The sequence below is a fragment of the Phenylobacterium sp. CCH9-H3 genome, assembly GCF_001557235.1.
Lineage (GTDB): Bacteria > Pseudomonadota > Alphaproteobacteria > Caulobacterales > Caulobacteraceae > Phenylobacterium.
On sequence record NZ_LSJI01000180.1, the window covers coordinates 1 to 112,250 of the forward strand.

Here is a 112,250-nt window from a genome sequence, read left to right on the forward strand (position 1 = left end):
GGCAGAGGCTCCGGGGTCAGGGTGGGGAGAAGGTCGGCCGCCCAGCCCAGGCCCTTGTGGGCGAGCCAGGCGGCGGCGAAGCCGGCGTGGCCGTGCGCGGCCAGGAGGGCGGAGATGCGGCTCTGATCCGCTTTCGACGACGCGGCGGTGAAGGCGAGCGCGACCTCGCCCAGGCCCAGCTCGAACAGCCGGTCGCCGCGCCGCGACTGACAGTAGTAGTCGCGCTTGGGCGTGGCGTGGGCGAGGATCTCGATCTGGCGCGCATTGAGGCCGAAGTGGCGATAGAGGCTGGAGATCTGGGGTTCGAAGGCCCGGTCGTTGGGCAGGAAGATCCGGGTCGGACAGCTCTCGACGATCACCGGCGCGATCGGGCTGGTCTCGATGTCGGCCAGGGACTGGGTGGCGAAGACCACCGAGGCGTTTTTCTTGCGCAGGGTCTTCAGCCACTCGCGCAGCTGGGCCGAGAAGCCGGGATCGTCGAGGGCGAGCCAGCCCTCGTCGACCAGGACCAGGGTGGGGCGGCCGTCCAGCCGCGCCTCGATCCGATGGAAGAGGTAGGCCAGCACCGGGGCGGCCGCGCTGGCGCCGATCAGGCCCTCGGTCTCGAAGGCCTGGACGGCGCCCTCGCCGATATATTCCGCCTCGGCGTCGAGCAACCGTCCGAAGGCGCCGCCCAGGCCGTAGGGGGAGAGCGCCTGCTTCAGGATCTGTGACTGCAGAAGGACGGCGAGCCCGGTCAGGGTGCGTTCGCCCACCGGGGCGGAGGCCAGCGAGCCCAGGGCCGACCATAGGTGCGCCTTGAGGTCGGGCGTGATGGCCACGCCTTCGCGGGCGAGGATCGCCGCCAGCCAGTCGGCCGCCCAGGCGCGTTCGGCCAGGTCGTCGACCCGGCGCAGGGGTTGCAGCGACACGGCGGGGGAGTCGTCTGCGCCCGCTTCGCCGACCGCGCCGCCCAGGTCATGCCAGTCCCCGCCCATGGCGAGCGCGGCGGCGCGAATCGAGCCGCCGAAGTCGAAGGCGAAGACCTGGGCGGCCGCGTAGCGGCGGAACGAGATCGCCATCAGCGCCAGCAGCACCGACTTGCCGGCGCCGGTCGGGCCGACCACCAGGGTGTGGCCGACATCGCCCACATGCAGGCTGAAGCGGAAGGGCGTCGCCCCGTCCGTGCGGGCGAAGAACAGCGGCGGGGCGTCCAGATGTTCGTCCCGGGCCGGACCCGCCCAGACCGCCGAGAGCGGAATCATGTGGGCGAGGTTCAGGGTGGAGACCGGCGGGCGGCGGACATTGGCGTAGACCTGGCCCGGCAGCGAGCCCAGCCAGGCCTCCACGGCGTTCAGGCCCTCGGCGATCACGGTGAAATCCCGCGCCTGGATCACCTTTTCGGCCAGCCGCAGGTTCTCGGCGACCTGGCTGGGGTCGGGGTCCCAGACCACCAGGGTGGCGGTGACAAAGGCCTGGCCCACCTGGTCGGCGCCCAGGTCCTGCAGGGCGGCGTCGGCGTCCGCGGCCTTGTTGGCGGCGTCGGAATCGATCAGCGCCGAGGCTTCGTTGGTCATCACCTCCTTGAGGATGGCGGCCAGCGACTTGCGCTTGGCGAACCACTGGCGGCGGATCTTCCCGAGCAGGCGCGTGGCGTCGAGCTTGTCGAGCATGATGGCGCGGGTGGTCCATCGGTAGGGGAAGGCCAGGCGGTTCAGCTCGTCGAGCAGGCCGGGCGTGGTGGCGCCGGGAAAGCCGATGACGGTGAGGACCCGCAGGTGGTGGTCGCCCAGCCGGGGTTCGAGGCCGCCGGTGAGCGGCTCGTCGGCCAGCAGCGCGTCCAGGTGCATGGGCGTCTCGGGGACCCCCACCGCCTGGCGCTTGGTGGAGACGGTCGCGTGCAGGAAGGTGAGGGTCGCCGCGTCGTCCAGCCATTCGGCTTCCGGAACGAAGCCCTCCACCAGCCGCAGCAGCCGGTCGGTGCGGTCGATGAAGGCCTTGGTCAGCTCCCAGGGATCCACCCCTTGTTCGGCGCGGCCCTCATAGAGCCAGCCTTCGGCCCGGACAGCGTCCTCCTCCGGTGGCAGCCAGACCAGGGTCAGGAAGTAGGCGGACTCATAGTGGGCGCCGGCCTCCTCGAACTGGGCGCGGCGTTCGGCCTCCACCAGGGCGCTGGCCGCGTCGGGCAGCCGATCGTCGGGATAGTCGGTCGCGGGCCGGCGCTGGGCCTCGACGAACACCGCCCAGCCCGAACCCAGGCGGCGAAGCGCATTGTTGAGCCGCCCCGCCACGGCGGCCAGCTCGGCGGGCGTGGCGCTGTCCAGGTCCGGCCCGCGGAACCGGGCGGTCCGCTGCAGGGCGCCGTCCTTGTTGAGGACCACGCCCTCGGCGACCAGGGCGGCCCAGGGCAGAACATCGGAGAGCCGGGCTGTGCGGTCACGATAGGGGGCGAGCGACATCATGGCTGGCCTCAGACGCGCAGGTAGGCGGGGTAGCGCAGGTGGCGGTGGACCACCTCGACGAACCAGGGATCGCGCCGCGCCGCCCAGGCCGCCGCCCCGTGACCGACGGCCCAGATCACCAGGCCGGCCAGCCATAGCCGCAGGCCCAGGCCGATGGCCGCCGCCAGGGTGGCGTTGGCGATGGCCACCGCGCGCGGCGCGCCGCCGAGCAGGATCGGCTCGATCAGCGCCCGATGTACGGGGGCGGCGAAGCCGGGGAGGTCCAGGGGTGAGGGTTCGGCGCGCATCAGACCAGCGCCCCGCCGCCGAAAGAGAAGAAGGACAGGAAGAAGCTGGAGGCGGCGAAGGCGATCGACAGGCCAAAGACGATCTGGATCAGCCGGCGGAAGCCGCCGGAGTTGTCGCCGAACGCCAGGGTGAGGCCGGTGACGATGATGACGATCACCGCGATGATCTTGGCGACCGGGCCCTCGATCGACTGCAGGATCGACTGCAGCGGCGCCTCCCAGGGCATGGAGGAGCCGGCGGCGTGGGCCGGGGCGGCGATCATCAGGCCGGCGGCGAGCGCGGCGGCGGCCAGCCGGTCGATCATCGTGCGGCCGAGGCCGCCCTTGAGAAAGGTCATGAGAGATCTCCAAGAGGGGTGAGGCGGTAGTCGCCGGCGGGGGTGAGGCCCTCGACCCGGACGAGTTCGGTGAGGCGGCGATCGGCGCCGCGGCCGCTCAGGACCGCGATCACGTCGATGGTCTCGGCGATAAGGCCGCGCGGCACGGTGATCACCGCTTCCTGGATCAGCTGCTCGAGGCGGCGCAGCGCGCCGTGGGCGGAGCCGGCGTGCAGGGTGCCGACGCCGCCGGGATGGCCAGTGCCCCAGGCCTTGATGAGGTCCAGGGCCTCAGGTCCGCGCACCTCGCCGATCGGGATGCGGTCGGGCCGCAGGCGCAGCGCCGAACGGACCAGGTCGGTGAGGGAGGCGGCGCCATCCTTGGTGCGCAGCGCCACGAGATTGGGGGCGGCGCACTGCAGCTCCCGGGTGTCCTCGATGAGGACGACGCGGTCGCCTGAGCGGGCGACCTCCGCCAGCAGGGCGTTGACCAGGGTGGTCTTGCCGGTGGAGGTCCCGCCCGCCACCAGGATGTTGTGGCGGGCGGCCACGGCCTCGCGCAGCCGGGCGGCGGCCGCCGCGCTCATGACGCCGGCGGCGGCGTAGTCCTCCAGGCTGAAGATCGCCGCGGCCGGCTTGCGGATGGCGAAGGCCGGGGCGGCGACCACGGGCGGCAGCAGGCCCTCGAAGCGCTCGCCGCTTTCCGGCAGTTCCGCCGAGAGCCTTGGCGCGCCGGCGTGGACCTCGACGCCGACGTGATGGGCCACGAGGCGGATGATCCGCTCGCCGTCCGCCGCGCCGAGTCGCTCACCGGTGTCGGCGAGGCCCTCGGTCAGCCGGTCGATCCAGAGGCGGCCATCGGGGTTGAGCATCACCTCGACCACGGCCGGGTCTTCCAGCCAGCCGGTGATGGCGCCGCCCAGGGCCGAGCGCAGCATGCGGGCGCCGCGTGAGGTGGCCTCGGAGGTCAGCGCGATCGACGCCATGGAAGTCCCCATCGGGTGGGCGTCCGGAGATCGGCGCCGCGATGAGGTCGACTAGAAGAGGCAGGATCGGGCGCTCGGCAACAAGCCTCCGCCCCCCATCGCGCCCTGGCGTAGAAAGACAGGCGCGCGGCGGGCGCACCTCACGGCGCGGCGTCCGGCGTCACGTCGCGGGAGAGCTCTTCGGCCAGGGTCTGGCCGCGCGCCAACCGGCGGCCGAGGGATTCGACGAAGTTCTCGTAGCGCTCGCGCCCCTTGGCCTGGGCGGCGACGCCGGCCGCGTCGGGAAGGGGCGGCGTCGCGGTCAGCCAGAACCGCACAAAGAGCGCCAGGGCCTCGTTGGAGATGGTCACGTGCCGTTCCAGGCGCTCGACCTGGCGGCTCATGCGGTCAAGCCGGCGACCGAGCGCCGCTTCGAGCCGGTCCGATCCGTCAGGGGAGAAGAAGGAGGCCAGCGCCGCCTCGACGATCAGGGCCTGGCTCACCCCGCGGCGGCTGGCATGGTCGGCGAGCTGGCGGGCGAGGCCGGGCGGCAGGCGGAAGGTGTGCTTGGTCCGCATGGCGCTCAAAGCTCCACCCCGTCGTCCGGGTCCAGCGACGCCTGCCGCGCCAGCCCCGACATCCGCCGTTGCAGGGCCTGGGCGCGGACCGTCTCGTCGTCCGGTTCGTCCTCGGCGAAATCGAACTCCGGCGCCGGCCTGGGCGGCGAGACGATCTCCTCATGCTCCGGCAGGTCCGGTTCACGCCGCACGCCGCCATTCGGGTCGTCGGGTGAGGCGCCGCCCTGGCGGCGCGCCGGTCCGACGGGCGGCGCCATGATGGGCGGAAGGCCCGACCAGTCGTCGGCCGCCGGCGGTCGGGCTGGTCCCGGCCCTGGAGGCGCGGCGACACGGCGCGCCAGGCGGCGATCCGCATAGTAGCGCGCCTTGTGGGCGCGGATCGGCGCCAGGCCGGAGACCATGACGATCTCGTCGCCGGGCGGCAGCTGCATAACCTCGCCAGGCGTGAGGAGGGGCCTCGCCGTCTCCTGGCGCGAGACCATCAGGTGGCCGAGCCAAGGCGACAGCCGGTGCCCCGCATAGTTGCGCATGGCGCGTAGCTCGGTGGCGGTGCCGAGCGCGTCGGACACCCGTTTGGCGGTGCGCTCGTCGTTGGTGGCGAAGGCCACGCGCACATGGCAGTTGTCGAGGATGGCGTTGCTGACGCCATAGGCCTTCTCGATCTGGTTCAGCGACTGGGCGATCAGGAAGCTCTTCAGGCCGTAGCCGGCCATGAAGGCCAGTGCGCTCTCGAAGAAGTCGAGCCGGCCCAGGGCGGGGAACTCGTCCAGCATCAGCAGAAGTCGCCTGCGCTGCGACCGGCTCTCGAGGTCTTCGGTCAGGCGCCGGCCGATCTGGTTGAGGATCAGCCGCACCAGGGGCTTGGTGCGGCTGATGTCGGAGGGCGGCACCACCAGGTAGAGCGTGGTCGGCGTCGCGCCCTCCACCAGGTCGCCGATCCGCCAGTCGCATCGGCCGGTGGCCTGGGCCACCACCGGGTCCCGATAAAGTCCCAGGAACGACATGGCGGTGGACAGCACGCCCGAGCGTTCGTTCTCGCTCTTGTTGAGCAGCTCGCGGGCGGCCGAGGCGACCACCGGATGGACGCCAGCCGCGCCGAGGTGCGGCGTGGTCATCATGGCGCGCAGGGTGGTCTCGATGGGCCGGCGGGGATCGGAGAGGAAGGCCGCCACGCCGGCCAGGGTCTTGTCGGCCTCGGCGTAGAGCACGTGCAGGATCGCGCCCACGAGCAGGGCGTGACTGGTCTTCTCCCAGTGATTGCGGCGCTCGAGCGAGCCCTCGGGGTCCACCAGCACGTCGGCGACGTTCTGGACGTCGCGCACTTCGCTGGGGCCGCGCCGCACCTCGAGCAGGGGATTGTAGGCGTCGGACGCAGGATTGGTGGGATCGAACAACAGGACCCGGCCGTGCCGCGCCCGGAAACCCGCGGTCAGACCCCAGTTCTCGCCCTTGATGTCATGGACGACGGCGCTTTCCGGCCAGGTCAGGAGCGTGGGGACGACGAGGCCAACGCCCTTGCCCGACCGGGTGGGGGCGAAGCAGAGCACATGCTCGGGCCCGTCATGGCGCAGATAGGCCGCGCCGAGCTGGCCTAAGACCACGCCGTCCTCGCCGAGCAGGCCCGCGGCCCGGGCTTCGTCGAGGCTCGCCCAGCGGGCCGAGCCGTAGGTGACCACATGCTTGGCTTCGCGGGCGCGCCAGACCGAGAGCGCGATCGCCACCGGGATGGCGGCGAGCCCGCCGGAGGCGGCGATGGCCGCGCCCTGCAGGAAGATGCGCGGCGCATAGGCGTCGTAGACGAACCACCAGCCGAAGAAGGCCGGCGGCGGATAGACGGGTAGTCCGGCCAGGACGGCCCAGGGGCGGCCGAGGCCGGGCTGGAAGCCGAGCCGCCAGGCCGTCCATTCGGTCGCGCCCCAGACGCCGGCCAGGACGATCAGGCCGACGAGGAGGAGTTGGCCCCAGAGGATCTTGGTGGCGGACATGGGAGGGTCTCCGGTCTTGGAGATCCGGAGCTTGGCGCCCCCGCCGCCGCCGCAAGGCCCTGCCGCGGGGGCGGCGCGCGATCGGATAGGTTGGCGCGCGAATACTGACGGCCCGGACGGGGACCCTCGGCCTTCAGCGCGGGATCCGGCGGACGGGCCTGCTAGCCTCGGGCCAGGAGCTGAGGATTCGGGGCTGGCGTGGCGCGACTGCATTTCAATGTCCTGTCCGGGCGCGGCGAGGGATTCCACGAGGTCGTGGCGCCGATACCGAAGGCCGTTCCGGCCGGCTACACCCCGATGATCGCCGCGGTCGAATGGCTCACGCTCAACTGCCGCGGCGACTGGGCCTGCCGCGCGCGAGGCAGGTCCGTCTGCCTGAGGTTCGCGCTGGCGAGCGACCATGCGCGCGCCCTGGCGCACTTCGCCGGCGCCTCCTAGGGGCGGCGGCGAGGTGGAGTTCGGCGACCCGGCGCTACAGTCCGAGCCCCCGCCGCCGGCCGAAGGTCCAATCGACGCCGCCGCCTGGGGACAGGGTTCCGCTGACCTGCTGGCCGAGACGCGCCTCCAGCGCCGGACGCCACGGCACGAGCTGGAAGCCCAGGCCGTCATCGATCATCGCGAAACGGCCGGACGCCAGGACCAACCGCTGGCGGTAGACCCCCGAAACAGTCTCGCCTTCGCCGCCGGGTCGATGCGGGAGTCCCGTTTCGTTGGCCAGCCGCGTCGCGACGGCGGCCAGCTCGCGGCGGCGCAGCGTCGCGATGAGATCCGGCGCGAACCAGGTGCGGCCCTCGCGCCGGTCTGCCAGACCCTCGGCCGCCAGCCCATCGGCGCGGCGCGCCATGGCGTCCCGGACCTCGGCGCCGAAGCCGATGGTCGCCATGGCGAGATTGCGGGAGACCAACTGCCGGTCAAGCCAGGTGGCGCCCTGCGCGCGCACCTGTCCGGAGAGGTCCAGATCCGAGCGTGTCGCGAGCGCCATGCGCCCGCGTCCCTGGTCGTCCGTCCAGGCGCGGACTTCGACGATGGCGCCTGGCCTGGCGTCGCCGGTCAAGTCGAGGTCGGCGAAGCTGAGGTGGTGGACATGGCCGTCGACGCCATCGACGATCGCATAGGCCTGGCCGGTGAGCTCGTCCTGCAGGCCGCGGGCGGCCAGGCGGCCGACCACAGGTGTCTGCGGCGCCTCGGCGTGGATGGCGAAGGCGGCGGCGTCGAGGGCGCGCTCGCCCCCTCCGATCGCACGATGGAGCGTGGCGATGATGTCGCCGCGCCGCGCCATCGCGCGCAGGGTTTCCTCCAGGGCGGGTTTGAGGGTCCAGCACGCCGCCCTCTCGCGATCGGCCAGGCCCAGTCGCTCCAGATGGGCGGCCCGGCCGATCAGCAGGCGCCGCAGGTCCGGGTCCTCGCCGCCCGCGCCGGGCCGCAGGTCCACCAGGCCGCCGCCATCGTCGGCCGCCTGTCGCAGGACCCGGTCCAGGCTGGTCCAGCGGTCCGCCGTGACCTCCCGTTCCAGGGCCGAGCGGATCTCATGCTCGGCGCGGGGACCCAGCTCGAGCGTGACGCGCTCGGCGGCGCGATCGCGCAAGCCGCGGCTGATATAGGCCCGGCTGATCACCAGATCGCGTCCATCATCGGCTTGGCCCCGCACGAGGATGTGGAGGTGGGGATTGTCGGTGTTCCAGTGGTCGACCGCGACCCAGTCGAGCCGGGTGCCGAGATCGCGCTCCGCGTCGGCCATCAGGTCCCGCGTGAACGCCCGCAGGTCCTTGAGCTGGGCGGCGTCCTCCGGCGAGACGATGAAGCGGAAATGGTGCCGGTCGTCGCGGGCCCGGGCGGCGAAGCCCGCCTCGTCGGCGTGGTCGCCCTGGGCGTCGAACAGATCGGCCGGCGCACCGTCCCGCCCGGCGCCGTCCCGCTTCAGGTAGAGGATGTGCTTGGGGAGCGGGGCGGCCCGGAAGCTGGACCCCTGGTGGCGCACGACCCGCGCCTTGGTCACCACGCGCCGGGCGGGGGACTTGAGCGCGAGCGCCAGGGCCGCCCGGCGACCGCGTCCGAAGCGCGAGCCGCCGGCGCCGCGTCCACCGCCGAAGCGGCTCCCGATGTGGCCGGCCGTCTTGGCCGCGCGCATCACCTGGCCGACGAAGCTGCTGGGCACGCGAACCCCGCCGCCGCGGACCCGCCCGGGCCGCAGGCGGAACGGCCTGTCGGCGCCCGCCTTCACCGCGTTCTGGCCCCGGGATGGCGCTCGGGCCCTTGAATTCCTTGGGGGATCGCCAAGTCCGGCTGGCGGCGAAGGCTGCCGCGCACCCGAAAAACCTCAATCCAACCAAACCCTTGCAGCGAACCGCAGGCGCTGCTTTTCCCTTGCCGTCCACCTGCGGGTCTAAACGGGGCCGAGATCACGCCCCCGGGCCCACCCCCGTCCGCGCTCGACCTGATTGCGACGCCGCTCATGGCGAGACGCCGGCGCGCGGGCCGGAGCGGCGCACGAAGAGCCCGCCGGGCGCCGAGGGGTCGGCGCTTGGACGGCGGGTCGGCGGCGGCGCGACGGACACGGCGACGGCGATCGGCGGCGCATCCGTGGCCGGGGACCCGCCCGCCGGAAAGAGCGACGCGCTGCGCCAGGCCAAAGGATCGGGCGGCGCCGATCCATCGCCTGCCGCGCCCAGCCGCGGCCCGAGGGTGGCGAGATAGGCAAAGGTCTCCGCGGGCAGGGCGCGATCGCCGCGCAGGTGCGCCTCGTAGCGTCCGGGCCCGGCGTTGTAGGCGGCCAGGAAGCCGGTCGGACCGTAGCGGTCCAAGAGCTCGCGCAGATAGCCCGCGCCCGCCAGGATATTGTCGCGCGGATCGAACGGGTCGGCTCCCAGGGCGAGGCGTTGGCGCAGGTTCGACCAGGTCTCTGGCATGAGCTGCATGAGGCCCATGGCGCCGGCGGGTGAGACGGCGCGAGCATCGCCGCCGCTTTCGGCGCGCAGCACGGCCGCGATCCAGGCGGCCGGGAGACCATGGCGCGCGGCGGCTTCGGCGATGAACGGCGCAAAGGCTTCGGCGGCTTCGGCGCGCCATGGTGGCCGGGGGTCTGCGAAAGCGACGTCGGCCGTGACCAGGGCGGCGAGCAGCGCCAGCGCGTACCGGGCGCAGGTTCGGCGCGGGGTCACGGCTGCGCGGCGCCGCGGACAGGTCGGCTCCAGACCAGCCGGAAGCGGGTCCCGTCCGCGTCCGCCGGGAAGAGGTTGGCGCGGATGGGGCGCGCCAGCGCCGGGTCGTCGAGCACCAGGCCCAGATAGGCGCCGACCTTTTCGCCGGTGCGCCGCCAGGCCGCGCCCACCTCCGGGCCGTCGGCGCCGGTCCCGAGATGAACGCGGTAGGCCGGCCCGCGGCGCGCGTCGCGGCTTTCGACCGGAACGAGGGTGAGCTCGGCGTCGAGGGTGGGCGTGCGCAGACGCCCGTGGAACCCATCGTCCGTGCGGAGGAAGAAGCCGATCTGGGTCATGGTTTTGGATCTCCGGTTGCGGTTGAAGCGGTGAAGGCGCTGACGGCGTGGCGGCCGAGCCTGGGTGCGTCTGCCGCGGGTCTCAGCCAGATCGGTGCGGCGCGCCCGAGCAGGCTTTGGGCCGGCAGGGCGCCGAAATAGCGTCCATCCAGGCTGTCGGAGATCGCGTGGTTCATGAGGAAGACCTCGCCATGCGCGAGCGTGCGGCAGCCCTGCCAGTCCGGCAGGCGGCGGCCGCGCCGATCGCGGGGCAGGGCCTCTCCCGCCCGGGCGCCGTCGATGCGGACGGTGAGGCCGGCGCGGCAGATGTCCTGGCCGGGGAGCGCGGCCACATGTTTGAGGAGAAGGGCGTCGCGGGGCAGGTATCGACGCGCCGCCAGGAAGCTTGCGAGGGGCTCTGGCGGGGCGGCGGCGACCAGGTCGCCGACCTGCACGGTCGCGGCCGGCTGCAGGCGATAGAGCCCTTCCGGCACGCTGGCGCTCGCGTTCCAGATCCATCGGGGGGTGGGGCGAGCGAAGGACGATGCGCCGAGCGCGGCCAGGGCGCCGAGCGCCGCAAGGATCCAGGCGGGGCGCGTCATGGGCCGGTCCTGCGGCGAAGCAGCCAGGCCCGATGGCGCGCGGCCGTGTAGGGGCGCGGGTCCTGGCCGGCGGCAAGCCGGTTGTGGACATGGCGCCAATGGTCGGGCGCGACCGCGGCGGGCGTCAGTCCCAGCGCTTCGATGGCGTCGATCGCCGCCAGCACCCGCTGGACCTTCGGCCAACCGGTCTGGCGCAGCAGGATGTCGCCGCCGGGGCGCACGTGGGGCAAGGTGGAATAGGCTTCGCCGGGGACGGCCGCGCGGACCACGTCGAGGCGCGAGACCACGGTGCCGAAGTCGTTGGACGCCCATCGCACGAACGCGAAGATCGCGCCCGGCGCGAAGGCGACGATCCGGCGGCGGCGGTCGAGGAGGGTCTCCTGGGCGATGGCGCCGAAACGGATCCAGTGTTCGACGCGGCCTTCAAGCCAGGTCAGGTGGACGCGGGTGAGGTTGTCGCCGAGATCGGGGGCGCAGCCGCTCATCGCCGTGCGCCACTGACGGGCTTCGCGGGCCATACGACGCCGGCCTCGGGATCGGTCGTGGAGAGGCGCGACCCGCGATCCGCCCAGGCTTTCAGGTCCTCGAGCGCATAGACGACGCGACCGCCGAGCTTGCGGTAGGCCGGGCCCGTTCCGTAGGTGCGGTGCTTTTCCAGGGTCCGGTGCGACAGGCTGAGGAAGCGCGCGGCTTCCGGCGTTCTCAAGAAGCGGTCCGGCGCGCCGGGGGGTGGGGCGGGCATCTGCAGCGTCTCCAGGGATGGGCCGCGGCCGGTGAGCGGCCACGGCGGCGATGGGTCACCCTGGCGCGCCATCGCCGAGCGGAGGGAGTGCGAAGGCGCTGAGGCGAGATCGCACCCCTGACGCGGGCGTGGGCCGGGCCGCGCGGCTTAGCGGGAGATGCGGCTGGGCCGCAGCAGGCGCCGATAGCCGCCTGCGACCAGCGCCTCGCCGTCGCGGGCCAGGCGCAAGGTCGTGTCGCGCAGGGCGGAGGACTTCCAGGGCAGGTCGGCGAGGCGGTGCGCGCCAAACAGCGCGGCGGCGATCTCGCGGTGGCTGGCGCCGCTGGCGCGCGCGTCGAGGGCGCGCAGGCTGAGGCTCAGCCGCCGCCGCCGCTGGGCGGTGAGCTGGTCGTCCAGGCGCTCCGGCGCGCCACGTAGAATGCGCCAGGCGCGCGCGGCCATGGCGAGGCGGGCGGGAGCGTCAGTGTCGAACGGCGTGACGGCTGCAAGCGGTTCGTCGGTCCTGGCGCCGCGGAGCAGCAGCAGATGCACGGCAAACCGGCCGGCGCCGCGCACGAGCCAGCGCCCCTCGGGACTGGCGCGGCCAGGCGCGGCGCGGCGGCCAAGGGCGCGTTCGGCGTCTGACGCCCCGGTCCAGAGTGAGGGGGCGAGCACCACCGTCGCGAGATCGGCCTGCGTCGTCCAGAACACGGGCCCCGCGGATGCGGCCTGCGCCGGATCCGTCGGGAAATCGCAACCCCCAACGGGCGCTCAAGGCCGTGGCGGAGGCGTCCTGCGCTGCTGTCGCCTCGAAGTCGGCCTGGTAGTCGGCGTTGCGGCGAAGGCATTCCCAGGCGAGGTCGGAAGCGATGAGATCGTCGAGATAGGCATAGGCCGCGGAGGATCGCCATTGCGACGGATCGAGCCTCATCCCATGCTCCGGATACGCGCGGACCTTGCGTCATGCGGACGATGACTGCGGGATGGGCAGCCGCGGAAGCTCGGGCGGGGGCGGGCGCCGATGCCTAAGGGGCATCACCTCCGGTCCCGCCAGGAGCGCCGCGCAGCAGGTCCAGGTAGCCGTGGGTGGACATCCAGCGGGCCCGCGCGAGGTGGCTTTCGTGCACGCGGCGCGCCTGGCTGGGCGCGTGCGCGACGTCGAGGCCGAGCACGATCGCGGCGGCCTCGCGCCAGTCGGCGCCGTCCGCCGCGGCGTCGAGCAGGCGCAGGTAGGTCTTCATGTGCTGGCGGTCGTAGTCGGTGAGGCTGGCGCTGGCCGGCGGTGTGGCCTGCAGGGGTGGATTGAACATGGCGACCCCGTGGTGACGGCGAGTTGGCCGCCAGGATGGACGCCGGTCGTTGCGGTGGGATGGCGCGAAGACGAGAACGGGGGGTGCGCAAAACGGCATCGCCCTTGGAGCCGTGCGGCCCCGCCCTGAGGCGGGGCCGGCGGCGAACCTCAGTCGGCGCTGGCCTTGCGCGGTCGCGACCAGATCAGGCTATGGCCGTCGCCGTCCTCGTCGGCGAAGAGGTTGGCGAAGATCGGCCCGGTGAAGCTCGGATCGTCCAGCTTGACCGAGAGGTAGTCGCGACCCTCGGCGGAGGTGTTGGCCCAGGCGGCGCCGATTTCGGCGCGGCCGACATAGACCCGGTGGCTGGGGGCGTTGTCGTTGGGGCGGCTGGTCTCGGGGACGATACGGACGCCCTTGGCCTGGCCGCTCAGGGTGACGATCTCGCCCTGGAATTCAGCGCCGGTCTTCTTGAAGCTGCCGATGTTGGCCATTGTCGTGTCTCCTTAGGTCTCTCATTCGAGCCCGCGCCCATCGCGGTCCCGATGGCGATCAAGAGGCCGAAGGCGGTCGCCGCCGCACTTGGCGCAGCCAAGCCAAAGCGTCAGCGGAGGAGGGTGTGCGGCGGCTTTCTTGGTGCGCGAGGAAGGGCGCCGCGGCGCCCGGGGAAGAAAGCCGCCGCGCGCGCTTGCGGCTCAGGCGAGCGAGGCGAACGCCGGCCTTCGGCCAGATCAGGCCATCGCAGGGACCGCGCGGGGTGCGGGGTCGAGACGAAGAGCGTCGGACACGCAAGGGGTCGGCCGGACGCCTCAGGGCCGGCCGGCGATTGCGGGATCGCCGGACCCGACTGCGCCCCCCGGCCACGGACTCACCCTATCTCGGCCTGGGCGAGCCTTCCCATACCGCGCGGCCGTCAGGGCGGGCTGTCGAGGCGTCCGACCGGCGACCGCGGCGCCTCGACCGTTCGAGCGAGTATCGGCGGGTGGGGCGCAGACGCTCGAGCCCGACCACTTGCCGCCGACCCCATCGCCATCGAGGCCGAAGGAGCCTCGGTCAGCTGGTCTGGGATGCGCTGTCGCGGGGGAAGGCCGGCGGGTCCGAGCCGGGACCTGGCTTCGAAGCGGCCATGCGTGTCCAAGCGGCGCCAGCAACCAGGAGCGCCGCCGCGAACGCCACAAGTGGGCGCAACGGTTCCGGCACGGCGGTGAGCGCGCTCAGCCCATGGGCCAGATGGTAGCCTGCGAACGCCGCCGGCGCCGCGAAGAGGGCGACGACGACCGTCCGCATGACGGACGGCCGCAGGACGGTCGTCGCGAAATGACATGCCGCGAGGGCGACAATGCCCGCCAGAGCGGCCAGAAGGGCCGAGGCGACGAGGCCCGTCCCAAGCGCATGGGCGGCGGCGCCGACCACGGCGCCGGTGAACAGCGGAAGGGCGTAGATGGCCAGGAGGAAGGCGAGGCGGCAGAGCAGGAACAGGCCGACGCCGGCCAGAAGGATGGCGAGGACGATCATGGTGGGGGCTCCGGGGCAAGGTGCGATCGCTCGCGCCTCCACCACCACCGCGGCGCGACTTGAGCTTAGCAGAAATGGCGACGGTCGTCGCGTCCAGCGGCGGGGCTCAGGCGCCGCCGAACCGCCAAACCGGGATGCCGAGGATCTTGGCCTTATCGGCCAGGTTGGCGTTGATGCCGCTGCCCGGAAACGCCAGGAGCCCGATCGGCAGGAGCTCGAGGATGTGGTCATTGCGCTTGAAGGGCGCAGCCTTGCCATGGCGGGTCCAGTCGGGCCGGAAGGCGATGTGTGGCGCTCTGCGGGCCTCGGCCCAGCAAGCGGCGATACGCTCGGCGCCCGTGGGCGTACCGCCATGCAGCAGGACCATGTCGGGGTGCTTGGCGTAGACCTTGTCGAGGGCGTCCCAAATCCGGGTGTGGTCGTTGTACGCCGGGCCTCCGGTGAAGGCGATCTTCGGGCCCGATGGCAGCAGCGGCGCGGTTTCCGCCCGCCGCTTGGCGGCCAGGTAGTCGCGACTGTCGATCATGGTGGCGGTCAGGGCGCGGTGGTTGACGCGCGATCCCGCGCGCGGGGTCCACGGCGCGCCAAGGTGGCTCTGGTGGAGGTCGGCGGCTGAGTCGCGGAAGGCTTCGAGGCTGTCGCGGCGGTCGAGGAGATTCCGTCCCTCGGCCAGGAGCCGCTCCAGCGCCACGGAGCGGACCTCCGAGCCGTCCTGTTCCCTTTGGCAACGCTTCTGGGCGTCCTCGTTGGCGTCAAGCCGGCCCTGGATGCGATCGGCGGCGCGATGGAAGATGTCGACGATCGACCAAAGCAGCTGCGGCAGGTCGGGCTCCAGGACGGTCTCGGTCATGGTGGCGACCAGGGCGTCGAAGATGTCAGCCGCGGCGGCGGAGACCGCTCCAGGCTCCGGCGCCGGCCTTGGATCGGGCTCGTCGTCGAGGGGCCGGTAGCCATAGAGCTTCAGGTCCTCGAGAAGCTGCTCCGTCGCGGAGCTCGCATGGTCGGGCTCGAAGTCGTCGTGTAGGTGCGTCGGCATGGTGGTGGGCCTTTTCCAGTTCGGCCGCGTCCGTCGCGGCCTTCGTGGCGATCTCTCCGAGGCGGGCGGGACGGCCCCGCACCCTTGGGCCGCAGCGGAGCGGAGGACGGCCCATGCCGTTGCGGGGCCGGCGCGGCGGCCGACCGATCGCCCTCTAGAAGGCCGCGATGGGCGGGGACGGGCCCGACCCTCGGCCCATGGCGAAGCGGTCAACCGACGAAGGTCCCCGGCGGCGGACGGGTCTAGGCCCTGAGGAAGCGCCTGGCGTCGTCCGGCGCGAACCGTTCGGCCAGGCGGGCTCCAAGCGCCTGGACACCAAGGCGGCGCAGGTCGTCATTGAAGTCGCCGAACATCGGGTCGAGGACGATGACCTCGATGCCGGCGCCTCCGGCGCGTTCCGAGAGCCGCATCACCGCCAGGTCCCCGGCGGGGTCGTTGTCGCGCGCCAAATAGAGCCGTCGCAGGCCGGGCGGAAGTCGAAGGGCGGCCAGATGGGCTGACGACAGGGCGGCGACGAGGGGCAGGCGCGGGGCGGCTTGACGCAGGGACAACAGGGTCTCCACCCCTTCGCCGGCGGCCACGACATCGTCCACGCGACCGAAGCGCACGCCGTGGCCGAGGAGTTCGCCCATCGCCCGGCGTGGGGAAGCGACCTGCGCCTTGTCGACGGTCCGGGGGTCGAGCCAGGTGCGCAGGGCGCCGGTCTGGCGACCGCCGAGGTCGGTCACGGCGCAGATCAGCGCGGGCGCCGCCGAGGGCGCGTCACAGCCGTCCGCGCGGATCGGCCGATAGTAGCAATGCGGGTGGAACCGCAGGGCGGCGCATTGTCCAAGGTCGATCAGGCCTCGACGGCGAAGGTAGGCCTCGGCGAGCGTGCCCGGGAGCGGCCGCGACATGGAGAACAGCCGGCGGGCGGCCAGGATCGATCCAGGCGCCGCGTGCAACGGACCTGCCCCGAGGTTCGCCTTGTCCTCGCGGGGCAGGGCCAGGAACCGGCGGGCCTCGTCGAGGGTGTCGCGTAGGCGTGCGAGGCCCTGGTTCAAGGCGATGAGATCGAGCAGGTCGCCGTGCTCGCCGGTGGCCGCGTCGGTCCATTTGCCAACACCGCCCGCGACGCCGGTCCGCGTGGAGATGCGGACATAGAGGCTGCGTCCTGGCTGGTTTTGGACGTCGCCCACCAGCCAATAGGCGCCTTCGCGGCGGCCGTTCGACAGATAGTGCCGGCAAACCCTCTCGGCCTCGCGCGCCAGGCGGCCGGCCAGTTCGGAGGCGTCTTCGCCCATGCCAAAGGCTCCATGGAAAGAGGGGCCCGCCATCGGCGGGCCCCTCCAGGCCGATCGGGGGGAGGTCGGCCTATTCGGCGGCGTGCGCGTGGGGGGCTGCCGAATGGTCGTCAGCATCAGCCTCGGCGCCGTCAGGGTCGATGGCCGGTTCGTCCGCCACGGCCGCCGTCTCTTCGCTCGTCCGGTCGCCCGGCGTGCGCAGCGGCTCAGGCAGCCAGCCGGACCCGGCGAGCACCTGTTCGGCCTGGGCGGCCATGTCGTCCTTCTTGAGCGGTTCGAGGCGGCCAGCCGCCGCGGCATCCTTGGCCTCGCGCACCGCCAACAGGATCCGGGCCTTGGTCACCCGTGCGAGGTAGTTCTCCGCTGTCGGCGCCCAGCCGGCGGCCACCATGTCGAGGCGAACGGCCTGGGCGAGCTGGTCGGCCTGGGCGATCGCCTTCGGACGGCGGTTGTACGGCTCGATCGTCGCATTGACCGACAGGGCGACACAGTGAGCGAAGAGCGCCTGGCGGCTGTCTTCGTCCCAGGTGCGCAGGGCGTCCCACAGCTCGCCCGGCTCTTTGGGCAGGTGGGCGGCCCAGGCCTGGTGGCGGGCGTCGACGGACCTGGCCGAGGCGGTGTCGGCGAGGCCCGGCGCCTGAGCGTTGAAGGCGGCGCTCTTGACGTCGAGTTCCAGGCAGGTGTCGCCGCAGAAGCGATAGAAGAGCTTCAGCGCGAGCGCGTGCAGCGCCGCCGTGAACGCCACATGCGGATCGGCGCCAAGAGCGTCGCGCAGCGCGAGCGTGCGGTGCGCGGTCAACTCGGCCACCAGCCGATCGGGGATCGGCCGCAGACCTTCGTCGGCGTCCGGCGCTTCGGCGACCGGCTCGGCGCCTGCCGAGGCGTCCGCATCGCGCTCGTCACCGGCGGAGGGCGCGTCCGCATCGGATTCCGGCGTGGCGGGAAGCGGAGCCTCGTCCTCGGGACGGACGAAGCCGCGCTCGACGTGCAATTCGCCGGAGCCATCGATCGTGATGAAGGCGCCGGCGCGGGCGACATCCTCGGGCGCATAAGCGACCGGGCGGTCCTGGAGGGCCTCCAAGGCCGCTTCGATCTCGCCCAGCCGCGCGTCCACCGTCTCGGGTAGGTCCTCCACCTGAGCCCAGGTTTCCTCAAGGCCTTCGTATTCGGCCTTCAGCGCGTCGCGAGCGGCGATGCCCTCGTCGCTGAGCTGCGCCGCCTCGCCGCTCAGGCGCCGCAGGCCGTAGGTGTGGCCGTAGGGGAGGGAGACCGCTGCCTCGACCCACTTCCAACCTTCCGCCTGGATGGCGACGACTTCGCGGTCGAGGCGCTCGGCGACCAGCCGATCCAACAAGACGGGGTCCTGCAGCCAGCCGCCATCGTCGCCCTGGAAGAGGTCGCGCATGACCAGGCCGCCGGCGTCCTCATAGGCTGGGCCGACGAACTGAGCGCGCCGGTCGGAGGCGCGCACCCCGCCTTCGGTCAGCAGTCTGCGGATCTGATGGGGCTCCTTGGAATGGGCGCGGGTGAGGGCCTCGAAGACCTGTTCCTGGCGCTCGTGGTCGGGATTGACGGTGAAGGCCATCAGCTGGTCGAGGGTGAGGCCGTCGTCGGCGTAGACGTCGAGCAGGTGAGGCGAGACCGAGGCTAGGCGCAGACGCTGCCGCACGACCGCGGCCGAGACGAAGAACGCCGCGGCGATCTCCTCCTCGGTCTGGCCCTTCTCGCGCAGGGCCTGGAAGGCGCGAAACTGGTCCAGCGGGTGCAGGGGCGCACGCTGGACGTTCTCGGCCAGGCTGTCTTCCTCCGCGAGGCCATCCTCGCGGACCACGCAGGGGATGGGCGCGGTCTTGGCGAGGCGCTTCTGCTTGACCAGCCGCTCGAGCGCCCGGTAGCGCCGCCCGCCGGCCGGGATCTCGAACATCCCGGTGTCGATGCCATCAGCGTCGCGGACCGCTCGCACGGTCAGGCTCTGCAGCAAGGTGCGCCGGGCGATGTCCTCGGCGAGTTCCTCGACCGAGACGCCGGCCTTGATCCGGCGGACATTGGCCTGGCTCAGCACCAGCTTGTTGAAGGGGATGTCCCGCGAGCTCGAGAGGACGATTTTCTGCACCTGGGTCATGGTGAGTCTCCATGACGGGCCGACCGGGAGCCTCTCTCTCGGCCTCCTACCCGTCACGAATTCCCTCCCCCCTCTCACTTTTGGGGGTCGATGCGGGACCAAAGGCCAGCAGGTAGTCCGCGGCCTTGGAGGCCGCGCTGGCTGCGCGGAAGATGGCGCGGTTGTCGGCGCGCAGCAGCTCGAGCCAGGCGGCGAGGTAGTCGGCATGGCGGACGGTCGGGGTGATGCCCAGCGATGCGCAGGCGAAGGCGCTCGCCATCTCGGCCACCAGCTCTTCCCTGGCGTAGGGCGCCGAGCCGAAGGCGCCGGATTGGTCGCGGGCGAGCCGAGACGCATGGCCCGTCCAGTGTCCGAGCTCGTGCAGGGCGGTGCGATGCCAGTTGACCGGCTCGAAGTAGGCCTCCGGCCGCGGGACCTGCACGTAGTCGTAGGGCGGACTGTAGAACGCCTGGTCGCCGCCGACCCGAAAGTCCGCGCCGGTGGCGGCGATGAGGGCGGCGGCCTGCGGCAGGACCAGCCCCTCAGGGATCGGGGGCGGCGGCGCGGCGACTTGGGCCGGCAGGCCTTCGCACTGGGCGATATTGAAGACCGTGAAGCGCTTCAGGAACAGGACCTGATCCGGGGTCCCGCCGTCCCGCTCAGCCCGGCGGCGTTCGGCGTCGGGGGTGAAGCGGTCGGCAAAGACGATGGTCACGCCGCGCTCGCCGCGACGGACATTGCCGCCCAGCGCCAGCGCCTGGCGGAACGTGAGCCAGGACTGTGCATGGAAGTCCAGGGAGACGACCGCCTCCCAGAGGATGAGGACGTTGATCCCGGAATAGCGACGCCCGGTCGCGGCGTTGGCCGGCATGGCCAGCGCCGCCTTGGTCGCGCCGCAGCCCCAGGGCTGGACCCAGGGAACCCGGCCGGCCTCCAGTTCGGCGACGATCTTTTCGGTGATCTCCTGATGGAGGCTAGCCCGGCCTTGGCCGGCGCGGGCGGGGGTGGAGGAAGACATCGCGGCGCTCCGCGACGGGCGCCGCGAGCCTCTCTCGCAGCGACGAACCCGTCACGACGACGGGCTGCTTTCTCTTCCTCTCACCCGGGGGCCGATCTGCGCCGCTGGCGGAGGTCCCGCCGTCAGCCCGGGTCGGTGGCGATGAGGGGCGGATGGAGAGCCGCGACGAGGTCGTCGTGCTCGATCGCCCTGGCCCTGCTCGCGACGTTGAGCCTGACATAGAGGTGGACACCGCCCTCCTGCTTCGCCGCATCCGCCCAGGCCTTGGCGGACGTCGCGAGATTTGTGGTTGTCCCACAGCAGACGATGCGCCCCGCTTGCGCCCTGGCGGCGACGTAGACGAAATTGCCCGCCGCGGCTGGCAAGGGCCCGAGCGGCGCCTGGCGGAAGCGATAGACGGCGCCGGATGCGCCGTGGAGGTCGATGAAGGCGGTCACCGGAGTTCGATAGCGGACCGCCGGAGCAAGCGCCATGGCGCGCGATGGGACGCGCCTAGCGACGCTTGGGCCGCCCCGGGGGCTTTGCCGTTACGACCTTCAGCCATTTCCACCCCGCATACTTGTCGCCCACTTGCCGCAGGTGTGTGTAGCGCTTGAGGCTGGACCACGACCGGTGGCCGGAAACGGCCGCGACGCGCGGGATGTTCAGCGACATCTCGAAGAGGCGCGAGACGCCGTCATGGCGCAGGTCGTGGAAGTGCAGGTCCTCGATGCCAAGAAGCTGGCAGGCACGGGTGAACGCCGCGCCGATGGCGTCGGCGCTGTAGGGGAAGATTTCGTTGGTCGATCTGGGCATCGCCTGGGCGATGCGAAGCGCTTCGTCCGGAAGATCGCACCAAACATTGTTTCCAATCTTCTCGCCCGGATTCTTCATGTCCCGCACTAGGACGCGGCTGCCCGTCTCGTCGAGGCCGGGCCAGTCGATGCGGGTGATCTCCTCCAACCGCCGGGTGGAGAAGACGGCGAAGGCGATGATCTTCTGCATGGGCGCTGCGGACGGCCGACGCTGCTGGCGCTCGCCGAAGTGCGTCATCAGCTTGTCCAGCTCCTCCAGCGTGGGACGGCGATCACGCTCGCGGCTCTTTGTTGTCAGGCCCAGACGCTTGGTGACCACGAACGCGTCCTTCATCGCCTGCTGATCCAGCGGGTAACCCCAGGCGGGCCGGGCGATAGCGAAGACGGCGCCGAGATGGGACAGGTAGTTCGCCACCGTCTGCGGCTGGACCTTCGCGCTCAGGGTCCGCGCCAGGGTGACGACATCGGCGCTAGTGATCTGTGAGCAGCGCATGTCGGCGATGTCGTAGCTCTTGATCGCTTTCAGCACCTGCGCCTTCGTCCGACCGATCGCCTTGAGCGACTCGTCGACATAGCGATCGATCACGGCGGCGAGGGCCGGATCTTCACCCTTGGCGCGTGAGAGGCCTCCGGGCTCGGACAGCTCGGTTTCCCGTCGATCGAGCCAGGCCGAAGCCGCCTGGCGGCGGTCGAAGGTGCGGGTTTCCCGGTGAACGATTGCGCCGCCGCGTTTGATCACCACCTGCGCGTGGTAACCTGTTGATCCGTCCTTCCGTTTCCGAGTGACGATGGTTCCCATCGGTCTGTCCAACTTTTGGGCTATACCGACTGGGCGCGGTACAGCATGAGGCTGAGAAAGTACAGCATTGCTGTACTTTTCGCAACAAAATGGGGAAAAACGGGTCGAAATGAGCGTAAATCGATTTGGTGGGCAAGTGTCTAAGTGACCGAAAAAAAGCGAGAAAATACGATTTTGCACGCCTCCCGTCTATCTGTTGCGCCGATGATGGACTGGACTGACCGGCATTGCCGGGTCCTGCATCGGATGCTGACGCGTCGGAGCCTGCTCTATACCGAGATGCTGACGACCGGGGCGGTGCTGCATGGCGACCGGGCGCGGCTGCTGGCGTTCAGCAAGGTGGAGCACCCCGTGGCGCTGCAGCTGGGCGGGTCGGAGCCGGCCGACCTGGCGCAGGCGGCGCGGATCGGCGAAGCGGAAGGCTACGATGAGATCAACCTGAACGTCGGATGCCCGTCCGACCGGGTGCAATCCGGGCGCTTCGGAGCGTGCCTGATGCGCGAGCCCGCGCTTGTGGCCGACTGCATGGCGGCGATGGCGGCGGCGGTGAGGGTTCCGGTGACGGTGAAGTGCCGGATCGGCGTCGACGACCAGGAACCCGAGGAAAGCCTCTTCGGGTTGGTGGACCTGTGCGCCCAGGCGGGCGTCTCGACGTTCGTGATCCACGCCCGCAAGGCGTGGCTCAAGGGCCTGTCGCCGAAGGAGAACCGGGACGTCCCGCCGCTGGACTATCCGCTGGTGTGGCGGCTGAAGCGCGAGCGGCCCGACCTGACCATCGTCATCAACGGCGGCATCGGCTCGCTGGACGAGGCCGAGGCGCACCTGGAGCACGTGGACGGGGTGATGCTGGGGCGGGCGGCCTATCATACGCCCGCGATCCTGGCGGAGGCCGACCGGCGGATCTTCGGCGGCGACGCGACCGTGGACCCGTTCGCCGCGGTCGAGGCCTACAAGGCCTATGTGGCGTCCGAACTGGCCGCTGGGACGCACCTGGCGGCGGTGACGCGGCACATGCTGGGCCTGTTCCACGGCCAGCCGGGCGCGCGGGCCTGGCGGCGCATCCTTACGGTGGAGGGCGTGAAGGCCGGCGCAGGCCTGGACGTGATCGACCGCGCGCTGGCGGCCGTCTCAGGGCTCGAAGCGCAGCGTGTTCCGCGTGGCCTCGAAGCGGGTGAGGCGGCCTAGGTAGCTCATCCCCAGCAGCGACACGTCCAGCCCGTCCGAGACCACCAGGGCCTGGACGTTCTCCAGCTTCGCGCCGTTGATGGAGATGGACGCCAGGGTCACGGCGGCCGCGCGGGCCTGGCCGCCAGCGGTGGTGACGTTGTGGCCGTACTTCAGGTCGGTGGGGCGGATGCCCAGCTTCTCGGCGTCTTCCTGGGTCAGGGCGACGGCGGTCGCGCCGGTGTCGACCAGGAAACGGACCTGCTGCTCGCCGCCCCGCTGACCGCTGACCTGGGCGTCGGCCCAGAAATGGCCGTCGGCCGCCTTGGCCACCGCGCCGGACCCGGGCTTCGGCGGGCCGGATGCGAACCCCTCAGCCTCCAGCCGCGCGATGCGCAGGGGCTGCGGGTCGATGGCGGTGACGGCGCAGGCGCTCATCAGCGCCGACACGCCCGCCACCATGGCGAATTTGCCGATGGAAGACACCCGATCTCACCCGTAGAAGCGGCCGTTCCGGCCTGTCTTGTCAGGGGGAAAGCTACTTCCGGTTGGGTTTTCATCGGGTGAACGTGCAAGGTTTCCGATTTCTCAACCCGCGGCCGGCCGGATCAGAACATGGCCAGCTTTTCGGGTCGGATCAGGCCGCGGCGTTCGGGCAGTTCGGCCAGGATCGCCTCGCGCTCGGCTTCGGAGAGTCGGGCCCAGGCGGCGACCTCGTTCAGGCGCCGGTAGCAGCCCAGGCACAGGCCGCTCTCGCCGTCGACGACGCAGACCTTGATGCAGGGCGTCTTGATAGGGGCAGGGGGCCCCGTCCTGGCCGGAGAAACCGTCATCACGGGATAGCGTAGGTGACGTTCGCCTGCGCCGCCAGCCGCTCCGGCGCCTCAGTCCAGATGCGGACGTCACAGACCGCCAGGCGGCGGCCCAGCCGCAGCATCTCGGCCTCCGCATGGATGTCGCCCGGCTGGGCGCCGCGCAGGAAGCTGATGTTGAGCTGGGACGTCACGGCCATCAGCTGATCGCCCACGTGCGCCAGGACCAGGGCGTAGGCGGCCGTGTCGGCGAGGGACATGAGCGTGGGGCCGGAGATCACGCCGCCGGGGCGCAGAAGCCCCTGGCGATAGGGAGACACCACCCGCACTCGCCCCGGCGACACCTCGCTCACCTGTGGGAAGCCGGCCGGCGGCGCGTCGGGGAAGGCGCGGCGGAGGAGGGCGTTGACGCCCTGGGCGTCCAGTTTGGGATCCAGCTTGGCCATAAGGTCTTGTGCAGCGTCTGGCGGCTTCATTACAAGATGTTTATGAGGATATGTAACATCAGCGTATCATGACCAAATATTAATCGCCCATTACTCAACATTGCGTCTTGTTCATTTGAGTTGGCGGCGGCGGGTGGGCAGCATTTGTGCAGATTCTGAGGGAGAAGTTCTCATGAAAACTGCAGTCATCGCCATGGCCGTCACGATGTTCGCCGCCGGCGCCGCGTCGGCCGCCAGCCAGGTCACCGACGTCGACTACCTGAAGGCCAATCGGTGCAAGGGCCTCGCCACCAGCATCGAAGGCGTGGTCGATCCTGCCGCCCTCAACAGCTTCATCAAGGCCGAACGCGGCGCACGGGCCTCGTACATCATCAATCGCGGCGACGAGGAGTTCCAGCGCGCCCGTCGGGAGGCGAAGAGCTCCGACCGCAAGGAGCGCCTCACCACCGAACTCACAACCGCTTGCCAGGCTTATGTCGGCCCGAGCACGAACGTCGCCAAGCAATAGGTCCCAAGCCCAACTCCAGGCCTCCCAGCCAGCGCGCCAGTCCCCCTGGCGCGCTTCTTTTTTGCGCGCGACGCGCGTTCTTTGCCCGGAACCACAGCTAGGCCATAAGCTTTGAGCCAGGGCGGCCGCGCGGACCGCGGCGAGGTGTCGATGAGCGTGTTCATCCCCGGCGAGACCTGCTGGCGGACCGAAGAGTCGGGGCGGGCCGCCTTCCTGATCGATACCGAGGCCTACTTCACCGCCCTCTACGAGGCCATGCAGAAGGCGCGGCGGTCCATCCTGATCCTGGGATGGGGCTTCGATCCGCGCACGCGCCTGTTTCCCGACGGCTACGACGGGCCCAACGATCCCGACGAAGTGGGCCATGTCCTCCTCCGCCTGGCCGAGGAGCGGCCGGAGCTCGACGTCCGGTTGCTGATCTGGAAATCGGCGCTGCCGATCAGCGCGAGCCAGGAGTTCTTCCCCCACAAGGCGCGCAAGTGGTTCCGCGGCACGCGGGTGAAGTTCCACCTGGACGACCAGGTGCCCTTCGGCGCCTGCCACCATCAGAAGGTGGTGGTGATCGACGATCGGCTGGCGTTCTGCGGCGGCGGCGACATCGGCGTGGACCGCTGGGATACGCCGGGACACCTCGAAGAGGACCAGCGCCGCATCAAGCCCGACCAGGAGTGCCATGCCCCGCGGCACGAGGTGATGATGATGGTCGACGGCCCCGCTGCGCGGGCGCTGGGCGATCATTTCCGCGACCGCTGGCGTCTCGGGACCAAGGAGACGATGGTCCCGCCGGAGGACGCCGGCGGCGACCCTTGGCCCGACCACGTGCCGCCGCACCTGATCCACGCCGACGTGGCGATCCAGCGAACGACTCCCGCCTGGCGGGGGCGGGCCTGCGTGCAGGAGATCCGCGATCTGACGCTGGCCTGTATCGCCAAAGCGCGCGAGACCATCTACCTGGAGAACCAGTATTTCACGTCGCCGGTGGTGACGGAGGCGTTGGCACGGCGGCTGGCCGAGCCTGATGGGCCGGAAGTCGTGCTGATCACCACCGGAGCGTCGCCCAGCTGGTTCGACCAGGCGACCATGGACCGGACGCGCGGCGCCATGGTCTGGCGGCTGCGTTCAGCCGACATCTTCGGGCGCTTCCGCGCGCTCTATCCGCGGACCTCGGGCGGCTCGAAGATCATCGTCCATTCCAAGACCAGCGTGTTCGACGACCGCATCGTCCGCGTCGGCTCGGCCAACCTGAACAACCGCTCATTCGGGTTCGACACCGAGATCGAGCTGGGTGTGGAGTGCGACGACGCCGACGCGCGCCGCCACGTCGCGGCGTTCCGCGACCGGCTGGTAGGCCACTTCCTGGGCTATACGGGCGACGCGGTGGCCAAGGCGCGCAGCGAGCGCGGCAGTCTCGTTCGGGCGATCGACGATCTCAACCGCGACGACCGCCTGGTCCGGATCGATCCCCGGCGACACGGGCCGCTCGAGGAATTCATCGCCGCCTACCACATCGGCGACCCAGCCGACGTGGGAGACTCCTGGCGCCTGGGCCGGCGTCGCGAGCGGCTGTTCGCCCAGGCCCGCGCCCTGCGCGCCCCCTAGGTCAGGTCGAAATCCATCACCAGCGGCAGGTGGTCGGACGCCACCCGGGTCAGCGGGTCGAAGGGCGCGCTCACCTCGTGCACCTCGATGCCAGGGCTCACGAACAGGTGGTCGATCCGCAGGACGGGCAGGGGCGATGGGAAGGTGGAGGTGGGCTGCTTGCGCGCCGCCAGCCGCCGGGCCGGCTGCAGGCGCTGGGTCAGGGTGCGGTAGACGATCGAGCTGGTGGTGGCGTTGAAGTCGCCCAGCAGGATCACGGGGAACTGGCACTTGGGATGTTCCAGCCAGGCGGGCCCGGCGAGGTGGGCGGCCTGGATCTGCTGTTCGCGGGGCACCAGGCCCAGGTGGGTGTTGATGATCTGCAGAGGCCGGCCCTCGACCTCCACCTCGACCCACAGGGCGCCGCGTGGCTCGAGCGCGCGCATCCGGGCATAGCCGGGCAGGGGCCCGACCTTCACCAGCCGCTCGGGCAGCGAGGTGAGGATCGCGTCGCCGTAGAGTTCCTCCTCGACCCGGAAGGCGGGGTGGAAGTGGCAGGCCATCTCCAGCCGCTGGCCGATCTCGTGCGCCTGGTCCACGTGACCGGTGCGCCGCCGGCCGACGTCCAGCTCCTGCAGCGCCACGATATCGGGATTGAGGGCGGCCAGGACATCGGCGATCCGCGCGACGTCCAGGCGTCGGTCGTTCCCGACGCAGCGGTGGACATTGTAGGTGACGATACGGGGCATGAAGGAAACGGTCTGGCGGCTCCGTGGGGCGAACGCAAGGCGGCTTGGCTTTGGCGCGGGTCTTGCTTTAACGCTTAGGTAACCAAAGCGTAGGGACCGAAATGCTCCACATGATCGCACTGGCCGCCGCGGCCATCTCCTCCGCTTCCGCGATCACGGCGGCGCCGGCCCCTGACCTGACATCGGTGAACTGGGTGGCGACGCCCACCGGCCAGGACATCGCCAACGTCTATCCCCCCACCGCGGTTCAGGCCGGCAAGAGCGGCGCCGTGCTCTTGGAGTGCAAGGTCGCCACTCAGGGCTCGCTGGAGGGCTGCAACGTTCAGATCGAGGATCCGGTGGGCTTGGAGTTCGGCATCGCCGCGCTGGAGCTGGCCCCGCTCTTCAGGATGTCGGCCACGGCCCCGGACGGTTCCGCCGTCGCCGGCCGCACGATCCGCATCCCGATCATGTTCTCGATCGTCCAGGGGGACTAGGCAGGGCGCGGTAGCGTGTCGGAGGCTTCAACTCTAAGCTTTGCCTTAGAAGTTGGGGGCTCCATGTTGTCGGCGTTGTTAGTCATCATGGTGCAGGCAACGCCCGCTCCGCCCGCAACGGTTCCAGCGACGCCAAATCCCATTGTCAGTCCTCACTGGATCCAGCGTCCGAGTGGCGCGGATATCAATCGCTTCTATCCGGTGGAAGCGGCACGCCGCGAAACGGAAGGGCGCGCCGTCATCGTCTGCGGTGTCAATGGGGAGGGAACTCTCGTCGACTGCAAGGTGGTCGAGGAGGCTCCAGTCAACTTCGGCTTCGGAGAAGCCGCGCTGAAGTTGTCCACTCGCTTCCGCATGACACCCACAACCGCCGACGGCCAGTCTGTCGCTGGGGGGACGGTCCGCATTCCTCTGCGGTTCGCCGTGCCTGGGCGTCTCGATCCGCTCTCCGCAATGTATGCCTGTTACGGGCTCACGGCTGTTGAAGCCGAACGGCGCCCGGAGGATTCCGCGGCTCAGGCCGCGTATGGCTTCTTCGTCGCTCAGGCTGCGCTCATCGCGTCGAAGAACAAGTCGACTCCGACTTCGTTTGAGGCTGGGTTGGCCGACGCTCGGCGCGCGGCTTCAGATCCGGCTAGGCCGCCACTACCGGGGCCTACGTTAGCCGCGTGCCTGAAAGCCGCCGCCGCACCACAGTGATCCGCTTACGTTGACGTTAGCGTCATCTTTTCTCCTGCCAAGGCCGCGCGTATAGGGTCGGGCAAACCGATACGGCGTAAGCCGCGCCAGGAGGATGGTCCCGATGAACCTCGACTTCACCCCCGAAGAGAACGCCTTCCGCGACGAGGTCCGAGCCTTCATCAAGGAGAACTACCCGGCCGAACTGCGCAAGGCGCAGGACGAGCACCGGCCGCTGACCAAGGATGAGTACCTGCTCTGGCACAAGGTGCTGGCCAAGAAGGGCTGGGTCGCGCCGGGCTGGCCGAAGGAGCTGGGCGGCACGGGCTGGACGCCCACTCAGAAGTACATCTGGTCGGAAGAGACCGCGCGCGCCGACTGTCTGCCGATCCTGCCGTTCGGCATGTCGATGCTGGCGCCGGTGATCTACACGTTCGGCACCGACGAGCAGAAGAAGAAGTTCCTGCCCGACATCTACAACGGCAACGTCTGGTGGTGTCAGGGGTATTCGGAGCCGGGCGCCGGTTCGGACCTGGCCAGCCTGAAGACGAAGGCCGAGCGGATCACGGCCGACGACGGCAAGGAATACTACATCGTCAACGGTCAGAAGACGTGGACGACGCTGGGCCAGTACGCCGACTGGGGCTTCTTCCTGGTGCGCACCGATCCCGACGCCAAGCCGCAGTCGGGCATCTCGTTCCTGCTGATCGACATGAAGACGCCGGGCATCACCGTGCGCCCGATCATCACCCTGGAAGGCGGCCACGAGGTCAACGACGTCTTCCTCGACAATGTGAAGGTGCCGGTCGAGAATCGCATCTTCCATGAGAACCAGGGCTGGACCTGCGCCAAGGCGCTGCTGGCGCACGAGCGGTCGGGGATCGCCGGCGTGGCGCGCTCCAAGCGCAACCTCGAGAAGCTGCGGACCATCGCCAATACCGAACGCTCCGACACCGGCTCGGCGCTGCTGTCGGACGCCTTCTTCCGCCGCAAGGTGGCCGAGCTGGAGATCGACCTGACCGCGCTGGAGTTCACCGAGCTGCGGACCCTGGCCGGCGAAAGCAGCGGCAAGGGCCCGGGGCCGGAGAGCTCGATCCTCAAGATCAAGGGCACCGAGATCCAGCAGCGCCTGCAGGAGCTGGCGCTGGAGGCTGTGGGCCACTACGGCGCTCCGTTCCTGCGCGACCTGTCGGGCTCGAACGCCACGGTGGGCCCGGACTACGCTCGCGGACTGGCCGGCGAGATGTTCAACGGCCGCAAGACCTCGATCTACGGCGGCTCGAACGAGATCCAGCGCAACATCATCGCCAAGATGGTGCTCGGGCTCTGAATTTCCTCGCAGAGCGTGGCTGACAGCCGGCCGCGGCCGGGCTATTCGGTCAACCGACGAACAACTGTTTGATCCAACCCCTCCCCGGGTAAGGGGAGGGGAACCATTAGCGGAGCCGCCAGGATGGATTTCTCCTTCACCGAAGAACAGTCGATGCTGCGGGACACCGTGGCGGCCTACCTGGCGGACCACTACGACTTCGACAAGCGCCGGGCCGTGGTCTCCAAGGAGCCGGGCTGGCGGCCGGAGGTGTGGAAGGCCTTCGCCGAGGAGCTGGGCATCCTGGGCGCGCCGTTCTCGGAGGAGTTGGGCGGCCTGGGCGGCGGTCCGATCGAGAACATGGTCGTGATGGAGGAGTTCGGTAAGGCGCTGGTCGTCGAGCCCTACCTCGGCACGGTGGTGATCGGCGGCGGCTTCCTGAAGCACTCGGGCCATGCCGGTGCGGCCGACCTCATCGGCGGGATCATCGAGGGCAAGACGATCTTCGCCTTCGCCCAGGCCGAACCGCAGAGCCGCTACAACCTGGCCGCCGTGTCCACCACGGCCAAGAAGGACGGCGCGGGCTGGACCCTGAACGGCCACAAGGCCGTGGTGATCGGCGCGCCCTTCGCCACCCACTTCATCGTCACCGCCCGCACCGCCGGCGGCGAACGCGACGCGCAGGGGATCTCGGTCTTCCTCGTGGAGAAGGGCGCCAAGGGCGTCACCACCCGCGACTATCCGACCGTCGACGGCTTCCGCGCCTCGGAGGTCTACTTCGAGAATGTCTCGCTGGGCGCCGACGCCCTGATCGGGCCGGCCGACCAGGGCCTGCCGTTGGTGGAGAAGGTGGTGGACGAAGCCATCGCGGCCACCTGCGCCGAGGCCTGCGGCGTGCTGCGCAAGCTGCACGAGGGCACGCTGGAGTACACCAAGCAGCGCAAGCAGTTCGGCCAGCCCATCTCCAGCTTCCAGGTGCTGCAGCACCGGATGGTGGACATGTTCATCAACGTCGAGCAGGCCGTCTCGATGACCTACATGGCCAACATCAAGGTCGTGGACGACGCCGAACGCGCCAAGGCCGTCTCGGCCGCCAAGGTGCAGATCGGCAAGGCCTGCAAGTTCGTGGGGCAGAACGCCATCCAGCTGCACGGCGGCATGGGCATGACCGACGAGATGGCCATCGGCCACTACTTCAAGCGCGCCACCATGATCGAGAGCGCCTTCGGCTCTGTGGATCACCACCTCGCCCGCTACGAGTTCCTGTCGCTGGGCAAGGCCGCCTAAAGCACCGCCAACGCGTCCGCCGGATCCTCCATCTCGCGCCAGCTTCGCCTGAGCGCGAGGGGAGACCGGTCGATGACAAGGTAACAACCTCCACTGGGGTTCTGCGGCCAGTCCTCCCGGCCGATCTCCACGCGCTGGAGGTGAGCGGTCAGCAGGGCGCCGACGCCGCCGTGCGAGACGACGATCAAGACGCCCTCGTCCTCCGACGCGGCGACCCGCTCCATGGCCGCGACGATCCGGTCCTGCGCATGGCGGGCGGTCTCCCAGCCGCGGACGCTCTCGTCCGGCCTGGCGAAGAACTGCTCGACAACCTCCCAGAACTCCGGAGGCGCGATGTAGCCGGTGGACTCCCGGCCATTCTCGCCCAGCGCGGGGTCGACCCGGTGCGGCGCGCCCAGGCGTCGGGCCAGGATGTCGGCGCCGTTCATCGCCTTTTCCTCGTCGCTGGACCAGACGGCCGCGACCCTGCGGCCGGCCAGCGCCGATGCGAAGGCCTCCATCCGCTCCCGGCCCCTGGGCGACAGCGGCCAACGCGGCACGGGGACGGACGGGTCGATGACGACTTCGGGGTGGGTGATGAAGAGGATCGCGGACATCTGATCGACAGGGTTGCCCGCGGCTTTGCCGGGCGCCAGAGGTTTGCGATGGGCAAGGACGTTCAGACGACGGGCAGCTTCGCGGACGGTCCGGACAGCGGCCGGCTTCAGTACGAAGGCGTGAAGCTGTTGTTCCGCGGGGCTCAGCGGCGGGTGTGGGACGCCGAGGCGCTGAAGGGCGTCCGCGCGGAGGGCGGCGACCTGGTGCTGGCCGACGGCGCGCGGTTCCCGCTGGGCGAGAAGCAGGCCGCCGCCTGGGCCGACGCCATCACCAATCCCAGAGGCCGCCTCGACAAGATCGGCGTGAAACCCGGGATGCGCACCGCCGTGATCGGTGTCGCGGACGATACGTTCACCGCGGAGCTGGCGGAACGGGGCGCGCAGCCGGTGAAAGAGCTCTCGGGGCTGGACCTCCTGTTCTACGCGGCCGACAGCGCCGAGGAGCTGGCGAAGGTCGGTGGCCTGATCCCGGCGCTGGCCGAGGGCGGCGCGCTTTGGATCCTGTCGCGCAAGGGCAAGGCCGCCGCCGTGAAGGATGTCGACGTAATGGCCGCCGCCAGGGCCGCGGGCCTGGTCGACAGCAAGGTCGTGGGCTTTTCCCAGACCCTGACGGCCTTGCGCTTCACCCGCCGCAAGAACTGAGATCCCGGCCTTCTCCTCGCTGAGCAACGCTGCAGCATTACCTGCCGCGTAATCGACCCGCCTCCGGGGCCGGGCTCATCTCCCGCCAGAAAGGGAGATGCCGATGAACCGCCGCGATATCATCACCTCGAGCCTGGCCACCGGATCGATGCTCGCCATCGGCGGGCGCCCCGTCCAGGCGCGGACGCACCAGCCCGCCGTCGTGCAGGCGCGGGATGGAACCCGCCTCTACTTCCGCGACTGGGGCGAGGGCCAGCCGGTGGTGTTCGCGTCCAGCTGGGCGCTTTCCAGCGAGATGTGGGCTTATCAGGTGGCGCATCTCGCCGAGCGCGGCTTTCGCTGCATCGCCTTCGATCGCCGCGGGCACGGGCGCTCGGATGTCCCGGGCCGCGGATATGACATGGACACGCTGGCCGATGACCTGGGCGCGGTGATCGAGACGCTGGGCCTCAAAGATGTGATCCTGGTGGGGCATTCCATGGGCGGGGCCGAGGTGATCCGCTACCTGGGCCGGCACGGCACGGCGAAGGTGAAGAAGGTCGTCCTGGTCGCCGCCGTGGGCCCCTATGTGGTGCAGACGGCCGATAACCCCTTTGGCGCACCGATGGCCTACCACCAGGCGACGCTCAAGGCCTACGCCGCCGACTTTCCCGGGTGGGCCATGGCAAATCAGGCGCCGTTCTTCACGCCGGAAACCTCGCCGGCGATGAAGGCGTGGCTGACCGATCAGCTGGTCGCGACACCCGTGCCGGTGGCCGTGGCCGCGTTCAAGGCCCTGATCGGCAAGGACCTACGGCCGGACCTGGCCAGGATCGACCGGCCCACGCTGGTCATCCATGGGGACAAAGATGTCTCGGCGCCGCTCGCCATCACCGGCCAGCGGCTGGCGGCGGGGATCCGGGGCGCGGAGCTGAAGGTCTATCCCGGCGCGCCGCATGGGCTTTTCGTCACCCATATGGATCAGCTGAACGCCGACCTCGAAGCCTTCTTCAAGGCTTGAGGTTGCGCCCGGGGGGCATAGCGTCCTAACCCGGGCGCATGGCCCTCCGCGACTTCGGCCTGCTGATGGCCATGTGCGTGGTCTGGGCGGTCAACAACATCATCTCGAAGTACGTGGTAAGCGACCTCGACGTGCCGCCGCTGTTCTACGCGGCCGCACGCTTCGCCATCGTGGCGGCGATGCTGGTCCCGTTCCTGCGGCCGGCGCCCAAGCCCACCTGGCGCCTGGTCCTGACGGCGTTCCTGATGGGCGGCGGCAACTTCGGCCTGATGTTCGTCGGCCTGAAGTATTCGACGGCCTCCACGGCGGCGGTTGTGCTGCAGCTGGGCATGCCCATCACCCTGATCCTGTCGGTGATCTTCCTGGGCGAGCGGATCCGCTGGCGACGAGGCCTGGGCATAGCGCTGACTTTCGCGGGAGTGCTCACCGTCATGTGGAACCCTGCGGGCTTCACGCTCTCGGCCGGCCTGCTGCTGGTGGCCGGGGCCACGGTGATGTCGGGGATCGGCGTGATCCTCACCAAGCAGATGGAGGGGATGCGCCCCATCACCTTCCAGGCCTGGGTCGGCCTGGTGTCCGTCCTGCCCATGGCGCTGCTGTCGGCGTGGCTGGAGCCGGGGCAGGTGGACAAGGCGATCGCCGCGGGCCTGCCGTTCTGGGCCGCCCTGGTCTTCTCCGCCGTGGTGGTCTCGGTGGGCGCGCACACCCTCTATGTCACCCTGCTGCAGCGCTACGAGGCCAACCTGATCTCGGCGTTGATCCTGGTGACGCCCCTGGCCACCATCGGGCTGGGCGTCGCCGTGCTGGACGAGCCGTTCGGGCCGCGCCTGGCCATCGGCAGCGTCCTTGCGCTGGTCGGCGTCCTGATCATCGCGCTCAGGGCGAACCAGGTCATGTCCATGTTGCTCGCCATGCGGAACCGTCCCGAATGAACGTGATCGAGGCCCCGTCGCCCAATTTCGACCCGCGAACGGTCACGCCCAGCATCCTGGTGCTCCACTACACCGGCATGCGGACGGGCGAGGAGGCGATCGCCCGGCTGCGCGACCCGGAGGCCAAGGTCTCGTCCCATTACGTGGTGGAGGAGGATGGACGGATCTTCCGGCTGGTGCCGGAGGAGCGCCGGGCCTGGCACGCGGGCGTCTCCTACTGGCGCGGCCGCCGGAACGTGAACGGCGACTCCATCGGCATCGAGATCGTCAATCCGGGGCACGAGTTCGGCTACCGACCCTTCCCGGAGGCGCAGGTGGCCGCCGTGATCGCTCTGACCGCCGATATCCGCACCCGCTGGACGATCGAAGACCGCGACATCGTCGGCCATTCCGACGTGGCCCCCGCCCGCAAGGACGACCCGGGGGAGCTGTTCCCCTGGAAGCGCCTGGCCGAGGCCGGTCACGGCCTGTGGGCCGAGGCGCCCGCCGCGCCGGGCCAGCCCGTCGGGGAGGGGGAGGAGGGCGCCGCCGTCTTCGCGTTGCAGGCGGGCTTTACGCGGCTCGGCTACGACCTGCCGCCGTCCGGCCGGTTCGACGCCGACACGACGGCCGTGGTCCGCGCCTTCCAGCGGCACTGGCGGCCGGAGCGGGTCGACGGGATCGCCGATGGCGAGACCCGGGCGCGGCTCATTGCGCTGCTGCGCCTTGCGGCTTGACTCTCAAGGACAAATCCTCACCTTCCGCCGCGGATCAGACGGCCGGGCGGTCGCGGCCCTCAACGCAAGTTGGTGGGTCGAGGAAAGTCCGGGCTCCACGACGACATGGCGGCGGGTAACGCCCGCCGGGGGCGACCCCAGGGATAGCGCCACAGAGAGCAAACCGCCGGCGCTTCGGCGCCGGTAAGGGTGAAAGGGTGCGGTAAGAGCGCACCGGGCCGCTGGTAACAGAGGTCGCATGGCAAGCCCCGCCAGGAGCAAGACCGAATAGGGATCCCGCGCCCGGCCAAGTCCGCAAGGATACTGGCGGGTAGGAGCGTCGCCGCTCCGAGGGGTCCGGGTAGGTCGCGAGAACCGTTCCGCGAGGAGCGGTCCAGAGGAATGACCGCCGCGTCCCGCAAGGGGCGGCACAGAACCCGGCTTACAGGCCGTCTGATCCGCATCTTCCCCATTTGCAGCGCCGCCGCCCTCTGCGCGGAAGGAAGAAGCGCTGCTGTTAACTAATAGTTCCGCGTATGTTCTGTGGACAACTTGGGGCGACCCGACATGCGACCGAAAGACACCTTTGTTTCGGTTCAAATAGTCAGTCAGTGTCATTGAAACCCACTCGATCCCATGTTAACCCAATTGCAATTCGTCGGTCAGAGTGGCGGGTCGGGGCGCGAACTCAGGCTGATCGGCGAAGGGCAGGGGGCCGGACGGAGAGATGTTTCTCTCGACCTTCGAGAAGCAGCTGGACGCGAAGCGGCGCATCGTTGTGCCGCAGGAGTACCGCGCCGCGCTCTCGGGGCCGGCGGATGGCGTCTTCGTGTTCCCGTCGATCCGTTCGGACTGCATCGAGGGTGGCGGCCAGGCCCTGTTCGACCGCTACGGCGCCATGGCCGACGAGCTGGAATTCGGCGACGAACTGCGCGACTCCATCGAACGCAACGTGTTCGGGGAAATGCAGAAGCTGTCGTTCGACACCGCCGGCCGGATAACCCTGCCAGAGCTGCTGTGCGAACAGTACGGCATCACCGATTGGGTGGCCGTGGTGGGTCTGCGCGACCGTTTCGAGATCTGGGAGCGGGACGCCTACCGGGCCCAGCGCGCCGCCGACCGCGAGCGGGCGCGCAGCGGCTTGGCCGACATGCGCGCCAAGCAGCGCGCCGCCCGCCTCGGAGGCGCGGCATGAGCGGCGCCCCGCACATTTCTGTCCTCCTGAACGAGGTCGTCGAGCATCTGGCCATCGGGCCGGGCGACGTCGTGGTGGACGGCACTTTCGGCGCGGGTGGCTACAGCCGCGCCTTCCTGGCGACGGGAGCGAAGGTCGTGGCCTTTGACCGCGACCCTACGGTCCGTCGCTTCGCCGCGGGATTTCCGGAAGATCGTTTCAGCCTTGTCGAGGCGAGATTCTCGGAGATGGACGCGGTGCTGGGCGAGGGTCGCGCCGACGGCGTGGCCCTCGACCTCGGCGTGAGCTCGATGCAGATCGACCAGGCCGAGCGGGGCTTTTCGTTTATGCAGGACGGCCCGCTGGACATGCGGATGGGCGATACCGGCCCGACCGCGGCCGACCTGGTCAACACCCTGGAGCAGGAAGAGCTGGCGCGGATCATCTTCGTCTATGGCGAGGAGCGGGAGAGCCGCCGGATCGCGCGGGCCATCATCCGCCGCCGCGAGGAGCAGCCGTTCAGCCGCACGCTGGAGCTGGCCGAGTTCGTGGAGAAGGCGCTGGGCGGCCGCCGCGGCGCCAAGATCCATCCGGCGACCCGCACCTTCCAGGGCCTGCGCATCGCCGTGAACGAGGAGTTGGCTGAGCTGGAGGCCGGGCTGGTGGCCGCCGAGCGCGTGCTGAAGGCTGGCGGGCGCCTCTGCGTCGTCACGTTTCACTCGCTGGAAGACCGGATCGTGAAAGCGTTCCTGGGCGAGCGGTCCGGCCGCACGCCCGCCGGGTCGCGCCACGCGCCGCCCGTGGCCAAGGGCGCCGAGCCCAGCTTCCGGCTGCTGTTCAACGGCGCCAAGGCTCCGTCCGAGGCGGAGACGGCCGCCAATCCCCGGGCCCGCTCGGCCAAGCTGAGGGCGGCCGTGCGCACCGATGCGCCGGCGTGGAGGAAAGCCGCATGAGCGTCTTCACGCGCCGCGTGCGGGGCTTCCGCCTAGTGGACCTGGTGGGCGTAGGCCTGCTGGTGACGGTCATTCTCGGGGTCTACCTGGCCAAGACCATGGCCGGCCGCGAACGGGCGGAGATCGCCACCATCGAGCGGCAGATCAAGGCCGAGAAGGCCCGCATCCGCCTGCTGCAGGCCGAGGTGGCGCACCTGGAACAGCCGGGCCGGCTCGAGCGCCTGTCGGTCACCTACCTGAAGATGGAGCCGGTGACGGCCCACCGCGAGGCGACCCCCGACCAGATCATCGATCTCGCCCGCGCCGGCCCGCCGAAGAAGGCCAAGGCCGTCTCGGCCGTGGCGGCGATGGTCGACGGCGCCAACGTGGTCCCCGGCGTGCCGCCCCCGCCGCCGCCCGAGGCCAACCCTGTGCGCGTGGCCCAGGCGCCGCGTCCGCCCGAGGTTCCGCGATGAGCTTCAGCCAACAGGCATTCGGCCGTACGGGCCTGCCGCGCTGGTTGATCGAACGCGTCTGGGGCCTGGAGCATGCGTTCGAGCGCGCCCGCGCCTCTGGCAAGGCCGAGGACGACACCCGGCTGCGGATCTTCTTCGTCCTGGCGCTGTTCACCCTGGGCTTCATGACCCTGGCTATCGGCGCCACGCGGGCTGCGCTGTTCTCGGATGTCCGCAGCGGTGGATCGCTCGCGGCGCTGGGCGCCTCGCGCGCCGACCTCGTCGACCGCAACGGGATGCTGCTGGCCGCCGACCTGCTGCACTACGGCCTCTACATCGACCCGCGGGAGATCTGGGAGACCGAGGAGACCCGCCGCAGCCTGCTCCGCACCCTGCCGAACTTGGAGCCCGAGCGCCTGGAGCGGGCGCTGCGCGGCAACCGCCGGATCTTCGTGCTGGGCGCCCTGACGCCCCAGGAGCGCAACCGGGTGCACGAGCTGGGCCTGCCGGGCGTCAGCTTCGAACCCGAGCAGCGCCGCGTCTATCCCCTGGGCACCTCGGCCGCGCATATCGTGGGCTTCTCCGACGCCGGCGGCGAGGGCATCTCGGGAGCGGAGGCCGCCTTCAACGACGATATCCGCGCCGCGGCCCGCAACGGCTCGCCGGTCCCGCTGTCGATCGACCTGCGGGTCCAGGGAGCCCTGGAGGACGAGCTCTACAAGGCCGTCGCCGAGTTCACGCCCAAGGGCGCGGTGGGCCTGGTGACCGACGTCCACACCGGCGAGATCCTGGGCATGGCCAGCTGGCCGGCCTACGATCCCAACAAGCCCGGCAAGGCGGGCGTCTACGCCCAGACCAACCGCGCCGCGGCCACCGTCTACGAGATGGGCTCGACGTTCAAAGCCTTCACGGTCGCCATCGGCCTGGACAGCGGCGTGGCGACGCCGGAGAGCACCTTCGACGCCCGCAACCCCTACAAGCTGGGCTACCGCACGATCCACGACTACCACGCCGCCCGGAAGGTGCTGACGCTGGTCGAGGTGTTCCAGCATTCGTCCAACATCGGCACCGCCAAACTGGCCGAGAGCGTCGGCCCGCAGCAGATGGGCCGCTACTTCGCGGGCCTCGGCCTGACCACGCCGGCCAAGGTGGAGCTCGTCGAAAGCGCCCGTCCGCTGACGCCCAAGGTGTGGAACGAGGACGCCGTCGCCTCCACCTCGTTCGGCCACGGCATCAACGTCACGCCGCTGGCCCTGGCGCGCGCCTACGGCACGATCCTGAACGGCGGAAAGTTGATCCCGCTGACGATCCGCAAGCTGGAACCCGGCGCGAAGGTCGATGGTCCCCGTGTCATGTCGGAACGCACCTCGCTGCAGATGCTGTCGATCATGCGCGCCAACGTCAGCGGCGAGAGCGGCAGTGGCCGGTCGGCGAACATGCCGGGTCTGTCCGTGGGTGGTAAGACCGGCACCGGCGAGAAGTACGACCCGGCGATCCGCGGCTACAGCCGCAGCCGCCAGGTGTCCTCGTTCGCGGCGGTCTTCCCGACCACGGGCCCGGTGGACGCCAAGCGCTACTTCGTCCTGATCCTGCTGGACGAGCCCCATGGCACCGCCCGCAGCGCCGGCTATTCCACGGGGGGCTGGGTGGCGGCGCCGGCGGCCGGCCGCGTGATCGAGCGGATCGCGCCGTTCCTGGGCGTCACCCGCCGCGCCGATGTGGGCCAGGCCATCCCGGTGGAGCCGCCCAGCGTCGAACAGATGGGCGAAGGGCAATGACCGTTCGCCTGACCAGCCTCGTAAAGCGCCACCTGGGCGTCGATCCCGAGATCACGGGCGTCACGGCCGACAGCCGCAAGGTGAAGCCGGGTTTCCTGTTCGCCGCGCTGCCGGGCTCGACGGTCGACGGCGCGGCCTTCGCGGCCAAGGCCGTGGAAGCGGGCGCGGCGGCGGTGATCGCCGACCTGGACCTGAACCTCTCGGTGCCGACGGTCGTCTGCCGCGATCCGCGCCGGGGCTATGCCCTGGCCGCCGCCAACTTCTGGGGCCGCCAGCCGCAGACCTGCGTGGCGGTGACGGGCACCAACGGCAAGACCTCGGTGGCCAACTTCTGCCGCCAGATGTTCGCAGGCGCGGGCCATGCCTCCGCCAGCATGGGCACGCTGGGCGTGACCGTCTCGCGGCCTGGAGAGGCCGACCTGCAGGTGACGCCGCCGGGGCTGACGACGCCCGACGCCGGCGACGTGGCCGAACTGCTGATGCACATCAGCCGGCTGGGCGTGACCCACTTCGCCATGGAGGCCTCCTCGCACGGCATCGATCAGCGCCGGCTGGACGGGGTGCGGCTGTCGGCGGCCGGGTTCCTGAACCTCAGCCAGGACCACCTCGACTACCACCTGACCATGGACGCCTATATGAAGGCGAAGCTGCGCCTGTTCGAGCAGCTGATGCCCCGGGGCGCCACCGCGGTGCTGAACGCCGACAACGAGGCCTTCCCGTTCTTCGCCGCCGCCTCGGTGGTCTCGGGCCAGCGGGTGATGAGCGTCGGCGAGACCGGCCAGGCGCTGAAACTGATGGAGCGGACCCTGCTGCCCGACGGCCAGCGGCTGAAGATCCGCGCCGACGGCCGGATGTGGGACGTTCGGCTGCCGCTGGCCGGCGCCTTCCAGGCGTCCAACGCCCTGGTCGCGGCGGGCCTCTGCCGCGCAGCGGGGCTGAGCTTCGAGGACACCTTCGCGGGGCTGGAGCGGCTGAACGGCGCGCCGGGCCGGCTGCAGCGGGTGGGAGCCGGACCGCGCGGGGGGGAAGCCTATGTGGACTACGCCCATACGCCGGACGGGCTGGAGACGGTGCTGAGCGCCCTGCGCCCGCACGTGCGCGGCCGGCTGATCGTGGTGTTCGGCGCCGGCGGCGACCGCGACAAGGGCAAGCGCCCGCTGATGGGCGAGGCGGCTGCGCGCCTGGCCGATGTCGCCATCGTCACCGACGACAATCCGCGTTCGGAAGTGCCGGCCGCGATCCGCGCCGATGTGCTGGCGGGAGCCAGAGGCGCCAAGGAGATCGGCGACCGGCGCGAGGCGATCCGCGCCGCGGCCGCTATGCTTGAGGACGGCGACATCCTGGTGGTGGCCGGCAAGGGCCATGAGCAGGGGCAGATCGTGGCCGGCGTCACCCATCCCTTCGATGACGTCGAGGAGACGGCCAAAGCCCTGGAGCTTGTCCATGGCTGACCCGCTCTGGACCTCGGCAGACATAGCGAGGGCGACGGGCGGGGCGGAAGGCGGCGGTTTCACCGCCACCGGAGTCTCGATCGACACCCGCACGCTGGAGCCGGGCGACCTGTTCGTAGCCCTGGCCGGCGTTCGCGACGGCCACGAGTTCGTCGCCCAGGCCATGGCCAAGGGTGCGGCCGGAGCCCTGGTGTCACAGGACGTTGACGCGCCGTTCGTGAAGGCCGGCGACACCCTGGCGGCGCTTGAGAAGCTGGGCGTGGCGGCGCGCGAGCGGGCGACGGAGGCTCGGCGGGCCGCGGTCACCGGCTCGGTGGGCAAGACCAGCGTCACCCAGGCGATCATGGCGGGCCTCAGGCTGGCCGGGCCGGCGCATTCGTCGGTGAAGAGCTACAACAACCACATCGGCGTGCCCCTGACCCTGGCGCGGATGCCGGCGGCCACCCAGCGGGCGGTGTTCGAGATCGGCATGAACCACGCCGACGAGATCCGGCCGCTGACCCGCTTCGTGCGCCCCCATGCGGCGCTGGTGACGACGGTGGGGCCGGTGCACACCGAGAACTTCCCGGATGGCGAGGCAGGCGTGGCCCGCGCCAAAGCCGAGGTGTTCGAGGGGCTGGAGCCCGGCGGCGTGGCGGTGCTGAACGCCGACAACCGCTGGTTCGACTTGCTGAAGGCTGAGGCGCTGAAGGCGGGGGCCACGATCCGCACCTTCGGGACCGGCGAAGACTGCGACGCGCGGCTGATCGACTTTCAGGTCCCTGGGGGCCACGCCGTGGTCCAGGCGCGACTGCACGGCAAGGCGATGGACTTCCCGATCCTGCAGACGGGCCTCCACTGGGGCCTGAACAGCATGGCGGTGCTGCTGATGCTGGAGGCGCTGGACGTCGACCTGGACAAGAGCCTGGCCGCGCTCGGGTCGTTCGAGCCGCTGGCCGGGCGGGGCGCGGAGAAGAGGGTCGCGGCGCCCGGCGGCGCCTTCACCCTGATCGACGAGAGCTACAACGCCAATCCGATTTCCATGGCCTCGGCCATCCGGACGCTGGGCGCGCGGACGACGCCCGGCCGGCGGATCGTCGCCCTGACCGACATGCTGGAGCTGGGGCCGGAGGCCGAGGCGTTCCATGCCGGACTGGCCGAGCCGCTGGAGGCTGCGTCAATCGACCTCGTCTTCTGCGCCGGTCCTCTGATGGAATCCCTTTGGAACGCCCTTCCGCCGACTCGGAGAGGCGGCTACGCCGAGAATGCTGCCGCCCTCGCGCCGCAGCTCGCACAGGCCGTAGAGGCCGGCGACGTGGTGATGGTGAAGGGGTCGAACGGGTCGAAGGCCGGGCTGATCGCCCAGAGCCTGGCTGCGCTCGAGTCCGAGGAGCGCGGCTGATGTTCTACTGGCTCTACCTGACGTTCGCCTCGGCCGGCTACGTTCCGATCCTCAACCTGCTGAAGTACCAGACCACCCGGACGGGCCTGGCCATCGTCACGGCTCAGCTGGTCGTCGTGCTGCTGGGCTCGCGGTTCATCCGCTGGATGAAGGCCAAGCAGGGCAAGGGTCAACCGATCCGCGCCGAGGGCATCGAGCGCCACATCGTCGAGAAGGCCGGCACCCCCACCATGGGCGGGGTGATGATCCTGGCGGGCCTGTTCGCCGGCACCCTGCTGTGGGCCGACCTGTCGAACGTCTACGTCTGGGCCGTGCTCCTGGTCACGGCCGGCTACGGCCTGCTCGGGTTTCTGGACGACTATTCCAAGGTCACCAAGCAGACGACGGCCGGCATCTCGGGGCGCGTGCGCCTGGTGCTGGAGGCCGCCATCGCCATGGCGGCCATCACTCTGATCATCCTGTTCGCCGCCAAGCCTCCGGAGAGCCCGGAGCTGCTGACGTCGGTGACCTTCCCGCTCTTCAAGCAGCTCTTCGTGGACATGGGCTGGTTCTATCTGCTGTTCGGCGCCTTCGTGATCGTGGGCGCGGCCAATGCGGTGAACTTCACGGACGGGCTGGACGGCCTGGCCACGGTGCCGGTGATGATCGCGGCCGCAGCCTACGGCCTCATCACGTATCTCGTCGGCAACTACGTCTTCGCCAATTACCTGCAGCTCCACTTCGTGCCAGGCGTCGGCGAGCTGGCGGTGCTGTGCGGGGCCCTGATCGGCGCCGGCCTGGGCTTCCTCTGGTACAACGCCCCGCCCGCCAAGATCTTCATGGGCGACACGGGGTCTTTGGCCCTGGGCGGGGCGGTGGGCGCCATCGCCGTCGCCGCGCGCCATGAGATCGTTCTCGCCATCATCGGCGGCCTGTTCGTCGCCGAACTGTTGTCGGTCGTGGTGCAGGTGGCCTCGTTCAAGCTGACGGGGAAGCGCGTGTTCCGCATGGCGCCGGTGCACCACCATTTCGAGAAGCTGGGCTGGTCGGAGTCCACCGTGGTGATCCGGTTCTGGATCGTCGCGGTCATGCTAGCGCTGGTCGGTCTGGCCACTCTGAAGCTCAGGTAGGGAGGTGCGCCCCGCGTCATGATCCCGGTCCGCGGCTTTGAGGGGAAGACCGTCGCCGTCTTCGGGCTGGCCCGCACGGGGCTGGCCGCGGCGCGCGCCCTTGTGGCTGGCGGCGCCAAGGTGGCGCTCTGGGACGACAAGCCCGCCACGCGCGACGCCGCTGTGGCCGAGGGGTTCGAGGTGACAGACCTGACGGCCGCGGACTGGTCGCAGTTCGCAGCCCTGATGCTGTCGCCCGGCGTGCCGCTGACGCATCCGAACCCGCACTGGACCGTCGAGAAGGCGCGGGCCAGCGGCGTGGAGATCCTGGGCGACATCGAGCTGTTCGCCCGGACCGTGAATGCCGCCCCGGAGCACAAGCGGCCGCGGATCGTCGCCATCACCGGCACGAACGGCAAGTCGACCACCACCGCCCTGATCGGCCACATCTGCGCCGAGGCCGGCCGGGACGTCCGCATCGGCGGCAACATCGGCACGGGCGTGCTGAGCCTGGAGGATATGCACGGGGGCGCGGTCTATGTGCTGGAGCTGTCGTCGTACCAGCTCGACCTGACCTCCAGCCTGCACGCCGACGTCGCCCTGATCCTCAACGTTTCGCCGGACCACCTTGAGCGGCACGGCGACATGGAAGGCTATGTGGCGGCCAAGAAGCGCATCCTCGCCAACCAGGACAAGGGCGACACCGCTGTGATCGGCGTGGACGACGCCTGGGGCCAGCGGATCTGCACCGAGATCACCGCCGCCAACCGCCGCACCATCGTGCCCATCTCGGCCAACAAGGCCATGAGCCGCGGCGTCTATGCCCTCGACGGCCTGCTGTATGACGCCGCGGGCGATCGCGCCACGCAGGTGGCGGACCTGAAGCGCGCGCGTTCGCTGCCCGGCCGGCATAACTGGCAGAATGCAGCGGCCGCCTACGCCGCCGCCAAGGGCCTGGGCATCGATCCCGCCGCCGCCGCCCGCGCGCTGATGACCTTCCCGGGCCTGGCTCACCGGATGGAGACCGTCGGGACCCTGGGCAAGGTGCGGTTCGTCAACGACAGCAAGGCCACCAACGCCGACGCCGCGCGCCAGGCCATGTCGAGCTATCCGAAATTCTACTGGATCGCCGGCGGCCAGCCGAAGACGGGCGGCATCGACGACCTAGTCGATCTCTTCCCTCGGGTGACCAAGGCCTATCTCGTGGGCGAGGCCGCGCCGGCGTTCGCCGCGGTTCTGGAGGGCAAGGCTCCGGCCGTGCAGAGCGGGACCATCGCCGCGGCTGTCCAGGCCGCGTATCGGGACGCCGCCCAGTCCGGCAAGGACGCCATCGTTCTGCTGTCGCCGGCCTGCGCCTCGTTCGACCAGTTCGCCGACTTCGAGGCCCGGGGCGAGGCGTTCCGCGCCGCCGTGGCCGCCCTGGCCGCCGGCAAGACAACGGAGGCGTCCGCATGACGACCGCCAGCAACGCGCACGCCTTTCCGCGTTCGGACCGCTCGCCGCTGGGCGTCTGGTGGTGGACCGTCGATCGCTGGATGCTGGGGGTCGTGGGCATCCTGATCGGGATCGGGGTCCTGATGTCGTTCGCCGCCAGCCCCGCGGCGGCGGCCCGGATGAACATCGGCGATCCGTTTCACTTCGCCGTGCGCCAGTGCGTGTTCGCCGCCGCCTCCGCGGTAGTCCTGATCAGCGTCTCGATGCTGGACGTGAAAGGCGTGCGCCGGGCGTCGTTCTTCATCTGGCTTTTCGCCATCGCGGTGATGATCGCGCTGCCGTTCATCGGTCACAACGCCAAGGGCGCCACCCGCTGGCTCGAGTTCGGCGGCTTCACCTTCCAGCCTTCCGAGTACATGAAGCCCGCGCTGATCATCCTGGTCGCCTGGATGTTCGCCGAGGGCCAGAAGGGGCAGGGCGTGCCGGGCGTGTCCGTCGCGTTCGGGCTCTACGCGGTCTCGGTGGGTCTGCTGCTGATCCAGCCGGACGTGGGCCAGACCGTGCTGATCACCGTCGCCTTCGGCGCTGCGTTCTGGATGGCGGGCGTGCCCATGTCGTGGGTCATGCTGCTGGGCGCCACGGCGATCGCAGGCCTGTCGTCGACCTATTTCCTGTTCCCCCACGTGGCCAGCCGCGTCGACCGCTTCCTGAGCCCCGACAAGGCCGACACCCACCAGGTGGATCGCGCGGCCGAGGCCATCGCCGCCGGGGGCGCGTTCGGGCGCGGCCCTGGCGAAGGGGTGATGAAGCGCCACGTCCCGGACCTCCACACCGACTTCATCTATTCGGTCGGCGCCGAGGAGTACGGCCTGGTCCTGAGCCTGCTGCTGATCTCGCTTTTCGCCTTCGTGGTGGTCCGCGGCCTCTATCGCGCCATGAAACTGAGCGACCCCTTCGAACAGGTGGCCGCGGCGGGCCTCTTCGTGCTGGTGGGGCAGCAGGCGATCATCAACATAGCGGTCAATCTCAACCTCATCCCGACCAAGGGGATGACCCTGCCGTTCATCAGCTACGGCGGCTCGTCCATGCTGGCCATGGGGCTCACCATGGGCCTGGCCCTGGCCCTGACCCGCCGCAGGCCGGGGGCGTACACGCCCAGCGAAGGCCTCGCCAAGGCCGGCGCGTTCGCGTGAGCAGCGGTCCAGGCATGCGCAAGATCGCCGTCGTCGCCGCCGGGGGAACCGGTGGGCACCTCTTCCCCGCCCAGGCGCTGGCCGAGGCCCTGATCGCGCGCGGCTGGGGCATCGTGCTGGCTTCGGACGAGCGCGTGGCCGGCCTGGCCCAGGATTTCCCGGCCGAGCGCCGCATCGGCCTCTCGGCGGCGACCTTCAAGCCGGGCGACCCCATCGGGATGATGCGCGCGGGCGTCGCCGTGCTGCGCGGGGCCCTCCAGGCCCGGTCGGTGTTCCGGGAGATCAACCCTAACGTCGTGGTCGGCTTCGGCGGCTATCCGTCGGCGCCGGCGCTGGTGGCCGCGATCATGGACCGCCGACCCACCGTGATCCATGAGCAGAACGCGGTGATGGGCCGGGCGAACCGGTTCCTGGCGCCGCACATCCAGACCATCGCCTGTGCGTTCCCGACCCTGACCAAGGCGCCGAAGGGCGTCGCCGAGCGGGCGCGCGTGGTGGGCAATCCGGTCCGGCCGCCGATCCGGGCGCTAGCCGAGATCCCCTACATTCCGCCCGAGCCGAATGGCCCGCTGCGCCTGCTGGTGACCGGGGGCAGCCAGGGGGCGCGCCTGCTCTCCGAACTGGTGCCGGAAGCGGTGAAGGCGATGCCGGAGGAGCTGCGCAAGCGGCTGATCGTCCAGCAGCAGACCCGCGCCGAATCCATGAACACCGCTCGCCGGGCTTATCGCGACGCCCTGGTGGACGCCGAGATCGCACCCTTCTTCCGCGACATAGCCAGCCGCCTGCGCGATGCGCACCTGGTGATCGGCCGCTCCGGGGCGGGCAGCGTCTGCGAGTTCGCCGTGGCGGGGAAGCCGGCCATTCTGGTGCCGCTCGCCATCGCCATCGACGACGACCAGGGCCAGAACGCCAAACTGCTGGCCGACGCCGGCGGCGCGGAGGTCGCGCGGGAAAGCCAGCTCACCGTGGAATCGCTTTCGGGCGCCCTGACCAAGCTGCTGAACAACCCTGACCGCCTGGCCCGCATGGCGGCGGCGTCGCGCTCGGTGGCGATCCCCGACGCGGCCGAGCGGCTGGCCGACGTCGTCGAGGCCGCCGCGCGCAAGTAGGGCGGATATTCCCCGACGCGGCGCGATGGGCTAGCACGCTGGGATGACGCGTCGACCCGTCCCCTTCGAAATCGGCCCCGTGCACTTCATCGGCATCGGCGGCATCGGCATGAGCGGCATTGCCGAGATCATGATGCGCACCGGCTATACGGTGCAGGGATCGGACGCCAAGGCCAGCGCCAACACCGAGCGGCTGGAGAAGCTGGGCGCGAAGATCTTCATCGGCCAGGACCCGGCTCATGTCGAAGGCGCCTATGCGGTGGTCTATTCGACCGCGGTGAAGCCCGACAATCCCGAGATGGTGGCCGCGCGGGAGCGCAGGCTGCCGCTGGTGCGGCGGGCGGAGATGCTGGCCGAGCTGATGCGGCTCCAGTTCTCGGTGGCCGTGGGCGGCACGCACGGCAAGACCACCACCACCTCGATGATCGCCTCCCTGCTGGACGCCGGCGGCCTGGACCCGACGGTGGTGAACGGCGGGATCATCAACGCCTATGGCACCAATGCGAAGGTGGGTTCGGGCGACTGGATCGTCGTCGAAGCCGACGAGAGCGACGGCACCTTCCTGAAGCTGAAGTCCACCTGCGCCGTGGTCACCAACATCGACCCCGAGCACCTCGACCACTACGGCGAGTTCGAGGCTGTGAAGAAGGCGTTCCGCGATTTCGTGGAGAACATCCCCTTCTACGGCTTCGCGGCGATCTGCACCGACCACGCCGAGGTCCAGGCCATGGCCGCGCGGGTCGAGAACCGCCGGCTGGTGACCTACGGCGTCAATCCGCAAGCCGAGGTGCGGGCCGAGAACATCACCATGGGGCCGGACGGCGCCCGCTACGACGTCGTGATCCGGCCGCATGACGGGCCGCCGATGCGGTTCGATGGCCTGCACCTGCCGATGGCAGGGCACCACAACGTGCTGAACTCGCTGGCGGCCGTGGCCGTGGCCCGCGAACTGGGGATGGACGAGGCGGGCATCCGCAAGGGGCTGGCCGAGTTCGGCGGCGTGAAGCGGCGCTTCACCACCACGGGCGTTGCGAACGGCGTGCGCGTGGTCGACGATTACGGCCATCACCCGGTGGAGATCGCCTCGGTGCTGAAGGCCGCCCGGGCCGTCACCGGCGGCAAGGTCGTCGCGGTGGTTCAGCCGCATCGCTATACGCGCCTGCGCGACCTGTTCGACGAATTCTGCGCCTGCTTCAACGATGCCGACACGGTGATCGTGGCCGATGTCTACGCCGCCGGCGAGGCCGCCCTGGACGGCGTGAGCAAGGACAGCCTGGTCGAAGGCATGCGCCGCTATGGCCACCGCCGTGTCCTGCCGCTGGCGTCGCCCGCCGCCCTGGCCGGGCTGGTGAAGGGCGAGACCGCGCCGGGGGACTTGGTCGTGCTGCTGGGCGCGGGCGACATCACGAGCTGGGCCTATGCCCTGCCCGGCGAGCTGGAAGCGCTGGCGTGACCGATTGGCGGGACGATCTCCCGACGGTCCGCGGCAAGCTGCTGCGCGACGAGCCGTTGGGCCCGTTCACCTGGTTTCGGGTGGGGGGCGCGGCCGAGGTGCTGTTCCTGCCGGCCGACCATCAGGATCTGCGCGACTTCCTGCGGGCGCTGCCGGCCAGCGTGCCGGTGACGGTGCTAGGCGTCGGCTCCAACGTCATCGTCCGCGACGGCGGCGTGGCGGGCGTGGTCATCCGGCTGGCGGGCCGGGCCTTCGCCGGGGTGGAGGCCGACCCGGCGACCCATCGCGTGACGGCGGGCTCGGCGGCGCTGGACGCGACGGTGGCGCGGGCCGCGGCCAAGGCGGGCATCGCGGGCCTGGAATTCTATGCCGGCATCCCGGGGACGATCGGCGGGGCGCTGACCATGAACGCCGGCTGCTACGGTTCCGAAACCAAGGACGTGCTGGTATCGGCCTGGGGCTACGATCGCTCCGGAACCCGGCGGGAGCTGGCGTTGCAGGACTTCGGCTACACCTATCGCCATTCGGAGGCGCCCGCGGACATCATCTGGGTCGAGGCGACCTATCAAGGCCGCCCCGACGATCCCGAGGCCGTGCAGGCGCGGATCGCCGAGATCACCGCGCGGCGCGAAACGACCCAGCCGATCCGCGAGAAGACCGGCGGCTCCACCTTCAAGAATCCCCCGGGCCACTCCTCGTGGAAGCTCGTGGATGAGGCGGGGTGGCGCGGAAAGCCGTATGGTGGGGCGATGTTCTCGACCCTGCATTCGAACTTCATGATCAACACGGGCGAGGCGACCGCCGCCGATCTGGAAGGCCTGGGCGAGGCGGTGCGCGCCGATGTGAAGGCAAGGACGGGGATCGATCTCCACTGGGAGATCAAGCGGATCGGCAGGCCCGCATGACTGCCGCCTCGCTGATCCTGGTGCGTCACGGACGGCCCGTGATCAACCCCGACATCCCGCCGCCGCAGTGGGGCCTATGCCCAGAGGGTCGCGAAGCGGTGGCCGCCCTGGCCGAGAAGCTGGCGCCCTTCGCGCCCAAGGCGGCGATTTCCAGCCCGGAGCCAAAGGCGTTGCAGACTGCCGAGATCATCGGCCAGCACCTGGGATTGGCCGTCGAGGTCGAGCACGGTCTGCACGAGCATAAGCGCCAGCACACCTCCTTCGGCACCGAGGAGGACTTCCGCCAGCGGATCGCCCAGGTGTTCGCGAACCCGCACGTCCCGGCGCCCGGCGGGGAGAGCGCCGAGGAAGCCTGCCGGCGGGTCGCCGCCGCACTGGAGGCCCACCCCATCCGGCCGCTGGTCGCCGTGACCCACGGGACGGTGCTGAGCCTCTACGTGGCCAAGCTGCTGGACCTCGACGCCCACGACCTGTGGCGCAACCTGCGCACCCCGGACGCCTTCGTGTTCGACGCGGAGGGCGGCCTGATCGAGCGGCTGTAGCTTCGCTTTCAGAGCGGACTACGCCGCCAGCGCCTTCTCGCTGGGCACCAGTCGGGCGCTGGCGGTCGCCCTCGCGATCACCGTTCCCGACAGATCCATGAGCCGACCTTCCAGGAACGCGATGCTCCGGCCGGCCTGCACCACCTGGCCTTCACCGTAGAGCGGCCCGGGGCGCGCCGGCGCCAGGAAGCTGACATGCATCTCGATGGTGGGGGTGAACAGGCGGCCCTCGGAGTAGACGAACATGGCCGGCCCCATCGTGTCGTCCAGCATGGCGGCCAGGAACCCTCCCTGGATGTAGCCGGCCGGATTGACGAACTCAGGGCGGCCCTCGAAGCGGATGCGGATCCAGCCGTCGGCGGGCCGGGCTTCCACCACGTCCCAGCCCAGCAGTTCGGCGCAGGGCGGACGCGGCAGGCCGTCTAGAGCGGTCGGAACAGGCATGGGAACTCCCTTTTTGCACGCACATCCTGCCGACAGGCTGCTGACACCATGGTGGCGGGAGCGGAGCTTGACGGGAATCTTCCGGGATGGGACCCGCATGGCATGCGCATCCTTCCCCAGCTCGCCATCGCCGCGGCCCTCTTCGCCGCTTCCCCCGCCGTCGCCCAGGACCTCGCCGCCGGCGCGGCCGCCGTCCGCGACAAGGCGCTCACCGACACCACCGCCTGGGCGATCGCCGAGTCCCTGACCTCCGAGATCGGGGCGCGGATGGTGGGCTCGCCCGCCATGGAGCGCGCGCGGGACTGGAGCGTGGCGAAGTTCAAGGAGCTTGGCTTCGAGAACATCAAGGTCGAAGCGTTCACCACGCCGGCGTGGTCGCGCGGGGCGGAGTCGGCTGAGGTGGTGGGCCCGTGGCCGCACAAGCTGGCGATCCTGGGCCTGGGCAACTCCTCGCCGACGCCGGCAGGTGGGCTGACGGCTCCGATCGTAGTGTTCAAGAGCTACCAGGCCATGCTGGACCAGCCGGCGGGCTCGCTCACCGGCAAGATCGCCGTGGTCACCCAGGCCATGGGCCGCACCCAGGACGGCTCCAGCTACGGCGCCGTGGGCGTTCAGCGCCGGGCAGGCGCCGCCGAGGCCGCCAAGCGCGGAGCGGTGGGTTACCTGATCCGCTCGATCTCCACCGACGACACCCGTCTGCCGCACACCGGCGGCGGCGCGCCGGGCGGGATTCCGGCCGCGGCCCTGTCTCCGCCGGACGCGGAACTGTTGGAAAACCTGGCGGCGCGCGGCAAGCCGGTGATGGTGAAGCTGGACATGCAGTCCTCGACCAACCCCGCCGCGCCGGCCTGGAACATCTCGGGCGAGATCCGCGGCAAGGACAAGCCAGACGAGGTGATCGTGATCGGCGGCCACCTCGACAGCTGGGACCCAGGGACGGGCGCGGTGGACGACGCCGCCGGGATCGCCATCACCACGGCGGCGGCCAAGCTGGCGGCCGCGCCGGGCCGACCCAAGCGGACCATCCGCGTGGTGATGTGGGGCTCGGAAGAGCAGGGCGGCTCGTCGGGCGCCTATGCCGCCGCGCACAAGGACGAGGTCGGCAAGATGATCGTGGCGGGCGAGAGCGATGGCGGCGCCGGCCGGATCTGGAGCGTCAGCACGCCGCGAGCGGCCGCGGGACATCCGGCGATGGTCGCGTTCCGCAGCGTGCTGCCCAAGCTGAAGGTGGCCGCGAGCAGCGAGGCGCCGCGTTTCGGTGGCGCCGACGTCGCGGGCATCATAGCGGCGGGCGTGCCGTTCGTGGACTTCAGCCAGGATATGAACCGCTACTTCGACCTGCACCACGCGGCGGACGACACCCTGGACAAGATCGACCCGGCCGAACTGTCGCAGAACGTCGCCGTGTGGGCGGCCTTCCTCTACACAGTGGCCAATTCGGACGTGGACTTCCGGCCGAAAGCTGCGAATCCGCAGTGACGGAGGCGGTGCAAATCGCCGCTGCGGCGGCGGAACGCATCGCTTTGCGACCGATCAAGGCTAAGGTGGCTCTCAAACGCGACTGAGTCCCATGCCGGACGGAACCGCCACCTCGAACCTCTATCGGCCGAAGCTCGCCACCACCCTCAAGGAGGGGTATGGCCTCGGCGATCTGCGTGGCGACGCCATGGCGGGCCTCACGGTGGCCATCCTCGCCCTGCCGCTCTCCATGGCGATCGCGGTGGCCTCGGGCGTCTCGCCGGACCGCGGCCTCTACACGGCGATCGTCGGCGGCTTCCTGGTCTCGGCGCTGGGCGGCAGCCGCTTCCAGATCGGCGGGCCCGCCGGGGCCTTCATCGTCCTCGTGTCGGCCACGGTGGCGAAGTTCGGGATCGAGGGGCTGATCCTCACCGTCCTGATGTCCGGTGCGATGCTGGCGCTGGTCGGCCTCCTGCGCCTGGGTTCGCTGATCCGCCATATTCCGCACGCCGTGACCGTCGGCTTCACCGCCGGCATTGCGGTCACCATCCTGGCCAGCCAGATCAAGGACCTCGCGGGCCTCAAGCTCGCCGGCCCGGAGCCAGGGCCGGTCATTCCCAAGCTGGCGGCCCTTGGCCAAGCCCTCGCGACCCTCAATCCGGCGGCCCTTGCGGTGGGTGTGGGCGTGGCCGCGGTCATCCTCGGTCTTCGCCGTCTCAAGCCCAGCCTCCCGGGCATGCTGATCGCCGTCGTGGCCGCCACCCTGGCAGCCACCTTCCTGCACCTGCCGGTGGAGACCATCGGCAGCCGCTTCGGCGGCATCCCGCAGGGCCTGCCCGCGCCGCAGCTGCCCGAACTGTCCTGGTCGCTGATCATGGCGGTGTTTCGCGCGGCCCTGTCCTTCACGCTCCTTGGCGGCCTCGAGAGCCTGCTGTCGGCCAAGGTCGCCGACAGCATGACCGGCCGGGTGCACCGGTCGAACATGGAGCTGGTGGCGCAGGGCCTGGCCAATGTGGGCTCGGCGCTCTTCGGCGGCATCGCCGTCACCGGAACCATCGCCCGCACGGCGGCGAACATCCGGGCCGGCGCGCGCAGCCCCGTCGCTGGGATGCTGCATGCCGTCTTCATCCTGGTGTTCATGCTGGTGGCGGCGCCGCTTGCGTCCTACGTGCCGCTCGCGGCCCTCGCCGGCCTGTTGGTGGTCGTGGCCTGGAACATGGCCGAGCGGCGCGAGTTCGCCAGCCTCATGACCAACTGGCGGGCGGGCGCCGTCCTGCTGGCCACCTTCGGCCTGACGGTCGCGCATGACCTGATGGCGGGGATCATCGCCGGCTGCGGCTTGGCGGCCCTGTTCTGGGCCGCCTCGCGGATGCACCGAAAGCTGAAGCGCCCTTGACCGGGAGGGCGCCGTCCGCCACCGGCAGGACACGTTTCCTCCTACGCTACGAGTCGCCATGACCGCCCCCCTTTCCGGCCACCACGTCGCTGTCCTCATGGGCGGTCTCTCGTCCGAACGGGAGGTCAGCCTCGTCTCGGGCCGTGCCTGCGCGGACGCGCTGGAGCGCCTGGGCGCCCGGGTCAGCCGCGTGGACGCCGGCCGCGACGTGGCCCAGGTCCTGACCGAGCTGAAGCCCGACGTCTGCTTCAACGCCCTGCATGGCGAGTGGGGTGAGGACGGTTGCGTCCAGGGCGTGCTGGAGACGCTGGGCGTGCCCTATACCCACTGCGGTGTGCTCGCCTCGGCGCTGGCGATGGACAAGGCCAAGGCCAAGGCGGTGCTGGCGGCCGCCGGCGTGGTCGTGCCGGGCGGGGGCCTGTTCAGCCGCTTCGACGTGGCCGCGGGCCATGTCCTGCCCCCACCCTATGTGGTGAAGCCCAACGCCGAGGGCTCGTCGGTCGGCGTGTTCATCGTCCGCGACGGCGCGAATCGCCCGCCGCAGGAGGTGGTGGCCCCCTCATGGACCTTCGGCGAGGAGGTGATGGTGGAGCCCTATATCCGCGGTATGGAGCTCGCGGTGGGCGTCATGGACGGCAAGGCCATGACCGTTACCGAAATCGTCCCCAGAACCGAATTCTACGACTACGAGGCCAAGTACGGCGAGGGCGGGTCGGAGCATATCGTCCCGGCGAGGATCCCGCCGCAAGTGGCGGAGAAGGCGAAGAAACTATCCGAGATGGCGCACGCGGCCCTGGGTTGCCGAGGCGTTACCAGGTCGGACCTCCGTTATGACGACATTAACGATGTTTTGGTCCTCTTGGAGGTGAACACCCAGCCGGGGATGACCCCGACCTCGCTCGTACCGGAGCAGGCCGCGGCGGGCGGGGTGGACTTCGACCGGTTGGTGCTGTGGATCACGGAGGACGCTTATGCCCGCAGTGGGGCGGGGGGGATCGCGAGTCGCGGCGAAACCTCGGGCCAAGGGGCCCGCTAGTCCACGGGCCAAGCGCCCGGCGGCGAAGGCGGAGGGCGCCGTCGCCCCGCGCCTGAACGCGAAACAGATCCTGATGATCGCCGGCGGCGTCCTGACGCTGGCGCTCGGCGTCACCCTGGCCACCGGCGGGCGCGGTCAGCAAATCGCCGACGCGGTCGGCGCGGGCGTCAGCGGCAAGTTCGGCGAGGCGGGGTTCCGGCTGGAAACCGTCCACGTCCAGGGCGCCTCGGCCCTGGCCACACCCGACATCGTCCGCGCAGCCAATGTCCACAAGGACGACCCGCTGCTGGGCCTGGACCTGAACGCCCTGCGCGAACGGGTCGAGAAGGTCGGCTGGGTCCAGGAGGCCCGGGTCGTGCGCCTGCTGCCGAACACCCTCGTCATCGCGGTCAAGGAACGCCGCCAGCTCGCGGTATGGCAGCATGGCGGCCGCAGCGTGGTGATCGACGACAAGGGCCAGGTGATCCCCGAAGCGGATCCGGCCAGCTTCACCGACCTGCCGCTGGTGGTGGGGGCGGGCGGCGCCAAGCACGCCGGCGAGATCCTGCCGACCCTGGCGCAGCGGCCGAAGCTGATGGCCCGCATGGAGGCCCTCGTGCGGGTGGACGATCGCCGCTGGGACCTGCGCATGAAGGACGGCGCGCTGATCCAGCTGCCGGCCGTCGACGAGGAACAGGCGCTGATGCAACTGGAACAGCTGGACCTGCGCTCGCGCATCCTTGAGCTGGGATTCGAGCGCATCGACCTGCGCAATCCCGACGTGGTCGCCGTCCGTCCGCGCGCGCCGCAGCCGACGCCTGACCTCACGACCACCACGACCGCCGCCGTCACCGCGCCCGCCGAGGGCGTGTAATGAAACCGAGCCCACCCATGCTGAAGACCGCCGATCGTCCCGACGCCAAGACGCCCGCGAAGAAGGCCGATCCGAAAAACGGCCGTGACGGCCTGAAAGCGGCCCTGGCGCCGCCGAAGATCGTGGCCGCCGTGGACCTGGGCGCGGCCAAGGTGGCCTGCTTCATCATGAAGCCTGACGGCGTCCGGCGCGGCGACCGCACCCTGACCACTTGCGGCGTCGGCTACGTGCAGTCGCGCGGCGTGCGCGGTGGGGCGATCGTCAACATGGACGAGGCCTCCGAGGCCATCGCCCAGGCCGTGGAGCGGGCCGAGAACGTGGCGGGCGTCAACGTGCAAGGCGTGACCATCGCGACCGCCGGCGGCCAGCTCAGCTCCTCGCGGGTCCAGGGGCGGGTCTCGATCGGGGCGCGGCCGATCGGCGACAACGACCTGGTGCGCGCGATCCAGAACGCCTTGGCGCAGATCAAGCTGCCGGGCCGGCGCGCCATCCACATCCTGCCGGTGGCCTGGGCCGTCGACGGGCAGGGCGGGGTTCGCGACCCGCGCGCCATGTTCGGCAAGACGCTGGGCGTCGAACTCCTGGTGGTCTCGGTGGCCGAGACGGTCTTCAACACCCTGGGCGCCTGCGTCGAGCGCGCCCACCTGCAGCTGGACGGCGTCGTCGCCGCGCCCTTCGTCTCCGCCCTGGCGGCGCTGGAGGAGGACGAGATGGACCTCGGGTCCGTCTGCATCGACATGGGCGGCGGCTCGACCTCGGCCTCGGTGTTCCGGGGCGGCAGCCTGGTGCATGTGGAAACGGTCCCGGTGGGTGGCCATCACGTGACCCAGGACATCGCCCGCGGCCTGTCCACCTCCATCGCCGGCGCCGAGCGGATCAAAACCCTGCACGGCTCGGCCATCGCCTCGGCCAACGAGGACCGCGAGATGATCGAGGCGCCGCCTCGGGGCGACGACCCCGGCGCGGGCCCGGTCGTGGCGCCGCGCAGCCTGCTGAAGGGCATCATCGCCCCCCGCGTTGAAGAGACCTTGGAACTGCTCCGCGATCGGCTCAAGGCGGCGGGCGCTCCCATCGAGCCGGGTGCGGGCTTGGTCCTGACCGGCGGCGCCAGCCAGCTGGCGGGGGTGCGGGAAGTGGCCGTGCGCGTGTTCGACCGGCCGGTGCGCCTGGGTCGTCCGCGGCGGGTGCCGCACCTGGCCGACGCCGCCTCAGGCCCGGCGTTCACCGCCGCCGCCGGCATCCTGCACCGCGCCGCCTTCGGCCCGCGCGAGGCCGTGTCGAGCAAGCAGCTGTCGTCGTCGAAGCTGCGTCGCGAACCCCTGGATCCCCGGGCCAACCCGGTGGCCAAGGCGGCCCAGTGGCTGCGGGAAAACCTCTAGCTAGCCCTCGACCTCGATGAAGACGGGGTTGGCGTAGAACCACAGGTCCGCCCACGGATCCTCGCCCGCGAGGTCCGGCTCGGGCTCCAGCTCCGCGCCGTTGGTGCCGCGCACCCGGACGTAGGTGGACTGGGTGACATTTCGCAGGGTGTAGGCGATGGAAATCCGCTCGCCGTCGCGCGCCCACTGGCCGGGGCCGAACCGCGCTTCGACGCGGGCGCTGGGATTGCGGTCCGTCGTGCGATCGGCGGCGGGGCCGGTGATGTCGCCGCGGACTAGGTCGACGCGGCGGACGTCAGGCGTCCGGCCGCCGAAGTTGGCGCCGGCCGGGTCGCGCAGGCGGATGACCACCGTCACGTCCGAACCCCTCGGGACCTTGAGCCGGCCGCCGATCTCGGCGCGCGGGCCCCCCGCGGCCGGCTGAACGGTCACGTCCAGCTCTGAGACCAGGTCGCCGAGGGTCACGAACACCCGGCCGTTCCGCAGTCCGTCCAGCACATCGTCGTAGGTGCGGGCCGCCTTGACGTAGGTCTTGGAGTACTCGCCCGGCCAGAAGTCGTTGCCGCCGTCGGTGTAGTGGCGGTGGGAGTCCGAGGTGGAGGTCACCCACCAGTTGCGGCCTTCGCCGAGCATGGAATCCCAGAACCCGCCGAGACGGGCCGTCATCTGGTCGAAACCGCCCATGGTGGGCGCGCGGCGGTAGCTGCCGCGGAAGGCGTCGTCCGGATCCGCGGCCTTTCTGGTGTTGAGGCTGGCGGCCTGGTGGCCGGGGGCGCCTTCCATGCCCACGGCCACGTGGGGCGCGGTATCGTTCCAATCACGCAGCTCGCCCGGCGAGACCAGGCCGTAGGCGCCGACCGCCGTGGCTGTCCGGGAGGGGTGGTTGGCGATGACCACGGGCGGCGCCTTGATGCTTCCCATGTGCTTCAGGGCCTCGAGCATGAAGGCCTCGGTGTTGCGGGCGGGGGCGGCGGGCCAGGGCTCGCGCCGATTGAAGCGGCTCTCGATGCCGAACAGGGCGTCGCGCTCGGCCGGCGTGCGCGGCAGGATCACGCTGGCGTGCTCGGCGCCCGGAACGTCCAGTTCCATGCCGAAGAAGTGGATCAGGCCGGGATGCTCGCGCCGGGAGCGGAGCAGCTCTGGATAGGCTTGGTCGCGATTGATCTTGGAATGGTTCGGCCCGCCGTGGTCGGTGGAGACCATCCACGACAGGCCGTACTTCAAACCCATGGTGGCGTTGGTCGGGATCGGATTGCTGGCGTCGCCGGCCTTGACGGGCGAGGGCGCAGACTTGCCGTCGGCGGCTGGGGTCCAGCCGACGCTGAACCAGCTGTGGACATGGTGGTCCCCGGCCAGCCAGCGTCGTTTGGCCGGATCGACCTTCGGCGCCCCCGCCCGCGGGGCGGGAGGATCGAAGTGATGTGACCCCGGGTGGGCCGCCGCCCCGCCAGCCCCGAACAGGCCGGCGGCGGCGACGAGACAGGCGATGCGCGACGGGGTCATGTGTAAGCAGCCCTAGAACGTCGCCCGCGCCACGAGCTGGAAGACCGGACCGGCCTCTTCGCGCTCCAGTTCGTACTCGTCGAAGTCCCGGGCGCGCTGGTCGCCGATGGTCGTGAACTTGTTGAAGGTTTCCTTCTTCTTCGAGTCCAGCAGGTTCGTGCCCGTCAGGCGGACCACGTAGCGCTCGCCGAACCGCTTCTCGACGAACACCTCGAGGTCGGCGCCGTAGGTGGTGGTCACCTCCTCGCCGACGACGCGGCCGAAGGCCCGGCCCTGCTTGCGATAGGTGGCCCCGAAGGCGGCGGCCCAGGTGGGCAGGTCCTGGATGAAGCCGACGTTGAAGACGTACTTGGCCTGGTCGTTGAACCGGCGCTTGCCGAACTCGTCCTTCACGTCGCTGTCGAGCCAGGAGTAGTTCAGGAACACCCCGGTGTCGTCGAGGCCGAAGGCCGTCAGCGGCGTCGAGAGGTCGAACTCCACGCCCCAGACCGATCCGTCGCCGGTGTTGCGCGGTTGCAGCACGAACGTCCCGGCGCCCTCGCTGCCCTCCTGGCCGGTGCTGCCCACCTCGATCAGGTTCTTCACGTCGCGATAGAAGACGTTGACACCGGCCACGCCGCGCGTGCCCAGGCGGCGCTCGAAGCCCAGGTCCACGCCCCAAGCCGATTCCGGCTTCAGGTTGGGGTTGCCCAGCAGGTCGTTGTCGCCCAGCTCGGCTTCCAGCAGGGCCGGCGAGATGAAGTCGAAGTTCGGCCGCCGAACGGTACGGGCGACCGAAAGCTTGATCCGGTCGTCCGCCGACAGGTTCCAACGCAGGTGCGCTGACGGGAGCAGGAAGCTGTAGTCGTTCTTGACGTTCCGCGATCCGGCCGGAGCGGTTGCATCCTCGATGGTGGTGTCGGTGTTCTCCCAACGGACCCCGGCTTCCCAGCCGAAGGCTCCCGTCTCGCCGGAGAGCATGACGAACGGATCGATCCGCTCTTCCTCGATGGTGTTCACGCCGCCTACTTCCGGCTCAAAGGGGCCGTAGTTGCCTAGGCTCGGCCGCGTCCGCGGCGGGTCCGGGATCGTCACCCGATTGCGGACGGTGGTGATGTCGGTGTCGCGGTCCTTCTTGGCGTACTGCACGCCAAACTCGAGCTTGGCAGCCCCGACGTCGCGCCTGTGCGAAAGCTCGCCGGAAATTTCCTTGTCCTCCAGCCGCCGACGCGTCTTATCGCCCGTGAAGCGGTCGTCGTCTGGGAACGGCAGGGCGTCGCGCCGATACTCGAACTCCTCCTCGATCTCGTCCTGTTTGTCGGAGAGTTCGGCGTAGCCCAGCTTGAAGCGGGTCTTGCCGCCCGCCATGTCGCGCTCGTAGCGCGCCTGCAGGGCCCAGTTGTCGGTCTGAATGTCGACGTTGTTGTTGTTGTAGGTGAGGAAGTCCGCCGCGCCGACCCGGCCGCCGGCGTATTCGTAGGAGTCTTCGTCCTCCAGCCGGTCGGTGCGGACGAAGAAGCCCGACAGCTTCAGCGTCGAGTCCTCCATCTGCACATCGTAGCTGGCGTTCAGCGAATAGTCCTCGCCGTTGCGGGTGTCGGACTGGATCTCGACATTGTCGAGCGAGCCGCCCGGTTCGTCGAAGCGTTGGCTGAACTTCTGCTTGGGGTTGCGGCGGCCCTGGTAGTTGGCGCCGATCACCATGCGGCCGGGGCCGACCGGGGCGGAAAACACGCCCCCGATCGTCTCACGCACGCGGTCATCGCTGAACAGCAGAGCGCCTGCGCGTACGTATCCGCCGTCGAAGGTATAGCCGTCGCGTAGCACGATGTTCAGCGCGCCTGCCATCGCATCGCCACTGCGGTTGGCCGAGGATGAGCGGACCACCTCCACCCGCTCGATCAGCTCGGCGGGAATACGGTCGACGAAGAACGAGCGGTCGACGCCAGCGCCGGGAACCCGCTCGCCATTGATCAGGATCTGGGTGTAACCGGGATCGAGGCCTCGCAGGCGGGCGCCATCCGACTCCAGGACGTCGGAGAGAAAGGCCACACTGGGCACCCGCTTCAGGGCGTCGCCGGCCGTGAGCGGTTCGAAGCGCTGGAAGTATTCGAGGTCGTACGAGAGGGTGGGGGCCACCTCGTCTGTGCGGTTGCGGAAGGTGATCGCGCCGGTGACCACCAGTTCTTCCACGGTCTTCGTGCGCTCGGCCTCGTCGGCGGCGGCGTCGGCGGACCACGCGGGTGCTCCGCCCAGCAGGGGCGCGAGCGAAGCCACGGCGAACAGCATCGCCTTTTTCATCTGGTTTATCCCCATCACCGGCCGGTTGACGGAAGAACACGGCCACGCCTATTCGGGGTCGACTTAGTTTCGCCAAATGATGAGGGCCAGTGATGTTTCGGCGGCAGTTACATGACAGATTGATGTCAGTCGCCGTGGCGGCTCTACTTCTGAGTTCCTGCGCTAGACTTGGACCGGAAGACGTTTCGGATTCCGGAGGCATGAAGGTCGGCGTGGGCACGCCCGTCCCGGCCGCCGCCGAGACCCCTGCCGTGAGCACGGGGGACCGTGACGCCGCCGACGATCCGGAGATCTGGGTCGATCCGAAGGACCCGAGCCGCGGGGTGATCATCGGCACGGACAAGCAGGCCGGACTCTACGTCTACGACCTGAAGGGAAAGCAGCTCCAGTATCTCCCCGGGGGCAAGCCGAACAACGTCGACCTGCGCGACAGCTTCCCGACGTCCCAAGGCCCGCGCGTTTTGGTGGCCGCGTCGGATCGCGGCCGGCCCGGCGCAGGGGCGGCCCTTTTTCTCATGGACCCGGCCACGCTGAAGCTCAGCCTATGGGGCGAAGTCCCGGTGGATCTGGCGGAGCCCTACGGCCTTTGCCTGGCGCGGCGGGGGCAGACCTTCCTGGTGATCGTCAACGGCACCGACGGGCAGGTGCGCCAGCACACGGTCGCGGCGGGCCCCGACGGGCGGCCGGTATTCAAGGAGGAGCGCCGGTTCGCGGTGCCCAGCCAGCCGGAGGGCTGCGTAGCCGACGACGCCACGGGCCGCCTCTACCTCGGCGAGGAAGGCGCGGGCATCTGGCGCTTCGACCTCGGCGGCGGGCTTGCGAAGGGCGAGAAGATCGCCGTGGCGCCGTCCGAGATGCTGACCCCGGACGTGGAGGGGCTGACCTTGCTTAGGGAGGGACCGGTCACCTGGCTGATCGCCTCCAGTCAGGGGGACTCGGCCTTCGCCGTCTGGCGGGTCGACGGACCCAAGCCCGAGTACCGCGGCCGCTTCAGCGTGATGGCCGCCGGCGCCGTGGACGCGGTGACGGGGACCGATGGCGTCGCCGCCCTGGGCGGGGCGGTCGGCGGCTTCCCCGAAGGGCTGGTGGTCATGCAGGACGACGAAGACCATGGCCAGGTCGGGGGCGGCGCCAAGCAGGCCCGGCAGAACTTCAAGCTTGTCGACTGGCGCGAGGTGAAGAAGGCGCTGGGCCTTCGGCCCTGAGCCCATGGGCCCGCCCGCGCTCCATGGACCGTGGACAACCGCTGGGTGCGCCTTGACCGGCGCGCCGTGATCCCTGAGTCCAGATGCCGCAGCTTTACTGTTGATTCGCCGGCTCTCCTCTTGGGGATCAGGCGGAAAAACACGTTCAGCCAAGCTCGACGGCCTTCCGACTCAGAGTATGCGGTTAACACTCGATTAAGGGTGTCGGCGCGTACTTAACGCATCGTTACTCAGGTGCGTCGGCGAAGGGGTGTCTGGCGCGCTAGACCGCAATTTGGGGAAGGACAGGACGTCCCATGGCCATTTCGCTTTCCGCGCCGCGCGCAACCGAACTGAAGCCTCGGATCGTCGTCTTCGGGATCGGCGGGGCCGGCGGCAACGCCGTCAACAACATGATCGAAGCCGGGCTTGAAGGCGTCGAGTTCGTGGTGGGCAACACCGACGCCCAGCAGCTTCAGTTCGCCAAGACCGAGCGCCGTATCCAGCTCGGCGTGCAGGTGACGCAAGGGTTGGGCGCCGGCGCCCACCCCGAGGTCGGCATGAGCGCGGCCGAAGAGAGCATTCCCGAGATCGGCGAGCACCTGGACGGCGCGCACATGGTGTTCATCACCGCCGGCATGGGCGGCGGCACCGGCACCGGCGCGGCCCCGATCATCGCCAAGTGCGCCCGCGAGCGCGGCATCCTGACGGTGGGCGTGGTGACCAAGCCCTTCCACTTCGAAGGCCGCCACCGGATGCGCCTGGCCGACGCCGGCATCAGCGAACTGCAGCGCTACGTCGACACCCTGATCGTCATCCCGAACCAGAACCTGTTCCGCGTGGCCAACGAGCGGACCACGTTCGCGGAAGCGTTCGGCATGGCAGACCAGGTCCTGCACTCGGGCGTGCGCTCGATCACCGACCTGATGGTGCTGCCCGGCCTGATCAACCTCGACTTCGCCGACGTCCGCACGGTGATGACCGAGATGGGCAAGGCGATGATGGGCACCGGCGAGGCGACCGGTGAGGACCGCGCCCTGATGGCCGCCCAGAACGCCATCCAGAATCCGCTGCTGGACGAGGTTTCGCTGAAGGGCGCCAAGGCGGTGCTGGTCAATGTGACCGGTGGCCTGGACATGACCCTGCTGGAAGTCGACGAGGCGGCCAACGCTATCTCCGAACAGGTGGACCCGGAAGCCAACATCATCTTCGGCGCCGCCTTCGACCCGACACTGGAAGGCATGATCCGCGTGTCGGTGGTCGCCACCGGCATGGACGGCGCCTCCATCGCGGCCATCGAGCCCAAGATCGAGCGGCGTTCGCTGCAGGCCGAGCCGCTGCGCGCTACCGTGACGCCGCGCGCGTCGGAGCCGGCCGCCGCCGAAGCCCCGGAGCCGGTGGCCGCCATGGTCGCCGAGCCCGAGCCGGCGCTGGAGGCGCGCGAGGAGGAGCAGCCCGACATCTTCAGCGCTCCAGCTGCCGCCGCGCCCGTCGAGCCGGCGATCGTCCAGCCCGTGACCCGCATCGTGGATCCGCAAGCCGCCGAGCCGGAGGACGAGCCGCTCTTCGCCGAGCCAGCGTATGAGCCGCGCCGCCCGCGGGGTGGGTTCCTGAGCATCTTCGGTGGGCGCCCCCGCTACGATGCCCCGCAGGCTCCCGCCGCCGCGCCCCAGGCTTCGGCCCCCGCGCCGCGGACCGCGCCTGCGCCGTCGCGGGGCGGCGCCCAGCCGGTGGAGGCCCAGCAGCAGGTCGAGGACCTCGATCAGAACGAGGATCTGGAAATCCCGTCGTTCCTGCGGCGGCTCGCAAACTAGCGCCCGGCGCCCGCAACAAAATTCCACGAAATCGTCACGCCGATGAACGGCGGGACTTGGTAGAACCTCCCGGGGGCAACTCCGGGAGGTTTCCCATGAGCGCCAACCGCATCATCTGGGTTTCGCCGCTGGCCGACGGCTGGGCCGTCCTGTGCGCCGGGATCGAGCCGCTGGTCTTCCGTTCGGGCGGCCGGGCCGAGGCCCAGGCCAAGCGCCTGGCGGCTTGCCTGGCCAAGCTGGGCCGGGCGGTGCAGGTGCGGATTCTCGACCGTGCGCGCAACCTGGTCGGGACCCAGCTTTACCCTGCGGTGTGATTCACCTCTGTGCCGGAAAATCGAGCAAAAACAGTGCTGGGTTGACCGCGTCCGTTAACCAATCCTGAAGCGAAACATTGCGAAACACGAAGTGCTTTGCTGCGTTGCATCAAGCAGCTTAGCCAGCACGTTGGGGGCAAAGGTCGGTCGTCGCACCGCGTTCGTTGCAGGAAGGTCCACCTTGGCCGCGTTCCAACACACCGTCAGGTCTCCGGCGCTGTTCGCCGGGGTTGGCGTGCACACCGGCGCCTACACCCGCGTCTCGGTGCGGCCGGCGTCGTCGAACGCCGGCATCGTCTTCGTGCGGACCGATGTAAGGGACCGCGACAACGTCGTACCCGTGAGCGGCGAGGCGGTGTGCAAGACCCAACTCGGCACCGTGATCGGCAATGAAGCCGGCGTGACGGTCTCGACCATCGAACATCTCATGGCCGCCTTCGCGATGCTGGGCGTGGACAACGCCGTGGTCGAGGTCGACGGGCCCGAGATGCCGATCATGGACGGCTCGGCGCTGCCGTTCGTTCGCATCCTGGACCGCGCCGGCCTGCGTCCGCAGGACGCCGCGCGTGGCTACATCGAGATCCTGGACACCGTCGAGGTGGTTGACGGTGACAAGCGCGCCACCCTGAAGCCGGCCGACGGTTTCGAGGTGGCTTTCGAAATCAGCTTTCCCAGCGCCGCCATCGGCCGCCAGTCGATCGACATGGCCATGGACGGCCAGGCCTTCCGCGACGAGCTGGCCGACTGCCGCACCTTCGGCTTCCTGCGCGAGGTCGAGGCTCTGCGCGCCATGGGCCTGGCCCGGGGCGGGTCGATGGAGAACTGCGTCGTGCTCGACGGGGACCGGGTGCTGAACCCTGAAGGCCTGCGCCGTCCCGACGAATTTGTCCGCCACAAGGCGCTCGACGCCATCGGCGACCTCTACGTCCTGGGGGGCCCGTTGCTGGGCCGGTTCGAGGGCGTGCTGGCCGGCCACGGCTTGAACAACGCGGTTGTGCGCGCCCTGCTGGCCCGCCCGGACGCCTGGCGCGTCCGCACCCTGGTCGAGGATCTGCGCGAGGCCGTCTAGCTTGCGAACCGTTCGCAACTGAGGTCTAGTGCCGGCAGGGAGGCCTGCCGATGGCAAACGACGCAACGGCTCAGCTGGACGAACTCTACAAGCCGCCGCATCCGCTCACGGTCGCCAAGTGCCTGGACCACGTGGATCCGCACGGCCGCCGCTTTATCGCCCTCTCGCCGTTCGCGGCCCTGGCGAGCGTCGGCCCGACCGGGAGCGTGGACGTCTCCCCGCGTGGCGGCGGCCCGGGCTTCATCCGGGTTTCGGAGGACGGCCGGCATCTGCTGATGCCCGACCGACCCGGCAACAACCGCCTCGATTCGCTGCGCAACATCGCCGAAGGCACGGGGGAGGTCGGCCTGATGTTCATGATCCCCGGGATCGACGACATCTATCGCGTCAACGGCACGGCGAGGCTGCTGGTCGACGACGCGCTCGCCGCGGAGTTCGTGGAGTTCGGCAAGGTTCCGAGGACGTTGCTGCGGATCGACGTCCGCGAGGCCTATCTGCATTGCCCCAAGGCCCTGATGCGGGCGGATCTGTGGGGCGACAGCCACCGGGTGGACCGGGCCAGCCTGCCGACACTCTCCGAGATGGTCATGGACCAGCTCGGCATGGCCAAGCCCCAGGTGACCCAGGCCCAAGAGGTCGAGGGGCTGAAACAAACCCTCTGAGCAGGCGCCGCGCCGCCGTTTGCTCGCCACAAGTCGTAGTGTAGAAGCGACTCTCCGCGTGGGGGCGCGCGCGCTGGTCTTGAGGTGAAGGTGTCTGCCGTTCGAAATTCCACCCGTGCCGTGCTCGTGGTGACCGCTTGCGCTCTCGCCCTTTCTGCCTGCGCCAGCAACAAGAAGAGCAAGCCGCGCCTGGCCTATGAGGAGCGCCCGGTCGAGCTGCTGTACGCCACCGGCGCCGACCGGCTGGACCGGCGGCAGTGGAACCAGGCGGTCAACTATTTCCAGGAGGTGGAGCGTCAGCACCCCTATTCGGAATGGTCGCGCCGCGCGATCCTGATGCAGGCCTACGCCCACTACCAGGGCAATGACTACGCGGAAGCCATCGGCGACGCCGACCGCTTCATCCAGCTGTATCCGGGCAACCCGACGGCGGCCTACGCGCACTACATCAAGGCCATCTGCTACTTTGAGCAGATCGTGGACGTGAACCGTGACCAGGCCGCCACGGGCCAGGCCCTCAGCGCCCTGCGCGACGTGGTGCAGCGTTACCCGCGCACGGAATACGCCGCCGACGCCCGGCTGAAGATCGACATGGTCAACGACCAGCTGGCCGGCAAGGAAATGACCATCGGCCGCTGGTACCTGCGCCAGGGCGACACCCTGGCCGCCACCAATCGCTTCAAGACGGTGGTCGACCGCTACCAGACCACGAGCCACACGCCCGAGGCGCTGTACCGGCTGGTCGAGAGCTACCTGACGCTGGGCCTGATGGAAGAGGCCAAGCGCAACGGCGCGGTGCTCGGCTACAACTATCCGGGCGACCCCTGGTACAGCGACGCTTACCGGCTGCTGACCTCCAAGGGCCTGAAGCCGGCGGTCGAGCCCAAGGCGGGTGGCGGCCGAGGCATCTTCCGGATGCCGTTCCGGCGCGACAAGGACAAGACGATCCAGCCGCCCGAGGCGACCGACCCGAACGCGGCCGTACAGGCCAGCAAGGGCGCGGACCAGCGCAAGATCTTCTCCCTGCCCCTGGGCAAGAAGGACGAGAAGCTGCCGCCGGTCGAGGCCACGCCCGAGCCGAACTAGGGCGGCGACCGATGGCGGGGCGGAACAAAAGCCGTCCAGGCCCTTCTTTCCCGGCTGATTCCATACGATCTTCCCAGCGATGCTGATCGGCTTGCAGATCCGCGACGTGGTGCTGATCGAGGCCCTGGACCTGTCCATCGGCCCGGGCCTCACCGCGCTCACCGGCGAGACCGGCGCGGGGAAATCCATCATTCTCGACGCCCTGGGCCTGGCCACGGGCGCCCGCGGCGACGCCGGCCTCGTACGGCGCGGGGCGGCCCAGGCCGTGGCCACCGCCGCCTTCGCGCCATCGCCCGACCATCCGGTCTGGGACCTGCTGGAAGAAAAGGGCCTGGCCTACGCCCGGGACGAGGACCTCGTCCTGCGTCGAACGCTTAGCGCCGACGGCCGCAGCCGGGCCTTCGTCAATGACCAGGCCACCGGGGTGGGCGTGCTCAAGGAACTGGGTGAAGCCCTGCTGGAAGTGCATGGCCAGCACGAGACCGTGGGCCTGTTGGACGCCCGTACGCACCGGCCGCTGCTGGACGCCTATGGCACGCTGGAGGGGCAGGGGCGCATCGTCGCGGACGCCTGGAGCGCGTGGCGGGCCGCCCGCGACCGCGTTTCCGCCCTGCGGGAGGATGTGGCCCGGTCGGCCGCCGAGACCGAGGAACTCACCTTCCGACTGTCCGAACTGGACCGCCTGGACCCGCGGGAGGGCGAGGAGACCGAACTTGCCGAGGCGCGCGCCGTGCTGGGTGCGGCCGAGAAAGCCTTGGCGGACATCGGCTCGGCCCGCGACACATTCGACGGGCTGGGCGGCAAGGTTGCGAGCGCCATCCGGGCTCTGGAACGGGCGCGCGAGCGGGCGCTGACCGCGGGCGCCGCGGCGGAGGGGCCCGCCGTCTCCAGGTTGGCCGAGGCAGCCGAAGCGCTGGACCGGGTTCTGGTGGAGGCCGCGGAGGCGGAAGCCGCCATCGATGCCGCCGCCGCGGCGTTCGATTTCGAGCCCGACCGGCTGGAGAAGACCGAGGAGCGGCTGTTCGACCTGCGGGGCCTGGCGCGGAAGCTGAACGTGCCGGTGGAGGAGCTGTCGGCGCTTCGGGTGAAGTTCGCCGAACGGCTCCGCGCGGTCGAGAGCTCGGAGGAGAGCCTGAAGGCGGCCGAGGCGGCGCAGGCGGCGGCGCGCAGCGCCTATCTTACCGCGGCCGAGACCCTCACCGAGGCGCGGCGGGCGGCCGGCGAGCGGCTGGCCGAGGCCGTGATGGCCGAGCTCGCGCCCTTGAAGCTGGAGAAGGCCCGGTTCCGCGTGGCGGTCGAGCCGCTGACTGAGGATCGCGCCGGCCCCGCCGGGATGGATCGGGTGGCGTTCGAGATCTCGACGAACCCCGGCGCGCCGTTCGGCGACCTGGGCGCTATCGCCTCGGGCGGCGAACTGGCCCGCTTCGCCTTGGCGCTGAAGGCCGCATTGGCGGGCCGCGCGGCAGGCGCCCAGCCGCTGATGATCTTCGACGAGGTGGACCAGGGGGTTGGCGGCGCCGTGGCCGACGCCGTCGGGCTGCGCCTGAAACGCCTGGCGTCTGCGGCGCAGGTCCTCGTCGTCACGCACAGTCCGCAAGTGGCCGCCCGCGCCGAGGCGCATTGGCGGATCGCGAAAGCGGGGGACGCGGAGCGTATCCGCACCGCCGTCGAAGTGCTGTCCCCCGCCGACCGCGAGGAGGAGATCGCCCGCATGCTGGCGGGCGCGCAGATCACAGACGCGGCCCGCGCGGCCGCCCGGGCGCTGATGGACGCCTGACGCCGAGCGGCCCCTTCCGCCTGCGCGGCCGGGCGGGTTACAGCTTGCCGATGGATTCCCAGATCCCCGTCGACGCCCTGACCGAAGCCCAAGCTGTCGAGGAGCTGACCCGGCTCGCCGACGAGATCTCGGCCCACGACATCCGCTATCACCAGCAGGACGATCCGACGATCTCGGACGCCGAGTATGACGCGCTGAAGCAGCGCAACCTGGCGATCGAAGCGCGTTTCCCACATCTGGTGCGGGAGAACTCGCCCTCGATGAAGGTGGGGGCCGCTCGGTCCGAGAAGTTCAAGGCCATCGAGCACGGCGTGCCGATGCTGAGCCTCGACAACGCCTTCGCCGACGACGAGGCGGTGGACTTCGACGGCCGCATCCGCCGGTTCCTCCGCCTGCCGGCCGATGAAGTGGTCGGCTACACGGCCGAGCCGAAGATCGACGGGCTGTCGTGCTCCATCCTCTATCGGAGGGGCGAGTTGGTTCGGGCCGCGACCCGGGGCGATGGTCGGGTCGGCGAGGACGTCACCGCCAATGTCCGCACCATCGCCGAGATCCCCCACCGGTTGTCGGGGGCCGGTTGGCCCGACGAGATCGAGGTGCGCGGCGAGGTCTATCTGGGCCACCAGGAGTTCGCCGACCTCAACGCCGCCGCCGCGGCCGCCGGGCAGAAGACCTACGCCAACCCGCGCAACGCCGCTGCGGGCTCGCTGCGCCAGATCGATGCGAGCGTCACCGCCGCCCGGCCGCTGCGCTTCTTCGCCTACGCCTGGGGCGCGCACACCGAACCGTTCGCCCACACGCAGTGGGAGGCGCTGCAGAAGCTCAAGGCCTGGGGCTTCCAGACCACGCCCGAAAGCTGCCGGGTCGAGAACGCCGACGGCCTGCTCGAGGCCTATGCGGCCATGGAGAAGGTACGGCCGCGGCTGGGCTACGACATCGACGGCGTCGTCTACAAGGTCGACCGGCTGGACTGGCAGCAGCGCCTGGGCTTCATCACCCGCACCCCGCGCTGGGCGATCGCTCGGAAGTTCCCCGCCCAGCAGGCGCGCACGATCCTGGAGGCCATCGACATCCAGGTAGGCCGCACGGGCGCGATCACACCGGTGGCGCGGCTGCATCCCGTGACGGTGGGCGGCGTGGTGGTGGTCAACGCCACCCTGCACAATGCCGACGAGATCGAGCGCAAGGACGTGCGGGTCGGCGACACCGTGATCCTGCAGCGGGCCGGCGACGTGATTCCCCAGATCGTCTCGGTGGTGCTGGAGGAGCGGCCGCCCGGGGCTGAGCCCTTCGCCTTCCCTACCCGGTGCCCGTGCCCCCTGCATACGGAGATCGTGCGGGAGACCACGGCGTCGGGCGCGGAGACGGTGGTGCGCCGCTGTTCGGGCGAGTTCGCATGCCCGTTCCAGAAGCTGGCTCACCTCCGTCACTTCGTGTCGCGGCGCGCCTTCGACATCGAGGGCCTGGGCGAGAAGCAGCTGACCCTGTTCTCGGAGCGGGGCTGGCTGGACTCTCCGGCCGACATCTTCCGCCTGCACGAAAAGCGGGCCGAGCTGCTGGAGACCGAGCGGTTCGGCGAAACCAGCGTGGGCAACCTGCTTGAGAGCATCGAGAGCCGCCGCAACATCGCCCTCGACCGCTTCATCTATGGCCTGGGCATCCGCCACGTGGGCGAGACCACCTCCCTGGCGCTCGCGCGGCATTTCGAGACGGTGGAGCGGTTCGTCGAGACCTCGAAGGCGGCGGCCGATCAGATGGCCGGGCCGATGTACGCCGAGCTGTCGGACCTGGACGGCCTAGGGCCGACGGCAGTGTCCGCGGTGCTCGATTTCGCGCGCGCCGGCCAGGCGCTGCTGATTCCGCCGGAGATCTCGCTGGACGCCCACCTGCGGGTGGCGATCCCCAAGCTGAACTCCAAGGCTCGGGCGGCGCTGGTCGCACGCTTCGGCGATTGGGCCAGCTTCGAGGCCGCCGCGCGGCAGGCCGCGTCGGAAACGCCGGGCGACGCCTTCCTCGAAGTGGCTTCGGTCGACGCCGTGGGCGTCGTGGCGGCGCGGATGGTCGCCGAGTTCTTCGGCGAGGACCACAACCGCGCCATGGTCGACAGCCTGCTCGCTCAGCTCACCGTCATTCCGGCCGAACGGCCGAAGACCGACACCGCGGTGGCCGGCAAGACCATCGTCTTCACCGGCGCCCTGGAGAAGATGACCCGCGACGAAGCCAAGGCCCAGGCCGAGGGCCTCGGGGCCAAGGTCTCGGGTTCCGTGTCGAAGAAGACGGATATCGTGGTCGCCGGACCCGGCGCGGGCTCGAAGCTGAAGCAGGCGACCGAGCTGAGAATCCAGGTGATGACCGAGGACGAGTGGCTGGCGATGGTGGCGGGGTGATGCGGGGCGGATTGGTCCGGCCAGGCCTTGCGAGGAGTTACCAATGATCCTGTTGGCGTTCTGGCTCGCGGCATCGGCCGCGGTGCCTGCCGACCCGGTGGCGCCCGCCTTCCAGGGCAAGGTCCAGTGCTATCAGCCTAACGCTGCGCGGAAGACCTGCGCGTCGATCGGCGCTTACGAGCGGGATGCCGACGGGACGATTCAGAACACGGCCACAGTGCTGCTCCGTCCGGAGCCCCGGATCCTGATGCGCAGCCGTGCGCCGGTAGTCGTGAAGGACGGCGCGATCTGCGGCGTCATCACCGAGCGGGACCTTGAAGCCGCAGCGTTCTCCATCGATGGCGAGGTCGCCGACGCGGCGAATGCCGAGGCGCTGAGGCGGGCCGTCCGGCCGGGTTATGCGCCGCTGCTGAACCGGGAGATATGCACGGCCTATGTCCCATCCGGTGAGGAGATGACCGGCCAGGTGACCATCGACGGCAAACGCCAACCGGCGTTGGACCAGCGCGTTCGCTGGGTCTCGCCCGCAGAGGGCTTCACGGTCGCGCCCTAGCCCACCGCCTTCTGGGTCTTGAGCTCGGGGCAGGCGTCCGGCTCGGCGGTCCAGATCAGGCTCGCGACCTTCCACTGGCCGTCCACCTTAGCGAGTTCGAACACATCGATGCCGCAGTGGGTGGATTTGCCCTCGAGCTTGAACTCGTAAGGCGCCGTGACCGTCGCCATCATGCCGCCACGGATCGCCACGCGCGGCGCCCACATCGCTTCGTGCAGGCCGGGCCGCAGGTTCTTCACGAACTCCTCGACGGTCATCCGCGACACCTTCGTGCCCCCGCCGGGCGCCGGGCGGATGGCCGTGAAGACGCTGGCGGGCAAGGTGATGGCGGTCACGGCCGCGCCATCGTTGGCGGCCATGGCGTCGAAGAACCGCTGCGCTGTGTTGATGGCGGCGTTCTCGTCAGGGGTGGATGCGGCCATGGCGGGGCCGGCGAGCGCTAGCAGGGCGAGGGCAGTCGGAATCAGCGGCGTCATGGTCTCTCCTCCGCGCAGGAGAAGACACGGGTTCCAAGCTTCACGCTAGCGCAGCGGCGCCGTGCCGCCGGGCTTGGCCCTCACGCCCGCGAGACCGCCGTGACGATCCAGGTGGCCGACCCCAGTTTCACCCCGTCAGGGCCGTCGTGCGGCGCCAGGGCGGCGCGGACCGCGGCGATCACGACATCCCGCTTCTCCGGATTCTCGCGCAGCAGCGCGCCGAGGGGGCCGACCCGCAGCGCCAGGGCAAGCGTCGTGTCCAGGTCGCCCGGGCCGATGGCCTCGTCGTGCGGGGCGACGGCGACGTCCGTGAAGCCCGTCGTCGCCAGGATGGCGCGGACGCGCTCCGGGTCCGCGAAGGCGAAGGGGCCGGGCGCGCCGGGTTCCGGCGGCGCTGGCGGGGCCTCCACCTGGGCCAGGGCCGCCTGCATCGGCAGGCTCATGATCGGGTTCTCGGCCGGCGTGCGCCAGCAGACGAAGGCGAGCCGACCACCGGGTTTCAACGACCGGCGGATGTTGGCGAAGGCGGCGGCAGGGTCGGCGAAGAACATGACGCCGAAGCGCGAGAAGACCGCATCGAAGCTGCCCGGCGGGAACGGGTGCGTCTGGGCGTCGGCCTCCAGGAAGGTAACGTCCGCTCGGCCTTCGGACCGCCGCCTGGCGATCTCCAGCAGCGGGCGCGAAATGTCGACGCCGACGGCTTCCGCGCCCGTCTGGGCCAGGGACAGGGTGGTCTCGCCGGCGCCGCAGCCGATGTCGAGGACCCGCCGGCCGGGGCCGAGGTCGAGCTCGGCCATGGCGCGCCGGCCCAGCGGCGCCAGTTGTCGGTCCAGCGGCGCCTGCAGCTCGGCCCAGGTGGGACCGGCCGACTCGTTCCAGTAGGCGACCTGCTGCGCGTTGGCCTCGTCCATCAGATCGGCGCCGTCACGTCGGCGAGCCAGCTTCGCACCTCCGGCTCGAGCTGTGGCCCGATCACCTCGCGCACCCGGGCGTGATAGGCGTCGAGCTGGGCGCGCTCGTCCGCCGTCAGCAGCTCGCGGTCGATCAGGCGCCGGTCGATGGGCGCCAGGGTCAGGGTCTCGAAGCCCAGCATCGGCCGCTCGCCGCCCGGGATCGGTTCGGCCGGCGTCACCACCTGCAGGTTCTCGATCCGGATGCCGTAGCCGCCCTCCTTATAGTAGCCGGGCTCGTTCGAGAGGATCATACCGGGCTTCAGGGCGACGGCGTTGGGGGCCTTGGAGATCCGCTGCGGCCCTTCATGGACGCCCAGGTAGCTGCCCACACCGTGGCCCGTGCCGTGGTCATAGTCCAGGCCGTGCATCCAGAGGGCGTGGCGCGCCAGGACATCCAGCGCCGAGCCGGTAGTGCCGGCAGGGAACCGGATCGCGGCCAGGGCCAGGTGCCCCTTGAGCACCAGGGTGAAGCGCTGGCGCATCTCGGCGCTGGGCTCGCCGATGGCGACCGTGCGCGTCACGTCGGTGGTTCCGTCCAGGTACTGGGCGCCGGAGTCGACCAGGAACAGCGAACCCTGCTCGGCGCGCTTGTTGAGCCGCTGGGTGGGCCGGTAATGCACGATGGCTCCGTTGGCCGCCGCCCCGGCGATGGTGTCGAACGACAGGTCCTTGAGCTGGCCCGTGGCCTCGCGGAAGGCCTCCAGCTTGCTGACGGCCTCGACCTCATCGGGCGGATTGACCTGCCCCTCGGTGGCCAACCAGTGCAGGAAGCGGGTGAGCGCGGCGCCGTCGCGGGCGTGGGCGTTGCGCGAGCCCTGGATCTCCACCGCGTTCTTCTGGGCGCGGGGCAGGGCGCAGGGGTCCTCGGCCCGGATCACGGTCGCGCCCGCCTTCGCCAGGGTGTCGAAGTACCAGGCGGAGGACTGGGCGGGGTCGACCACCACGCTCTTGCCCTTCAGCTCGGCGAGCGCGGTCGGCAGATCGTCCGGCGTCTCGAGCTGGACCTGATTGCCGAGCCACGCCGGCAGATCCTCGGTCACCTTGGCAGGATCGAGGAAGAGGCGGGCGGTGCCGTCCTTGTTGAGGATCGCCTGGCCCAGGGGCAGGGGCGAGCGGATGACGTCGCCGCCGCGGACGTTGAACAGCCAGGCGATGGAGCTGGGGGCGGTCAGGACCGCGGCGTCGCCGCCCTTGGCCTGTACGGCCTGGCCGACGCGGGCGCGCTTGGCGCTGGAGTCCTCCCCGGAGAATTCGGCCGGGTGCGGCAGCACCGGCGCGACGGGCTGCGGCGGCCGGGCCTGGCCCCAGGCCTGGTCCAGGGGGTTGTCGTTGACGGCGATCAACTCGGCGCCGGTCTTCGCGGCCGCAGCCTTGAGGTGGCCCAGCGCATCGGGGCTGTGCAGGCGCGGATCGTAGCCGATCTTCTGCCCTCGCCCTGTGGCCGCCTCAATGTAGGCCGGCACCCCGCCTTCCACCAGGTCGCGGATCTCGAACAGTCCGGCGTCCACCTGGTCCCGCACCTGCAGGGTGTAGCGGCCATCCACGAAGACGGCGGCCTTGTCCTTCAGGATCACCGCGGCGCCGGCGGAACCGGTGAAGCCGGTGGCCCAGGCGAGGCGATCGTTGGCGGCCGGCAGGTACTCGTTTTGATGCTCGTCCTCGTGCGGCACGAGGAAGCCGTCGAGCCCCTGAGCGGCCATGGCCTGGCGGATCAGCGGCACGTGCCGGGGTCCGAAGGAGGGATCGGTGCTTTCGTCGAAGGTCTGGCGCATGGATGGCATGTAAGCGGTTCGGATGCCGCGGGCAAAGGGACGCGCGTCGCCGCTATTTAATCCGGGTAAAATTGACGGACTGCCGCCGTTGCGCTATGGGTCCGGCATGGACAAGCAGAGCCGCCGCGAGGCCATTCGCGACTATAAGGAGCGGAAGATGCGGGCCGGCGTCTATGCCGTGCGCTGCGCCGCCACCGGCGACGTCTGGATCGCGGGCGCCTCGAACGTGGAGGGCCAGCAGGCCCGGCACTGGTTCGGCCTGCGTATGGGCAGCCACATGAACAAGGCGATGCAGGCCGCGTGGACCGCCCACGGCGAGGCGGCCATGGCCTTCGAGATCGTGGAAGGCATCGAGGCTGAGGACCTCACGCCTCTCGGCCTCGCGGACCTGATCAAGGCGCGCGAGCGCCACTGGCTGGCGACGCTCGGCGCGAAGAAGGCGGTGGGTTAGTTCACCGGCTCGATGGTGGCGGCGTCCTGGGCGGCCTGGGACGCGTCGTCGATCGCCTGGTCGGTCCGGGCGGCGGCGGCGCTGGCGGCGCTTTCGGTCGCGGAGGCGGCGTTCTCCGCCGCCTGCTGGGCCGACTGGGCGGCGGTCGTGGCGGCCTGCTGCGCGTTCTGGGTCGCAGCGGCCAGGCTGGCCTCAGCGGCCCCCTGATCCCTGGCGGCCTCGAGCTGGTCCGGCGTCGCGCCCGGGTTGTTCATGAAGAAGAAGACGGCCACCAAGGCGACGATGGCCACAAGGGCCGCCACCCACCATCCCGCGCCGCCGCTGCGTTCGCGGATCACGACACGCTCGGGCTCGCTGGTCACCGTGGTGCGTTCGTATTGTTCGGACATGTTCGCGTCCTTCCTCTCAAGGCCCGGCTTGGACCGGCGGAAGAACGCCACGGCAGAGGTCGGGTTCCGGCTGTCAGGCCCGACGCAGCACCAGTGTGGCCCAGGCGTCGCGGTGCAGGCGGCGCATGAGGCGGAAGCCCTTCGACATGTAGGCGGCCAGGACCCGCCGCTCCTGGGTGCGCAATAGCCCCGAGAGGATCGCGACGCCGCCCGGCTTCAGGGCCAGCTTGATGTCCTGCGACAGCGCCACCAGCGGCGGCGCCAGGATGTTGGCGAACACGAGGTCGTAGGGGCCATCGTTGCGCACCAGCGGGTCGTTCAGTCCGGAGGCGTGGACGAAGCGCGCGTTCGCCCCGTTCAGTTCGGCGTTCTCGTTGGCGATCCGGACGGAGGGGCCGTCGATGTCGGTGCCGACCGCGATGGGGGACCCGGTCCGGGCCGCCGCGATGGCCAGGACGCCGGTGCCGCAGCCCACGTCCAGCACCCGTTCGAAACGACGCGCCTTCAGCAGATCGTGGAAGGCCTGGAGGCAGCCGACGGTGGTGCCGTGGTGGCCGGTTCCGAACGCCGCGCCCGCCTCGATGCGGAGGTTCACGGTGCTGGCGGGCGCCAGGCCCTTGTCGTGGGCGCCGTAGACGAAGAAGCGGCCCGCGCGCACGGGCGGCAGGCCCGACAGCGCCATGGCCAGCCAATCGGCGTCGGCCAGCTTCTCGGTGACGACGCGCAGGGTGGGATACTTGGCCAGCACCTCGCCGATGGCGGCTTGTTCTTCCGGCGCGTTCGGGAAGGCGTCGATCCGCCAGATGTCCTTGTCCTCGTCCTCTTCCAGGATCGAGAAGGTCAGGGCTTCGGTTGCAGGCTCGGCCTCGAGGGCCGCGGCGGCGGCCTCGGCGTCGGCGCGGGGGCCGCGGGCGATGATCTGGACGGCCTCTGCGCTCATGGGGCGGAGCCTCTAGCGGCAAGGCGGGCGAAAGGCGAGGGGGATCAGGCCGCCGGCGACAATTGCAGGGTTCCGGCGCGGCGCGCGGGGCGCCTATGATGCGGGCGATGCTGTCACGCCCCCAATCCGAACAGGTGCGCGCCTGAAGCGCCTGCTGATCGCCAACCGGGGCGAGATCGCCATCCGGATCGCCCGCGCCGCCGCCGATCTCGGGATCGAGACGGTCGCCGTCCATTCGCAGGATGACGCCACATCCCTGCACGTGCGCCTGACGGACATGGCCGTCCCGCTGGAGGGCGTGGGTCCGCGGGCCTATCTGGACATTGCCGGCGTGGTCGCCGCGGCCGTCGCCGCCGGCTGCGACGCGGTGCATCCCGGGTACGGATTTCTGTCCGAGAGCGCGGCCTTCGCCCGGGCCTGCGAGGCGGCCGGGCTGGTCTTCGTGGGTGCGGGGCCCGATGCGCTCGACCTGTTCGGCGACAAGGCCCGGGCGCGCGCCTTCGCGGCCGAGCACGGCGTGCCGCTGGCGGCCGGCACCGAAGCCTCCGCCAGCCTGGACGAGGTGCGCGCCCTCCAGGCCAGGGTCGGCGCCATCATGATCAAGGCCATGGCGGGCGGCGGCGGGCGGGGCATGCGGACCGTCGCGGTCGGCGAGGACCCGGCCGCGGCCTATGAGGCCTGCGCCCGCGAAGCCGAGGGCGCGTTCGGCGACGGGCGCCTCTACGCCGAGGCCGTGATCCCACGGGCGCGGCACGTCGAGGTGCAGGTGGCCGGCGACGGCGCCCGGGCCGTGGCGATCCACGACCGCGAGTGCTCCATCCAGCGCCGGCGCCAGAAGCTGATCGAGGTGGCGCCGGCCATCGGCCTGGCGGATGACGTCCGAGCCATGCTGCAGGACGCGTCAGTCCGAATGGCGACGGCGGCCGGACTGCGCGGGCTGGCCACCTTCGAATACCTGCTGGATGCGGGCGACGGGCGGACCGCCGCCTTCATCGAGACCAACCCGCGGCTGCAGGTCGAACACACCGTCACCGAGGCGGTGACCGGCCTCGACCTCGTTCAGCTTCAGTTGCGCCTGGCGGACGGGGCCAGCCTTGCGGACTGCGGCGTGGATCAGGGGCCGCCGCCGGTGAACGGCGCGGCGATCCAGCTCCGCGTCAACCTGGAGCGGCTGAGCGCCGACGGCCGGGTGACCAGCGGCGCAGGCGATGTCCTGGCGCGCTACGAGCCGCCCAGCGGCCCCGGGGTGCGCGTCGACGGCTATGGCTATGGCGGCTACCGCACCAACCCGACCTTCGATTCCCTGATCGCCAAGGTCATCGTCCAGGCGCCGAACCTCTCCGCCGCCGCCGCCCGCGCCGGCCGCGCGGCGGCCGAGTTCCGGATCGAGGGCGCGCCCACGACGCTCCCGCTCCTGCGCGCGGTGCTCGAGCGTCCGGAGTTCCTGGAGGGCCGCGCCGACACCGGATTCCTGGAGACCAACCTGCCCGAACTGCTGGCGCGGGCCGAGGCCCTGTCGCCGGCGCCCATGGTCGAGGCGATCGAAACCGCCCGCCGTACGCAGGCGACGCCGCCGCCCGGTACGCACCCCGCCGCCGCGCCGCTGCGCGGGACCGTGGTCAGCCTGGAGATCGCGGCTGGCGAGGCGATCGCCGCCGGCCAGCCGGTGGCTGTGCTGGAAGCGATGAAGATGCAGCACGTGGTGACCGCGCCTGTGGCCGGCATGGTCCACGCCCTGGCCGCCGCGGTCGGAGAGACGCTGGACGAGGGCGCGCCCCTGGCCTTCATCCAGCCTGGAGAGGACGCCTCTCACGCCCAAGCCGCGGAGGAGATCGACCTGGACCGGGTCCGCCCCGACCTGGCCGAGGTGATCGCGCGCAACGCCCTGACCCTGGACGAGAACCGGCCCGACGCCGTGGCCCGCCGCCGGCGGACCGGCCAGAGGACGGCGCGGGAGAACCTCGACGACCTGTTCGATCCCGGCACCTTCAAGGAGTTCGGCGCCCTCGCCATCGCCGCCCAGAAGCGGCGGCGCTCCATCGAGGACCTGCAAGTCAATACGCCGGCCGACGGCATCGTCACCGGTGTGGGCGAGGTGGGCGGCGCCCGCTGCGTGGCCCTGGCCTACGACTTCACCGTGCTTGCGGGAACGCAGGGCCACTTCAGCCACAAGAAGACCGACCGGATCCTGGAATTCGCCGAGCACTGGAAGCTGCCGGTGGTCTGGTACACCGAAGGCGGCGGCGGTCGCCCCGGCGACGTGGATGTGGGCGGCCTGTCGGCCTCGTCCCTGGACACCACCAGCTTCACGACCTTCGCACGGCTGTCGGGCAATGCGCCGCGGATCGCGATCAACTCCGGCCGCTGCTTCGCGGGCAACGCGGTGTTCTTCGGCTGCGCCGACATCACCATCGCCACGGAGTATTCCAACATCGGGCTGGGCGGGCCGGCGATGATCGAGGGCGGCGGCCTGGGCGTCTTCACCCCGGACGAGATCGGCCCCTCGGCCGTGCAGTACGCCAACGGTGCGCTGGATCTTCTGGTGGCGGACGAGGCGGCTGCGACCGCTGCGGCGCGCCAGTTGCTGGGAATCTTCCAGGGCGATGTTGCCGACTGGACCTGCGTCGACCAGCGCACGCTTCGCCACCTCATTCCCGAGAACCGGGTGCGGGCCTACGACGTCCGCCGCGTCATCGAGACCCTGGCCGATACCGGATCGTGGATCGAGCTGCGCGGCGGCTATGGCCGCGGCATGATCACGGGCTTCCTGAGGATCGAGGGGCGGCCGCTGGGCCTCATCGCCAACGATCCGCGACACCTGGGCGGGGCGATCGATTCCGAGGGCGCGGAGAAGGGGGGGCGGTTCCTGCAGCTCTGCGACGCCTTCGGCGTGCCGGTGCTGTCGCTGTGCGACACGCCGGGGTTCATGGTCGGCCCCGACAGCGAGGCGACGGGCGCCATCCGCCGGGGCTCGCGCCTGTTCGTGGTCGCCGCGGGCATGAGCGTGCCGCTGTTCGCCGTGGTGCTGCGCAAGGGCTACGGCCTGGGCGCCCAGGCTATGACCGGCGGCGACTTTTCGGCCTCGGCCTTCACCATCGCCTGGCCCACCGCGGAGTTCGGGCCCATGGGCCTGGAGGGCGCGGTGCGCCTGGGCTATCGCAAGGAACTGGACGCCGAGCCCGACCCGGCGGCGCGCGAGGCGCTGTTCCAGAAGCTGGTCGGCCGCATGTACCAGACCGGCAAGGCGATCTCGGTGGCGCAAGTGAACGAGATCGACGCCGTGATCGACCCGGCGGAAACCCGGGACTGGATCGTGCGGGGCGTGAAGTCCTGTCCACCCCGGTCCCCCGGCCCGAAGGCGCGCTCTTTCATCGATGTCTGGTGATCCGATCGGCATGAGACCCTTCGTCGCGGCCCATTCTGCCCAAGAAGGCGGCGCCGCCTGATCAGGCCCTAGGCGTCGCTGCCCGCGGTGGCGGTTGCGGTGGGGATCGATGGCGACGCTGGCGGCGCCCGCTGCCTAGTCGGCGGGCATGCGCGTCCTTGTCGTCGATCCCGACCCGGCCCGCGCCGCCCTGGTGGCGGAAGGCCTTGCCGGCGTCGAGCCGTTGGAGGTGCGCCATGCCTCGATCTTCAACGAGGTCGAGGCGGCGATGTTCGGGCCGGACGTGATCGTCGTGGCCTCCGACAGCCCTGACCGTGACACCATCGAGAGCCTGCGCGAGGCGACGGCCGCGAACCCGCGCCCGGTGGTGATGTTCGTCGACCGCTCCGAACCCGGGCTGGCCGAGCAGGCGGTGCTGGCCGGCGTTTCCGCCTATGTGGTCGACGGCCTGTCGGCCGCGCGCGTGCGCTCGGTGCTGGAGGTGGCCATGAGCCGCTTCCAGCTGATGAACGGCCTGCGCCAGGACCTCGAAAAGGCCAAGGCCGACCTCGCCTCGCGCAAGACGGTGGAGCGCGCCAAGGCCCTCCTGATGAAGGAGCGGGGCCTGGAGGAGGAGGCCGCCTATCGCGTGCTGCGCAAGCTTTCCATGGACACCGGCCGTCCCATCGGCGCGGTCGCGGCGGACCTCGTGGCCTTCGCCGGGGTGCTGAAGGGGAATGGGTCATGAGCGGCGAACGGCCTCTGCGCCTGGGTTTCATTGCCCTGAACGACGCCGCCGTGCTGATCGCGGCCAAGGAGAAGGGCTTCTTCGCGGACGAAGGCCTGGACGTCGAACTGAGCCGCCAGGTTTCGTGGGCCACGGTGCGCGACAAGATGAGCGTCGGCGCGCTGGACGGCGCCCACATGCTCGCGCCCACGGCCCTGGCGATCAGCCTGGGCGCGGCCGGCGCCGAGGCGACGCCGCTGGCGGCCCCGCTGGCCCTGAACATCAACGGCCCGGCGATAACCGTCGCCTCGCGGCTGATGACGGTGATCGGCGAAGGCCCGGCGGCGGACGGGCTCGCGCGCCTTGTGGCGCGGCGGCGCGAGGAGGGGGCCAGCCCGATCACCCTGGCGGTGGTCTTCCCGTTCTCGGTGCACAACTACCTCCTGCGGGACTGGCTGGCGCGGGCGGGGATCGACCCCGACCGGGACGTCCGGCTCACCATCGCGCCGCCGTCGCGGATGACCGAGCTGCTCGTGGGCGGCGTGGTGGAGGGCTTCTGCGTCACGGAACCCTGGGACACCGCCGCCGTGGTCGCGGGGGCCGGCCAGGTGGTGGTGCGTGGCTCGCAATTGTGGCCGCGCACGCCGGACAAGGTGTTCACGGTCACCGAGGCCTGGGCGCACGCCCGGCCTGACGAATTGCAGGCCCTGGTGCGCGCGATGCTGCGCGGCGGCGCGTGGGCGGACGAGCCGGCCAACCGCGGCGAGTTGGCGGCGATGCTGGCTCAGCCGCACTACGTGGGCGCCGAATCCCAGGTGATCGAGACGTCGCTGGCGGACATGATCTTCCATGCGGGCGGCGCCAGCGCGCCGCAGCCTATCCACGCCGCCTGGTTCGTGAGCCAGATGGTGCGATGGTCGCACATCGAAGCCACCGTCGACGTCGAGGCCGTCGCGCGGCGGGTCTACCGTCCTGATCTCCATGCGGTCGCCACGGCGGCGCTGGGCCTGCCTGAAACGCCGCCGCTGGACGTGCTGGAAGGTTTCGGAAGCGAGGCGCCATTCCGCCTCGCGACGGCTCAGGCCTACGCGATCGAGGCCCGGAGCCGACGTGTCTCGGCGGGCTGAACAGGCCTGACCGCTCAGAACTTGTGCGTTGCAGCAACTTTCGGCGCCCAGCGCCTGAACAGATCGCCCCGATAGCAGCGCTTTTCGAACGAGCTTGTCCCATCCCGTGTTGCAGCGCAGCGGGCGCCGTGCGGACCTAGTCGCGACATCGCGGGGCAACGACGTTCCGCGACGGCCACTGACAGGCCGACCGGCGCAGCGATCGCGCCGTCTTGCAACGGACACCGGCGTCCGCCTGGGGCTCACCGCCCCGGCGGGCGCTTTTTTTTGGCCTCGGGGGATGAGCCATGACGAAATTGAGAAGGGGCCTGGCGGCCGGCGCGGCCGGCGCGGCGTTGGCCTGGAGCGCCGGCGCCGCGGCCCAGGCGCCTGGCGAGGAGCCGCAGCTGACGGCGCCCGCCGAGGACGGCCTGACCGAGACGGCGGGCGAGCCGGCCGCTCCGGAAGCCCCGGCTGTCGAGCCGCCGGCTGCGCCGCCCGCAGCTGGAACCATCAGCGACGCCATCGCCGGCGGGAAACTGTTGTTCGAAGTGCGCGGCCGCTACGAGTTCGTCGATCAGAAGAAGAACGCCGTCCTGACCCGCAAGGGCGAGGCGGCGACGGTGCGGACCCGACTGGGCTGGGAAACCGGCGACTGGAACGGCCTTCGCGGCCTGGTCGAGTTCGAGGACGTCCGCCAGGTGGGGCCCGAGCACTTCCAGGTGCAGGTTCCCGGCGCGACGATTCCGCCGCTGAACGGCGCGGCGAAGGCCAGGTTTCCGATCATCAACGATCCTGACGTCACCGAGCTCAACAGGCTTCAGATTGCCTGGACGCCCAACGCGGCGGCGCAGGCGACGCTGGGGCGACAGCGGATCCTGATCGACGACCAGCGCTTCATCGGCAACGTCGGCTGGCGGCAGGACGAGCAGACCTTCGACGCGGTCCGGCTGGACCTGACGCACGGGCGGTTCAAGCTGTTCTACGCCTACGTCAGCCACGTGAACCGCATTCTGGGCGAGGCGCGCGACTGGGACAGCGACAGCCATCTCGCCCAGCTCACCTGGTCGCCGGCCGAACAGCTCCGGCTGCAGGGCTTCGCCTATGCGCTCGACTTCGGGAACTCGGCGCCCAATTCGTCGATCACCAAGGGAATCAAGGCGTCGGGCAAGACCTGGGTCGGGCTCTATCAGTTCGCCTACAACGCCACCTACGCCCACCAGAGCGACTACAACGGCAACACGCCCGACTACGGCCTCGACTACTGGGGCGCCGACCTCGCCGGAACCTTCGACATCTACACGGCCAAGGTCTCGTACGAGTCGCTCGAGGGGAACGGGACCCGGGGGTTCACCACGCCGCTCGCCACGGTCCACGCCTTCCAGGGGTGGTCGGACGCCTTCGTCCAGCCGCTGGGCGGGAACAAGGGCTTCGTCGACGGCCTGCGCGACCTGAACTTCACCGTGAACGTGAAGCCGCGTTGGAAGTGGACCTACCTGTTCAACGTGGACCTGCTGGTCCGCTACCACGACTTCGACAGCGAGCGGACGGGCGCCGACCTGGGCCGCGAGTGGAACGCCCAGGTCCAGGCGACCATCAATCCCAAGCTCACGGCGGCGATCAAATACGCCGACTTCGAACGCAAGGCGCGCGTCCCGGCCGGCACGGCCGCGCCGCCGCCCTCCCGGACCAAGGTCTGGTTCACCCTCGAATACAAGCTCTGACGGAAGGCATGCCCATGACCGCCAAGACCTCCGCCCCGAGCCGCCGCCAGGCGCTCGTCGGCGCAGCCGCCACCCTGGCCGCCGCCAAGACCCTGTTGCCGACCGGCGCCTTCGCCGCCGGCCCCGGCCCGGAAGTTTCCAAGGCCCGGCTGGGCTTCATCGCCCTGACCGACGCCTCGCCGCTGATCATCGCCAAGGAGCGTGGCCTGTTCGCCAAGTACGGCATGCCCGACGTGGAGGTTCTGAAGCAGGCCTCGTGGGGCGGCACGCGCGACAACCTGGTCCTGGGTTCGGGCGGCGGCGGCATCGACGGCGCCCACATCCTGACGCCCATGCCCTATCAGTTCACCGCCGGCGTCAACACCAGCAAGGCCGTGCCGATGAACATTCTGGCGCGGCTGAACACCAATGGTCAGGGGATCAGCGTCGGCAGCGACCTGAAGGCGGTGAAGGTGGGGCTGAACAGCGCCGGCGCGAAGGCCAAGTTCGCCCAGCTCAAGGCCGCCGGCAACATCGCCAAGGTGGCCATGACGTTCCGGGGCGGCACCCACGACCTGTGGCTGCGCTACTGGCTGGCGGCCGGGGGCATCAACCCGGATACCGACGTCTCCACCATCGTGATCCCGCCGCCGCAGATGGTCGCCAATATGAAGGCGGGCACCCAGGACGCCTTCTGCGTCGGCGAGCCCTGGAATGGCCAGCTGGTGAACCAGAAGGTCGGCTACACCGCCTGCGTCACGTCCGAGATCTGGATGAACCATCCGGAGAAGGCCCTGGGGGTCCGCGCGGACTGGGTCGCGAAATATCCACGCGCCGCCCTGGCTCTGACCATGGCGGTCATGGAGGCCCAGATGTGGTGCGACAAGCAGGCGAACCGCCCGGCCATGTGCTCGGTGGTCTCGGGCCGCCAGTACATCAACGTGCCGATGGGCGACATCCTGCCGAGGTTGCAGGGAACCATCGACTACGGCGACGGCCGGGCGGTGAAGGCCTCCCCCCACGTCATGAAGTTCTGGGCGGACAACGCCTCGTTCCCCTTCAAGTCGCACGACCTGTGGTTCGTCACCGAGAACGTTCGCTGGGGCGTGCTGCCACAGGCCACGAACAAGATGGCGCTGGTGAACAAGGTCAACCGCGCCGACATCTGGCGCGCGGCCGCCAAGGCCCTCGGCGTCGCGGCGCCGGCCTCGGACAGCCGTGGCGTCGAGAAGTTCTTCGACGGCAAGGTGTTCGATCCCGCCAACCCGGCGGCCTACCTCGCCAGCCAACCCATCAAGAAGCTTGTCTAGGAGGCCGCCCATGAGCCTGCCCGCCTGGTCCGAAGACGTCGCTCCCATGCCCGTCAGCCAACCACCGCCGCCGGCCGAGATCGTGGCCCTGGCCCCGAAGCGCCGGGCGCTGGGGGAGAAGCTGGCGGGGGGAGCCAACGCGGTCGCCGCCGCGACGCTGCCGCCACTGGTGACGGTCGGAGTGCTGCTGGCCCTCTGGCAACTGCTGGCGGGCTCGGGCGGACTGCCGGCCCCGGCCACCATCTGGCTGGAGTCCCGCGAACTGATCCTGCACCCGTTCTACGACCGGGGCGGGGTGGATAAAGGGCTGTTCTGGCACGCCCTCACAAGCCTGCAGCGGGTCGCCATCGGCTTCAGCTTCGCGGCGGTCGTGGGCGTGGCGCTGGGGGTCCTGGTCGGCTCCAGCCGGCTGGCGCATCGCGGCCTGGATCCGATCTTCCAGGTGCTGCGAACGGTGCCGCCGCTGGCCTGGCTGCCGATCTCGCTGGCCGCCCTGCACGAGGCCAATCCCTCGGCCCTGTTCGTGATCTTCATCACCGCCATCTGGCCGATCGTGATCAACACGGCGGTGGGCGTACGCAACATCCCGCAAGATTACGTCAACGTGGGCCGGGTGCTGCGCCTGTCGCCGCCGGAGTACTTCGTCACCATCCTGCTGCCCGCCGCCACGCCCTACATCTTCACCGGCCTGCGCATCGGGGTGGGCATGAGCTGGCTGGCCATCGTCGCGTCCGAGATGCTGCTTGGCGGCGTGGGCGTCGGCTTCTTCATCTGGGACCAGTACAATGCGTCCCGGATTTCCGACATCGTCGTGGCCCTGGTGTGGGTCGGCCTGGTGGGCTTCGCGCTCGACCGGCTGGTCGCCCTGCTGGGCCGCATCGTCTCGCGCGGCGCGGCCGCGGACTAGGGAGCCCTGACCCATGAGCAGCAGAGCCTATCTTTCCATCGAAGACGTCGGCGTCACGTTCGGGTCCGGGTCCGAAGTGCTGCGGGGCGTGGACCTGACAGTGGACAAGGGCGAGTTCATCTCGATCATCGGCCACTCCGGGTGCGGGAAGTCCACGCTCCTCAACGTGGTCGCCGGCCTGCTGCCGGTGACGCGCGGCGCCGTGATCCTGGACCGGCAGGCGGTCGACGGGCCGGGGCCGGACCGCGCAGTGGTGTTCCAGAACCACTCGCTGCTGCCATGGCTGACGGTCTACGAGAACGTTCGCCTGGCCGTGGATAAGGTGTTCCGCGGCGCGAAGTCCCGCGCCGAGCGGCACGCCTGGACGCTGCACAACCTGGCCCTCGTGCAGATGACCCACGCCAAGGACAAGAAGCCGCACGAGATCTCGGGCGGCATGAAGCAGCGGGTGGGCCTAGCGCGCGCCCTGGCCATGGAGCCCAAGGTGTTGCTGCTGGACGAGCCTTTCGGGGCGCTGGACGCCCTGACGCGCGCCAACCTGCAGGACAGCGTGATGGAGATCCACGCCAAGCTCGGCAACACCGTGCTGATGATCACCCACGACGTGGACGAGGCTGTGCTGCTGTCGGACCGGATCGTGATGATGACCAACGGGCCGGCGGCCGAGGTCGGCGATATCGTGCGGGTCGACCTGCCTCGACCGAGGCGGCGTATCGAGGTGGACGCCATGCCCGCCTACATCGCCGCCCGCCACGCGGTGATCGAGTTTCTATACGCGCGGCACACGGCGCTTCGCCCAGCCGCATAGCCTAATTTCCAGGCGCCCGCCGCCGTGTGGGCGCCTGAATTTTGCACTGCAGCGAGATCAGGGCGCCTGGCAGGCTCATCGCCCCGTGACCATCGCCTCCGACTGCGGTCTCTTCACTTCACGGCCCAGGACAACGGCGTTCGCGGCTCCCGGATCGGCTCGAGGTTGAGCCTTCCCTTTTCCCGGCGACGCCGCCTGTCCACTCCAGCATGGGGCCGAACTCCCAATGGTCAGCCGCTCGTTCCTGAAGTCGGGTCACACACCGACTCTGCTTTCCGCCTTCCTTTATTTCGACCTCAGCTTCATGACCTGGGTGGTCCTGGGCCCGCTGGGCGTCGCGATCGCGAAGGATTTCGGGCTGACCCCGGCGCAGAAGGGTTTGATGGTGGCCGTGCCGGTGCTGTCCGGCGCGCTGCTCCGCCTGGTCGCCGGCCTCATGGTCGACCACATCGGACCCAAGAAGACCGGCCTGATCGGCCAGCTCATCGTCCTGGCTGGTCTGGCGGTGGCGTGGTTCCTGGGCGTGCACAGCTATCATCAGGTCCTCGCCCTGGGCGTGGTCCTGGGGGTGGCGGGCGCCTCGTTCGCCGTGGCCCTGCCGCTGGCCTCGCGCTGGTATCCGCCGGAGCACCAGGGCCTCGCACTGGGCATCGCCGGCGCCGGCAACTCGGGCACGGCGCTGGCCGCGCTGTTCGCCCCCGCGCTGGCCCAGAGCTTCGGCTGGCAGAACGTGATCGGCCTGGCCGCCCTGCCGCTACTGGTCGCCTTCGTGGTGTATCTGGTCTTCGCCAAGGACGCCCCGAACCGGCCGCCGCCCAAGACCCTGTCGGAGTACATGAGCGTGCTGGGCACGGGCGACGCCTGGTGGCTGATGGCCCTCTATGGCGTGACCTTCGGCGGCTTCGTCGGTCTCTCGTCCTCGCTGACCATCTATTTCAACGCCGAGTACGGCCTGCCCGCGGTGACCGCCGGCTTCTTCACCGCGGCCTGCGTGTTCGCCGGCTCGTTCGTCCGGCCGGTGGGCGGCGCGCTCGCGGACCGCTTCGGCGGCGTGCGGACGCTGACGGTGGTCTATGTCCTGGCGGCCCTGGGCCTGGCCCTGGTCAGCTTCCAGCAACCCAGCGCCTGGGTCGCCCTGGCCCTCATGATGTTCGCCATGATGGCCCTGGGCGCCGGCAACGGGGCGGTCTTCCAGCTCGCCCCCCAGCGGTTCGGCAAGGAGATCGGCGTCGTCACCGGCCTGGTCGGGATGACCGGCGGCATCGGCGGCTTCTACCTGGCCGCCAGCCTGGGCTGGGCCAAGGAGGTGACCGGCTCGTACCAGATGGGCCTGCTGGCCTTCGGCGGCCTCGCCCTGCTGGCCCTGGTCGGCCTGACCGGCGTGAAGGCGCGGTGGCGCAAGACCTGGCCGGAACTGGCCGGCGCCGCCGCCTCGGCCCTGCGACTGTAAGGGGGCCGCCATGACCAAGGAGAGACTGGTCGTCGTCGGCAACGGCATGGCCGGCTGCCGTGCGGTGCAGGAGGTGCTGAAGCGCGATCCCGGCCGCTACGACATCACCATCTTCGGCGCCGAGCCGCGGGTGAACTACGACCGCATCATGCTGTCGCCGGTGCTGGCGGGCGAGAAGTCGTTCGCCGACATCGTGATCAACGACGAGGCCTGGTACGCCGACAACGGCATCGACCTGCGCGCCGGCGCCCGGGTCGAAGCGATCGATCGTGGAGCTGGCGTGGTGCGCGCGGCTGATGGGACCGAGGTCCCTTACGATCGGCTGATCCTGGCCACAGGCTCGGATCCGATCCGCCTGCCCTTGCCGGGCGCGGACCTGGCGGGCGTGGTCACCTTCCGCGACCTGGACGACGTGGAGGCCATGATCGCGGCCGCGAAGCCGGGCGCGAAGGCGGTGGTGATCGGCGGCGGCCTGCTGGGCATCGAGGCGGCCTACGGACTTTCGAAGCGCGGCATGGGCGCCACCGTCGTCCACCTGATGGACGTGCTGATGGAGCGCCAGCTGGACGCCTCGGCGGGCTTCCTGCTGACCGAGGCCCTGGCGGAAAAGGGCGTCGAGACTGTGCTGGAAGCGCAGTCGGAAGAGATCCTCGGGGCGAACGGCCGCGTCAGCGGCCTGCGCCTCAAGGACGGCCGGGTGTTGGACTGCGATCTCCTGGTGATGGCGGTCGGCATCCGGCCGAACGGGACCCTGGCCAAGGCGGCCGGGCTGGACGTGAACCGCGGCGTCGTCGTGGACGACGCCCTGCGCACCTCGGACCCGGCGATCTACGCCATCGGCGAGTGCGTCGAGCACCGCGGCCAGTGCTATGGCCTAGTGGCGCCGATCTGGGAGATGTGCCGCACCCTGGGCGAGGCGTTGACGGACGGGCAGGCGGCCTACGAGGGCTCCAGCCTCTCGACCCGCCTCAAGGTCTCCGGTGTCGACGTGTTCTCGGCGGGCAAGCATCTGGGCGGCCCGGGCTGCGAGGACATCGTGTTCCGCGACGCCGGCCGCGGCGTCTACAAGCGGATCGTCCTGGAGGCCGGTAAGGTCGCCGGGGCGGTGCTGTTCGGCGATGCGTCCGACGGAGGCTGGTACTTCGACCTCATGAAGTCGGGGGAGGACGTCGCGGCCTTCCGCGAGACCCTGGTGTTCGGCCAAGCGGCCACGGAGGGCCTTCGAGGCCTGGACCCTAGCGCGGCCGTTGCGGCCATGGCCGACACCGCCGAGGTGTGCGGCTGCAACGGCGTCTGCAAGGGCGAGATCACCGCTGCCATCACGGATCAGGGCCTGACCACGCTGGAGAGCGTACGCGCCGTCACCAAGGCGTCCGCGTCGTGCGGCACCTGCACCCCGCTGGTGGAGAAGCTGCTCAAGCTCAGCCTGGGCGATGCGTTCCAGGTCCAGACCGGTCCGAAGCCGGTCTGCGGCTGCACCCATCACGGGCACGACGAGGTGCGGCGCCGCATCCTCGCCGAGGAGCTGAAGTCGATCCCGGCTGCGATGCAGGCGCTGGAATGGACCACGCCGGACGGTTGCTCCTCGTGCCGGCCGGCGCTGAACTACTACCTGGTCTGCGCCTGGCCCGGCGACTATCGGGACGACCGCCAGTCGCGGTTCGTGAACGAGCGCGTCCACGCCAACATCCAGAAGGATGGGACCTATTCCGTCGTGCCGCGGATGTGGGGCGGCGTGACCAGCGCCGACGAACTGCGCGCCATCGCCGATGTGGTGGACAAGTTCGACATTCCGACGGTCAAGGTCACTGGCGGCCAGCGCATCGACCTGCTGGGCGTGAAGAAGGACGACCTGCCCGCCGTCTGGGCCGACCTCAACGCCGCGGGCATGGTCTCGGGCCACGCCTACGCCAAGGGCCTTCGCACCGTGAAGACCTGCGTCGGGACCGACTGGTGCCGGTTCGGGACCCAGGATTCCACCGGTCTCGGCGTGCGGCTGGAGAAGTTCATGTGGGGGTCCTGGTCGCCGGCCAAGGTGAAGCTGGCGGTCTCGGGCTGTCCCCGGAACTGCGCGGAGGCCACCTGCAAGGATATCGGTGTCATCTGCGTCGACAGCGGCTACGAGATCCACGTGGGCGGCGCCGCCGGCCTGCACATCAAGGGAACCGAGATCCTCACCAAGGTCGCGACCGAGGACGAGGCGGTCTGGACGATCTGCGCGGTGATGCAGTTCTACCGCGAGGACGCCTGGTATCTGGAGCGGGTCTACAAGTGGATGGACCGCATCGGCCTGGATGCGATCAAGGCCGCGGTCGAGGACCCCGAACGCCGGCGGGCCCTCTACGACCGCTTCTCGTATTCGCAGCGCTTCTACCGCGTCGATCCCTGGGCCGAGCGCGTGGCGGGCCGCGACTCCCACGAATTCAATCCGCTCAGCCGCCGTATGGAGTTCGCATGAACGCGCTCGTCAAGGACCCGATCATGTGGACCGACGTCGGCGCCGTGACCGACGTGCCGCTCCGCGGCTCGCGCCGGGTGCCGACGGCGGAGGGCGACATCGCCATCTTCCGCACAGGTGATGGCCGGGTCTTCGCCTTGCGCGACCGCTGCCCGCACAAAGGCGGTCCGCTCAGCCAGGGGATCGTCCACGGCCACGCCGTGACCTGCCCGCTGCACAACTGGTCGATCGAACTCGCCACGGGCGAGGCCATGGGCGCCGACCGTGGGAAGGGCTGCGCGCCGGTCGTTCCGCTGGAAGTGCGCGACGGCCGGCTCCTGCTGGGCCGGATCTGACGCATGAGCGTCCGCACCGCATGTCCCTATTGCGGCGTGGGCTGCGGCGTCCGCGCGGCGCCCGACGGCCGCGTACTGGCGGTGGAGGGCGACGCGGAGCACCCGGCCAATCTGGGCCGTCTCTGCTCGAAGGGGACGGCGCTGGGCAAGACGGTGGGCCTTGAAGGCCGGCTGCTGCATCCGATGATCGGAACCCGCCGCGCCTCCTGGCACGAGGCGACGCAGCGTGTCGCCGGCCGGTTCGCCGAGACCATCGCGCGGCACGGGCCGGACTCGGTGGCCTTCTACGTCTCCGGCCAGCTGCTGACCGAGGACTACTACGCGGCGAACAAGCTGATGAAGGGCTTCATCGGCTCGGGGAACATCGACACCAACTCCCGGCTCTGCATGGCCTCGGCGGTGATCGCGCACAAGCTGGCCTTCGGGGCGGATCTGGTGCCCGGGTGCTACGAGGACCTGGACCTGGCTGACCTGGTGGTCTTCTCCGGCCACAACGCGGCGTGGACGCACCCGGTCCTCTATCGGCGCATGGAGGCCGCCCGCGCCCGAGGCCAGCGCCACGTGGTCATCGATCCGCGCCGGACCGACACCGCCGAAGCGGCCGACCTTCACTTGGCCCTGGCTCCCCAGAGCGACGTGCGCCTGTGGAACGGTCTTCTGGCCGATCTCATCCGGCGCGGCGCGGTGGACCGGGGTTACGTCGCCGCGCACGTGACGGGCTTCTCCGACGTCGAGGCCGAACTGGCCCAGGCGGATCAGTCGCCGGCCGCCGTCGCCGCCGATTGCGGGGTGCCGCTCGCCGACCTGGAGGCCTTCTTCCGTCTGTTCGCCGAGACGCCGCGGACGGTCAGCCTGTTTTCGATGGGCGCGAACCAGTCGGCGCAGGGCGTGGCCAAGGGTTCGGCGATCCTCAACGTCCACCTGGCTACAGGGCGGATCGGGAAGCCCGGCGCCTGCCCGTTTTCGATCACCGGCCAGCCGAACGCCATGGGCGGGCGCGAGACCGGCGGCATGGCGACCACCCTGGCCGGCCACATGGACTTCGACGACGCCAGCCGCGCCCGGGTGCAGCGGTTCTGGGGCTCGCCGACCATCGCTCCGGCGGCAGGCCTGAAGGCCGTCGACATGTTCGACGCCGTCGCCGACGGTCGGATCAAGGCGATCTGGGTCATGGCCACCAATCCGGCCGTCAGCCTGCCGAACGCCAACCGGGTGCGCGCGGCGCTGGCGGCCTGTCCCTTCGTCGTGGCGTCGGACTGCATGGCCGAGACCGACACCCTCTCGTTCGCCCACGTGAAGCTTCCGGCCCTGGCCTGGGGCGAAAAGGACGGCACGGTCACCAACTCCGAGCGCCGGATCAGCCGCCAGCGGCGCCTGTTCGATCCGCCGGGCGAGGCGCGGGCCGACTGGAAGATCATCGCCGACGTGGCGACCGCCATGGGCTTCGGCGATGGCTTCGGCTGGCGTAACCCGTCCCAGGTGTTCCGCGAATGGGCCCGCCTGACGGCCTACGAGAACGCCGACCGGGTGCTGAACCTGGGCCCGATGGCCACGATCACGCCGGAGGCCTACGAGGCGCTGGAGCCGGTGCAGTGGCCCGTGACCATGGCCGGCGGCACGGCGCGGCTGTTCACCGATGGCCGCTACCAGACCCCAGATGGCCGCGCCCGCATGGTTCCGGTGGCGGCGCGCGGCCCGGCCGAGGCCACATCGGGCGCCTTCCCGCTGTCGCTGAACACCGGGCGGGTCCGCGACCATTGGCACACCATGACCCGCACGGCCCTGGCGCCCGAACTCTGCCGCCATGCGCCCGAGCCCTATGTGGAGATGCACCCCGCCGACGCGGCGCCGCTGGGCATCGGGGAGGGCGCGCTGACCCGCGTCCAGACCGCCCAGGGCGAGGCGATTGCCCTGGCGCGGCTCACCGATCGCCAGCGGCCGGGGTCCGTGTTCATGCCGATGCACTGGACCGAGGCCTTCGCGCCGTCCGGCCGCGCCAACCCCCTGGTGGCGCCCAAGGTCGACGCGCGCTCGGGCCAGCCGGAGTTCAAGCACACGCCGGCGCGTGTGCGGGCCTACCGCGAGACCTGGCGCGGCTTCTTCCTCGCGCGCGACGCCTGGACATCTCCCGGTGCGCTGGATCTGGTCTGGCGGCGCATTCCGCAGGCCGCGTGCCAGTTGCACGAATTCGCCGGCCGCGGCGACGCGCGCGAACGGGCCGCCGTGCAGAAGGCGTTGACGCGCAAGAGCGGCGACGTCCTCCGCTACGAGGATCCCGCTGCGGGCAGCCTCCGCGAGGCCTGGATGGACGGAGACCGTCTGGATCGGGTGATCTTCTTCACCACCGCCGGCGCGCTCCCGCCCCGGGAATGGCTGGCCGACCTGTTCGAGGCCGACGCCCTGACCGCGGCCGACCGAACGGCCCTGCTGATGGGCCGCCCGCCGGGCCGGGCCGTGGACGCCAGCCCGATCGTCTGCGCCTGCCGGGGCGTGCGCGCGGGGCGGATCGACGCTGCGGTCGCCGCCGGCTGCGCCACCGTGGACGCCGTCGGCGAGGCCACCGGCGCCGGGACCAGCTGCGGCTCGTGCCGCCCCGAGATCGCCCGCCTGATCGCCGCAAAGGGAGAGGTCCGCCATGCCGCCTGAACTGGGACGGGCGCGCCTCGTGGGCGCAGGGCCGGGCTCGGCCGATCTGCTGACGGTCCGCGCGCACCGCGCCATCGAGGGCGCCCAGGCGCTGCTCTACGACGCCCTGGTGTCGGACGAGGTGCTGGCGCTCGCGCCGGCCGCCTGCCTCAAGATCCAGACCGGCAAGCGCGCCGGCAGGACCAGCATGAAGCAGGAGACGATCAACCGCCTGATGCTGCGACTGGCGCGCCGGGGCGTGGACGTGGTGCGGCTGAAGGGCGGAGACCCCTCGATCTTCGGCCGCGTGGGCGAGGAGGCTGCGTTCCTGCACGCCCATGGCGTCGAGACCGAGGTCATACCCGGCGTCACGGCCGCCAGTGCGGCGGCCGCCCAGTTCGGCTTTCCACTGACGCATCGCGGCGAGGCGCGGCGCCTGCTGATCGCCACGGCCACGACCCAGGACGGCGCGCTGACCGACGGCGGCTGGCGGGCGGCGGCCGATCCGCAGACCACCGTGGCGCTCTACATGGGCCGCGACCGGCTCGAGGCGGCGGCCCAGCGCCTGATCGCAGAGGGCCGCGCGCCGGAGACGCCGGCCATTGCGGTCGAGAACGCCGGCCGGCCGGATGCGCGGGCCCTGCCGGGCGTGCTGGCCGATCTGGGCTCGACCCTGGCGGCGGCGCAGGTCACGGGGCCTGTCGTCCTCATCGTCGGCGAGGTGACCGCTCAGGCCGCCGCCGGCGTCGCCCTGTCGGCCGACTTGGCCCGGACCGCATGATCGCAAGCCTTGCCTGACGTTGCGTGCGGGGTGGGAGGGTCCGCGCCCAAGCCTTGGGAGCGACCATGAAACTCGACAACACCATCTCGGCCGTCATCACCGGCGGCGCTTCGGGCCTCGGCGCGGCGACCGCGCGGCGCCTGGCTGGCCACGGCGTGAAGGTGGCGCTGTTCGACCTCAACGCCGACCTCGGCGAGGCTCTGGCCAAGGAGATCGGCGGGGTCTTCTGCAAGGCGAACGTGACGTCCAGCGAAGAGATCGACGCCGCCTTCGCCAAGGCGCGCGCCGCGAACGGCCAGGAGCGGATTCTGGTCAACTGCGCCGGCGTCGGCGGCGGGGCCAAGACCGTTTCGCGCGACAAGGAGACCGGCGCGGTCAAGGAGTACCCGCTGGAGAACTTCGAGCGGATCGTTCAGATCAACCTGATCGGCACGTTCCGCTGCATCACCAAGAGTGCGGCCGGGATGTTGAGCCTGCCGGTGCTGGAAGACGGCGACCGCGGCGCCATCGTCAACACGGCGAGCGTGGCGGCCGAGGACGGCCAGATCGGTCAAGTGGCCTACACCGCCTCCAAGGCCGGCATCGTGGGCATGACCCTGACCATCGCGCGTGATCTCTCCAGCGAAGCGATCCGGGTGAACACCATACTGCCCGGGATCTTCGATACGCCGCTGCTGGCCCGGGCGGCCGAGCATGTGAAGGCGGGACTGTCCGCCTCCGTGCCGTTTCCGAAGCGGCTGGGCATGGCGGAGGAATACGCCCAGCTGGCCGAGACGATGATCACCAACGGCTATTTCAACGGCGAGGATGTCCGCCTGGACGGCGCCATCCGGATGCAGCCCCGCTAGAGGGGGATTCGGGGCCGGCGGCGCCGCTTGCCGCTTGCCTTGGCGGCGTGGCATGATAATGCGAGGCATTCTTAGATGAAGGCTCCGCAAGCGGGGCGTACCTCGTTTCGCCAGTGAGCATGCCGCCGGTTTCCGAACTCGTCGTTGATCCCACAGCCGAACGCGCGGCGGTCGAGCGCGCCAAGGCGAAGAAACGCGCGGTCGCCCGTGCGGCCTTCTTGCGCCAGACCCTGCGCTGGCACTGGATCAGCGCCGCCATCTGCCTGATCGGCATGTTGCTGTTCGCGATCACCGGCATCACGCTGAACCACGCTGGGGCCATCATGGCCAAGCCCCAGACGGTGGAGCGGGAAGGGGAGCTTCCAGCTGACCTGCGCCCTGCCCTGCAGGCCGCCGAGGCCGCGAAGGGCGACCTGCCCGCGGCGACCCGCGCCTGGCTCGCCCGGGACCTGAAGATCAAGGCGCCGGCCGGGCCCGTCGAATGGTCCTCGGGCGAGGCCTATGTGGCGATGCCGGGGCCCGGCTCCGACGCGTGGGTCACCATCGACACCGAGAGCGGCGCCGTGGCCTACGAGCGGACCGAGCGGGGCTGGATCGCGTACCTCAACGACCTGCACAAGGGCCGCAACACCGGGCCGGCCTGGAGCTGGTTCATCGACATCTTCGCCGCGGGCTGCGTGGTGTTCTGCGTCACCGGCCTGCTGCTGCTTCAGCTCCACTCCCGGGCGCGTCCGTCCACCTGGCCGCTGGTGGGGGTCGGGCTCGTCATACCCCTGCTGCTGGCCCTGTTCCTGATCCATTGAGGAGACCCCGATGCGGGCGATGAAGACCCCGAGCCTGTTCGCCGCCGTTACCGGGGTCGCAGCCCTGCCGGCCGCAGCCGACGCGGCGGAGCTGGCCGTCTCGGTCGAAATTCCCCGTCTGTCGGTGGCCGAGTACCACCGCCCCTACGTCGCGCTATGGATCGAGCGGCCGGATGAGACCGCCGTGAAGACCCTGGCCGTCTGGTACGACACCAAGCTGGCCAAGGGGGAGGGCGCCACCTGGCTGAAGGACATGCGCCAGTGGTGGCGCAAGGCGGGGCGAAGCCTGACCCTGCCCGCCGACGGCGTCAGCGGTCCCACCAAGGCGCCCGGCAAGCACCAGGTGGTCTTCACCGCGGCCCAGCTGTCAGGCCTTGCCGCTGGCCAGTACAACCTCGCTGTGGAGGCCGCCCGCGAAGTCGGCGGTCGCGAGGTGGTGCGCGTGCCCTTCTCATGGCCGCCCAAGGCCGGCGTCCGGCCGGCCTCCGCCCAGGGCGTGTCCGAACTCGGCGCGATCAGCGTCAGCACCAAGCCCTGAAACCTCCGGAGCCTGCATCATGTCGATCGCTATCCGCACCGCTGTCGCCGCGGTCATCGCCCTGGCCGTCGCCCCTGCGGCGCAGGCCCACCGCTCGTGGCTCGCGCCGTCGGCGACGGTGCTCTCGGGCTCGGAGCCCTGGGTCACGGTGGACGGCGCCGTCTCCAATACCCTCTTCTACCCCGACCACGTCGCCATGCGCCTGGAGGGCCTGACGGCGATCGGGCCCGACGGCGCGCCTGTCCGGATCCAGAACGGCTCGACGGGGAAGTACCGCTCGACCTTCGACCTGCAGCTCAAGGCGCCCGGCACCTACAAGATCGCCAATGCGTCGAGCGGGATGATGGCGTCGTACAAGCTGGGCGGCGAGACGAAGCGCTGGCGGGGGCAAGAGGCGGATCTTTCCACGGCCATCCCCAAAGAGGCCACCGAGGTCCAGGTTTCGAGGAACTCGCGCCGGGTGGAGACCTTCGTCACCTCGGGCGCACCCAGCACCGCCGCCCTGAAGATCACCGGCAAGGGCCTGGAACTGGAGCCGATCACCCATCCCAACGACCTGGTGGCCAGCGAAAAGGCGCGCTTCAAGCTGTTGGTGGACGGCAAGCCCGCGCCGGACGTCGAGGTCGAGGTGGTCCTCGGCGCGACGCGTTATCGGAGCAAGGCGCCGGAATTCAAGGTGAAGACGGGCTCCGACGGGGTATTCGAAATCCAATGGCCGGAGCCGGGCCTGTACTGGGTCGAAGCATCGGTGCGCGGCAAGGACGCTTCGGGCGTGGCCAGCAACGCCGGCTATGCTGCGACCTTCGAGGTTCTGCCGGACTGACGAGGGTGCGCCGGGTCGCCGTTCCGCTGTCGCTGACCGCCGAGGCGACAAGGCCGCGGGACGGACGGCCTGCATCGCTGGAAGGGCCCACCATGGGCGTGGCCTGGAGCCTGCGGGCGTGGGTTCCTCGCGGGCTAGCCGACGCCGAGCTGTCCGCCGCCGTTCAAGGCGCCTGCGACACGGTGGTGGCGCAGATGAGCACGTGGGAGCCAGGCAGCGATCTCTGCCGCTTCAACGCCGCGCCTGCGGGGACGTGGGTCGAGCTTCCGCCCCACCTGACGACTGTGGTCGCGGCCGCGTGCGACCTGGCGGCGCAGAGCGGCGGGGCGTTTGACCCGACCGTCGGCGCGCTTACCGACCTTTGGGGCTTCGGGCCCGAAGGCCCGGTCGCGGCCGCCCCGGACCTGGCCAGCCGAAACCTGGCGGCGGGCGGCTGGCGCGAACTGCAACTGGATCGGGCGAACGGGCGGGCCTTCCAGCCTGGCGGCCTGAAACTGGACCTTTCCGGAATCGCCAAGGGCTTCGGCGTCGACCTTGCGGCGGAAGCCTTGGAGGCGTTGGGGGTGCGGGACTATCTGCTGGAGATCGGCGGCGAGCTTCGCGGCGGCGGCGTCAAGGGCGACGGCCAGCCTTGGTGGGTGGAGATCGAGACCCCGCCGGGCGGCCAGCTTCCGGATCCGCCAGTCGTTGTGGCGCTCCATGGCCTGTCAATCGCGACCTCGGGCGACTGGCGGCGGGCCTGGACGGACGGCGCTCGCCGCTACAGCCACACGCTGGACCCCGCCGCGCGCGCGCCCGTCGCCGGTCCGGTCGCGGCCGTCAGCGTGCTTCACCCCTCCTGCATGCAAGCCGACGCGCTCTGCACGGCCCTGACCGTCCTCGGTCCGGCGGGCGAGGCGTTCGCCTGTGAGCACGACGTCGCCGCACGGATCGTCTCGCGGCAGTCGGGCGGCCTGGCCGAATGGATCTCGCCCGCCTTCGCCCGGTTGCTGGACGACGCCTGATCGCGTCAGTGCAGCGTCGGGTGCGCCTCGCCGAGCTCGGTTGTCGCGCCCAGCCGCACGGGCAGAGGCCAGCCGGCCCGGGCCATGGCGGCGTTCAGCGAGCGGGCCAGCGCCATCACCAGGGCGGGGTCCGACACCAACGGCGCGATCAGCTTCTCGCCCAAGTCCTGAGCGACCGGCGCGACGCCGCAAGCGACGACGAGGCGCTGAAGGTCGGCCGCCGCGCCGCCGCAGTGCGGGCATTCGGCGCGGAGGGGGCGCAGGCTGGAGGCCTCGATCGCCTGGACCCAGGCCAGGAACAGCGCGGCGACCCGCGGATTGGTCCGCCGGGACAACGCCTCCGACAACGGTCTGTGGGGCGGCTCACCGGCGCACCGGGCCGCCGCCCACGCCTTGAGGCCGCAGATCAGCAGGTTTTCGCCGGGGGCGAGATCGGCGCCCTTGCCGGTGGGGGTGGCGGACAGCACGGCAGACTCCATGGCTTCCAGCAAGCTACCCCACGATGATGCAATTGCGATGCATTCGCAATACAGGTCCGCTCGTCGCAACACCTGTTCCCCCGATCTCTTCTGCCTGGTCGCCGCGCGATCCGCCAAAGTATGCAGGGCGGCCAGAAGAAGAGGGGCGGGCCCGGCGCGCGATGAAATTCGAGACAACGACGCGGGCGTTGGCCGCGGCGAGCGGACCGCTATCGCGTGGCCCGGGATATCGGCCCGACATCGACGGGCTTCGGGCCCTGGCCGTGATGCTGGTGGTCCTGAACCACGCCGGCGTCGCCTGGGTGGCAGGCGGCTTCGTCGGCGTCGACGTGTTCTTCGTGATCTCGGGCTTTCTGATCACGGGAATCATCGCCGGGCAGCGGGCGCGGGGCGAATTCCGCTTCGGCGACTTCTACCTGCGACGGGCGAGGCGCCTGCTGCCGGCCCTCTACGTCCTGCTGCTGGTGGTGACAGCCGCGGGCTATACCGTGCTTACGCCCGCCGACTACAGCCTGCTCGCCCAAGGCGCCCTGAGTGCGATCGCCCTGGTGTCGAACGTCTTTTTCGCCCGAACCTCCGGCGGCTACTTCGCGCCGGAAGCCGAAGCCCTGCCGCTGCTGCATCTCTGGTCGCTATCGGTGGAGGAGCAGTTCTACCTGCTCTGGCCGGCGGGCCTGCTGCTTCTGTTGAAGCTGAAATCGCGAGCGGTCATGACCCTTGCGGTCGGCCTCCTGGCCGCCGCATCGTTCGCCTACGGTCACTACGAGGCGGGCCGACACCCGGCGGACGCCTACTTCTTCCTGGCGCCGCGGGCGGGTGAATTCCTGGCCGGCGCGCTCGCGTGGCTGCTGTGGCGGCAGGACCGCGCGCCGAGTGCCTGGATCGCCAACGTCCTGTCGGGTGGGGGCCTGCTGCTGATCTCGGCTGCGGCGGCGATGTTCAGCGCGGGCACGCGGTTCCCTGGCATGGCGGCCCTGGTTCCCTGTCTGGGCGCCGCGGCGCTGGTCTCGGCTCCGCAGTTCGGCCCGAGCCTGGTCAGCCGCGCCCTTTGCCTGCGGCCGGTCGTATTCGTCGGGCTGATCTCGTATTCGGTCTACCTCTGGCATTGGCCGATCGTGAGCGTCCTGCGCTATCAGGACATCGCGATCACGCCTGCGGTCAGCACGGTTATCGTCGCCGCGTCACTCGTCTGCGGCTACCTGTCCTGGCGGCTGCTGGAGACCGGCTTCCGCGGCCTGCTGGAGCGCCGGCCTGCGCGAGGGCTGCCCCTCGCCGCGACGGGCCTTGCCGTAGCGCTGGCGGCGCCCGCCTACATCCACCTGAAGAGCGGCCTGCCGGAGCGCTTCCCCTACGCGCTCCTGACCCAGGGCGAACTCACGGCCGAACGCAATCGCTACTGGCAGGGCTTTCCGGTCCGCCCTTTCGCCCAGCCGGCGCCGGGAGGTCCGAAGGTGCTGATCGTGGGCAACTCTCACGGATTCGATCTTGGCTACGCGTTGATCGAGAACGGGTTCGAAGGCCGGCTGGAGATTCTCGAGACCTTCCACCAGTGCTTCAACTTCGGCCACGATCCGGTCACGCCCGCCAATGCCGAACTCTGCGCGGAGCGCCGGCGAGCCGTGCTCGGCAGCTCTCAGTTGAAGGCGGCTGACATCGTCCTGCTCCATGACAACTGGGGCGGATATGACGCGAGGGGGCTGGCCGAGATGATCGGCGCCGTGCGGGAGGTTTCGGACGCGCCGATCTATATCGTCGGGCCCAAGATGACCTTTACCGACGACGCCCTCTCGATCTCGAAGAGGGCGCAGGACCGCCGCCATGCGACGGTCGCGGGGGTGAACGCCTTTGCGTTGGGCTATCAGGAGGTTGCGAAAGTCGAGCGGGACCGCGCGCTCAAGGCCCTCTTCGCGCACCCGGCCTGGCGGGATGTCCGTTACGTCTCGCTGCTGGATCTCCAGTGCGGCCCGCGGCGGCGATGCGAGATTCTTGGGCCTGACGGCCGCTATCTCTATTTCGACGCCGGACACTTCACCCTGGAGGGCTCGCGCCGCGTCGGCGTGCGCCTGAAACAGGCCCACCCCGAGCTCTTCCGGCGCACGGCCTCCTAGCCGTCCGCGGCGATGACGACGAAAGGCGCCCAGTAGGCCGGGTGGGCCCATTCGGCGCGCCAGCCGGGGAGAGGCGATCCGTCGGGCCGGCGGCCCGTGCGGACGGCGCGCATGGCTCGCTGCAGGGCTTCGGCCTTCGAGAGTCGAGGGTTCGCCTTCTGGATCGCCAGGGTCTGGACGGTCAGGGCCGCGGTGGCGTCGTCGAAGACCCGCCAGTGACTGACCAGGAGCGCACGCGCGCCGGCGTAGAGAAACGCCCGGGCCAGGCCTGAGAGATTGTCCGCACCCGGGACCCCGTCGCCGCCGGCGGTGTTGCAGGCCGACAGGATCACCCAGTCGGCCGAAAGGTCGAGGGCGGCCGCCTCGGTTGCGGTGAGCACGCCGTCGTCCTGTGCGCTCGGGTTGCCGGGGGCGGTCAGCACCAGGCCGGGTTCTTTCAGGCCCTGAATTTCGTTACCCAGCAGGCCATGCGTTGCTATCGCCACGACGCCGGCGCGGGAGATGTCGGCTGACGTCCTGATCGACGCCTCGGTCGCCTTCGCGCCCAGGCGGACGCTGCCGGCGGGAGCGCCCAGGGTCCTGGCCATCGCCCGGAGCTCGTCGGCGGTGCCCGGCAGCGGCGCGAAGACCGCGCCGAGCGCCTTGGAGCCTTCCGGGCGGCGCGCGTCGAGGGCGGCGGTATCGATCGCGGGGTCGCCGTAGCCGACGAAAGCCCAGCGCTGGCCTGCGGGCCTGCGGGCCGGCGCGGCCGTGCGCAGGCTCGCCACGGACGGAAGGGTGGTGAGGGCGTAGCGGTCGCCGAGCCAGGTCGCCTGAGCCAGGGTCCGCACGTTTTCTGTGGGCAGCAGGCCCAGCGGCAGGCCGCCGAACGCGCCCGAGGTGGTCACGAACAGCCGATCCACGTCGCTCAGCGCGCCTTCGACCGGGACGATCAGGTCGCGATAGAGGCTGTAGGCCGTCTGAAGGTCGAACGGCGCGATCGGACTCTCGCCGACCAGTCGGGCCTTGCCGCCGCAAGCGCCGTCGTCCACCTGGCACCGCAGCGCCCGGATGCGCTTCTCCAGCTCGGCTTGACCGCCCTCGATCCGGTTCCACGCCACCTTCGTCCGCGACAGGGCGAAGACGTGGATGTCCTGGCCGGTCGGAACGATGAAGAGCATGCCTTCGCCGGGGCGAAGGCGCGCCTGGGCCTGGGCGATGGAGATCGCGGGCGGCGCAATGGTTTCAGCGTACCTCGGATTGTCCTTCTGCAGCCGCGCATCCAGGTTTGCGAGCTCGCGGCCGACCGCGTCGAGCGCCGCCCCGACTCGCGCCGCCTTGGCGGGATCGTCCTGAGGAAGGGCCTGGGCCAGCTGACCTTCGATCTGGCGGACCTGGCCGGCCAAGTCTTGGCGGACCCGCGCGTCGCCTGCGGCCGCCTTCCGTGTGAAGGCGGCGCGGGCGGCGGTCTGGGCCAGGGCGCGCGCGGCGGGCGAGACTTCCAGGTCCTGGGCTGCGGTGAAGGCGCGGTCCCGCAGGCGCGGCAGCTCCGCCGGCTGCTCCGCCGCGGCCAGCCAGGCCAGGCGCAGGTAGCGGCGGAAGACCGGTCCGGTGGTCTCGCCGGTTTCGGCATCGGCGCGGGCGCGACGCAGCGCGACGTCCGGATCGGACCCGATGGCCGTGAGGTCCGCCGAACGACGAGCCCGGACAATGGCCACCGCCTTGGACGACAGCGCCTCGGCTCGGGCATTCGACGTCAGATGGTGCTGGTTTTCGGCGAGAGCGTCATAGGTCGCCGCCGTCATCGGGTGACGCTCGCCAAGCGCCGCCCTACGCACCTCCAAAGCGCGGCGCAGCATGGGCTCGGCTTCGGCGTATCGGCCGCGCGCGTTCAGGTCGGCGGCCAGCGCGGCGTAGGCCTTGGCGGTCGCCGGATTGGTCTCGCCGCGGGCGGCGCGCAGGATCGTCAGGGCGCGGCGATGCAGGCGCTCGGCCTGCCGCCGCTTGCCTCGGGCCGCCAGGTTGTCGCCAAGGGCGCCGTAGCTCACGCCGGTATCGGCGTGCTTCTCGCCCAACAATGAGCGGCGCAGGGCCAAGGCCTCGCGAAGCAGGGGCTCGGCGTCCAGCGGCCGGTGCTGGGCGTTGAGGTTTGCGCCGAGGAGCGCGGCGTCGGCGGCGGTGGCGGGGTGTCGCGGCCCTCGGACATCTCGGTCGGTGGCGAGCGCCAGCCGCAGCAGCGGTTCCGCCTCCGCGTGCCGACCCTGGGCGTCCAGGTTGGCCCCCATGCGCGCATAGGCCTGGGCGGTGGCAGCATCGCGTTCGCCGAACGCCTCGCGGCGGATGGCGAGGGCGCGGCGGTGCAGGGGCTCGGCCTCCAGGTGCCGGCCGAGCTCGTCGAGTGTCGCGGCCAGAGAACCGAGGTCCGCCGCGAGCCCAGGATCCTTCTCGCCCAGCAGACGGGTGTCGACCTCGACCGCCAAGCGATACAGCGGCTCGGCTTCGCGCGGCCTGGCCTGGGCGCGCAGCACGTCCGCCAGAGCGACGGCGGCGGCGGCGACCTCGGCGCTCGCATCGCCGAAAAGCGTGCGGCTCGTGGCCAGCAGTTCGCGCCGAAGGGGCTCGGCCTCTCCGAACCGGTCGCGGCGCTCCAGGACGCCGGCGAGATTGGCGATGGCCAGCAAGGTTTGCGGATCACGCGGACCCAGGACCTTGCGGTCGACCTCGAGGGCGCGCCGGTAGAACGGATCGGCCTGCGCGTCGCGTCCTTGCCGCACGAGGGCCTGGCCGATCCAGGACCAGGAAACGGCCGTCACCACCGCTTCCGGGCCATATGCTCGTTCTTCGATGGCGGCGCGCCTACGCGTGACCTTTTCGAGCTCAGCCCACCGGCCGGCGGTCCGTGCGACCTCGGCCTGGACCACCAGCGCCTGCCAAACGGCGGTTTCCTCCGCCGTCAAGGCGCGGGGGATCGGCGCCGCGCCCGCGGCCAAAGCCGACGCATCAGGACAAGCAATACTGAGCAGCGCCGCAGCCGTCAGGCCCGCGCGCCAAGCTCCGGGACGCATACGCCCGTCCTCTCACGAATCTCCCACGGGGTAAGCTTACCCGGTCGGCGCCTGTGACCGCACGGGACCTGACGCCGCACCGGAGCCCCCGGAGCCGATGTAGCCCAAGGTTGCGGCGCGTTGGACGGCCTGTGACCGCCCTGAGACACCCAGCTTGCGCGCCGCGTTGGTGACATGAAACCGGACCGTGGGCAGGGATATGGCCACAAGGTGACCGATTTCTGCGTCAGTTTTTCCGGCGGCGGCCCATTTCAGGCATTGGATCTCGCGCCGGGTCAGGCGCGCGGGCGGCTGGTTCGAACCCGCGACGGCTTCTTCGTAGGTGGCCACGAACCGGAGCGCGAGGGTGTGCAGGGGCGCCGCATGCCGGGCGAAGGCGGACGCGACGTCGAACGTGGGATCGGCCGTCGCCCAGACCACGGCTCCGATGACTCCGCCGGGCAGGTAGGCCGGCGCGACGATCGCCGCGCCCACGCCGTACGTATCGATCGGTCCCTCGGCGGTGATGGCGTCCAGGGCGCGGTTGGGCCGCCACGAGGCGAAGCGTCCGTGCTGGAAGTAGAAGGGTTCGGAACAGGCGCGCGAGGCGTGGATGAAGGCGGCGCGCAGGGCGAAGCCGTGATCCTCCCAGTACCGGAGTTCAGGATCGACCCAGCGGAACAGGGTCTCGGCCAACGGCCGGCCATCGGCGCCGACCGGTGGAGTCGTCGACGAGATGTCGGTGGCCGCCGCGACGAACGGCAGGCCGATGCGGGCGCCCGTCTCGTCGATCTCGCGGGCGAGCGCCTCGGCGTCGGTAAGCAAGCGACCGTCCCCTATCACTTCCGATAGCTTGTTTGGTTGCGCCGCAACCCGCAAGCTCCGAGCCTCGCTCGCGTGTAAGAAGCGGGAACAATGAACGCCCATAGGGCGAAGGGGAGGAATGATGAAGTTGCGTAAGTGGGCGCCGTCGGCCGCCGTGTTGGCCGCGGTCTGTGTCGCGGGCCAGGTTCAGGCCCAGGAGACCGAAGCGCCCGAAGTCGACGCCGTGATCGTCACGGCGCAGAAGCGGGAACAGAACCTCCAGGACGTGCCGATCGTCGTCAACGTGGTGTCTGGCCAGCAGCTCCAGGACGCGGGCGTTCGCGACGTGAAGGACCTGCAGGTGCTGACGCCGGGCCTGAGCGTCACCTCCTCCACCGGCAGCGCGCAGACGTCCATCCGCATCCGCGGCGTCGGCACCATCGGCGACAACCCGGGCCTCGAGTCCTCCGTCGGCACCGTCGTCGACGGCGTCTATCGGGCGCGCAGCGGCGTGGCCTTCGGCGACCTGGGCGAGCTCGAGCGCATCGAAGTCTTGAAAGGGCCGCAGGGCACGGTGTTCGGCAAGAACACCTCCGCCGGCGTCATCAACGTCATCACCAAGGCGCCCGAATTCGACTTCGGCGCCAATGCCGAAGTCACCTACGGCAATCACGACGCCCGCGGGGCGTCGGCCAGCATCACCGGCCCGATCGGGGAGACCGTGGCCGGGCGCCTCTTTGCCGCGATCCGCAAGCGCGACGGCTTCAACGACGTGCGCAACGGCGCCGGCCCCAGCACCCAGAGCCGGAACGACGACCAGGACGTCGCGACCATCCGCGGCCAACTGCTGTGGCTGCCCACCGACACCCTGACGATCCGCGCCATGGCGGACTACACCAAGCGGGACGAACATTGCTGCCTGACCGCCACGACGCTGGTCGGGCCCACGGGCGCCTTGATCGACGCCGTGGCCGCCGACGAGGGCACCTTGCGCCCGGCCGATCCCTTCCGCCGCCTGGTCTATGCCAACCGTGAGTCCAACCAGGAGCTGAAGGACAAGGGCGTCTCCCTGCAGGCGGACTGGGAGATCAATCCCGACCTCACCCTGACCTCGATCACCGCCTGGCGGGACTGGTCCAACGTCCAGGGCGCGGACATCGACTTCTCGTCGGCGGACATCTGGTACCGGCCCAGCGACGGGCGGACCTTCAACAAGTTCGAGACCTTCTCGCAGGAGGTCCGGCTCGCGGGCCAAACCGGGCCGGTCGACTGGATGGTCGGCGGCTATTATTCCGACGAACAGCTGGACAACAGCGCCTTCACCCCGTTCGGCACATCTTACGAAACCTATTTCAGCCTGCTGCTCTCGGGTGGGGCCAATCCGACCGCCGTCTCGGCCCTGACCGGCATACCGGCCGGCCAGAACTTCATTCCGGGGCAGGGCGCCTACGACCGCTTCGACCATTCCAGCAAGGGCTGGGCGCTGTTCACCAACAACACCTGGCGCGTGACAGACGCCCTCGAGCTCACCTTCGGGCTGCGCTACAGCGACGACACCAAGAAGGTCTTCGCCCAGTATCGCAACACTGCCCCGGGCCTGGCCTGCGCCGCGGCGATCGCCCGTCCGATCCCGGCCGCGGCCCGCTCGGCGCTGTGCGCCCCGGGCGCCGACCCGGCGTTCAACAATGTGGACACCCGCCAGAAGCGCACCGAGGATCGCCTCGGCGGGACGGCGAAGGTCAGCTACCGCTTCTCGCCCACGTTCATGGCCTATGCGTCCTACGCCAACAGCCACAAGAGCGGCGGCTTCAACCTCGACCGGGCTCGGTTCGGCGCGGGCGTGATCAATCCGGACACCAGCTTCGACGCCGAAACGGTCGAGAGCTACGAGCTCGGGTTCAAGAGCCAGCTGCTCGAGAACCGCCTGATCCTGAACGCGGCCGCCTTCGACCAGACGTTCAAGGACTTCCAGCTCAACACCTTCACCGGCATCAGCTTTGTGGTCGCCTCGATCCCCAAGGTCACGTCCAAGGGCGTGGATATGGACCTCGTCTGGCGCACGCCGGTGCGGGGTCTGACGGCGACGGGCGGGGTCACCTATGCGGTGACCCAGTTCGGGAACTTCGCGCCGACGGCGGGCGTGGGACCGCGCCTGCCGGGCTCGCGGCTGTCCTACGCGCCCCTCTGGTCGGCGTCGTGGTCGGCCGCCTATGAGAACGAGATCGGCGCGGGCCTGCGGCTGCGGGCCAGCCTGTCCGGGCGCTACACCTCGGCCTACAACACCGGCTCAAACCTCGACCCGCTGAAGAACCAGAAGGAGCTGACACTCTGGAACGGCCGCATCGGCGTGGGCTCGGAGGACGAGCGCTGGACGCTGGAGCTGTTCGCCCAGAACCTGACCAACGAGGACTACTATCAGGTGGTGGTGGACCAGCCGTTGCAGTCGGGGACCTACGCCGCCTTCCTCGGCGCGCCGCGGACGTGGGGTCTCGCCCTACGGTCGAAGTTCTAGGGAGCGCCGACCGTGGATCTGGAGCTCACCGTCGCCGACCTGACTTTCCGCGACGAGGTGCGCGCCTTCATCGAGGCCAACCTCACCCCGGAGCTGCGGCGCGCCGGTGAGCGCCTGACCAGCGTCTTCTGCGAGCCCCGCTATAGCCTCCCGTGGCAGAAGATCCTGCACGCCCGGGGCTGGGCCGCGCCGGCCTGGCCGCGGGAGTACGGTGGTCCGGGCTGGAGCGAGGTTCAGCGGGCGATCTTCGCGGCCGAGTGTGCAAGGGCCGGCGCGCCGACGCTGTCGCCCATGGGCCTGAAGATGGTGGGGCCCGTGATCATGGGTTACGGGACGCCCGAGCAGAAGGCGTACTACCTGCCGCGCATCCTCGCCGGCGAAGACTACTGGTGCCAGGGCTATTCCGAGCCGGGGTCGGGGTCGGACCTGGCATCATTGCAGCTTCGCGCGATCAGCGATGGCGATCACTACGTCCTGGACGGATCGAAGATCTGGACCACGCACGCCCAGTTCGCCAACCGCATGTTCTGCCTCGTGCGCACCTCCACGGAGGGAAAGCCGCAGCAGGGCATCACCTTCCTGCTGCTGGAGATGGACACGCCCGGCATTTCGGTGAAGCCGATCATCACCCTGGCGGGTGAGCATGAGGTGAACCAAGTCTTCTTCGACGGTGTCCGCGTGGCCAAGGCGAACCGGATCGGCGCGGAGAACCAGGGCTGGACGGTGGCCAAATATCTGCTCGAGTTCGAGCGCGGCGGCGGATCAGCGCCGGGCCTGATGGTGGGACTGGAACGGGCGCAACGCATCGCGGAGGCGGCGGGCGGGGACGATGCGGCCCATCGCCGGCGGCTGGCGGAGGCGCAGATCGCGGTGACCGCCATCGACATGTCCGAGCGGATGGTGCTGGCGGCGCTTGCCGGCGGCAAGAACCCCGGGCCGGCGTCTTCCATGCTGAAGATCAACGGCACGGAGGCCATGCAGCGGATCGACGAGATCTCGGTCGCGGGGCTGGGCGCCTATGCGGGCGTGGACCAGCCGGAGGCGCGCGAGGCGGGCTCCAACGTCGAAGCCGTCGGGCCCGAGGCGGGTCTGGTGGCCATGCCGCGCTATCTGAACAACCGGGCCGCCTCGATCTACGGTGGCTCCAACGAGATCCAGAGGGATATCATCGCCCGGCTCGTTCTCGGGCTGTGAGGGAGGAAAGACCTATGTCGACGTTCCTGAACCTGCGCCGTCCGCCCTATCGCACCTATTCCATCACCCAGCTCTGCCGCGAGTTCGGCGCCACGCCCCGCGCGCTGCGGTTCTACGAGGAGCAGGGGCTGCTCTCGCCCGGCCGGCGGGACACCAGCCGGGTCTATTCCTACAAGGACCGCGCCCGGCTCCAGCTGATCATGCGCGGCCGGCGCGTCGGCCTGTCGATTGCTGAGATCCGGGACATCCTCGACACCTACGACGAGGAGGGGACCGCGGCGCAGGACGCCGAGGCCCTTCGCATCCACCACCGCCGTGTCGAGCAGCTGGAACAGCAGCGCCAGCACGTGGACGAGGCCATCGACGAACTGAAGAAGGCCGCCGCGCTGATCGAGGCCAAATACCCACACCTGAAGGCGGAGCTGGACTCGTAAGGGCGGCCTACTCGACCCAGGCCTGGAACGAGCGGTCGACCGCCGGGGCGGCGCCCGGGATCGGCGCACGGATCGTGAAGGCGGTTCCGCCGTCGCCCTGGACGGTCAGGGTCCCCTTCAGGTCGCGCACGATGGCGGCGACGATGGACATGCCGAGGCCGCCCTGGCGGCCCATGCCGCCGGACAGGCCCTTGCCCTGATCGGCCACAGTCACGACCAGCTCGCGCCCGTCGCGGCGGCAGGTCACCACCAGCCGGCCGCCGGGCTTGCCATCATAGGCGTGCTTGGCGGCGTTGATGGCGAACTCGTTGATGGCGATGGCCAGCTGCTGGGCCATATCGCCGGGCACGCTGGTCAGGTCGGCCTGGATCGAGCAGCTGAGGCCCGTGGTGGCCGCGATCGCCTGGCAGAGGCCGGCCAGGAAGGGGCTGAGCTCCACCGATCCGCGCCCGGCGTGTTCGTGGAGGTAGCGGTGCAGTTCGCCCACGGCCACCAGGCGCGCCCGGCTGGCCTCCAGCGCCGCGGAGGCCACGGCGTCTCGCGAGCGGAGTTGCTCGAACACCAGCATGTCGGCCGCCAGCTGGAGGCTGTTGGCGATGCGGTGGTTCAGTTCCTGGATCTGGCGTTCCTGGCTGGCGAGCTGCGCGCGGGCGGCGGAGAGCTCGCGGGCCAGACCGGGGTCGGATGTCGCGGCGGCGAACATGCGGGGTTATTCCAATATAATGGCCAAGCCTGTTTTCATACGGGACGTCGCCTTTTGCGCCGCATAGTTGTTCAACAACTGATTGCGGTCGTCGGTTCCACTGATTGAAGTCTAAATGGGGCGAAAGGACGGCGGCTCTTGACTTCGCCCGAGTCAAAAGCCGCCGCGTTAACGTTTTGGTAAGTATTTGAGCCGGCTCGGCCAGAATTCGAGCCCGCCGCAGGCGCCGGCGGAGCGCGTCCTCAGACCCGCTCGACGATGATCGCCGGGGCCATGCCGCCCGCCGCGCACATGGTCACCAGGCCGCGCTTCAGGTCCCGGCGCTCCAGCTCGTCGATGATGGTGCCGATCAGGATCGAGCCGGTGGCGCCGATCGGGTGGCCCAGGGCCATGGCGCCGCCGTTCACATTCACCTTGTCGCGGTCGAGCTTGAGGTCGCGGATGAACTTCTCGGCCACCACGGCGAAGGCCTCGTTGATCTCCCACAAGTCGATGTCATCGGGGGTCAGGCCCGCCTTCTTCAGCACCTTGTGGGCGGCCGGGACCGGGGCGTTCAGCATCAGGGTGGGGCTGTCGCCGACGTTGGCCATGGCCACCACGCGGGCGCGGGCCTTCAGGCCGTTCTTCGCCGCGTATTCGGGCGAGGCCAGCAGCACGGCGGCCGAGCCGTCGACCACGCCCGAGGAGTTCCCGGCGTGGTGGAAGTGCTGGATCTTGAGGTCCGGATAGACCTGGTTGATCAGGCCGGCGAAGGTCGTGCCCTTGTCGTCCAGCGGCGCGTTGGCCATGGCCTCGAACGAGGGCTTCAGGCTGGCCAGGCCCTCAAGCGTGGTCTGGGGACGCGGGAACTCCTCGCGGTCCAGGGCCAGGGTCCCGTCCTCGTGATAGACCGGCACCAGCGAGCGGTCGAAGTGGCCGTTGCGGATGGCGTGGTCGGCGCGCTGCTGGCTGACGTAGGCCAGCTCGTCCAGCGCCTCGCGGCTGATGCCCTCCATGGTGGCGATGGCGTCGGCGCAGATGCCCTGGTGCGACTGGGGGTGCAGCTTGCGCAGGTGGGTGTTGCCGGCGTCCATCAGCGCCGGGCCCTCGAAGAAGGCGGCGTGCTGCGGCGCGCTGGCGGCCGTGTACGACATCATCTCGCAGCCGCCGGCGATGACCAGGTCTTCCATGCCCGACATGATCTGGGCCGCGGCCAGGTTCACCGCGGTGATGCCGGAGCCGCAGAAGCGGTCGAGCGTCACGCCGCTGGCCTTGATGTCGTAGCCGGCGTCCAGGGCCGCCATGCGGCCCATGTCGTTGCCCTGCTTGCCGCGCTGGGACGAGGTGCCCCAGATCACATCGTCCACGTCCGCCGTGTTGAGGTCGTTGCGCTTGGCGATGGCGGCCAGGACCGTGGCGGCCAGGTGCTGGGGATGCTCGTCGGCGAGCGCTCCCTTGCCGACCTTGCCGACGCCCCGGGGCGTGCGGGCGGCGTCGATGATCAGGGCTTCGGGCATAGTCTTTCCTCGCGAGGCTAGGCGTTCTTTGCGGGCAGGTTCCTCTCCGTCCGTAAGGTCAGTCTAGGGGGTTCTCGACCGCAGGACGTGCGCGTTCGGCCGCGCCGGCGGAGCCGGCGAACCGAGTCGGCAAGCCGCGGTCATTCTTGACAATTATCCGTATTTTACGTAAATTACGTATACATGGAGGTGGAGGCATATGGTGCGGATCACCGCGACCGAGTTCCAAAAGAACCCGGGGCATTATCAGGATGTCGCCTTGCAACAGCCTGTCACGGTCACCCGCAACGGCCGGGACCGTACCGTCGTGATCTCGGCCGACGAGTATCACCGCCTCAAGCGCCGGGACCGCGAGGTCCTCAGCCTCGACGACTTTACCGAGGCTGACCTTGAGACCATCCGAGCCACCCAGCCCGCTGCCGGCTCAACCGCATTCGACCACGAACTGAAATAGCGCAGCTTGGCCTACCCCAAGCCCGAGCCTGGCCTCGTCATCCGCTATTCGTTCCTCTGGCGCGAGCAGGCGGACCGCGGCCAGGACGAAGGTGAAAAGGACCGGCCCTGCGCCATCATCATGACCACCGAGGCGGATCAGGGCGACACCGTCGTCATCGTCCTGCCCGTCACGCACACACCGCCAGCGATTCCAGATCTCGCCGTCGAGATTCCAGCGACCACGAAAGCTCGTCTCGGACTGGACGATCAGCCGTCCTGGATCATCGTCAACGAAGCGAACCGCTTCATCTGGCCGGGGCCGGACCTTCGTCCGCGCGTGCCCGGCGACACCGCGTCCGTCGCCTATGGGCTCCTGCCGGCAGGCCTGTACACGCAGGTCCGCGACAAGCTCGCCAAGGCCATCGAACTGCGGCTCGCTCGGCCGGTGAAGCGCACCTAGGACTTGCCCTGAGCTGGCGTGCGGTGGTCTCCGGCTGGCCTCTCACCACTCACCAAAGGCGAGACACCGAACCCGCACTCCGATTCGCCTGCGGGTTGAGAAGCCAGGCATGTAAGGCGCAGGTATTCGCCTGGCAGGGGTAGGGGGGTGGACGATGTGGCGCGGATATGATCAGGCTTAACCATAGAGATGATGAAATTTGGAGCGATCGGCTGCTGAAGCCTCGACCCAAACGATCGTCGCCGCGCCTGGTGGGAAGGCGCAGACGGGAGGCTGACGCCTTTGGGCTGACGCCGAACGCCCTCCCTAGTTAGCACCCGGGGAGGGCGTTTCCGTCTCCGGGCCCTAGGCCCTAGGATCGGGCCATGCTGCGGCACGTGAAATTCGCCAACCTGCCGGTGAGGGACCAGGATCGGGCGCTGGCGTTCTGGCGCGACCAAGTGGGCTTGGCCGTCGTGACGGACGAGGCCTATGGCGAGGGGTTCCGCTGGATCGAGCTGTCGCTAGGCGAAGCCGAGACGCGGATCGTCTTCACGCGGCGGGCGGACGACCTGCCTTCGGACCAGCCGGACCTGATCCTGATCTGCGACGACGTAGACGACAGCTTCGCCGAGCTGGGCGCCAGGGGCGTGGTGTTCACGCAGGACCCTCAGGACGCGCCCTGGCGGCCGGGGGAGCGCTATGCGCTGTTCCGCGACAGCGAGGGCAACCTGGTGATGCTGGGGAACGGCTGACGGTCAGGCCAACCTGGGGAGGCAACGATCCGCATGTTGGCGGGGGACAGGTGTGTCGCCGCGGAAGCGGACCTGAGGAATGGCTGCGGGTGGATGGGAGGCGGTCCTTTACCTCCCCTGCGAAGCGGGGGAGGTAAAAGTCAGCATAGGGGCGAACGCCGTCTCTGTCGGCGAGCCCGATAGCGGACGCCCCTCGATGGCCGACAAGCGGGTCTCTCCCGGGGTCGCAGATGGATGGGTCGCTGACTTCAACTCCTCTCCCCCCGAGCGGAGCGAAGAGTGGGGAGAGGGTAGGGAGAGGGGCGGCGCAGGCTTGGCCGCTGCCGCTCCAGGTTAAGCCGGGACCCATGGAAGGAGGCTCGCCGCATGCGTGGATGGGCCATGGCTGGGCCGCCGTGGAAGCTGTGCGCCCTGCGTCGCCCCTCTCCCTACCCTCTCCCCTCTCGCTTCGCGTGGGGGAGAGGAGGCGGAACGTCTGTAGTCTCGATGCTGGCGCGGGAGCCGCGTCCATCCCGGGGTTTCGAAATATTGGCGTAATGTTGGGCCCGGAAGATGACGGGGCGTTCAACTTGCCGGCGGCCCCGGCCCATAAAATACGTTTGGGGGAACATCCGATGAGCACCGCCCGCTACGGCGTCCTGGCCCTCCTGGCTTCCACGGCCCTGCTTTCGAGCTGCGCCACCGACACGACGGCCCCCAGCGCGATGGCCCAGGGCTCGGCCGTCAACGCCTCGGCGACCACGCCGGCGAACGTGGACAACTTCATGCTGGTGGACGCGGGCCTGGAGGCGCACGAGCTGTACCGGCTGTCGGACGCGCCGGCGGTGGTGATCGTGACACAGGCCAACGGCGATCCGGCGATCCGCGCCGCGGCGCCGGCGCTGAAGACGCTGGCGGCGTCGTATGGCGCCAAGGGCGTGGAGTTCCTGCTGCTGAACTCGAACCTCAAGGACCGCCGGGAGGCGATCCTGGCCGAGGCCGACAAGGTGGGCTTCGGCGTTCCGATCCTTTTGGACGTGAACCAGCTGGTGGGCGAGAGCCTAGGGGTCGCCCGCTCGGCCGAGGCGTTCGTCATCAATCCGAAGACCTGGCAGGTCGTCTATCGCGGCCCGGTGGCCGGCGTGGGCCCGGC

At 70.2% G+C, this 112,250-nt stretch carries 104 protein-coding genes, 1 other RNA gene and 2 pseudogenes (1 of these 107 running past the window's edge); 66 read left to right on the forward strand and 41 right to left on the reverse strand.

From position 1 onward, the window contains the following. The 6 genes from trbE to AX721_RS15935 all read right to left on the reverse strand — a co-directional run. Positions 1–2,441: conjugal transfer protein TrbE (gene trbE / locus AX721_RS15910; RefSeq protein WP_068876984.1), on the reverse strand; the 2,441-nt coding region annotated here is incomplete at its 3' end. An 8-nt stretch (positions 2,442–2,449) separates the two neighbouring features. After that, positions 2,450–2,728, reverse strand: a complete 279-nt coding sequence (locus tag AX721_RS15915; RefSeq protein WP_068876985.1) for a VirB3 family type IV secretion system protein — start codon at positions 2,726–2,728, stop codon at positions 2,450–2,452. Continuing rightward, positions 2,728–3,033, reverse strand: a complete 306-nt coding sequence (locus AX721_RS15920) for a TrbC/VirB2 family protein (RefSeq protein ID WP_068877136.1) — start codon at positions 3,031–3,033, stop codon at positions 2,728–2,730. The genes AX721_RS15915 and AX721_RS15920 overlap by 1 nt, the downstream gene beginning before the upstream one ends. Positions 3,034–3,062: 29 nt before the next feature. Beyond that, positions 3,063–4,031 carry a P-type conjugative transfer ATPase TrbB gene (gene trbB / locus AX721_RS15925; protein ID WP_068876986.1) on the reverse strand — a complete coding sequence of 323 codons (969 nt, stop codon included), beginning with the start codon at positions 4,029–4,031 and terminating at the stop codon, positions 3,063–3,065. A 140-nt stretch (positions 4,032–4,171) separates the two neighbouring features. Further along, positions 4,172–4,588 carry a CopG family transcriptional regulator gene (locus AX721_RS15930; RefSeq protein ID WP_197422610.1) on the reverse strand — a complete coding sequence of 139 codons (417 nt, stop codon included), beginning with the start codon at positions 4,586–4,588 and terminating at the stop codon, positions 4,172–4,174. A gap of 5 nt (positions 4,589–4,593) precedes the next feature. Next, positions 4,594–6,573 carry a conjugal transfer protein TraG gene (locus AX721_RS15935; RefSeq protein WP_068876988.1) on the reverse strand — a complete coding sequence of 660 codons (1,980 nt, stop codon included), beginning with the start codon at positions 6,571–6,573 and terminating at the stop codon, positions 4,594–4,596. A 198-nt stretch (positions 6,574–6,771) separates the two neighbouring features. Between AX721_RS15935 and AX721_RS15940 the strand changes: the two genes are divergently transcribed. Beyond that, positions 6,772–7,011, forward strand: a complete 240-nt coding sequence (locus AX721_RS15940) for a hypothetical protein (RefSeq protein WP_068876989.1) — start codon at positions 6,772–6,774, stop codon at positions 7,009–7,011. A gap of 34 nt (positions 7,012–7,045) precedes the next feature. Here the strand turns inward: AX721_RS15940 and AX721_RS15945 are convergent, their stop codons facing one another. The 17 genes and pseudogenes from AX721_RS15945 to AX721_RS16020 all read right to left on the reverse strand — a co-directional run bounded on the left by AX721_RS15945 (position 7,046) and on the right by AX721_RS16020 (position 21,383). Further along, positions 7,046–8,728 (reverse strand): DUF3363 domain-containing protein, encoded by a 1,683-nt coding sequence (locus AX721_RS15945; protein ID WP_231733283.1) that lies wholly within the window; start codon positions 8,726–8,728, stop codon positions 7,046–7,048. Positions 8,729–9,023: 295 nt separating this feature from the next. Next, complete coding sequence (locus AX721_RS15950) at positions 9,024–9,731, reverse strand: lytic transglycosylase domain-containing protein (RefSeq protein WP_068876991.1); 708 nt, start codon at positions 9,729–9,731, stop codon at positions 9,024–9,026. Continuing rightward, positions 9,728–10,066, reverse strand: coding sequence for a DUF736 domain-containing protein (locus tag AX721_RS15955; RefSeq protein WP_068876992.1), 339 nt, complete (start codon positions 10,064–10,066; stop codon positions 9,728–9,730). Before AX721_RS15955 ends, AX721_RS15950 begins: the two co-directional genes overlap by 4 nt. Then, a complete protein-coding gene (locus tag AX721_RS15960) occupies positions 10,063–10,647 on the reverse strand; it encodes a S26 family signal peptidase (RefSeq protein ID WP_082765504.1) in 585 nt (194 codons plus the stop codon). The genes AX721_RS15955 and AX721_RS15960 overlap by 4 nt, the downstream gene beginning before the upstream one ends. Next, on the reverse strand, positions 10,644–11,132 hold the full coding sequence (locus AX721_RS15965; protein WP_082765505.1) for a DUF2840 domain-containing protein: 489 nt from the start codon (positions 11,130–11,132) through the stop codon (positions 10,644–10,646). The genes AX721_RS15960 and AX721_RS15965 overlap by 4 nt, the downstream gene beginning before the upstream one ends. Then, complete coding sequence (locus tag AX721_RS15970; protein WP_068876994.1) at positions 11,129–11,389, reverse strand: AlpA family transcriptional regulator; 261 nt, start codon at positions 11,387–11,389, stop codon at positions 11,129–11,131. Before AX721_RS15970 ends, AX721_RS15965 begins: the two co-directional genes overlap by 4 nt. A gap of 147 nt (positions 11,390–11,536) precedes the next feature. Continuing rightward, positions 11,537–12,079, reverse strand: coding sequence for a DUF2285 domain-containing protein (locus AX721_RS28365; protein ID WP_156467200.1), 543 nt, complete (start codon positions 12,077–12,079; stop codon positions 11,537–11,539). Positions 12,080–12,116: 37 nt separating this feature from the next. Next, positions 12,117–12,299: pseudogene (locus tag AX721_RS28615) on the reverse strand (transcriptional regulator domain-containing protein); the annotation flags it as partial. 94 nt (positions 12,300–12,393) lie between these two features. Beyond that, positions 12,394–12,678, reverse strand: a complete 285-nt coding sequence (locus AX721_RS15980) for a DNA -binding domain-containing protein (RefSeq protein WP_068876995.1) — start codon at positions 12,676–12,678, stop codon at positions 12,394–12,396. Positions 12,679–12,827: 149 nt separating this feature from the next. Beyond that, the gene (locus AX721_RS15985; protein ID WP_068876996.1) at positions 12,828–13,151 is read right to left on the reverse strand and encodes a DUF736 domain-containing protein; all 324 of its coding nucleotides are present in this window, start codon (positions 13,149–13,151) and stop codon (positions 12,828–12,830) included. A gap of 559 nt (positions 13,152–13,710) precedes the next feature. After that, positions 13,711–14,172, reverse strand: a complete 462-nt coding sequence (locus AX721_RS15990) for a hypothetical protein (protein ID WP_068876997.1) — start codon at positions 14,170–14,172, stop codon at positions 13,711–13,713. A 106-nt stretch (positions 14,173–14,278) separates the two neighbouring features. Beyond that, on the reverse strand, positions 14,279–15,208 hold the full coding sequence (locus AX721_RS15995; RefSeq protein ID WP_068876998.1) for a DUF2493 domain-containing protein: 930 nt from the start codon (positions 15,206–15,208) through the stop codon (positions 14,279–14,281). A gap of 242 nt (positions 15,209–15,450) precedes the next feature. Further along, a complete protein-coding gene (locus AX721_RS16000) occupies positions 15,451–16,491 on the reverse strand; it encodes a toprim domain-containing protein (RefSeq protein ID WP_068876999.1) in 1,041 nt (346 codons plus the stop codon). A 70-nt stretch (positions 16,492–16,561) separates the two neighbouring features. Then, entirely contained in the window at positions 16,562–18,613 is a 2,052-nt protein-coding gene (locus AX721_RS16005) for a ParB/RepB/Spo0J family partition protein (protein WP_068877000.1), read from the reverse strand. A gap of 46 nt (positions 18,614–18,659) precedes the next feature. Then, a complete protein-coding gene (locus AX721_RS16010) occupies positions 18,660–19,610 on the reverse strand; it encodes an ArdC family protein (RefSeq protein WP_068877001.1) in 951 nt (316 codons plus the stop codon). A 122-nt stretch (positions 19,611–19,732) separates the two neighbouring features. Continuing rightward, positions 19,733–20,047 (reverse strand): hypothetical protein, encoded by a 315-nt coding sequence (locus AX721_RS16015; protein ID WP_068877002.1) that lies wholly within the window; start codon positions 20,045–20,047, stop codon positions 19,733–19,735. A gap of 55 nt (positions 20,048–20,102) precedes the next feature. After that, positions 20,103–21,383: a tyrosine-type recombinase/integrase gene (locus AX721_RS16020; RefSeq protein WP_197422611.1), complete on the reverse strand. Its 1,281-nt coding sequence runs from the start codon at positions 21,381–21,383 to the stop codon at positions 20,103–20,105. On the opposite strand from AX721_RS16020, the gene dusA reads away from it, so the two are divergent. Continuing rightward, positions 21,375–22,388: a tRNA dihydrouridine(20/20a) synthase DusA gene (gene dusA / locus AX721_RS16025; protein ID WP_082765521.1), complete on the forward strand. Its 1,014-nt coding sequence runs from the start codon at positions 21,375–21,377 to the stop codon at positions 22,386–22,388. The genes AX721_RS16020 and dusA overlap by 9 nt on opposite strands. On the opposite strand, the gene AX721_RS16030 is transcribed toward dusA, so the two are convergent. The 3 genes from AX721_RS16030 to AX721_RS16040 all read right to left on the reverse strand — a co-directional run bounded on the left by AX721_RS16030 (position 22,332) and on the right by AX721_RS16040 (position 23,625). Next, a complete protein-coding gene (locus tag AX721_RS16030; RefSeq protein ID WP_082765508.1) occupies positions 22,332–22,853 on the reverse strand; it encodes a TIGR02281 family clan AA aspartic protease in 522 nt (173 codons plus the stop codon). The genes dusA and AX721_RS16030 overlap by 57 nt on opposite strands. Positions 22,854–22,975: 122 nt before the next feature. Beyond that, a complete protein-coding gene (locus tag AX721_RS16035; protein ID WP_068877005.1) occupies positions 22,976–23,200 on the reverse strand; it encodes a DUF1289 domain-containing protein in 225 nt (74 codons plus the stop codon). Continuing rightward, positions 23,200–23,625, reverse strand: coding sequence for a PaaI family thioesterase (locus tag AX721_RS16040; protein ID WP_068877006.1), 426 nt, complete (start codon positions 23,623–23,625; stop codon positions 23,200–23,202). The genes AX721_RS16035 and AX721_RS16040 overlap by 1 nt, the downstream gene beginning before the upstream one ends. 172 nt (positions 23,626–23,797) lie before the next feature. On the opposite strand from AX721_RS16040, the gene AX721_RS16045 reads away from it, so the two are divergent. Both AX721_RS16045 and AX721_RS16050 read left to right on the forward strand, forming a co-directional pair. After that, a complete protein-coding gene (locus tag AX721_RS16045; RefSeq protein ID WP_156467201.1) occupies positions 23,798–24,133 on the forward strand; it encodes a hypothetical protein in 336 nt (111 codons plus the stop codon). Between the two features lie 150 nt (positions 24,134–24,283). After that, positions 24,284–25,732, forward strand: coding sequence for a phospholipase D-like domain-containing protein (locus AX721_RS16050; RefSeq protein ID WP_068877139.1), 1,449 nt, complete (start codon positions 24,284–24,286; stop codon positions 25,730–25,732). Here AX721_RS16050 and AX721_RS16055 read toward each other — a convergent pair. Continuing rightward, a complete protein-coding gene (locus AX721_RS16055; protein WP_068877008.1) occupies positions 25,729–26,460 on the reverse strand; it encodes an endonuclease/exonuclease/phosphatase family protein in 732 nt (243 codons plus the stop codon). The genes AX721_RS16050 and AX721_RS16055 overlap by 4 nt on opposite strands. A 101-nt stretch (positions 26,461–26,561) precedes the next feature. Between AX721_RS16055 and AX721_RS16060 the strand changes: the two genes are divergently transcribed. The 4 genes from AX721_RS16060 (at position 26,562) to AX721_RS16070 (ending at position 30,210) form a co-directional block, all read left to right on the forward strand. Beyond that, positions 26,562–26,936 carry an energy transducer TonB gene (locus tag AX721_RS16060; RefSeq protein WP_068879207.1) on the forward strand — a complete coding sequence of 125 codons (375 nt, stop codon included), beginning with the start codon at positions 26,562–26,564 and terminating at the stop codon, positions 26,934–26,936. Positions 26,937–26,999: 63 nt separating this feature from the next. Continuing rightward, positions 27,000–27,635 carry a TonB family protein gene (locus tag AX721_RS26945; RefSeq protein WP_082765509.1) on the forward strand — a complete coding sequence of 212 codons (636 nt, stop codon included), beginning with the start codon at positions 27,000–27,002 and terminating at the stop codon, positions 27,633–27,635. 103 nt (positions 27,636–27,738) lie between these two features. Beyond that, on the forward strand, positions 27,739–28,944 hold the full coding sequence (locus AX721_RS16065) for an acyl-CoA dehydrogenase family protein (RefSeq protein WP_068877010.1): 1,206 nt from the start codon (positions 27,739–27,741) through the stop codon (positions 28,942–28,944). A 123-nt stretch (positions 28,945–29,067) separates the two neighbouring features. After that, positions 29,068–30,210, forward strand: a complete 1,143-nt coding sequence (locus AX721_RS16070) for an acyl-CoA dehydrogenase family protein (protein WP_068877011.1) — start codon at positions 29,068–29,070, stop codon at positions 30,208–30,210. On the opposite strand, the gene AX721_RS16075 is transcribed toward AX721_RS16070, so the two are convergent. Next, complete coding sequence (locus AX721_RS16075; RefSeq protein ID WP_156467202.1) at positions 30,207–30,806, reverse strand: histidine phosphatase family protein; 600 nt, start codon at positions 30,804–30,806, stop codon at positions 30,207–30,209. The genes AX721_RS16070 and AX721_RS16075 overlap by 4 nt on opposite strands. Positions 30,807–30,854: 48 nt before the next feature. Here AX721_RS16075 and AX721_RS16080 point away from each other — a divergent pair, with 48 nt between their 5' ends. From AX721_RS16080 to AX721_RS16165, 18 genes are all read left to right on the forward strand, one after another. Next, a complete protein-coding gene (locus tag AX721_RS16080) occupies positions 30,855–31,448 on the forward strand; it encodes a DUF3052 family protein (RefSeq protein ID WP_082765510.1) in 594 nt (197 codons plus the stop codon). Positions 31,449–31,551: 103 nt separating this feature from the next. After that, complete coding sequence (locus AX721_RS16085) at positions 31,552–32,448, forward strand: alpha/beta fold hydrolase (protein ID WP_068877012.1); 897 nt, start codon at positions 31,552–31,554, stop codon at positions 32,446–32,448. Between the two features lie 38 nt (positions 32,449–32,486). Next, entirely contained in the window at positions 32,487–33,380 is an 894-nt protein-coding gene (locus tag AX721_RS16090) for a DMT family transporter (RefSeq protein WP_068877013.1), read from the forward strand. Then, positions 33,377–34,096 (forward strand): N-acetylmuramoyl-L-alanine amidase, encoded by a 720-nt coding sequence (locus AX721_RS16095; RefSeq protein WP_068877014.1) that lies wholly within the window; start codon positions 33,377–33,379, stop codon positions 34,094–34,096. The genes AX721_RS16090 and AX721_RS16095 overlap by 4 nt, the downstream gene beginning before the upstream one ends. Positions 34,097–34,130: 34 nt before the next feature. Continuing rightward, positions 34,131–34,536, forward strand: an RNA gene (gene rnpB, locus AX721_RS16100) — RNase P RNA component class A. A gap of 266 nt (positions 34,537–34,802) precedes the next feature. Further along, complete coding sequence (locus tag AX721_RS16105) at positions 34,803–35,270, forward strand: division/cell wall cluster transcriptional repressor MraZ (protein WP_068877015.1); 468 nt, start codon at positions 34,803–34,805, stop codon at positions 35,268–35,270. Beyond that, positions 35,267–36,202 carry a 16S rRNA (cytosine(1402)-N(4))-methyltransferase RsmH gene (rsmH, locus tag AX721_RS16110; RefSeq protein WP_068877016.1) on the forward strand — a complete coding sequence of 312 codons (936 nt, stop codon included), beginning with the start codon at positions 35,267–35,269 and terminating at the stop codon, positions 36,200–36,202. Before AX721_RS16105 ends, rsmH begins: the two co-directional genes overlap by 4 nt. After that, positions 36,199–36,657, forward strand: coding sequence for a hypothetical protein (locus AX721_RS16115; protein ID WP_068877017.1), 459 nt, complete (start codon positions 36,199–36,201; stop codon positions 36,655–36,657). Before rsmH ends, AX721_RS16115 begins: the two co-directional genes overlap by 4 nt. Beyond that, entirely contained in the window at positions 36,654–38,414 is a 1,761-nt protein-coding gene (locus tag AX721_RS16120) for a penicillin-binding protein 2 (protein WP_068877018.1), read from the forward strand. Before AX721_RS16115 ends, AX721_RS16120 begins: the two co-directional genes overlap by 4 nt. Beyond that, positions 38,411–39,865, forward strand: a complete 1,455-nt coding sequence (locus AX721_RS16125; RefSeq protein ID WP_068877019.1) for a UDP-N-acetylmuramoyl-L-alanyl-D-glutamate--2,6-diaminopimelate ligase — start codon at positions 38,411–38,413, stop codon at positions 39,863–39,865. The genes AX721_RS16120 and AX721_RS16125 overlap by 4 nt, the downstream gene beginning before the upstream one ends. Continuing rightward, positions 39,858–41,246 (forward strand): UDP-N-acetylmuramoyl-tripeptide--D-alanyl-D-alanine ligase, encoded by a 1,389-nt coding sequence (murF, locus tag AX721_RS16130; protein ID WP_068877020.1) that lies wholly within the window; start codon positions 39,858–39,860, stop codon positions 41,244–41,246. The genes AX721_RS16125 and murF overlap by 8 nt, the downstream gene beginning before the upstream one ends. Then, complete coding sequence (mraY, locus tag AX721_RS16135) at positions 41,246–42,355, forward strand: phospho-N-acetylmuramoyl-pentapeptide-transferase (RefSeq protein WP_068877021.1); 1,110 nt, start codon at positions 41,246–41,248, stop codon at positions 42,353–42,355. Before murF ends, mraY begins: the two co-directional genes overlap by 1 nt. A gap of 18 nt (positions 42,356–42,373) precedes the next feature. Next, positions 42,374–43,789: a UDP-N-acetylmuramoyl-L-alanine--D-glutamate ligase gene (murD, locus tag AX721_RS16140; RefSeq protein ID WP_068877022.1), complete on the forward strand. Its 1,416-nt coding sequence runs from the start codon at positions 42,374–42,376 to the stop codon at positions 43,787–43,789. Further along, complete coding sequence (gene ftsW, locus AX721_RS16145; RefSeq protein ID WP_068877023.1) at positions 43,786–44,961, forward strand: putative lipid II flippase FtsW; 1,176 nt, start codon at positions 43,786–43,788, stop codon at positions 44,959–44,961. Before murD ends, ftsW begins: the two co-directional genes overlap by 4 nt. A 14-nt stretch (positions 44,962–44,975) precedes the next feature. Beyond that, positions 44,976–46,070, forward strand: a complete 1,095-nt coding sequence (gene murG / locus AX721_RS16150) for an undecaprenyldiphospho-muramoylpentapeptide beta-N-acetylglucosaminyltransferase (protein WP_068877024.1) — start codon at positions 44,976–44,978, stop codon at positions 46,068–46,070. Positions 46,071–46,113: 43 nt separating this feature from the next. Next, positions 46,114–47,523, forward strand: a complete 1,410-nt coding sequence (gene murC, locus AX721_RS16155) for a UDP-N-acetylmuramate--L-alanine ligase (protein WP_068877025.1) — start codon at positions 46,114–46,116, stop codon at positions 47,521–47,523. Next, positions 47,520–48,428, forward strand: coding sequence for a UDP-N-acetylmuramate dehydrogenase (gene murB, locus AX721_RS16160; RefSeq protein ID WP_068877026.1), 909 nt, complete (start codon positions 47,520–47,522; stop codon positions 48,426–48,428). Before murC ends, murB begins: the two co-directional genes overlap by 4 nt. Beyond that, positions 48,425–48,970 carry a histidine phosphatase family protein gene (locus AX721_RS16165; protein WP_068877027.1) on the forward strand — a complete coding sequence of 182 codons (546 nt, stop codon included), beginning with the start codon at positions 48,425–48,427 and terminating at the stop codon, positions 48,968–48,970. The genes murB and AX721_RS16165 overlap by 4 nt, the downstream gene beginning before the upstream one ends. A gap of 18 nt (positions 48,971–48,988) precedes the next feature. Here AX721_RS16165 and AX721_RS16170 read toward each other — a convergent pair whose 3' ends face one another. Next, the gene (locus AX721_RS16170) at positions 48,989–49,414 is read right to left on the reverse strand and encodes a PaaI family thioesterase (protein WP_068877028.1); all 426 of its coding nucleotides are present in this window, start codon (positions 49,412–49,414) and stop codon (positions 48,989–48,991) included. Positions 49,415–49,516: 102 nt separating this feature from the next. On the opposite strand from AX721_RS16170, the gene AX721_RS16175 reads away from it, so the two are divergent. From AX721_RS16175 to ftsA, 5 genes are all read left to right on the forward strand, one after another. Continuing rightward, positions 49,517–50,893, forward strand: a complete 1,377-nt coding sequence (locus AX721_RS16175) for a M20/M25/M40 family metallo-hydrolase (RefSeq protein WP_068877029.1) — start codon at positions 49,517–49,519, stop codon at positions 50,891–50,893. A 91-nt stretch (positions 50,894–50,984) separates the two neighbouring features. Further along, the gene (locus tag AX721_RS16180) at positions 50,985–52,268 is read left to right on the forward strand and encodes a SulP family inorganic anion transporter (RefSeq protein WP_068877030.1); all 1,284 of its coding nucleotides are present in this window, start codon (positions 50,985–50,987) and stop codon (positions 52,266–52,268) included. Between the two features lie 58 nt (positions 52,269–52,326). Further along, complete coding sequence (locus AX721_RS16185; RefSeq protein WP_068877031.1) at positions 52,327–53,304, forward strand: D-alanine--D-alanine ligase; 978 nt, start codon at positions 52,327–52,329, stop codon at positions 53,302–53,304. Continuing rightward, on the forward strand, positions 53,240–54,157 hold the full coding sequence (locus AX721_RS16190) for a cell division protein FtsQ/DivIB (RefSeq protein WP_082765511.1): 918 nt from the start codon (positions 53,240–53,242) through the stop codon (positions 54,155–54,157). The genes AX721_RS16185 and AX721_RS16190 overlap by 65 nt, the downstream gene beginning before the upstream one ends. A 17-nt stretch (positions 54,158–54,174) precedes the next feature. After that, entirely contained in the window at positions 54,175–55,536 is a 1,362-nt protein-coding gene (gene ftsA / locus AX721_RS16195) for a cell division protein FtsA (RefSeq protein ID WP_068877032.1), read from the forward strand. Here the strand turns inward: ftsA and AX721_RS16200 are convergent, their stop codons facing one another. Both AX721_RS16200 and AX721_RS16205 read right to left on the reverse strand, forming a co-directional pair. Then, positions 55,537–57,039 carry a phosphoesterase gene (locus AX721_RS16200; protein WP_068877033.1) on the reverse strand — a complete coding sequence of 501 codons (1,503 nt, stop codon included), beginning with the start codon at positions 57,037–57,039 and terminating at the stop codon, positions 55,537–55,539. 12 nt (positions 57,040–57,051) lie between these two features. Continuing rightward, positions 57,052–59,319: a TonB-dependent siderophore receptor gene (locus AX721_RS16205; RefSeq protein WP_068877034.1), complete on the reverse strand. Its 2,268-nt coding sequence runs from the start codon at positions 59,317–59,319 to the stop codon at positions 57,052–57,054. A gap of 122 nt (positions 59,320–59,441) precedes the next feature. Here AX721_RS16205 and AX721_RS16210 point away from each other — a divergent pair, with 122 nt between their 5' ends. The 9 genes and pseudogenes from AX721_RS16210 to AX721_RS16250 all read left to right on the forward strand — a co-directional run bounded on the left by AX721_RS16210 (position 59,442) and on the right by AX721_RS16250 (position 70,165). Then, a complete protein-coding gene (locus AX721_RS16210; protein WP_231733288.1) occupies positions 59,442–60,524 on the forward strand; it encodes a phytase in 1,083 nt (360 codons plus the stop codon). 296 nt (positions 60,525–60,820) lie between these two features. Beyond that, a complete protein-coding gene (gene ftsZ, locus AX721_RS16215) occupies positions 60,821–62,317 on the forward strand; it encodes a cell division protein FtsZ (protein WP_068877036.1) in 1,497 nt (498 codons plus the stop codon). 95 nt (positions 62,318–62,412) lie between these two features. Beyond that, a complete protein-coding gene (locus tag AX721_RS16220) occupies positions 62,413–62,631 on the forward strand; it encodes a hypothetical protein (RefSeq protein WP_068877037.1) in 219 nt (72 codons plus the stop codon). Between the two features lie 181 nt (positions 62,632–62,812). Continuing rightward, complete coding sequence (lpxC, locus tag AX721_RS16225) at positions 62,813–63,700, forward strand: UDP-3-O-acyl-N-acetylglucosamine deacetylase (RefSeq protein WP_068877038.1); 888 nt, start codon at positions 62,813–62,815, stop codon at positions 63,698–63,700. A 50-nt stretch (positions 63,701–63,750) separates the two neighbouring features. After that, positions 63,751–64,362, forward strand: a complete 612-nt coding sequence (locus AX721_RS16230) for an MSMEG_1061 family FMN-dependent PPOX-type flavoprotein (protein ID WP_068877039.1) — start codon at positions 63,751–63,753, stop codon at positions 64,360–64,362. Between the two features lie 120 nt (positions 64,363–64,482). Next, positions 64,483–65,319: pseudogene (locus tag AX721_RS16235) on the forward strand (outer membrane protein assembly factor BamD); the annotation flags it as partial. A 208-nt stretch (positions 65,320–65,527) separates the two neighbouring features. Beyond that, on the forward strand, positions 65,528–67,225 hold the full coding sequence (recN, locus tag AX721_RS16240; protein WP_068877040.1) for a DNA repair protein RecN: 1,698 nt from the start codon (positions 65,528–65,530) through the stop codon (positions 67,223–67,225). Between the two features lie 50 nt (positions 67,226–67,275). Further along, positions 67,276–69,612, forward strand: coding sequence for an NAD-dependent DNA ligase LigA (gene ligA, locus AX721_RS16245; protein WP_068877041.1), 2,337 nt, complete (start codon positions 67,276–67,278; stop codon positions 69,610–69,612). A gap of 43 nt (positions 69,613–69,655) precedes the next feature. Beyond that, positions 69,656–70,165 (forward strand): hypothetical protein, encoded by a 510-nt coding sequence (locus AX721_RS16250; RefSeq protein ID WP_068877042.1) that lies wholly within the window; start codon positions 69,656–69,658, stop codon positions 70,163–70,165. Here AX721_RS16250 and AX721_RS16255 read toward each other — a convergent pair. From AX721_RS16255 to AX721_RS16265, 3 genes are all read right to left on the reverse strand, one after another. Then, entirely contained in the window at positions 70,162–70,641 is a 480-nt protein-coding gene (locus tag AX721_RS16255; protein WP_068877043.1) for a nuclear transport factor 2 family protein, read from the reverse strand. The two genes, AX721_RS16250 and AX721_RS16255, sit on opposite strands and share 4 nt — an antisense overlap. Positions 70,642–70,721: 80 nt before the next feature. Beyond that, entirely contained in the window at positions 70,722–71,552 is an 831-nt protein-coding gene (locus AX721_RS16260) for a class I SAM-dependent methyltransferase (RefSeq protein WP_068877044.1), read from the reverse strand. Further along, positions 71,552–73,366 carry an aminopeptidase P family protein gene (locus AX721_RS16265; protein WP_068877045.1) on the reverse strand — a complete coding sequence of 605 codons (1,815 nt, stop codon included), beginning with the start codon at positions 73,364–73,366 and terminating at the stop codon, positions 71,552–71,554. Before AX721_RS16265 ends, AX721_RS16260 begins: the two co-directional genes overlap by 1 nt. Positions 73,367–73,472: 106 nt before the next feature. On the opposite strand from AX721_RS16265, the gene AX721_RS16270 reads away from it, so the two are divergent. Next, the gene (locus AX721_RS16270) at positions 73,473–73,817 is read left to right on the forward strand and encodes a GIY-YIG nuclease family protein (protein WP_068877046.1); all 345 of its coding nucleotides are present in this window, start codon (positions 73,473–73,475) and stop codon (positions 73,815–73,817) included. Here the strand turns inward: AX721_RS16270 and AX721_RS16275 are convergent. Together AX721_RS16275 and AX721_RS16280 are read right to left on the reverse strand one after the other, a co-directional pair. Then, positions 73,814–74,206 (reverse strand): hypothetical protein, encoded by a 393-nt coding sequence (locus AX721_RS16275; RefSeq protein ID WP_156467203.1) that lies wholly within the window; start codon positions 74,204–74,206, stop codon positions 73,814–73,816. The two genes, AX721_RS16270 and AX721_RS16275, sit on opposite strands and share 4 nt — an antisense overlap. 73 nt (positions 74,207–74,279) lie before the next feature. Next, positions 74,280–75,146 carry a 50S ribosomal protein L11 methyltransferase gene (locus tag AX721_RS16280; protein ID WP_068877048.1) on the reverse strand — a complete coding sequence of 289 codons (867 nt, stop codon included), beginning with the start codon at positions 75,144–75,146 and terminating at the stop codon, positions 74,280–74,282. A 154-nt stretch (positions 75,147–75,300) separates the two neighbouring features. Here AX721_RS16280 and AX721_RS16285 point away from each other — a divergent pair, with 154 nt between their 5' ends. The 17 genes from AX721_RS16285 to AX721_RS16365 all read left to right on the forward strand — a co-directional run bounded on the left by AX721_RS16285 (position 75,301) and on the right by AX721_RS16365 (position 96,736). After that, positions 75,301–78,531 (forward strand): carboxyl transferase domain-containing protein, encoded by a 3,231-nt coding sequence (locus AX721_RS16285; protein WP_369796629.1) that lies wholly within the window; start codon positions 75,301–75,303, stop codon positions 78,529–78,531. 148 nt (positions 78,532–78,679) lie between these two features. After that, positions 78,680–79,258: an ANTAR domain-containing response regulator gene (locus AX721_RS16290; protein WP_068877050.1), complete on the forward strand. Its 579-nt coding sequence runs from the start codon at positions 78,680–78,682 to the stop codon at positions 79,256–79,258. Beyond that, entirely contained in the window at positions 79,255–80,364 is a 1,110-nt protein-coding gene (locus AX721_RS16295) for a CmpA/NrtA family ABC transporter substrate-binding protein (protein WP_082765512.1), read from the forward strand. The genes AX721_RS16290 and AX721_RS16295 overlap by 4 nt, the downstream gene beginning before the upstream one ends. Positions 80,365–80,651: 287 nt before the next feature. After that, positions 80,652–82,067 carry an alginate export family protein gene (locus AX721_RS16300; RefSeq protein ID WP_068877051.1) on the forward strand — a complete coding sequence of 472 codons (1,416 nt, stop codon included), beginning with the start codon at positions 80,652–80,654 and terminating at the stop codon, positions 82,065–82,067. Between the two features lie 14 nt (positions 82,068–82,081). Then, positions 82,082–83,356, forward strand: coding sequence for a CmpA/NrtA family ABC transporter substrate-binding protein (locus AX721_RS16305; RefSeq protein ID WP_068877052.1), 1,275 nt, complete (start codon positions 82,082–82,084; stop codon positions 83,354–83,356). Positions 83,357–83,402: 46 nt separating this feature from the next. Further along, positions 83,403–84,263: a nitrate ABC transporter permease gene (ntrB, locus tag AX721_RS16310; RefSeq protein WP_068877140.1), complete on the forward strand. Its 861-nt coding sequence runs from the start codon at positions 83,403–83,405 to the stop codon at positions 84,261–84,263. Positions 84,264–84,276: 13 nt separating this feature from the next. Continuing rightward, the gene (locus tag AX721_RS16315; protein ID WP_068877053.1) at positions 84,277–85,071 is read left to right on the forward strand and encodes an ABC transporter ATP-binding protein; all 795 of its coding nucleotides are present in this window, start codon (positions 84,277–84,279) and stop codon (positions 85,069–85,071) included. Between the two features lie 226 nt (positions 85,072–85,297). After that, positions 85,298–86,521, forward strand: a complete 1,224-nt coding sequence (locus AX721_RS16320; RefSeq protein WP_068877054.1) for a NarK/NasA family nitrate transporter — start codon at positions 85,298–85,300, stop codon at positions 86,519–86,521. Between the two features lie 10 nt (positions 86,522–86,531). After that, positions 86,532–88,979, forward strand: a complete 2,448-nt coding sequence (gene nirB / locus AX721_RS16325; protein ID WP_068877055.1) for a nitrite reductase large subunit NirB — start codon at positions 86,532–86,534, stop codon at positions 88,977–88,979. Continuing rightward, positions 88,976–89,314: a nitrite reductase small subunit NirD gene (gene nirD / locus AX721_RS16330; RefSeq protein ID WP_068877056.1), complete on the forward strand. Its 339-nt coding sequence runs from the start codon at positions 88,976–88,978 to the stop codon at positions 89,312–89,314. Before nirB ends, nirD begins: the two co-directional genes overlap by 4 nt. Before the next feature lie 3 nt (positions 89,315–89,317). After that, complete coding sequence (locus AX721_RS16335; protein ID WP_068877057.1) at positions 89,318–91,960, forward strand: nitrate reductase; 2,643 nt, start codon at positions 89,318–89,320, stop codon at positions 91,958–91,960. Further along, positions 91,950–92,720 carry a uroporphyrinogen-III C-methyltransferase gene (cobA, locus tag AX721_RS16340; protein ID WP_068877058.1) on the forward strand — a complete coding sequence of 257 codons (771 nt, stop codon included), beginning with the start codon at positions 91,950–91,952 and terminating at the stop codon, positions 92,718–92,720. Before AX721_RS16335 ends, cobA begins: the two co-directional genes overlap by 11 nt. Before the next feature lie 65 nt (positions 92,721–92,785). Next, the gene (locus AX721_RS16345; protein ID WP_068877059.1) at positions 92,786–93,568 is read left to right on the forward strand and encodes an SDR family NAD(P)-dependent oxidoreductase; all 783 of its coding nucleotides are present in this window, start codon (positions 92,786–92,788) and stop codon (positions 93,566–93,568) included. Positions 93,569–93,687: 119 nt separating this feature from the next. Further along, a complete protein-coding gene (locus tag AX721_RS16350; protein ID WP_082765515.1) occupies positions 93,688–94,371 on the forward strand; it encodes a PepSY-associated TM helix domain-containing protein in 684 nt (227 codons plus the stop codon). Positions 94,372–94,390: 19 nt separating this feature from the next. After that, positions 94,391–94,909 carry a DUF2271 domain-containing protein gene (locus tag AX721_RS16355; RefSeq protein WP_369796630.1) on the forward strand — a complete coding sequence of 173 codons (519 nt, stop codon included), beginning with the start codon at positions 94,391–94,393 and terminating at the stop codon, positions 94,907–94,909. A 19-nt stretch (positions 94,910–94,928) separates the two neighbouring features. Beyond that, positions 94,929–95,732 carry a DUF4198 domain-containing protein gene (locus AX721_RS16360; protein ID WP_068877061.1) on the forward strand — a complete coding sequence of 268 codons (804 nt, stop codon included), beginning with the start codon at positions 94,929–94,931 and terminating at the stop codon, positions 95,730–95,732. Positions 95,733–95,737: 5 nt separating this feature from the next. Next, positions 95,738–96,736 (forward strand): FAD:protein FMN transferase, encoded by a 999-nt coding sequence (locus tag AX721_RS16365; protein ID WP_068877062.1) that lies wholly within the window; start codon positions 95,738–95,740, stop codon positions 96,734–96,736. Between the two features lie 5 nt (positions 96,737–96,741). Here AX721_RS16365 and AX721_RS16370 read toward each other — a convergent pair whose 3' ends face one another. Then, a complete protein-coding gene (locus AX721_RS16370) occupies positions 96,742–97,203 on the reverse strand; it encodes a hypothetical protein (protein WP_231733290.1) in 462 nt (153 codons plus the stop codon). A 173-nt stretch (positions 97,204–97,376) separates the two neighbouring features. On the opposite strand from AX721_RS16370, the gene AX721_RS16375 reads away from it, so the two are divergent. Continuing rightward, positions 97,377–99,323: an acyltransferase family protein gene (locus tag AX721_RS16375; RefSeq protein ID WP_068877064.1), complete on the forward strand. Its 1,947-nt coding sequence runs from the start codon at positions 97,377–97,379 to the stop codon at positions 99,321–99,323. Here AX721_RS16375 and AX721_RS16380 read toward each other — a convergent pair. Continuing rightward, positions 99,320–102,367 (reverse strand): CHAT domain-containing tetratricopeptide repeat protein, encoded by a 3,048-nt coding sequence (locus AX721_RS16380; protein WP_082765518.1) that lies wholly within the window; start codon positions 102,365–102,367, stop codon positions 99,320–99,322. The two genes, AX721_RS16375 and AX721_RS16380, sit on opposite strands and share 4 nt — an antisense overlap. 36 nt (positions 102,368–102,403) lie before the next feature. Then, a complete protein-coding gene (locus AX721_RS16385; RefSeq protein ID WP_231733292.1) occupies positions 102,404–103,171 on the reverse strand; it encodes a helix-turn-helix transcriptional regulator in 768 nt (255 codons plus the stop codon). Positions 103,172–103,289: 118 nt separating this feature from the next. Between AX721_RS16385 and AX721_RS16390 the strand changes: the two genes are divergently transcribed. From AX721_RS16390 to AX721_RS16400, 3 genes are read left to right on the forward strand one after another with little or no spacing between them, the layout of a single operon-like run. Further along, positions 103,290–105,662: a TonB-dependent receptor gene (locus tag AX721_RS16390; RefSeq protein WP_156467204.1), complete on the forward strand. Its 2,373-nt coding sequence runs from the start codon at positions 103,290–103,292 to the stop codon at positions 105,660–105,662. A 12-nt stretch (positions 105,663–105,674) separates the two neighbouring features. Further along, positions 105,675–106,856: an acyl-CoA dehydrogenase family protein gene (locus AX721_RS16395; RefSeq protein ID WP_068877067.1), complete on the forward strand. Its 1,182-nt coding sequence runs from the start codon at positions 105,675–105,677 to the stop codon at positions 106,854–106,856. Between the two features lie 14 nt (positions 106,857–106,870). Beyond that, positions 106,871–107,290: a MerR family DNA-binding transcriptional regulator gene (locus tag AX721_RS16400; protein ID WP_068877068.1), complete on the forward strand. Its 420-nt coding sequence runs from the start codon at positions 106,871–106,873 to the stop codon at positions 107,288–107,290. 7 nt (positions 107,291–107,297) lie between these two features. Here AX721_RS16400 and AX721_RS16405 read toward each other — a convergent pair whose 3' ends face one another. After that, positions 107,298–107,993: a sensor histidine kinase gene (locus tag AX721_RS16405; protein ID WP_068877069.1), complete on the reverse strand. Its 696-nt coding sequence runs from the start codon at positions 107,991–107,993 to the stop codon at positions 107,298–107,300. A gap of 242 nt (positions 107,994–108,235) precedes the next feature. Next, on the reverse strand, positions 108,236–109,489 hold the full coding sequence (locus AX721_RS16410) for an acetyl-CoA C-acetyltransferase (RefSeq protein WP_068877070.1): 1,254 nt from the start codon (positions 109,487–109,489) through the stop codon (positions 108,236–108,238). Positions 109,490–109,688: 199 nt separating this feature from the next. Here AX721_RS16410 and AX721_RS16415 point away from each other — a divergent pair, with 199 nt between their 5' ends. The 4 genes from AX721_RS16415 to AX721_RS16430 all read left to right on the forward strand — a co-directional run. Then, positions 109,689–109,943, forward strand: coding sequence for a type II toxin-antitoxin system Phd/YefM family antitoxin (locus AX721_RS16415; RefSeq protein WP_068877071.1), 255 nt, complete (start codon positions 109,689–109,691; stop codon positions 109,941–109,943). Positions 109,944–109,949: 6 nt separating this feature from the next. Beyond that, entirely contained in the window at positions 109,950–110,384 is a 435-nt protein-coding gene (locus AX721_RS16420) for a type II toxin-antitoxin system PemK/MazF family toxin (RefSeq protein WP_068877072.1), read from the forward strand. A gap of 365 nt (positions 110,385–110,749) precedes the next feature. Further along, on the forward strand, positions 110,750–111,118 hold the full coding sequence (locus AX721_RS16425) for a VOC family protein (RefSeq protein WP_068877073.1): 369 nt from the start codon (positions 110,750–110,752) through the stop codon (positions 111,116–111,118). A gap of 614 nt (positions 111,119–111,732) precedes the next feature. Then, positions 111,733–112,250, forward strand: the beginning of a protein-coding gene (locus tag AX721_RS16430; protein ID WP_068877074.1) for a redoxin domain-containing protein. Its footprint extends 1,489 nt past the window's final position; 518 of the gene's 2,007 nt are visible here — the first part of the coding sequence; it begins with the start codon at positions 111,733–111,735; its stop codon lies beyond the right edge, outside the window.

Excerpts from the sequence above, each read along its gene's own strand:
- AX721_RS16410 (WP_068877070.1), bottom strand. The coding sequence starts at position 109,489 with ATGCCCGAAGCCCTGATCATCGACGCCGCCCGCACGCCCCGGGGCGTC.
- AX721_RS16405 (WP_068877069.1), bottom strand. The coding sequence starts at position 107,993 with ATGTTCGCCGCCGCGACATCCGACCCCGGTCTGGCCCGCGAGCTCTCC.
- ftsZ (WP_068877036.1), top strand. The coding sequence starts at position 60,821 with ATGGCCATTTCGCTTTCCGCGCCGCGCGCAACCGAACTGAAGCCTCGG.
- cobA (WP_068877058.1), top strand. The coding sequence starts at position 91,950 with ATGCCGCCTGAACTGGGACGGGCGCGCCTCGTGGGCGCAGGGCCGGGC.
- AX721_RS15965 (WP_082765505.1), bottom strand. The coding sequence starts at position 11,132 with ATGAGCGGCTGCGCCCCCGATCTCGGCGACAACCTCACCCGCGTCCAC.
- AX721_RS16425 (WP_068877073.1), top strand. The coding sequence starts at position 110,750 with ATGCTGCGGCACGTGAAATTCGCCAACCTGCCGGTGAGGGACCAGGAT.
- AX721_RS16175 (WP_068877029.1), top strand. The coding sequence starts at position 49,517 with ATGCGCATCCTTCCCCAGCTCGCCATCGCCGCGGCCCTCTTCGCCGCT.
- AX721_RS16415 (WP_068877071.1), top strand. The coding sequence starts at position 109,689 with ATGGTGCGGATCACCGCGACCGAGTTCCAAAAGAACCCGGGGCATTAT.
- AX721_RS16105 (WP_068877015.1), top strand. The coding sequence starts at position 34,803 with ATGTTTCTCTCGACCTTCGAGAAGCAGCTGGACGCGAAGCGGCGCATC.
- AX721_RS16185 (WP_068877031.1), top strand. The coding sequence starts at position 52,327 with ATGACCGCCCCCCTTTCCGGCCACCACGTCGCTGTCCTCATGGGCGGT.
- AX721_RS15935 (WP_068876988.1), bottom strand. The coding sequence starts at position 6,573 with ATGTCCGCCACCAAGATCCTCTGGGGCCAACTCCTCCTCGTCGGCCTG.
- AX721_RS16095 (WP_068877014.1), top strand. The coding sequence starts at position 33,377 with ATGAACGTGATCGAGGCCCCGTCGCCCAATTTCGACCCGCGAACGGTC.
- AX721_RS15985 (WP_068876996.1), bottom strand. The coding sequence starts at position 13,151 with ATGGCCAACATCGGCAGCTTCAAGAAGACCGGCGCTGAATTCCAGGGC.
- AX721_RS26945 (WP_082765509.1), top strand. The coding sequence starts at position 27,000 with ATGTTGTCGGCGTTGTTAGTCATCATGGTGCAGGCAACGCCCGCTCCG.
- AX721_RS16355 (WP_369796630.1), top strand. The coding sequence starts at position 94,391 with ATGAAGACCCCGAGCCTGTTCGCCGCCGTTACCGGGGTCGCAGCCCTG.
- AX721_RS16290 (WP_068877050.1), top strand. The coding sequence starts at position 78,680 with ATGCGCGTCCTTGTCGTCGATCCCGACCCGGCCCGCGCCGCCCTGGTG.
- AX721_RS16270 (WP_068877046.1), top strand. The coding sequence starts at position 73,473 with ATGGACAAGCAGAGCCGCCGCGAGGCCATTCGCGACTATAAGGAGCGG.
- AX721_RS16075 (WP_156467202.1), bottom strand. The coding sequence starts at position 30,806 with ATGTCCGCGATCCTCTTCATCACCCACCCCGAAGTCGTCATCGACCCG.
- AX721_RS16250 (WP_068877042.1), top strand. The coding sequence starts at position 69,656 with ATGATCCTGTTGGCGTTCTGGCTCGCGGCATCGGCCGCGGTGCCTGCC.
- AX721_RS15980 (WP_068876995.1), bottom strand. The coding sequence starts at position 12,678 with ATGTTCAATCCACCCCTGCAGGCCACACCGCCGGCCAGCGCCAGCCTC.
- AX721_RS16070 (WP_068877011.1), top strand. The coding sequence starts at position 29,068 with ATGGATTTCTCCTTCACCGAAGAACAGTCGATGCTGCGGGACACCGTG.
- AX721_RS16165 (WP_068877027.1), top strand. The coding sequence starts at position 48,425 with ATGACTGCCGCCTCGCTGATCCTGGTGCGTCACGGACGGCCCGTGATC.
- AX721_RS16260 (WP_068877044.1), bottom strand. The coding sequence starts at position 71,552 with ATGGACGAGGCCAACGCGCAGCAGGTCGCCTACTGGAACGAGTCGGCC.
- AX721_RS15930 (WP_197422610.1), bottom strand. The coding sequence starts at position 4,588 with ATGCGGACCAAGCACACCTTCCGCCTGCCGCCCGGCCTCGCCCGCCAG.
- ftsW (WP_068877023.1), top strand. The coding sequence starts at position 43,786 with ATGACGACCGCCAGCAACGCGCACGCCTTTCCGCGTTCGGACCGCTCG.
- AX721_RS16275 (WP_156467203.1), bottom strand. The coding sequence starts at position 74,206 with ATGTCCGAACAATACGAACGCACCACGGTGACCAGCGAGCCCGAGCGT.
- AX721_RS15995 (WP_068876998.1), bottom strand. The coding sequence starts at position 15,208 with ATGCCGACGCACCTACACGACGACTTCGAGCCCGACCATGCGAGCTCC.
- AX721_RS16000 (WP_068876999.1), bottom strand. The coding sequence starts at position 16,491 with ATGGGCGAAGACGCCTCCGAACTGGCCGGCCGCCTGGCGCGCGAGGCC.
- recN (WP_068877040.1), top strand. The coding sequence starts at position 65,528 with ATGCTGATCGGCTTGCAGATCCGCGACGTGGTGCTGATCGAGGCCCTG.
- nirB (WP_068877055.1), top strand. The coding sequence starts at position 86,532 with ATGACCAAGGAGAGACTGGTCGTCGTCGGCAACGGCATGGCCGGCTGC.
- AX721_RS16035 (WP_068877005.1), bottom strand. The coding sequence starts at position 23,200 with ATGACGGTTTCTCCGGCCAGGACGGGGCCCCCTGCCCCTATCAAGACG.
- ligA (WP_068877041.1), top strand. The coding sequence starts at position 67,276 with ATGGATTCCCAGATCCCCGTCGACGCCCTGACCGAAGCCCAAGCTGTC.
- AX721_RS16300 (WP_068877051.1), top strand. The coding sequence starts at position 80,652 with ATGACGAAATTGAGAAGGGGCCTGGCGGCCGGCGCGGCCGGCGCGGCG.
- murG (WP_068877024.1), top strand. The coding sequence starts at position 44,976 with ATGCGCAAGATCGCCGTCGTCGCCGCCGGGGGAACCGGTGGGCACCTC.
- AX721_RS16210 (WP_231733288.1), top strand. The coding sequence starts at position 59,442 with ATGTCAGTCGCCGTGGCGGCTCTACTTCTGAGTTCCTGCGCTAGACTT.
- AX721_RS16085 (WP_068877012.1), top strand. The coding sequence starts at position 31,552 with ATGAACCGCCGCGATATCATCACCTCGAGCCTGGCCACCGGATCGATG.
- AX721_RS16115 (WP_068877017.1), top strand. The coding sequence starts at position 36,199 with ATGAGCGTCTTCACGCGCCGCGTGCGGGGCTTCCGCCTAGTGGACCTG.
- AX721_RS16220 (WP_068877037.1), top strand. The coding sequence starts at position 62,413 with ATGAGCGCCAACCGCATCATCTGGGTTTCGCCGCTGGCCGACGGCTGG.
- AX721_RS16010 (WP_068877001.1), bottom strand. The coding sequence starts at position 19,610 with ATGTCTTCCTCCACCCCCGCCCGCGCCGGCCAAGGCCGGGCTAGCCTC.
- AX721_RS16335 (WP_068877057.1), top strand. The coding sequence starts at position 89,318 with ATGAGCGTCCGCACCGCATGTCCCTATTGCGGCGTGGGCTGCGGCGTC.
- AX721_RS16295 (WP_082765512.1), top strand. The coding sequence starts at position 79,255 with ATGAGCGGCGAACGGCCTCTGCGCCTGGGTTTCATTGCCCTGAACGAC.
- AX721_RS15920 (WP_068877136.1), bottom strand. The coding sequence starts at position 3,033 with ATGATCGACCGGCTGGCCGCCGCCGCGCTCGCCGCCGGCCTGATGATC.
- murD (WP_068877022.1), top strand. The coding sequence starts at position 42,374 with ATGATCCCGGTCCGCGGCTTTGAGGGGAAGACCGTCGCCGTCTTCGGG.
- AX721_RS16360 (WP_068877061.1), top strand. The coding sequence starts at position 94,929 with ATGTCGATCGCTATCCGCACCGCTGTCGCCGCGGTCATCGCCCTGGCC.
- AX721_RS16255 (WP_068877043.1), bottom strand. The coding sequence starts at position 70,641 with ATGACGCCGCTGATTCCGACTGCCCTCGCCCTGCTAGCGCTCGCCGGC.
- AX721_RS16065 (WP_068877010.1), top strand. The coding sequence starts at position 27,739 with ATGAACCTCGACTTCACCCCCGAAGAGAACGCCTTCCGCGACGAGGTC.
- AX721_RS16055 (WP_068877008.1), bottom strand. The coding sequence starts at position 26,460 with ATGCCCCGTATCGTCACCTACAATGTCCACCGCTGCGTCGGGAACGAC.
- rsmH (WP_068877016.1), top strand. The coding sequence starts at position 35,267 with ATGAGCGGCGCCCCGCACATTTCTGTCCTCCTGAACGAGGTCGTCGAG.
- AX721_RS16120 (WP_068877018.1), top strand. The coding sequence starts at position 36,654 with ATGAGCTTCAGCCAACAGGCATTCGGCCGTACGGGCCTGCCGCGCTGG.
- trbB (WP_068876986.1), bottom strand. The coding sequence starts at position 4,031 with ATGGCGTCGATCGCGCTGACCTCCGAGGCCACCTCACGCGGCGCCCGC.
- AX721_RS15990 (WP_068876997.1), bottom strand. The coding sequence starts at position 14,172 with ATGATCGTCCTCGCCATCCTTCTGGCCGGCGTCGGCCTGTTCCTGCTC.
- AX721_RS16315 (WP_068877053.1), top strand. The coding sequence starts at position 84,277 with ATGAGCAGCAGAGCCTATCTTTCCATCGAAGACGTCGGCGTCACGTTC.
- AX721_RS16375 (WP_068877064.1), top strand. The coding sequence starts at position 97,377 with ATGAAATTCGAGACAACGACGCGGGCGTTGGCCGCGGCGAGCGGACCG.
- AX721_RS16080 (WP_082765510.1), top strand. The coding sequence starts at position 30,855 with ATGGGCAAGGACGTTCAGACGACGGGCAGCTTCGCGGACGGTCCGGAC.
- AX721_RS16050 (WP_068877139.1), top strand. The coding sequence starts at position 24,284 with ATGAGCGTGTTCATCCCCGGCGAGACCTGCTGGCGGACCGAAGAGTCG.
- ntrB (WP_068877140.1), top strand. The coding sequence starts at position 83,403 with ATGCCCGTCAGCCAACCACCGCCGCCGGCCGAGATCGTGGCCCTGGCC.
- murF (WP_068877020.1), top strand. The coding sequence starts at position 39,858 with ATGGCTGACCCGCTCTGGACCTCGGCAGACATAGCGAGGGCGACGGGC.
- AX721_RS16320 (WP_068877054.1), top strand. The coding sequence starts at position 85,298 with ATGGTCAGCCGCTCGTTCCTGAAGTCGGGTCACACACCGACTCTGCTT.
- AX721_RS16265 (WP_068877045.1), bottom strand. The coding sequence starts at position 73,366 with ATGCGCCAGACCTTCGACGAAAGCACCGATCCCTCCTTCGGACCCCGG.
- AX721_RS16205 (WP_068877034.1), bottom strand. The coding sequence starts at position 59,319 with ATGAAAAAGGCGATGCTGTTCGCCGTGGCTTCGCTCGCGCCCCTGCTG.
- AX721_RS16390 (WP_156467204.1), top strand. The coding sequence starts at position 103,290 with ATGATGAAGTTGCGTAAGTGGGCGCCGTCGGCCGCCGTGTTGGCCGCG.
- AX721_RS16200 (WP_068877033.1), bottom strand. The coding sequence starts at position 57,039 with ATGACCCCGTCGCGCATCGCCTGTCTCGTCGCCGCCGCCGGCCTGTTC.
- AX721_RS16280 (WP_068877048.1), bottom strand. The coding sequence starts at position 75,146 with ATGAGCGCAGAGGCCGTCCAGATCATCGCCCGCGGCCCCCGCGCCGAC.
- AX721_RS16400 (WP_068877068.1), top strand. The coding sequence starts at position 106,871 with ATGTCGACGTTCCTGAACCTGCGCCGTCCGCCCTATCGCACCTATTCC.
- AX721_RS16170 (WP_068877028.1), bottom strand. The coding sequence starts at position 49,414 with ATGCCTGTTCCGACCGCTCTAGACGGCCTGCCGCGTCCGCCCTGCGCC.
- AX721_RS16230 (WP_068877039.1), top strand. The coding sequence starts at position 63,751 with ATGGCAAACGACGCAACGGCTCAGCTGGACGAACTCTACAAGCCGCCG.
- AX721_RS16345 (WP_068877059.1), top strand. The coding sequence starts at position 92,786 with ATGAAACTCGACAACACCATCTCGGCCGTCATCACCGGCGGCGCTTCG.
- murC (WP_068877025.1), top strand. The coding sequence starts at position 46,114 with ATGACGCGTCGACCCGTCCCCTTCGAAATCGGCCCCGTGCACTTCATC.
- AX721_RS16040 (WP_068877006.1), bottom strand. The coding sequence starts at position 23,625 with ATGGCCAAGCTGGATCCCAAACTGGACGCCCAGGGCGTCAACGCCCTC.
- AX721_RS16350 (WP_082765515.1), top strand. The coding sequence starts at position 93,688 with ATGCCGCCGGTTTCCGAACTCGTCGTTGATCCCACAGCCGAACGCGCG.
- AX721_RS15915 (WP_068876985.1), bottom strand. The coding sequence starts at position 2,728 with ATGCGCGCCGAACCCTCACCCCTGGACCTCCCCGGCTTCGCCGCCCCC.
- AX721_RS16125 (WP_068877019.1), top strand. The coding sequence starts at position 38,411 with ATGACCGTTCGCCTGACCAGCCTCGTAAAGCGCCACCTGGGCGTCGAT.
- AX721_RS16090 (WP_068877013.1), top strand. The coding sequence starts at position 32,487 with ATGGCCCTCCGCGACTTCGGCCTGCTGATGGCCATGTGCGTGGTCTGG.
- AX721_RS16190 (WP_082765511.1), top strand. The coding sequence starts at position 53,240 with ATGCCCGCAGTGGGGCGGGGGGGATCGCGAGTCGCGGCGAAACCTCGG.
- AX721_RS15955 (WP_068876992.1), bottom strand. The coding sequence starts at position 10,066 with ATGACCCAGATCGGCTTCTTCCTCCGCACGGACGATGGGTTCCACGGG.
- ftsA (WP_068877032.1), top strand. The coding sequence starts at position 54,175 with ATGCTGAAGACCGCCGATCGTCCCGACGCCAAGACGCCCGCGAAGAAG.
- AX721_RS16305 (WP_068877052.1), top strand. The coding sequence starts at position 82,082 with ATGACCGCCAAGACCTCCGCCCCGAGCCGCCGCCAGGCGCTCGTCGGC.
- AX721_RS16060 (WP_068879207.1), top strand. The coding sequence starts at position 26,562 with ATGCTCCACATGATCGCACTGGCCGCCGCGGCCATCTCCTCCGCTTCC.
- AX721_RS15960 (WP_082765504.1), bottom strand. The coding sequence starts at position 10,647 with ATGACGCGCCCCGCCTGGATCCTTGCGGCGCTCGGCGCCCTGGCCGCG.
- mraY (WP_068877021.1), top strand. The coding sequence starts at position 41,246 with ATGTTCTACTGGCTCTACCTGACGTTCGCCTCGGCCGGCTACGTTCCG.
- AX721_RS16005 (WP_068877000.1), bottom strand. The coding sequence starts at position 18,613 with ATGACCCAGGTGCAGAAAATCGTCCTCTCGAGCTCGCGGGACATCCCC.
- AX721_RS16045 (WP_156467201.1), top strand. The coding sequence starts at position 23,798 with ATGAAAACTGCAGTCATCGCCATGGCCGTCACGATGTTCGCCGCCGGC.
- AX721_RS15970 (WP_068876994.1), bottom strand. The coding sequence starts at position 11,389 with ATGCCCGCCCCACCCCCCGGCGCGCCGGACCGCTTCTTGAGAACGCCG.
- nirD (WP_068877056.1), top strand. The coding sequence starts at position 88,976 with ATGAACGCGCTCGTCAAGGACCCGATCATGTGGACCGACGTCGGCGCC.
- AX721_RS16380 (WP_082765518.1), bottom strand. The coding sequence starts at position 102,367 with ATGCGTCCCGGAGCTTGGCGCGCGGGCCTGACGGCTGCGGCGCTGCTC.
- AX721_RS16180 (WP_068877030.1), top strand. The coding sequence starts at position 50,985 with ATGCCGGACGGAACCGCCACCTCGAACCTCTATCGGCCGAAGCTCGCC.